The 115,343-nt window shown below is 71.9% G+C and carries 96 protein-coding genes, 5 tRNA genes, 1 pseudogene and 1 riboswitch; of the genes and pseudogenes, 74 read left to right on the top strand and 28 right to left on the bottom strand.

The window, feature by feature from the left end; genetic code table 11:
• A partial coding sequence (locus AB0K65_RS19880) for a methionine adenosyltransferase domain-containing protein (RefSeq protein ID WP_365718250.1) occupies window positions 1–263 on the top strand: 263 nt, incomplete at its 5' end.
• Between the two features lie 84 nt (window positions 264–347).
• On the opposite strand, the gene AB0K65_RS19885 is transcribed toward AB0K65_RS19880, so the two are convergent.
• Window positions 348–1,361, bottom strand: coding sequence for a LuxR C-terminal-related transcriptional regulator (locus AB0K65_RS19885; RefSeq protein ID WP_365718252.1), 1,014 nt, complete (start codon window positions 1,359–1,361; stop codon window positions 348–350).
• Between the two features lie 180 nt (window positions 1,362–1,541).
• On the opposite strand from AB0K65_RS19885, the gene AB0K65_RS19890 reads away from it, so the two are divergent.
• The 4 genes from AB0K65_RS19890 to AB0K65_RS19905 all read left to right on the top strand — a co-directional run bounded on the left by AB0K65_RS19890 (window position 1,542) and on the right by AB0K65_RS19905 (window position 4,199).
• Complete coding sequence (locus tag AB0K65_RS19890) at window positions 1,542–2,396, top strand: class I SAM-dependent methyltransferase (RefSeq protein ID WP_365718254.1); 855 nt, start codon at window positions 1,542–1,544, stop codon at window positions 2,394–2,396.
• A 24-nt stretch (window positions 2,397–2,420) separates the two neighbouring features.
• Window positions 2,421–2,975 (top strand): NAD(P)H-dependent oxidoreductase, encoded by a 555-nt coding sequence (locus AB0K65_RS19895; RefSeq protein ID WP_365718256.1) that lies wholly within the window; start codon window positions 2,421–2,423, stop codon window positions 2,973–2,975.
• 127 nt (window positions 2,976–3,102) lie between these two features.
• Entirely contained in the window at window positions 3,103–4,017 is a 915-nt protein-coding gene (locus tag AB0K65_RS19900; protein ID WP_365718258.1) for a hyaluronoglucosaminidase, read from the top strand.
• 26 nt (window positions 4,018–4,043) lie between these two features.
• Window positions 4,044–4,199 carry a hypothetical protein gene (locus tag AB0K65_RS19905; RefSeq protein WP_365718261.1) on the top strand — a complete coding sequence of 52 codons (156 nt, stop codon included), beginning with the start codon at window positions 4,044–4,046 and terminating at the stop codon, window positions 4,197–4,199.
• Between the two features lie 76 nt (window positions 4,200–4,275).
• Here AB0K65_RS19905 and AB0K65_RS19910 read toward each other — a convergent pair whose 3' ends face one another.
• The 4 genes from AB0K65_RS19910 to gcvT form a co-directional block, all read right to left on the bottom strand.
• Window positions 4,276–5,646 (bottom strand): L-serine ammonia-lyase, encoded by a 1,371-nt coding sequence (locus tag AB0K65_RS19910; RefSeq protein ID WP_365718263.1) that lies wholly within the window; start codon window positions 5,644–5,646, stop codon window positions 4,276–4,278.
• A gap of 172 nt (window positions 5,647–5,818) precedes the next feature.
• The gene (gene glyA, locus AB0K65_RS19915) at window positions 5,819–7,087 is read right to left on the bottom strand and encodes a serine hydroxymethyltransferase (protein WP_365718266.1); all 1,269 of its coding nucleotides are present in this window, start codon (window positions 7,085–7,087) and stop codon (window positions 5,819–5,821) included.
• 20 nt (window positions 7,088–7,107) lie between these two features.
• The gene (gene gcvH / locus AB0K65_RS19920) at window positions 7,108–7,488 is read right to left on the bottom strand and encodes a glycine cleavage system protein GcvH (protein ID WP_365718268.1); all 381 of its coding nucleotides are present in this window, start codon (window positions 7,486–7,488) and stop codon (window positions 7,108–7,110) included.
• 112 nt (window positions 7,489–7,600) lie between these two features.
• Window positions 7,601–8,722 (bottom strand): glycine cleavage system aminomethyltransferase GcvT, encoded by a 1,122-nt coding sequence (gene gcvT, locus AB0K65_RS19925; RefSeq protein ID WP_365718269.1) that lies wholly within the window; start codon window positions 8,720–8,722, stop codon window positions 7,601–7,603.
• 148 nt (window positions 8,723–8,870) lie between these two features.
• Window positions 8,871–8,982: riboswitch (glycine riboswitch) on the bottom strand.
• A 139-nt stretch (window positions 8,983–9,121) separates the two neighbouring features.
• On the opposite strand from gcvT, the gene AB0K65_RS19930 reads away from it, so the two are divergent.
• From AB0K65_RS19930 to AB0K65_RS19980, 11 genes are all read left to right on the top strand, one after another.
• Window positions 9,122–9,793 (top strand): AAA family ATPase, encoded by a 672-nt coding sequence (locus AB0K65_RS19930; RefSeq protein ID WP_365718271.1) that lies wholly within the window; start codon window positions 9,122–9,124, stop codon window positions 9,791–9,793.
• 144 nt (window positions 9,794–9,937) lie between these two features.
• Window positions 9,938–10,678: an enhanced serine sensitivity protein SseB gene (locus tag AB0K65_RS19935; RefSeq protein WP_365718274.1), complete on the top strand. Its 741-nt coding sequence runs from the start codon at window positions 9,938–9,940 to the stop codon at window positions 10,676–10,678.
• Between the two features lie 65 nt (window positions 10,679–10,743).
• Window positions 10,744–11,520 carry an enhanced serine sensitivity protein SseB C-terminal domain-containing protein gene (locus tag AB0K65_RS19940; RefSeq protein WP_365718276.1) on the top strand — a complete coding sequence of 259 codons (777 nt, stop codon included), beginning with the start codon at window positions 10,744–10,746 and terminating at the stop codon, window positions 11,518–11,520.
• A gap of 188 nt (window positions 11,521–11,708) precedes the next feature.
• Window positions 11,709–13,379, top strand: a complete 1,671-nt coding sequence (locus AB0K65_RS19945) for an ABC transporter substrate-binding protein (protein ID WP_365718278.1) — start codon at window positions 11,709–11,711, stop codon at window positions 13,377–13,379.
• A gap of 85 nt (window positions 13,380–13,464) precedes the next feature.
• A complete protein-coding gene (locus AB0K65_RS19950; protein ID WP_365718280.1) occupies window positions 13,465–14,469 on the top strand; it encodes an ABC transporter permease in 1,005 nt (334 codons plus the stop codon).
• A gap of 1 nt (window position 14,470) precedes the next feature.
• Window positions 14,471–15,433, top strand: coding sequence for an ABC transporter permease (locus AB0K65_RS19955; protein ID WP_365718282.1), 963 nt, complete (start codon window positions 14,471–14,473; stop codon window positions 15,431–15,433).
• Window positions 15,434–15,439: 6 nt separating this feature from the next.
• On the top strand, window positions 15,440–16,441 hold the full coding sequence (locus AB0K65_RS19960) for an ABC transporter ATP-binding protein (protein WP_365718284.1): 1,002 nt from the start codon (window positions 15,440–15,442) through the stop codon (window positions 16,439–16,441).
• A complete protein-coding gene (locus AB0K65_RS19965) occupies window positions 16,438–17,646 on the top strand; it encodes an oligopeptide/dipeptide ABC transporter ATP-binding protein (RefSeq protein ID WP_365718286.1) in 1,209 nt (402 codons plus the stop codon). The genes AB0K65_RS19960 and AB0K65_RS19965 overlap by 4 nt, the downstream gene beginning before the upstream one ends.
• A gap of 80 nt (window positions 17,647–17,726) precedes the next feature.
• Window positions 17,727–18,404, top strand: a complete 678-nt coding sequence (locus AB0K65_RS19970) for a trimeric intracellular cation channel family protein (RefSeq protein WP_365718288.1) — start codon at window positions 17,727–17,729, stop codon at window positions 18,402–18,404.
• Between the two features lie 23 nt (window positions 18,405–18,427).
• Entirely contained in the window at window positions 18,428–19,288 is an 861-nt protein-coding gene (locus AB0K65_RS19975) for a thioesterase family protein (RefSeq protein WP_365718290.1), read from the top strand.
• A 160-nt stretch (window positions 19,289–19,448) separates the two neighbouring features.
• Window positions 19,449–20,612: a cysteine desulfurase family protein gene (locus AB0K65_RS19980; protein ID WP_365718292.1), complete on the top strand. Its 1,164-nt coding sequence runs from the start codon at window positions 19,449–19,451 to the stop codon at window positions 20,610–20,612.
• A gap of 28 nt (window positions 20,613–20,640) precedes the next feature.
• Here the strand turns inward: AB0K65_RS19980 and AB0K65_RS19985 are convergent, their stop codons facing one another.
• Window positions 20,641–21,312: an N-acetylmuramoyl-L-alanine amidase gene (locus tag AB0K65_RS19985; protein WP_365718294.1), complete on the bottom strand. Its 672-nt coding sequence runs from the start codon at window positions 21,310–21,312 to the stop codon at window positions 20,641–20,643.
• Window positions 21,313–21,373: 61 nt separating this feature from the next.
• Between AB0K65_RS19985 and mnmA the strand changes: the two genes are divergently transcribed.
• Complete coding sequence (gene mnmA, locus AB0K65_RS19990) at window positions 21,374–22,498, top strand: tRNA 2-thiouridine(34) synthase MnmA (RefSeq protein WP_365718296.1); 1,125 nt, start codon at window positions 21,374–21,376, stop codon at window positions 22,496–22,498.
• Window positions 22,499–22,618: 120 nt separating this feature from the next.
• On the opposite strand, the gene AB0K65_RS19995 is transcribed toward mnmA, so the two are convergent.
• Window positions 22,619–23,428 carry an alpha/beta fold hydrolase gene (locus AB0K65_RS19995; RefSeq protein WP_365718298.1) on the bottom strand — a complete coding sequence of 270 codons (810 nt, stop codon included), beginning with the start codon at window positions 23,426–23,428 and terminating at the stop codon, window positions 22,619–22,621.
• A gap of 97 nt (window positions 23,429–23,525) precedes the next feature.
• Between AB0K65_RS19995 and AB0K65_RS20000 the strand changes: the two genes are divergently transcribed.
• From AB0K65_RS20000 to AB0K65_RS20070, 15 genes and pseudogenes are all read left to right on the top strand, one after another.
• A complete protein-coding gene (locus AB0K65_RS20000) occupies window positions 23,526–24,065 on the top strand; it encodes a TIGR00730 family Rossman fold protein (RefSeq protein WP_365718300.1) in 540 nt (179 codons plus the stop codon).
• A gap of 10 nt (window positions 24,066–24,075) precedes the next feature.
• Window positions 24,076–24,774 carry an SDR family oxidoreductase gene (locus tag AB0K65_RS20005; protein ID WP_365718302.1) on the top strand — a complete coding sequence of 233 codons (699 nt, stop codon included), beginning with the start codon at window positions 24,076–24,078 and terminating at the stop codon, window positions 24,772–24,774.
• A 464-nt stretch (window positions 24,775–25,238) separates the two neighbouring features.
• On the top strand, window positions 25,239–26,192 hold the full coding sequence (locus AB0K65_RS20010) for a methionine synthase (RefSeq protein WP_365718446.1): 954 nt from the start codon (window positions 25,239–25,241) through the stop codon (window positions 26,190–26,192).
• A 31-nt stretch (window positions 26,193–26,223) separates the two neighbouring features.
• Window positions 26,224–28,404 carry an NAD-dependent DNA ligase LigA gene (gene ligA / locus AB0K65_RS20015; RefSeq protein ID WP_365718304.1) on the top strand — a complete coding sequence of 727 codons (2,181 nt, stop codon included), beginning with the start codon at window positions 26,224–26,226 and terminating at the stop codon, window positions 28,402–28,404.
• 227 nt (window positions 28,405–28,631) lie between these two features.
• Window positions 28,632–30,746, top strand: a complete 2,115-nt coding sequence (locus AB0K65_RS20020) for a bifunctional diguanylate cyclase/phosphodiesterase (RefSeq protein ID WP_365718306.1) — start codon at window positions 28,632–28,634, stop codon at window positions 30,744–30,746.
• 85 nt (window positions 30,747–30,831) lie between these two features.
• Complete coding sequence (gene gatC / locus AB0K65_RS20025; RefSeq protein WP_015036350.1) at window positions 30,832–31,128, top strand: Asp-tRNA(Asn)/Glu-tRNA(Gln) amidotransferase subunit GatC; 297 nt, start codon at window positions 30,832–30,834, stop codon at window positions 31,126–31,128.
• Window positions 31,128–32,633 (top strand): Asp-tRNA(Asn)/Glu-tRNA(Gln) amidotransferase subunit GatA, encoded by a 1,506-nt coding sequence (gene gatA / locus AB0K65_RS20030; RefSeq protein ID WP_365718448.1) that lies wholly within the window; start codon window positions 31,128–31,130, stop codon window positions 32,631–32,633. The genes gatC and gatA overlap by 1 nt, the downstream gene beginning before the upstream one ends.
• Window positions 32,634–32,638: 5 nt before the next feature.
• Window positions 32,639–32,872, top strand: coding sequence for a hypothetical protein (locus tag AB0K65_RS20035; RefSeq protein ID WP_365718450.1), 234 nt, complete (start codon window positions 32,639–32,641; stop codon window positions 32,870–32,872).
• 16 nt (window positions 32,873–32,888) lie between these two features.
• Window positions 32,889–34,400, top strand: a complete 1,512-nt coding sequence (gene gatB, locus AB0K65_RS20040) for an Asp-tRNA(Asn)/Glu-tRNA(Gln) amidotransferase subunit GatB (protein ID WP_365718308.1) — start codon at window positions 32,889–32,891, stop codon at window positions 34,398–34,400.
• Between the two features lie 256 nt (window positions 34,401–34,656).
• On the top strand, window positions 34,657–36,759 hold the full coding sequence (locus tag AB0K65_RS20045; protein ID WP_365718310.1) for a phosphocholine-specific phospholipase C: 2,103 nt from the start codon (window positions 34,657–34,659) through the stop codon (window positions 36,757–36,759).
• 190 nt (window positions 36,760–36,949) lie between these two features.
• The gene (locus tag AB0K65_RS20050) at window positions 36,950–39,205 is read left to right on the top strand and encodes an MMPL family transporter (RefSeq protein WP_365718312.1); all 2,256 of its coding nucleotides are present in this window, start codon (window positions 36,950–36,952) and stop codon (window positions 39,203–39,205) included.
• Window positions 39,183–39,764, top strand: coding sequence for a GNAT family protein (locus AB0K65_RS20055; RefSeq protein ID WP_365718314.1), 582 nt, complete (start codon window positions 39,183–39,185; stop codon window positions 39,762–39,764). Before AB0K65_RS20050 ends, AB0K65_RS20055 begins: the two co-directional genes overlap by 23 nt.
• 47 nt (window positions 39,765–39,811) lie before the next feature.
• Window positions 39,812–40,417 (top strand): hypothetical protein, encoded by a 606-nt coding sequence (locus AB0K65_RS20060; protein ID WP_365718316.1) that lies wholly within the window; start codon window positions 39,812–39,814, stop codon window positions 40,415–40,417.
• A gap of 264 nt (window positions 40,418–40,681) precedes the next feature.
• Window positions 40,682–40,867 carry a hypothetical protein gene (locus tag AB0K65_RS20065; protein WP_365718318.1) on the top strand — a complete coding sequence of 62 codons (186 nt, stop codon included), beginning with the start codon at window positions 40,682–40,684 and terminating at the stop codon, window positions 40,865–40,867.
• Between the two features lie 33 nt (window positions 40,868–40,900).
• Window positions 40,901–43,923, top strand: a pseudogene (locus tag AB0K65_RS20070) (AAA family ATPase).
• A gap of 22 nt (window positions 43,924–43,945) precedes the next feature.
• On the opposite strand, the gene AB0K65_RS20075 reads toward AB0K65_RS20070, so the two are convergent.
• From AB0K65_RS20075 to AB0K65_RS20085, 3 genes are all read right to left on the bottom strand, one after another.
• Window positions 43,946–44,170 (bottom strand): DUF6191 domain-containing protein, encoded by a 225-nt coding sequence (locus tag AB0K65_RS20075; protein WP_365718320.1) that lies wholly within the window; start codon window positions 44,168–44,170, stop codon window positions 43,946–43,948.
• A gap of 7 nt (window positions 44,171–44,177) precedes the next feature.
• Entirely contained in the window at window positions 44,178–45,299 is a 1,122-nt protein-coding gene (locus AB0K65_RS20080; protein WP_365718322.1) for a PQQ-dependent sugar dehydrogenase, read from the bottom strand.
• Between the two features lie 242 nt (window positions 45,300–45,541).
• Window positions 45,542–46,543, bottom strand: a complete 1,002-nt coding sequence (locus AB0K65_RS20085) for an aldo/keto reductase (RefSeq protein WP_365718324.1) — start codon at window positions 46,541–46,543, stop codon at window positions 45,542–45,544.
• A gap of 75 nt (window positions 46,544–46,618) precedes the next feature.
• On the opposite strand from AB0K65_RS20085, the gene AB0K65_RS20090 reads away from it, so the two are divergent.
• The 6 genes from AB0K65_RS20090 to serA all read left to right on the top strand — a co-directional run bounded on the left by AB0K65_RS20090 (window position 46,619) and on the right by serA (window position 56,689).
• Window positions 46,619–47,581, top strand: coding sequence for a 2-hydroxyacid dehydrogenase (locus tag AB0K65_RS20090; RefSeq protein WP_365718326.1), 963 nt, complete (start codon window positions 46,619–46,621; stop codon window positions 47,579–47,581).
• A 215-nt stretch (window positions 47,582–47,796) separates the two neighbouring features.
• Complete coding sequence (locus tag AB0K65_RS20095; protein WP_365718328.1) at window positions 47,797–51,081, top strand: EAL domain-containing protein; 3,285 nt, start codon at window positions 47,797–47,799, stop codon at window positions 51,079–51,081.
• Window positions 51,082–51,293: 212 nt separating this feature from the next.
• Window positions 51,294–53,144: an acetolactate synthase large subunit gene (locus AB0K65_RS20100; RefSeq protein ID WP_365718330.1), complete on the top strand. Its 1,851-nt coding sequence runs from the start codon at window positions 51,294–51,296 to the stop codon at window positions 53,142–53,144.
• 32 nt (window positions 53,145–53,176) lie between these two features.
• Window positions 53,177–53,701: an acetolactate synthase small subunit gene (ilvN, locus tag AB0K65_RS20105; protein WP_158990801.1), complete on the top strand. Its 525-nt coding sequence runs from the start codon at window positions 53,177–53,179 to the stop codon at window positions 53,699–53,701.
• A gap of 128 nt (window positions 53,702–53,829) precedes the next feature.
• Window positions 53,830–54,831 carry a ketol-acid reductoisomerase gene (gene ilvC / locus AB0K65_RS20110; RefSeq protein WP_365718333.1) on the top strand — a complete coding sequence of 334 codons (1,002 nt, stop codon included), beginning with the start codon at window positions 53,830–53,832 and terminating at the stop codon, window positions 54,829–54,831.
• Window positions 54,832–55,099: 268 nt separating this feature from the next.
• Window positions 55,100–56,689, top strand: coding sequence for a phosphoglycerate dehydrogenase (gene serA, locus AB0K65_RS20115; RefSeq protein WP_365718335.1), 1,590 nt, complete (start codon window positions 55,100–55,102; stop codon window positions 56,687–56,689).
• A gap of 101 nt (window positions 56,690–56,790) precedes the next feature.
• On the opposite strand, the gene AB0K65_RS20120 is transcribed toward serA, so the two are convergent.
• On the bottom strand, window positions 56,791–57,903 hold the full coding sequence (locus AB0K65_RS20120) for a helix-turn-helix domain-containing protein (protein ID WP_365718337.1): 1,113 nt from the start codon (window positions 57,901–57,903) through the stop codon (window positions 56,791–56,793).
• 182 nt (window positions 57,904–58,085) lie between these two features.
• Between AB0K65_RS20120 and AB0K65_RS20125 the strand changes: the two genes are divergently transcribed.
• From AB0K65_RS20125 to AB0K65_RS20150, 6 genes are all read left to right on the top strand, one after another.
• Entirely contained in the window at window positions 58,086–59,066 is a 981-nt protein-coding gene (locus AB0K65_RS20125) for a proline dehydrogenase family protein (RefSeq protein WP_365718339.1), read from the top strand.
• A gap of 30 nt (window positions 59,067–59,096) precedes the next feature.
• Window positions 59,097–60,728, top strand: a complete 1,632-nt coding sequence (pruA, locus tag AB0K65_RS20130) for an L-glutamate gamma-semialdehyde dehydrogenase (RefSeq protein ID WP_365718341.1) — start codon at window positions 59,097–59,099, stop codon at window positions 60,726–60,728.
• A 143-nt stretch (window positions 60,729–60,871) separates the two neighbouring features.
• On the top strand, window positions 60,872–61,417 hold the full coding sequence (locus AB0K65_RS20135; RefSeq protein ID WP_365718343.1) for a GNAT family N-acetyltransferase: 546 nt from the start codon (window positions 60,872–60,874) through the stop codon (window positions 61,415–61,417).
• 542 nt (window positions 61,418–61,959) lie between these two features.
• Window positions 61,960–62,091, top strand: a complete 132-nt coding sequence (locus AB0K65_RS20140) for a hypothetical protein (protein ID WP_365718345.1) — start codon at window positions 61,960–61,962, stop codon at window positions 62,089–62,091.
• A 101-nt stretch (window positions 62,092–62,192) separates the two neighbouring features.
• Window positions 62,193–63,233 (top strand): 3-isopropylmalate dehydrogenase, encoded by a 1,041-nt coding sequence (locus AB0K65_RS20145; RefSeq protein ID WP_365718347.1) that lies wholly within the window; start codon window positions 62,193–62,195, stop codon window positions 63,231–63,233.
• Window positions 63,234–63,476: 243 nt separating this feature from the next.
• Window positions 63,477–64,565 (top strand): branched-chain amino acid aminotransferase, encoded by a 1,089-nt coding sequence (locus tag AB0K65_RS20150; protein WP_365718349.1) that lies wholly within the window; start codon window positions 63,477–63,479, stop codon window positions 64,563–64,565.
• 136 nt (window positions 64,566–64,701) lie between these two features.
• On the opposite strand, the gene AB0K65_RS20155 is transcribed toward AB0K65_RS20150, so the two are convergent.
• Window positions 64,702–66,126 carry a cytosine permease gene (locus tag AB0K65_RS20155; RefSeq protein ID WP_365718351.1) on the bottom strand — a complete coding sequence of 475 codons (1,425 nt, stop codon included), beginning with the start codon at window positions 66,124–66,126 and terminating at the stop codon, window positions 64,702–64,704.
• A gap of 139 nt (window positions 66,127–66,265) precedes the next feature.
• On the opposite strand from AB0K65_RS20155, the gene ureA reads away from it, so the two are divergent.
• From ureA to AB0K65_RS20190, 7 genes are all read left to right on the top strand, one after another.
• Window positions 66,266–66,949 (top strand): urease subunit gamma, encoded by a 684-nt coding sequence (gene ureA / locus AB0K65_RS20160; protein WP_365718353.1) that lies wholly within the window; start codon window positions 66,266–66,268, stop codon window positions 66,947–66,949.
• Complete coding sequence (locus tag AB0K65_RS20165) at window positions 66,949–68,631, top strand: urease subunit alpha (RefSeq protein ID WP_365718355.1); 1,683 nt, start codon at window positions 66,949–66,951, stop codon at window positions 68,629–68,631. Before ureA ends, AB0K65_RS20165 begins: the two co-directional genes overlap by 1 nt.
• An 11-nt stretch (window positions 68,632–68,642) precedes the next feature.
• Entirely contained in the window at window positions 68,643–69,659 is a 1,017-nt protein-coding gene (locus AB0K65_RS20170) for an agmatine deiminase family protein (RefSeq protein WP_365718357.1), read from the top strand.
• Between the two features lie 256 nt (window positions 69,660–69,915).
• On the top strand, window positions 69,916–70,539 hold the full coding sequence (locus AB0K65_RS20175; protein ID WP_365718452.1) for a TetR/AcrR family transcriptional regulator: 624 nt from the start codon (window positions 69,916–69,918) through the stop codon (window positions 70,537–70,539).
• Window positions 70,540–70,968: 429 nt separating this feature from the next.
• Window positions 70,969–72,585 carry a citramalate synthase gene (gene cimA, locus AB0K65_RS20180; RefSeq protein WP_365718359.1) on the top strand — a complete coding sequence of 539 codons (1,617 nt, stop codon included), beginning with the start codon at window positions 70,969–70,971 and terminating at the stop codon, window positions 72,583–72,585.
• Window positions 72,586–72,661: 76 nt separating this feature from the next.
• Window positions 72,662–75,181, top strand: a complete 2,520-nt coding sequence (locus tag AB0K65_RS20185; protein WP_365718361.1) for a glycoside hydrolase family 3 N-terminal domain-containing protein — start codon at window positions 72,662–72,664, stop codon at window positions 75,179–75,181.
• 47 nt (window positions 75,182–75,228) lie between these two features.
• A complete protein-coding gene (locus AB0K65_RS20190; RefSeq protein WP_365718363.1) occupies window positions 75,229–76,566 on the top strand; it encodes a hypothetical protein in 1,338 nt (445 codons plus the stop codon).
• Between the two features lie 66 nt (window positions 76,567–76,632).
• On the opposite strand, the gene dnaN is transcribed toward AB0K65_RS20190, so the two are convergent.
• A complete protein-coding gene (gene dnaN / locus AB0K65_RS20195) occupies window positions 76,633–77,739 on the bottom strand; it encodes a DNA polymerase III subunit beta (protein ID WP_365718365.1) in 1,107 nt (368 codons plus the stop codon).
• Between the two features lie 157 nt (window positions 77,740–77,896).
• On the bottom strand, window positions 77,897–78,505 hold the full coding sequence (locus AB0K65_RS20200; RefSeq protein ID WP_365718454.1) for a YceI family protein: 609 nt from the start codon (window positions 78,503–78,505) through the stop codon (window positions 77,897–77,899).
• A gap of 221 nt (window positions 78,506–78,726) precedes the next feature.
• On the opposite strand from AB0K65_RS20200, the gene AB0K65_RS20205 reads away from it, so the two are divergent.
• The 3 genes from AB0K65_RS20205 to AB0K65_RS20215 all read left to right on the top strand — a co-directional run bounded on the left by AB0K65_RS20205 (window position 78,727) and on the right by AB0K65_RS20215 (window position 84,578).
• On the top strand, window positions 78,727–82,641 hold the full coding sequence (locus AB0K65_RS20205) for an endo-alpha-N-acetylgalactosaminidase family protein (RefSeq protein WP_365718367.1): 3,915 nt from the start codon (window positions 78,727–78,729) through the stop codon (window positions 82,639–82,641).
• Between the two features lie 143 nt (window positions 82,642–82,784).
• The gene (locus AB0K65_RS20210) at window positions 82,785–84,368 is read left to right on the top strand and encodes an acyl-CoA carboxylase subunit beta (protein WP_365718369.1); all 1,584 of its coding nucleotides are present in this window, start codon (window positions 82,785–82,787) and stop codon (window positions 84,366–84,368) included.
• Window positions 84,369–84,380: 12 nt separating this feature from the next.
• On the top strand, window positions 84,381–84,578 hold the full coding sequence (locus AB0K65_RS20215) for an acyl-CoA carboxylase subunit epsilon (protein WP_365718371.1): 198 nt from the start codon (window positions 84,381–84,383) through the stop codon (window positions 84,576–84,578).
• 199 nt (window positions 84,579–84,777) lie between these two features.
• Here the strand turns inward: AB0K65_RS20215 and AB0K65_RS20220 are convergent, their stop codons facing one another.
• The 8 genes from AB0K65_RS20220 to AB0K65_RS20255 form a co-directional block, all read right to left on the bottom strand.
• Entirely contained in the window at window positions 84,778–85,359 is a 582-nt protein-coding gene (locus tag AB0K65_RS20220; protein ID WP_050791473.1) for an ATP/GTP-binding protein, read from the bottom strand.
• On the bottom strand, window positions 85,340–85,897 hold the full coding sequence (locus tag AB0K65_RS20225; protein ID WP_365718373.1) for a DUF742 domain-containing protein: 558 nt from the start codon (window positions 85,895–85,897) through the stop codon (window positions 85,340–85,342). Before AB0K65_RS20225 ends, AB0K65_RS20220 begins: the two co-directional genes overlap by 20 nt.
• Window positions 85,898–85,990: 93 nt before the next feature.
• Window positions 85,991–86,404, bottom strand: a complete 414-nt coding sequence (locus tag AB0K65_RS20230) for a roadblock/LC7 domain-containing protein (RefSeq protein WP_147980024.1) — start codon at window positions 86,402–86,404, stop codon at window positions 85,991–85,993.
• Window positions 86,405–86,411: 7 nt separating this feature from the next.
• Window positions 86,412–89,639, bottom strand: a complete 3,228-nt coding sequence (locus AB0K65_RS20235; protein ID WP_365718375.1) for a nitrate- and nitrite sensing domain-containing protein — start codon at window positions 89,637–89,639, stop codon at window positions 86,412–86,414.
• Window positions 89,640–89,978: 339 nt separating this feature from the next.
• Window positions 89,979–90,560 (bottom strand): ATP/GTP-binding protein, encoded by a 582-nt coding sequence (locus AB0K65_RS20240; protein ID WP_158990864.1) that lies wholly within the window; start codon window positions 90,558–90,560, stop codon window positions 89,979–89,981.
• Entirely contained in the window at window positions 90,541–90,948 is a 408-nt protein-coding gene (locus AB0K65_RS20245; protein ID WP_365718378.1) for a DUF742 domain-containing protein, read from the bottom strand. The genes AB0K65_RS20240 and AB0K65_RS20245 overlap by 20 nt, the downstream gene beginning before the upstream one ends.
• A gap of 125 nt (window positions 90,949–91,073) precedes the next feature.
• Window positions 91,074–91,487 (bottom strand): roadblock/LC7 domain-containing protein, encoded by a 414-nt coding sequence (locus AB0K65_RS20250; RefSeq protein WP_315895653.1) that lies wholly within the window; start codon window positions 91,485–91,487, stop codon window positions 91,074–91,076.
• Window positions 91,488–91,496: 9 nt separating this feature from the next.
• The gene (locus AB0K65_RS20255) at window positions 91,497–95,183 is read right to left on the bottom strand and encodes a nitrate- and nitrite sensing domain-containing protein (RefSeq protein WP_365718380.1); all 3,687 of its coding nucleotides are present in this window, start codon (window positions 95,181–95,183) and stop codon (window positions 91,497–91,499) included.
• A 574-nt stretch (window positions 95,184–95,757) separates the two neighbouring features.
• On the opposite strand from AB0K65_RS20255, the gene AB0K65_RS20260 reads away from it, so the two are divergent.
• The 9 genes from AB0K65_RS20260 (at window position 95,758) to AB0K65_RS20300 (ending at window position 99,694) form a co-directional block, all read left to right on the top strand.
• Window positions 95,758–95,946, top strand: coding sequence for a hypothetical protein (locus tag AB0K65_RS20260; RefSeq protein ID WP_365718382.1), 189 nt, complete (start codon window positions 95,758–95,760; stop codon window positions 95,944–95,946).
• 100 nt (window positions 95,947–96,046) lie between these two features.
• Window positions 96,047–96,841: a fumarylacetoacetate hydrolase family protein gene (locus AB0K65_RS20265; protein ID WP_365718384.1), complete on the top strand. Its 795-nt coding sequence runs from the start codon at window positions 96,047–96,049 to the stop codon at window positions 96,839–96,841.
• Complete coding sequence (gene gltX, locus AB0K65_RS20270; protein ID WP_365718386.1) at window positions 96,834–98,312, top strand: glutamate--tRNA ligase; 1,479 nt, start codon at window positions 96,834–96,836, stop codon at window positions 98,310–98,312. The genes AB0K65_RS20265 and gltX overlap by 8 nt, the downstream gene beginning before the upstream one ends.
• Window positions 98,313–98,321: 9 nt before the next feature.
• Window positions 98,322–99,044 carry an HAD family hydrolase gene (locus AB0K65_RS20275; protein ID WP_365718388.1) on the top strand — a complete coding sequence of 241 codons (723 nt, stop codon included), beginning with the start codon at window positions 98,322–98,324 and terminating at the stop codon, window positions 99,042–99,044.
• A 90-nt stretch (window positions 99,045–99,134) separates the two neighbouring features.
• A tRNA-Gln gene (locus AB0K65_RS20280) sits at window positions 99,135–99,206 on the top strand.
• Between the two features lie 41 nt (window positions 99,207–99,247).
• Window positions 99,248–99,320 (top strand) — tRNA-Glu (locus AB0K65_RS20285).
• Window positions 99,321–99,408: 88 nt separating this feature from the next.
• A tRNA-Glu gene (locus AB0K65_RS20290) sits at window positions 99,409–99,481 on the top strand.
• Window positions 99,482–99,508: 27 nt separating this feature from the next.
• A tRNA-Gln gene (locus AB0K65_RS20295) sits at window positions 99,509–99,580 on the top strand.
• Window positions 99,581–99,621: 41 nt separating this feature from the next.
• Window positions 99,622–99,694, top strand: a tRNA-Glu gene (locus tag AB0K65_RS20300).
• Window positions 99,695–99,822: 128 nt separating this feature from the next.
• On the opposite strand, the gene ndgR is transcribed toward AB0K65_RS20300, so the two are convergent.
• Window positions 99,823–100,539, bottom strand: coding sequence for an IclR family transcriptional regulator NdgR (ndgR, locus tag AB0K65_RS20305; protein WP_005311436.1), 717 nt, complete (start codon window positions 100,537–100,539; stop codon window positions 99,823–99,825).
• A 140-nt stretch (window positions 100,540–100,679) separates the two neighbouring features.
• Here ndgR and leuC point away from each other — a divergent pair, with 140 nt between their 5' ends.
• From leuC to AB0K65_RS20325, 4 genes are all read left to right on the top strand, one after another.
• Complete coding sequence (gene leuC, locus AB0K65_RS20310) at window positions 100,680–102,104, top strand: 3-isopropylmalate dehydratase large subunit (RefSeq protein ID WP_365718390.1); 1,425 nt, start codon at window positions 100,680–100,682, stop codon at window positions 102,102–102,104.
• 6 nt (window positions 102,105–102,110) lie between these two features.
• On the top strand, window positions 102,111–102,704 hold the full coding sequence (leuD, locus tag AB0K65_RS20315) for a 3-isopropylmalate dehydratase small subunit (RefSeq protein WP_365718392.1): 594 nt from the start codon (window positions 102,111–102,113) through the stop codon (window positions 102,702–102,704).
• Between the two features lie 104 nt (window positions 102,705–102,808).
• A complete protein-coding gene (locus AB0K65_RS20320) occupies window positions 102,809–103,036 on the top strand; it encodes a hypothetical protein (protein ID WP_365718394.1) in 228 nt (75 codons plus the stop codon).
• A 142-nt stretch (window positions 103,037–103,178) separates the two neighbouring features.
• Window positions 103,179–103,865: an HU family DNA-binding protein gene (locus AB0K65_RS20325; protein WP_365718396.1), complete on the top strand. Its 687-nt coding sequence runs from the start codon at window positions 103,179–103,181 to the stop codon at window positions 103,863–103,865.
• Window positions 103,866–103,945: 80 nt separating this feature from the next.
• On the opposite strand, the gene AB0K65_RS20330 is transcribed toward AB0K65_RS20325, so the two are convergent.
• Together AB0K65_RS20330 and cofC are read right to left on the bottom strand one after the other, a co-directional pair.
• Window positions 103,946–104,149 carry a hypothetical protein gene (locus AB0K65_RS20330; RefSeq protein WP_365718398.1) on the bottom strand — a complete coding sequence of 68 codons (204 nt, stop codon included), beginning with the start codon at window positions 104,147–104,149 and terminating at the stop codon, window positions 103,946–103,948.
• Window positions 104,150–104,158: 9 nt separating this feature from the next.
• Window positions 104,159–104,806 (bottom strand): 2-phospho-L-lactate guanylyltransferase, encoded by a 648-nt coding sequence (cofC, locus tag AB0K65_RS20335; protein ID WP_365718400.1) that lies wholly within the window; start codon window positions 104,804–104,806, stop codon window positions 104,159–104,161.
• A 137-nt stretch (window positions 104,807–104,943) separates the two neighbouring features.
• Between cofC and AB0K65_RS20340 the strand changes: the two genes are divergently transcribed.
• The 3 genes from AB0K65_RS20340 to AB0K65_RS20350 all read left to right on the top strand — a co-directional run bounded on the left by AB0K65_RS20340 (window position 104,944) and on the right by AB0K65_RS20350 (window position 107,923).
• Window positions 104,944–105,696 (top strand): lysophospholipid acyltransferase family protein, encoded by a 753-nt coding sequence (locus AB0K65_RS20340; RefSeq protein ID WP_365718402.1) that lies wholly within the window; start codon window positions 104,944–104,946, stop codon window positions 105,694–105,696.
• Window positions 105,693–106,694 (top strand): NAD(P)H-dependent glycerol-3-phosphate dehydrogenase, encoded by a 1,002-nt coding sequence (locus AB0K65_RS20345; protein ID WP_365718404.1) that lies wholly within the window; start codon window positions 105,693–105,695, stop codon window positions 106,692–106,694. The genes AB0K65_RS20340 and AB0K65_RS20345 overlap by 4 nt, the downstream gene beginning before the upstream one ends.
• Before the next feature lie 89 nt (window positions 106,695–106,783).
• A complete protein-coding gene (locus AB0K65_RS20350) occupies window positions 106,784–107,923 on the top strand; it encodes a D-alanine--D-alanine ligase family protein (RefSeq protein WP_365718406.1) in 1,140 nt (379 codons plus the stop codon).
• Window positions 107,924–108,010: 87 nt separating this feature from the next.
• Here the strand turns inward: AB0K65_RS20350 and AB0K65_RS20355 are convergent, their stop codons facing one another.
• Window positions 108,011–108,490, bottom strand: coding sequence for a DUF3515 domain-containing protein (locus tag AB0K65_RS20355; RefSeq protein ID WP_365718457.1), 480 nt, complete (start codon window positions 108,488–108,490; stop codon window positions 108,011–108,013).
• Window positions 108,491–108,513: 23 nt separating this feature from the next.
• Complete coding sequence (locus AB0K65_RS20360) at window positions 108,514–108,747, bottom strand: Lrp/AsnC ligand binding domain-containing protein (RefSeq protein ID WP_064070330.1); 234 nt, start codon at window positions 108,745–108,747, stop codon at window positions 108,514–108,516.
• A 218-nt stretch (window positions 108,748–108,965) separates the two neighbouring features.
• On the opposite strand from AB0K65_RS20360, the gene AB0K65_RS20365 reads away from it, so the two are divergent.
• Window positions 108,966–109,928, top strand: a complete 963-nt coding sequence (locus tag AB0K65_RS20365) for a thiamine-phosphate kinase (protein WP_365718408.1) — start codon at window positions 108,966–108,968, stop codon at window positions 109,926–109,928.
• Window positions 109,925–110,752, top strand: coding sequence for a bifunctional hydroxymethylpyrimidine kinase/phosphomethylpyrimidine kinase (gene thiD, locus AB0K65_RS20370; RefSeq protein ID WP_365718410.1), 828 nt, complete (start codon window positions 109,925–109,927; stop codon window positions 110,750–110,752). Before AB0K65_RS20365 ends, thiD begins: the two co-directional genes overlap by 4 nt.
• 168 nt (window positions 110,753–110,920) lie before the next feature.
• On the opposite strand, the gene rpmB is transcribed toward thiD, so the two are convergent.
• Window positions 110,921–111,106: a 50S ribosomal protein L28 gene (gene rpmB / locus AB0K65_RS20375; protein ID WP_003957616.1), complete on the bottom strand. Its 186-nt coding sequence runs from the start codon at window positions 111,104–111,106 to the stop codon at window positions 110,921–110,923.
• A 228-nt stretch (window positions 111,107–111,334) separates the two neighbouring features.
• On the opposite strand from rpmB, the gene AB0K65_RS20380 reads away from it, so the two are divergent.
• Together AB0K65_RS20380 and recG are read left to right on the top strand one after the other, a co-directional pair.
• Window positions 111,335–112,939, top strand: a complete 1,605-nt coding sequence (locus AB0K65_RS20380) for a DAK2 domain-containing protein (protein WP_365718412.1) — start codon at window positions 111,335–111,337, stop codon at window positions 112,937–112,939.
• 198 nt (window positions 112,940–113,137) lie between these two features.
• Window positions 113,138–115,288 (top strand): ATP-dependent DNA helicase RecG, encoded by a 2,151-nt coding sequence (recG, locus tag AB0K65_RS20385; RefSeq protein ID WP_365718459.1) that lies wholly within the window; start codon window positions 113,138–113,140, stop codon window positions 115,286–115,288.
• Window positions 115,289–115,343: the final 55 nt, after the last annotated feature.

Consider the following 115,343-nt stretch of genomic DNA (forward strand, 5'->3'; position numbering starts at 1 on the left):
TCGCCTACGCGATCGGCAAGGCGGAGCCCGTCGGTCTCTTCGTCGAGACCTTCGGGACGGAGAAGGCCTCCGTCGCGACGATCGAGAGGGCCGTCGCGGAGGTCTTCGACCTGCGCCCGGCCGCGATCATCCGCGACCTCGACCTGCTCCGCCCGATCTACTCCCAGACGGCGGCGTACGGCCACTTCGGCCGCGAGCTGCCCGACTTCACCTGGGAGCGCACCGACCGCGTGGACGCCCTGCGCGCGGCCGCGGGTCTGTGAGCCGATGTCGGCTCCGCCGTCCGGCCCGGCCGTACCGGGCCCCCGCGCCCGGCCGGCCCGCACCGGGCTCCGCCTGCCGGAGTCTCACCCGTGACCGTCCGGGCCCGGACGGTCGGGGCCGTCGAACTCCCGGTCCTGGAGCAGCCCGTTGGTCGCGATCAGATAGCCGAGCTGCGCCCTGCTGACGCTGCCGAGGCGCCGGGAGATCCGGCTGATGTACTCCGCGACGGTCCGCCGGCTGATGCCGAGCCCCCGGGCGATCTTCTCCTCGGTGTGACCGGCGACCAGGAAGCGCATGATGCTCTGCTCGATCTCGGAGACGACGATCTCGGGCCGCTTGGCGACCGCCGGGTCGACCGGAGTGCCACGCGCCCAGGCGTACTCGAAGACGTTGGCCAGGTACCAGACGATGGAGGGATCCCGGACCTCGAGCGCCTCGTCCGAATAATCGGAACTGGTCGGAATGAAAGCCACCGTACGGTCGCAGATGATGACCCGGTCGAACATCTCGTCAACGGTCCGGATGCTGCCACCGGCTTCCGCGACGGTCCGGATGTATTCGGCCGTGGGCGGATGATTCCATACCGCGTGCTGATAGAGGGTGCGTTGGGCGACTCCCCTTTCGAGGAGCTCCAGATTGCGCCTGACCACCTCTTCCAGGATCTCAGGAGGACGGCGGCCGCCGGGTTGTGCGGTGAGCAGTTCCGACCGGCAGCACGCCACCGCGATGTCGATCGTCTCGGCGATCTGCCGGGCGCCCCGCAGGACGGTCGAGGTCTGCGGGACGTTCTGGCGGGACCCGTTGAAGACGGCCTCCGCCGTCTCGAAGGTCTTGGCGAGGGCGTCGAGCCGGCGCTTTCCCTCGGCGAGCGTCTCCTCGAGCGGAGTCAGGGTCCGACCTGCGGCGATCGTGGGCGGGACGGAAGCCAGAAGGCCCGGTTCCCCCACGACCGGCTCCAGCAGTCCCAGTCTCGTGGCGCAGTGCACCGGCGGGTCCGCCGACACGGTCCCGGAGCAGACGGCGCTCTGGTACCGCCGCAGTCCCGCCTCGCACAGACCCGGTCCACATTGCGTGGAATCACAACCTATCTGCACCATTCGCCCCCCTGCGTGATCATGCGCTGCGCACACATGTTAGGACAGGGCGTTGTTGCCGCAGCGTCCCGCCGGAAACGATGAGGAGACCTCACCGTTTCGGTTTCGGTCCCGCCTGGTGCCGCCGGGTTCTTCGCCTTATGAGCACGCGTCCACACAACACCGCATCGACAAGGGCAGGAAATGACGCAAACGATTCAGAGTGACGAGTTCCGTTCCGCGGTGGCCCGGCTGTCCGTGCCCGGAATGGGCACGGAGGTCGTCGGTCCCCTCCTCGCGAACCTGATCCAACTGCTGCGCCCTCGCCGCGTACTCGAAGTGGGAATGGGGTACACGACCCCCTTCCTCGCCGCCGCGCTCGCCGACGCGGAGAAGACGGTCGCCGCCGAGTCCCTCGCTCTCGCGGCGAAGACCCGCGAACACCTCGCCGCGGGCCGCGCGCTCGACGACGCCTGGCTGCTCGCCGAGCCGCCGCTGGTGACCCCCTCGCTGCACCTGGAGCCGTACCGCCCCCGGTTGGCCGCCGTCGACAACCTCTCCATCGCCGACTCCTCCGCGGGCCGGGTCCGCGAGGTGCTCACCGAGCTGGGCCTCGACGACCGTGTGACCGTCGTCAACGCGGACCTGAAGGACTCGCTCGGCAAACTGCCCGAGGGGTTCGCACCCATCGACTTCGCCTGGGTCGACGCCTGGGAGTGCCTCTGGTTCTTCGACCACTTCTGGGACCTGATCGACCCCGACGGCGGCCTGATCGTCATGCACTACCTGATGACCTACCCCGAGGGCGACGCCGTCCGCCGGTACCTGGAGAAGTTCCAGCAGCGCAACCCCGGCGAGCTCGAGGTCGTCAGCCTGCTCGAGTCCCAGAAGCTGATGCAGAACAGCGTCACCATCCTGCGCCGGACCTCCGGCGCGAAGAAGCGGCGCTACGCCGGCACCGGCGGCCGGATCGACTACTCGCCCCAGCTGCTGAGCGACGCCGAGCGGCACCTGCGCCTCGTCGCCGAAGCCCACGGGTCCCTCGCCGGCCCCGCCTGACCACGACGAGCTGTGAGGACTGCTGTGAGTGCCACGCTCGAGACGGTACGGAGCCGGAGTTTCGCGTTCATCCTCGGCAGCCGGAGCGGAGGGAACACCGAGACCCTGGCCCGGTACGCCGCCGAGGGGCTGCCCCCGGACGTCACCGGCAGCTGGCTGAACCTCGGTGACCTGTCACTTCCCCTCCATCCGGCGGGGCCGGTCCCGTGCGGCACGGAGAAGCTGCTGCTCGACGCGACCCTGGACAGTACCGACATCGTCGTCGCGTCCCCGCTCCACTGGTACAGCGTGTCCGCGTCGACCAAGCTCTACCTCGACTACTGGGCCCGCTGGCTCGGCCTGCCGGACGTCGACTTCCGCGAGCGCATGCGGGGCAAGAGCCTGTGGGCGGTCACGGCGTACGCCCGCGGCGAGGCCGCGGACGCGGAGCCCCTGACGGGCATGCTCCGGCGGACGGCGGACTACCTCGGCATGGAGTGGCGGGGCGCGCTGCTGGCCCGCGCGCACAGGGCCGGGGACATCGAGGCCGATCCGGCGGCGCTCGGCCGCGCGGCCGCCTTCTTCGACCTCCCGCGCTGACGGTCGGGGGCCGGCGGCCGGCGGGCGGCCGGTCCCCGGCCGGTCGCCTCCTGGCGGATCTGGCGCGAGCCGCAGTTCACCACGTAGCGTGCCGTCCTGTCGTATAGGGGTGGGACGAGGAGTCGAAGTGACCAGTACGAGAAGGCTGTTCCTGGGCGCGTTCACGGCGGGGGCCGTGACGGTGGCCGCCGGATCGGGAACCGCGTCGGCGGCGGAGCCGGAGGCAGTCCAGGCGGAGGGGGACGTCGTCTACCCGGGCGAGGTGCGGGCCAGGAACTTCACGACCGACGGCGGCGCCACGTCGTCGTTCCTCGCGGTGTCCACGGCGACCACGTCGAAGCTCCACGCGCTGACCGCCTTCCAGTCCGGCGTGGCCGGCAACGGCGTCGCGCTGAACGTCGTCTCCCACAACCCGGACGACTCGGCGATGTACCTGTCCGGCGCGGAGCGGAAGCACGGCACGCTCAAGATCACCCACCGGGGCCACGTGGACGCCTCGGACGGGGGAGCCGCAGCGGTCTCCGTCTACCTGGAGACGACCGGGGTCGAGGACAAGTCGGGTGGCACCGCCGCCCAGGGCATCTTCGTCACCCACACCACGGGCCCCACCAAGGGCAACCTCATCACGCTGCGGAACAACGGCGTGGACGACTTCGTGGTAAAGGGCTCGGGAGCGGTGGGCATCGGCATCGCGATCGGCGCCACTCCCCGGGGCCGGGTGGAGATCGACCAGCGGACCTCCTCCATCGGGCTGCTCATGCAGGCGAACACGGACTCCGCCAGCCGCCTGGCCGAGTTCCGCGACCGGGCGGGCGTCGCGAAGCTGCGGATCCTCAACAGCGGCGCGCTGGCCGCCCAGAACGCCATGTTCGGAGTGACGAGCGCCGAGTCGTACGGCGGCGGCGACGGCGTGATCGGCATCCGCAACGCCACCACGGTGCCGAGCGAGAACCCGACGAACGGCGGTGTCCTCTTCGCCGAGGGCGGCGCCCTCAAATGGCGCGGCCCTTCCGGCACCGTCACCACCGTCGCGCCGGCCTGACCGCCCGTCCGAGCACCGAGGTCTCCATGGAACTGACCCCCGAACAGCTCGTGTCCGAATTCCAGGACGCCGTCATGGAGCTGTACTTCGCCCGCAAGCGCATCGCGCTCCTCGAGGCCGAGAACGCGGCTCTCCGCGACCGCCTCGCCCTCGCCGACGCGCCTGCCCCCGGCGAGGACTGACCGGGCGCCCACGGCCGCCCCGAGGCAGGGTGCCGGGGCCCGCGCGTCGCGACGCGCGGGCCCCGGGCCTACGTCCTCAGCACTCGATGATGTTCACCGCGAGACCGCCGCGGGCCGTCTCCTTGTACTTGACCGACATGTCCGCGCCGGTCTCCTTCATCGTCTTGATCACCTTGTCCAGGGAGACCAGGTGGCTGCCGTCGCCGCGCATCGACATCTTCGCCGCCGTGACCGCCTTGACCGCCGCCATGCCGTTGCGCTCGATGCACGGGATCTGGACCAGGCCGCCCACCGGGTCGCAGGTCAGGCCGAGGTTGTGCTCCATGCCGATCTCGGCCGCGTTCTCCACCTGCTCCGGAGAGCCGCCCAGGACCTCGGCGAGGGCGCCCGCCGCCATCGAGCATGCCGAGCCGACCTCGCCCTGGCAGCCGACCTCGGCGCCGGAGATCGAGGCGTTCTCCTTGAAGAGCATGCCGATGGCGCCCGCCGCGAGCAGGAAGCGGACCACGCCCTCGTCGTCGGCGCCGGGCACGAAGTTCATGTAGTAGTGCAGGACCGCGGGGATGATGCCGGCCGCGCCGTTCGTCGGGGCGGTGACCACGCGCCCGCCCGCCGCGTTCTCCTCGTTCACGGCCATGGCGTAGAGGGTGATCCACTCCATCGCGAGCGCCGCCGGGTCGCCCTCGGAGCGCAGCTTGCGGGCCGTGTTCGCGGCGCGGCGGCGCACCTTGAGGCCGCCGGGCAGGATGCCCTCGCGGGACATGCCGCGCGCGACGCAGGCCTGCATGACGCGCCAGATCTCCAGGAGGCCCTCGCGGATCTCGTCCTCGGTGCGCCAGGCCTTCTCGTTCTCCAGCATCAGCGCCGAGATCGACAGGCCGGTCTCCTTCGCCAGGCGCAGCAGCTCGTCGCCCGTGCGGAAGGGGTACTTCAGGACCGTGTCGTCCGGGACGATCGGGTTCTCGCCCTGCACGGCGTCCTCGTCCACGACGAAGCCGCCGCCGACCGAGTAGTACGTCTTCTCCAGGACCACGGCGCCCTCGGTGTCGTACGCGAGGATGGTCATGCCGTTGGCGTGGTACGGGAGCGCCTTGCGGCGGTGCAGCACCAGGTCCTCGTCGAAGTCGAAGGGGATCTCGTGCACGCCGAGGAGGCTGATCCGGCCGCTCGACTTGATCCGCTCGACCTGGTCGTCGGCCGTCTCGACGTCGACCGTGCGCGGAGAGTCACCCTCCAGGCCGAGCAGGACGGCCTTCGGCGTGCCGTGACCGTGTCCGGTCGCGCCCAGCGAGCCGTACAGCTCCGCCCGTATCGAGGCCGTGTGGGCCAGCAGGCCCTCGTTCTTCAGCCGGCGGGCGAACATGCGCGCGGCGCGCATCGGACCCACCGTGTGGGAGCTGGACGGGCCGATGCCGATCGAGAACAGGTCGAAGACCGAGATGGCCACGGGGAACTCCTTGTGGGGGTGGTAGACGCCGTTGTCTGCCGGGGTGGAGCAGCAAAGCGCGGAAACAAGCGGTGGAACACGGGCTGGGGCACCGCGCTCACTGTCCAGTGTGCGCGGTGCCCCGGAGCTGTCGTACGAACGAACCTGGAACTAAAGCGTACGACGGAGGAAACTACTTCAGACCGGGGTACAGCGGGTGCTTAGCGGCCAGCGCGGTGACGCGGGCCTTGAGCGCCTGGGCCTTGTCCCCGTCGAAGCCGGGCTTCAGGGTCTCCGCGATGATGTCGGCGACCTCGGTGAAGTCCTCGGTGGCGAATCCGCGGGTCGCGAGCGCCGGCGTACCGATCCGCAGGCCCGAGGTGACCATCGGGGGGCGCGGGTCGTTCGGGATCGCGTTGCGGTTGACCGTGATGCCGACCTCGTGGAGGCGGTCCTCGGCCTGCTGCCCGTCGAGCTCGCTGTCGCGCAGGTCGACCAGGACCAGGTGCACGTCCGTGCCGCCGGACAGGATCGAGACGCCGTGCTCGGTGACGTCGCCCTGGACCAGACGCTCGGCGAGGATGCGGGCGCCCTCCACCGTGCGCTGCTGGCGCTCCTTGAACTCCTCCGAGGCCGCGACCTTGAAGGAGACGGCCTTCGCGGCGATCACGTGCTCCAGCGGGCCGCCCTGGAAGCCGGGGAAGACCGAGGAGTTCAGCTTCTTCGCGAAGTCCTTCTTCGCCAGGATGATGCCGCCGCGCGGCCCGCCCAGCGTCTTGTGCGTGGTGGAGGTCACCACGTCCGCGAACGGCACCGGGTTGGGGTGCAGCCCGGCGGCGACCAGGCCCGCGAAGTGGGCCATGTCGACCCACAGGAAGGCATCGACCTCGTCGGCGATCCGGCGGAACTCCGCGAAGTCCAGCTGGCGCGGGTAGGCGGACCAGCCCGCGATGATCACCTTGGGGCGGTGCTCCTTGGCGAGGCGCTCGACCTCGGCCATGTCGACCAGCCCGGCGGCGTCGACGTGGTAGGCGACCACGTTGAACTGCTTGCCGGAGAAGTTCAGGCGCATGCCGTGGGTGAGGTGGCCGCCGTGCGCCAGGTCCAGACCCAGGATGGTGTCGCCGGGCTGGGCGAGGGCGAAGAGCGCGGCCTGGTTGGCGGAGGCGCCGGAGTGCGGCTGCACGTTGGCGTACTCGGCGCCGAAGAGGTCCTTGACCCGGTCGATGGCGATCTGCTCCGCCACGTCGACGTGCTCGCAGCCGCCGTAGTAGCGGCGGCCCGGGTAGCCCTCGGCGTACTTGTTGGTCAGGACGGAGCCCTGCGCCTCCATGACCGCGACCGGAGCGAAGTTCTCCGAGGCGATCATCTCGAGGGTGGACTGCTGGCGGTGGAGCTCGGCGTCGACGGCGGCGGCGACGTCCGGGTCCAGCTCGTGAAGGGGGGTGTTGAGAAGCGACATGAATCGATCCCTCAGGGGTCTCAGTTCCCGGCGGAGAACGCGGCGTACTCGTCGGCGGAGAGCAGATCGTCCGGCTCGCCCGTGACACGTACCTTGAAGAGCCAGCCACCCTCGAACGGAGCGGTGTTCACCAGGGAGGGGTCGTTCACGACGTCCTCGTTGGCCTCCGTGACCTCACCGGTCACGGGGGAGTACAGGTCGCTGACGGACTTCGTCGACTCCAGCTCGCCGCAGGTCTCGCCCGCGGTGACGGTGTCACCGACCGCGGGGAGCTGGGCGTAGACGACGTCCCCGAGCGCGTTGGCCGCGAACTCGGTGATGCCGACCGTCGCGACGCCGTCCTCGGCGTCCGACAGCCACTCGTGCTCCTTGGTGTAGCGCAGCTGCTGGGGGTTGCTCATGACCTGATTCTCCTGGATCGGGGGAGTGCTGATGAACGTGGGTCTCGCGTGATGAGACGCGACGTGGGACCGAAGGCGGGACGCGCGGCCGGATCGTCCCGGCCGCGAAACGTCACTTCCGGCGCTTGTAGAAGGGCAGCGCCACGACCTCGTACGGCTCGTGGGTGCCGCGGATGTCCACACCTACACCCTGGGTGCCCGGCTCGGCGTGTGCCGCGTCCACGTAGGCCATGGCGATCGGCTTTCCGAGGGTCGGGGAGGGGGCGCCGGAGGTGACCTCGCCGACGACCACGCCGTCCGCGACGACGGCGAAGCCGGCGCGCGGCACCCGGCGGCCCTCGGCGATCAGGCCGACCAGCTTGCGGGGCGGGTTGGCCTCGGCCCGCTCGGCGGCCGCCTCCAGGGCCTTGCGGCCGACGAAGTCGCCGTCGTTGGTCGTCTTCTCGAACTTCACGACCCGGCCGAGACCGGCGTCGAACGGGGTCAGCTCCGTGGTCAGCTCGTGGCCGTAGAGCGGCATGCCCGCCTCCAGGCGGAGCGTGTCACGGCAGGAGAGGCCGCAGGGGATGAGGCCGACCGGGGCGCCCGCCTCGGTCAGGGCCCGCCAGACGCCCTCGGCGTGCTCGGGCTTCAGGAACAGCTCGAAGCCGTCCTCGCCGGTGTAGCCGGTACGGGCGATCAGCGCGGGGACCCCGGCGACCGTGCCGGGCAGACCGGCGTAGTACTTCAGCCCGTCCAGGTCGGCGTCGGTCAGCGACTTCAGGATGCCGGGGGACTCGGGGCCCTGGACGGCGATCAGCGCGTACGCGTCGCGGTCGTCCCGTACCTCGGCGTCGAAGCCCGCCGCACGCTCGGTGAGCGCGTCCAGGACGACCTGCGCGTTCGAGGCGTTGGCGACGACCATGTACGCGGTCTCGCCGAGGCGGTAGACGATCAGGTCGTCGAGGATGCCGCCGTCCTCCCGGCAGATCATCGTGTAGCGCGCCCGGCCCGGGCCCACGGTGGAGATGTTGCCGACCAGGGCGAAGTCGAGCAGCTCGACGGCCTGCGGGCCGGTGACCGTGATCTCGCCCATGTGCGACAGGTCGAAGAGGCCCGCCTTGGTCCGCACGGCGTTGTGCTCGTCACGCTCGCTGCCGTAGCGCAGCGGCATGTCCCAGCCCGCGAAGTCGGTCATGGTCGCGCCCAGGGAGCGATGCAGGGCATCGAGGGCGGTCAGACGGGCAGTGCTCATGGGTGTGGCTCCCGGGTCCCAGGGCGAAAAAGATCATGACGAGAGGACTTTCCTCCCCATCTGTCATGGAACCTGAGAGGTTCACCGAGGGCATCCTCGGCTTGCACCTTGGGTGGGGCGCGACGGCGCGCCCGCTTTTCAGATCTGCCTCATCCGCGCGGTACGGGGCCTGAGAGATTCAAGGGAGGGTCTTGCTCCTTCGGCGCCCGGACCCCCGCAGCGCTGCTGCGGTGTGTCCGGAACTCTCCCGCGCGGATTCGAACGGCCGGTATGTGGTTGTGTGCGCTTGGCGCGCACATCATTGCACGCGGGTCCTGATCGGCAAATCGCTTGTGCCTCATTACCGTCTCTTTACACTTCTTGGGGAAGGGTCTTCGAGACCCGACAGGGGGAGAAGCGATGACGTTCCAACGAACCGGCGCCTACGCGACGAGTACCGGCATACCGGCCCCGCGCGCCCGGGCCAGGACCCGGCGGCACGGCGCGGCCGCGCGCCTGCTGCGCGACCTGCGCGACCGGGACGGGCACGGCCCCCGTGTGCTCGCCTTCGCGGCGGGAGACCTCGTCGTCGTCTCCGGGCTGCCCGGCAGCGGCAAGTCGACCCTCATGCGCCGTGCGGCCGACGGCCGCGGCATCGACTCGCAGGACGCCCGGGAGCGCTGGGAGGCGCGGATGCCCGGCTTCCTGCCGTACGCGGTCTACCGCCCCCTCGTCCGCGTCGCGCACTACGCCGGCCTGCGCCGGGAGCTGCGCGCGGGGCGGAGCGTGATCGTCCACGACTGCGGCACCCAGTCCTGGGTGCGCGACTGGCTCGCCCGCGAGGCCCGCCGCAGAGGCCGCGCCCTGCACCTGGTCCTGCTCGACGTCACCCCGGCCGCCGCCCGCGAGGGCCAGCGCGACCGGGGGCGCGGCGTGTCCGGATACGCCTTCGCCCGGCACCGCCGGGCGGTCGGCCGGCTGCTGCGCTCCGTGGAGGCCGGCCGGCTGCCCCGCGGCTGCGCCTCGGCGACCCTGCTCGACAGGAACGCGGCCGGCGCCCTGCGGAAGATCACCTTCCGGGATGTCGGCTGACGGCGCACCCCCCGGCGGACGGGCCGCGGGCGCCGCCGCGGCCCGGCGCGCTCCGTATGCTTTTGGCCACGGCGGCGCGAGGGCGGCATTAGGGTTCTGCCCCGAGGGCGCGTGACCGGGCGCGTGAGAAGGGGACCGAGGACCGTGGACGTTTCGTGGCCGGGCAATGAGCTCGAAGAGGTGCTGTCCGCCTCGCTCGGCAACCCCGCCGCCGGGGGCCGGCTCGTCGAGGTGCTCGGCCGCAGCCCGGTCTGGGTTCCGCTGCCCAACGGCGGCAGCCCCGAGAGCACCGACCTCGACCTTCCCACGCTGGAGATCGACGGCCTCCCCTATGTCCCCGTCTTCAGCTCCGAGCAGCAGTTCCTGGCCTGCGTCGGCAGCCACATGTCCTTCACGGTCGCACCCGCCCGCGACTTCGCCCGCGGACTGCCCCCGCAGCTCGGCATCGCCGTGAACCCCGGCGGCACCGTCGGCGCCCCGCTGCCGCCCCCCGCCGTCGCCGAGCTGTGCCGGGCCGGCCGCACCCCGCTGGACGGCCCCGCGAGCGGCGGCCGGGTCCGGCTCTTCGAGCCCGACTGGCAGGACGACCCCGTCGACTTCCTCTCCGCCGCGGCCGCCGAGTTCGAGGCCACCGGCGTCGTGGCGAGCGCCCGGCGCGCCCTGGCCAGCGTCGAGGGGACCGAACCGGCCCTCTTCGTCGGCGTCCGGCTCGTCGCCTGGGACGGCGTCGACCGGAACGCGCCGCTGGACGCGCTCGGCCGCGCGCTGGGCCGGGTCGAGACCGCCTGGCCCGTGAATCTCATCCTCCTGGACGTTGCCCAGGACCCCGTGGCCGACTGGATGCTGGAGCGGGTGCGCCCGTTCTACCAGCGCGCCGCCGGCTGAGCGGGGCACCACGGAATGACACGTCAGGAAACAGGACCGATGGACGGACGAGGGGCGGAACACAGGTGAGCGCGTCAGGCACGGCCGCGGCCGGACAGGTCGAGCACATGCTGCGCCAGGTGGCACCCGGACGCTACGACGCGTACGAGCGGCTGCTGCACGCCCTCGCGGACGGCGACGTGTGGATGCTCCTCTGGCACGGCCAGGCCGGATCACCCGACGCGCAGTACGGCAACATGGAGATCGACGGCCTCGGCTACGCCCCCTGTGTCACCTCCGCCCAGGAGCTGGCCGCCTCCGGCTGGAACCGCGCCCACGAGGTGGTCACCGGCCGCGACATCGCCCGGGCCCTCTACCCCGACCACTGGGGCATCTGGCTCAATCCGCACGACTCCGGCGGCGGGGTCGGCATTCCCTGGGCCGATCTGCGCAGGATCGCCACCGGTCTCGACCGGATGCCCGCGGGTCCGCTGCGCCTGAGCGAACCCGCACTCGAGCTGCCCCAGTTCTACGCCCTGCTGACGCAGAACGCGCACCGCACCCCCGCCGTGCGGGCACTGCGCCGCGCCTGGGTGCAGCCCGCGCTCGGCTCCCCGTACCTCGCCATCGGCCTCGACCTCTACGACACCTCCCCGGCCTCCGTCGACGCGGTGCGGGCGATGATGCGGCAGTCGGTCTCCGCCGTCCCCGACGGGCTCCCCGTCTCGACGGTCGCGATGTCGGACGAGTACGACCCGGTGGCGATGTGGCTGCGGGCCAACGCCCGCCCCTTCTACGACCGGGACGCCCACGCCTCCCCCGCTCCGTCCGCTCCCGGCTACGGCTACCCGCCCCGGCCCTGACCGGCGAACTCGTCCATATGACAGGGGCGTTAACCGGGGCAGCGCACTTGTCCCGGATCTGCCCGGTTTGGCAAGTGTCCGGGTCTCGACTAGGTATCACCGCTATCCGGACTGTTCTCCAGCTGGTTCCCCGTCGGTAGTGTTCGGCCGGTCAAGACCTCTCACACGGCGGAACCTGGGGTGGACCCATGCGAATAATCAAGTCCCGTACGGTCCGGGCGATCACGGTGGCGGCAGCCGTCACCCTGATCGCCACGGGGTGCTCCAGTGAGCGCGGCAAGGACGGGGACAAGGCCGGCGCGAAGGACACCTTCGTGTTCGCCGGTGCCGGTGACCCCGGTTCCCTCGACCCCGCCCTCGCCAGCGACGGTGAGACCTTCCGGGTGACCCGGCAGGCCTTCGAGGCGCTGCTGGAGCACGAGTCCGGCGGCAGCAAGCTCGTCGGCGGCCTGGCCGAGACCTGGGAGAGCAACCCCGCCGGCACGGTGTGGACGTTCAACCTCCGCAAGGGCGTGAAGTTCCACGACGGCGAGGCGTTCAACGCCGCCGCCGTCTGCGCGAACTACGACCACTGGTTCAACTGGAAGGGTACGTACCAGTCCAGCGCGGTCTCCTACTACTGGCAGACCATCATGGGCGGCTTCGCCAAGAACGAGGACAAGGAAGCCCCCAAGCCGAACTACAAGTCCTGCACGGCCAAGGACGACAACACCGCCGTCATCGAGGTGAACGAGCCCTCGGCGAACCTGCCCGGCGGCTTCTCCCTCCAGGCCCTCGCGATCCACTCGCCGAAGGCCCTGAAGGAGTACGCGAAGCAGGACGCGACCGCCAAGGGCGACGCGATCACGTACCCCAAGTACAGCCAGGAGGCCGGCACGGTCGCCGGCACCGGCCCGTACAAGATCACGAAGTGGAACAAGGGCAACAAGGAAGTCTCCCTCGAGCGCTTCGACGACTACTGGGGTGAGAAGGCCAAGGTGAAGAACCTGGTCTTCCGCACGATCGACACCGAGGCCGGCCGCCGTCAGGCGCTGCAGGCCGGTGACATCGACGGCTACGACCTGGTCGCGCCGGCCGACGTCAAGACGCTGGAGGGCGAGGGCTACAAGGTCCCGACCCGTGACGTCTTCAACATCTTCTACGTCGGCATGACGCAGTCGAAGAACCCGGCGCTGAAGAAGCCCGAGGTCCGCCAGGCCATCTCGCACGCCATCGACCGGGAGGGCATCGTCAAGACCCAGCTCCCCGAGGGTGGCAAGGCCGCGACCCAGTTCATGCCCGACACGGTCGCCGGCTTCTCGGACAAGGTGAAGACCTACCCGTTCGACACCGCCAAGGCCAAGGAGCTCCTCAAGAAGGCCGGTGAGGAGAAGCTCACGATCGAGTTCTGCTACCCGACCGAGGTCACCCGCCCGTACATGCCGGCCCCGCAGGACATGTTCGAGCGCATGAAGGCCGACCTGGAGAAGGCCGGCATCACGGTCACCCCGAAGGCCATGAAGTGGGCCCCGGACTACCTGGACGCCACCGAGGCGGGCTCCTGCGCCCTGCACATGCTCGGCTGGACCGGTGACTTCAACGACGGCTACAACTTCATCGGCACCTGGTTCGCCGGGCCGGACAAGCAGTGGGGCTTCAACGAGAAGAAGGTCTTCGACGCGGTGAACGCCGCCTCCAAGGTCACCGACCCCGCGGGTCGCGTCGAGGCCTACAAGAAGGCCAACGAGGCGATCATGGAGTACGTCCCGGGCGTTCCGATCTCGGCCTCCCCGCCGGCCATCGCCTTCGCCAAGAACGTCAACCCGCCGAAGGTCTCCCCGCTGACGCAGGAGAACTTCGCCGAGGTCTCCTTCAAGTAATCGCACATCAGCGGGTCCGCCCGGCCACGGAACGTCGGTGGCCGGGCGGACCCGCATCGACGCACGTAAGAAAGGGGCACGCGGGGTGCTGCGACTCGTCGTACGAAGACTGCTACAGCTCATACCCACCCTGCTCGGCCTGTCGGTTCTGCTCTTCCTCTGGCTGAACCGGCTGCCCGGCGGACCCGCCTCAGCGATCCTGGGCGAGCGGGCGACCGAAGCCGAAGTGGCACGCATCAACCGGGCCCTCGGCCTGGACCAGCCCGTCTGGGTGCAGTACGGCCGCTTCCTCAAGCGCATCGTGGAGCTCGACCTGGGCACCTCCACCCAGACCGGTCAGCCGGTCTGGGACGAGTTCGCGACCCGCTTCCCCGCCACGGTGGAACTCAGCATCGTCGCCATCCTCATCGCCGTCGTCGTCGGCATCCCGCTCGGCTACCTGGCGGCCAAGCACCGCGGTGGCTGGCTGGACGTCGCCTCCGTCTCGGGGTCGCTGATCGGCATCTGCATCCCGGTGTTCTTCCTCGCCCTGATCCTCAAGGGCGTCTTCGCCGTGCAGCTGAACTGGTTCCCGAGCTACGGACGGCTCACCACCGGCATCGACGCCACCGACGTCACCGGCTTCGCCGTGCTCGACGGCCTGCTGACCGGCGAGCTGGACGCCAGCTGGGACGCCATCCACCACCTGATCCTGCCCGCCCTCGCGCTCTCGTCCATCCCGCTCGCCGTCATCGTGCGGATGACCCGGGCCAGCGTGCTCGAAGTGCTCGGCGAGGACTACGTCCGTACCGCCGAGTCCAAGGGTCTGGACAAGCGGACGGTGCGCGGCCGTCACGTGCTGCGGAACGCGCTGCTGCCGGTGATCACCGCCGTCGGCCTGCTGACCGGAAGCCTGCTCTCGGGCGCGGTGCTGACCGAGTCGGTCTTCTCCTTCAACGGCATCGGCAACTTCATCCGCACCTCCATCGACGCCCGTGACTACCCGGTGCTCGTCGGGTTCATCCTCTTCATCGCGATGGTGTACGTCCTCATCAACCTGCTGGTCGACCTCGCGTACAGCATCATCGACCCGAGAGTGCGGGTGCACTGACGTGACGACCTTGACGAAGAAGGCCGACAAGATCGATCGGCTCGCCGAGCTGATGCAGACGTCCGAGACCACCAGCGGCGCCAGCCTGTGGCGCGAGGCCATGCGCCGGCTCCGTGCCAGCAAGATGGCGATCATCGGCGCGGTGATCATCGGTCTGTTCGTGATCCTCGCGATCGTCGGACCGTGGATCGCGCCGTTCAGCCCGTCCGCCCAGACCTGGCGCGGCGAGGTCTTCGCCAACCGGGGCGAGTTCGTCGGCGCGCGCGACGGAAACTGGTTCGGGCTCGACCACCTCGGCCGGGACATGTTCTCCCGCATCCTGGTCGGCGCCCGGCAGACGCTGATGGTCGGCGTGGTGTCGATGCTCATCGGCCTGCTCGTCGGCGCGCTCGTCGGCGTGCTCTCCGGCGCGGCCGCGACCCTCGGCGGCAAGGCCGGGCAGCGCGTCGACACGGTGGTCATGCGCTTCACCGACATCATGCTGTCGCTGCCGTCGCTGCTGCTCGCCGTCTCCATCGCGGCGGTCATGGGCCAGTCCCTCACCACCGTGATGATCGCCGTGGGTGTCGTGCAGATCCCGATCTTCGCGCGGCTGCTGCGCGGCTCGATGCTGGTCCAGGGCGGCTCCGACTACGTCCTCGCGGCCAAGGCGCTCGGCATCCGCAAGAAGAGGATCGTCCTCACCCAGATCCTGCCGAACTCGCTGAGCCCCGTGATCGTCCAGGCGACGCTCAGCCTCGCCACCGCGATCATCGAGGCCGCCGCCCTGTCCTACCTGGGCCTCGGCAACCCGGACCCGGCGATCCCGGAGTGGGGCGTCATGCTCGCCCAGGCCGAGCGGTTCTTCGACAACGAGCCCATGATGGCGGCCTACCCCGCCGTCGGGATCATCATCACCGCCCTTGGCTTCACCCTGCTCGGCGAGGCCATGCGCGAAGCCCTCGACCCGAAGCTGCGAGGCTGAAGTCCCATGGCACTACTCACTGTTGACGAACTCAGCGTCACGTTCACCGCCAAGGGCCGCAAGGACTCGACGGCCGTCGACGGCGTCTCCTTCTCCGTCGACCAGGGCCAGGTCGTCGGACTCGTGGGCGAGTCGGGCTGCGGCAAGTCCGTGACCTCGCTCGCCCTCATGGGCCTGCTCCCGGGCAAGGGCGTGAAGGTCGGCGGCCGCGCGGAATTCGACGGCCAGGACCTGCTCACCATGTCCCCGCGCAAGCTCCGGGACATGCGCGGCAGCAAGCTCGCGATGATCTTCCAGGACCCGCTGTCCTCCCTGAACCCGGTCGTGCCGATCGGCATCCAGGTCACCGAGATCCTCCAGCGCCACCGCGGCCTCAAGGGCGAGGCCGCCCGCAAGGAGGCCGCCCACCTGCTGGACCGGGTCGGCATTCCGGACCCGCACCGGCGGCTCAAGGAGTATCCGCACCAGCTCTCCGGCGGTATGCGGCAGCGGGCGCTCATCGCCATGGCCGTGGCCTGCGCCCCGCGTCTGCTCATCGCCGACGAGCCGACCACCGCGCTCGACGTGACCATCCAGGCGCAGATCCTCGAACTCCTCAAGGAGCTCGTGGACCAGGAGGGCACCGCCCTGCTGATGATCACCCACGACCTGGGTGTCGTCGCCGGCCTCTGCGACGAGGTCAACGTCCTGTACGCCGGCCGGGCGGTGGAGTCGGCGGGCCGCCGCGAGCTGTTCGCGCACCCCACCCACCCGTACGCCCACGGTCTGCTCGGCTCCATCCCGCGTCTGGACGCCCCGCGCGGCGAGCCGCTCAACCCGATCCGGGGATCCATCAACGACAAGCTCGCCTGGGCGGACGGCTGTGCCTTCGCGCCCCGCTGCGACCACTACACGATGGAGTGCCTGACCGGCACCCCCGAACTGACCGAGCCGCGCACCGAGGGTCACCTGGTGCGCTGCGTCAACCCGGTCCTCCCCACGTCGGACAAGTCGGAGGTCCCGGCATGAGCCTGCTCGAACTCGAGGGAGTGAAGGTCCACTTCCCGGTCAAGAAGGGCGTGGTCTTCAACCGTACGGTCGGCCACGTGTACGCCGTCGACGGCATCTCGCTGCGCGTGGAGGCCGGTCAGACCTACGGCCTGGTGGGCGAGTCGGGCTGCGGCAAGACGACCCTCGGCCGGGCCGTGCTCCGCCTGGTCGACATCACCGACGGCGAGGTCGTCTTCGACGGTACGGACCTGGCCAAGCTGCCGGACGAGGAGATGCGCCGGTTCCGGCGACGGCTCCAGATGGTGTTCCAGGACCCGCTGGGCAGCCTCAACCCCCGCCAGAACATCGAGTCGATCCTCAGCGAGGGCATGGCCGCGCACGGGATCGGCGCGAACCAGGAGGAGCGCCGGGAGAAGATCAAGGCGATCCTCGCCAGGGTCGGTCTCCCGACGAACGCCCTGTCGCGCTACCCGCACGAGTTCTCCGGCGGCCAGCGCCAGCGCATCGGCATCGCGCGCGCCCTCGTCCTCGAACCGGACGTGATCATCTGCGACGAGCCGGTCTCGGCGCTGGACGTCTCGATCCAGGCACAGGTGATCAACCTCCTGGAGGAGCTCCAGGAGCAGCTGGGACTGACGTACCTCGTCATCGCGCACGACCTCGCCGTCGTCCGTCACATCTCGGACGTCATCGGGGTCATGTACCTCGGCTCGCTGGTCGAGGAGGCGCCGAGCGACGCGCTGTACGAGGGTCCCAAGCACCCGTACACCAAGGCGCTGATGTCGGCGGTGCCGGTGCCGGACCCGGAGGTCGAGGACCGGCGCGAGCGCATCCTCCTCCACGGCGACCTCCCCTCGCCGGCCAACCCGCCGACGGGGTGCCGCTTCCACACGCGCTGCCCGTGGAAGCAGGAGACCCTGTGCGCCACGGACCGGCCGGTGCTGACGGACCTGGGTGACGGGCACAAGGTGGCCTGCCACTACGCCGCCGAGATCGCGGCCGGCACGGTGGAGCGGACCCGGGCGACGGGCATCGAGGCGGTGACGGCCGCGCTGGCCGAGTCGGCTGAGCCGGAGGCGTCCGCCCAGGACGTCCCGGCCGACGCGGAGAAGGCCGTTCCGAGGCAGAAGTCACCCGAGAAGTCGCCCGAGTCGCCCGGGGTGTCCGAGTCGCCCGCGAAGGAGACTGCGGCCGCGAAGGAGACCGCGGCCGAAGGGGCCTGAGCGGCGTCGCGCGTCCGGCTCACCGCCGGTGCCCCCGGGCGGGGCACGGGGCGGTGGGCCGGACGGGGTAGAACTGTCCGGTGCTCCACGAACTGTTCACCCCCTCCGTCCAACACGCGCTCGACCTCGTCGGCATCTTCGTCTTCGCCATCTCCGGCGCCCTGCTCGCCGTCCGGAAGAACTTCGACGTCTTTGGCATGGCCGTGCTCGCCGAGGTCACGGCGCTCGGCGGCGGCCTGCTGCGCGACCTGATCATCGGAGCCGTGCCGCCGGCCGCCTTCGCCGACCTCGGCTATTTCCTGATGCCGCTGGTCGCCACCGGGCTGGTCTTCTTCCTCCATCCGCAGGTCGAGCGGACCCAGACCGCCGTGAACGTCTTCGACGCAGCGGGGCTCGGGCTCTTCTGCGTCACCGGCACCACCAAGGCGTACGAGTACGGCCTCGGGCTCACCTCCTCCGCCGCCCTCGGGCTCGCCACCGCCGTCGGGGGCGGCGTCCTGCGCGACGTCCTCGCCAACGAGGTGCCGTCCCTGCTCCGCTGGGACCGTGACCTCTACGCCGTGCCCGCCATGGTCGGCGCCACGATGGTCGTCCTGTGCATCCGCTTCGACGCCCTCAACGCCTTCACCAGCGGAGCCGCCGTCATCACGGCCTTCGTGCTGCGCCTGCTCGCCATGCGCTTCCACTGGCGTGCCCCCCGTGCCTGGAACCGCCGCTCGTCCACCCGCGAGGACCCCGAAAAAGCTACCGCTCAGTAGTTTCCTGCGGTACCGTCGGAGCCATGAGCACGAGCATCGAGACGGCCGCGGCGACGAGCGCGGCGACGAGCGAGTTCGACCGCGACACCGCCGTCACCCTCCGCTCCCCGGGGATCTACGACGCCGACCTCTCGGCGGGCTGGACGATCATCCACGCCGTGAACGGCGGCTACCTCCTCGCCCTGCTCGGCCGCGCCCTCGGCGACCACCTGCCCCACCCGGACCCGTTCACGATCTCGGCCCACTACCTCACCCCGTCCGTGCCCGGTCCCGCGGTGATCCGCACGGAGACCGTCCGCACCGGCCGCACCCTCTCCACCGGCCAGGCGTCCCTCTTCCAGTACGCCGAGGACGGCACCGAGGTCGAGCGCATCCGTGTCCTCGCCTCGTACGGAGACCTCGACGCGCTCCCCGACGACGTGCGCACCACCGCGCTGCCGCCGGCCATCGCCCCCCTCGAGAACTGCTTCGGCCCCTCCGACGGACCGGCGCCCCAGATCCCCGGCTCGTCCGCCATCACCGAGCGGCTCGCCATCAAGCTCGACCCGGCCACGGTCGGCTGGGCCGTCGGAGCGCCCTCGGGCAAGGGCGAGATGCGCGGCTGGTTCGGTCTCGCCGACGGCCGCGAGCCCGACGCGCTCTCCCTGCTCCTCACCGTCGACGCGCTGCCGCCGACCTCCTTCGAGCTCGGCCTCAAGGGTTGGACCCCGACCGTCGAACTCACCACGCACATCCGCTGCCGCCCGGCCCCCGGCCCGCTGCGGGTCGCCATCACCACCCGTAACCTCGCGGGCGGCTTCCTGGAGGAGGACGCCGAGGTCTGGGACAGCGCGGACCGGCTCGTCGCCCAGTCCCGCCAACTGGCCCGCGCCCCGCGCGGCTGACCGTCCCGCCCCGGCGGCGATCCCGCCCGGATCCGGCCCGCCGCCCCGGGATCCGGTGCGGCGGGCGGAGCGGCCGGACCGGCACCCGCACCGAGGGCCGCCGCCGGGCGAAGGGGCGTGATCCGGCCACGCCCCCGCGCCCTCGTAGAATCAATGCACCATGGCATACCTCGACCACGCGGCGACCACGCCCATGCTCCCCGAGGCGATCGAGGCGATGACCGCCGAGCTCGCCGTCACGGGCAACGCCTCCTCCCTGCACGCCGCCGGGCGACGCGCCCGGCGGACCGTCGAGGAGGGGCGCGAGGCCCTCGCCGCCGCCCTGGGCGCCCGGCCCAGCGAGGTGGTGTTCACCTCCGGCGGCACCGAGGCCGACAACCTCGCCGTCAAGGGCCTGTACTGGGCCCGCCGTGACGCGGACCCCCGGCGCACCCGCGTCCTGGCCAGCCCCGTCGAGCACCACGCCGTGCTCGACGCCGTCGACTGGCTCGCCACGCACGAGGGCGCCACCGTCGAGTACCTGCCCGTGGACCGGTACGGCCGCGTCGCCCCCGAGGCCCTGCGCCAGGCGATCGCCCGCGACCCCGGAAGCGTGGCCCTGGCCACCGTCATGTGGGCGAACAACGAGATCGGCACGGTCCTGCCCGTCCGTGAACTCGCCGAGGAGGCCCGCGCGTTCGACGTCCCGCTGCACGCGGACGCCGTCCAGGCGTTCGGCCAGGTCCCGGTCGACTTCGCCGCCTCCGGCCTCGCCGCCATGACCGTCTCCGGCCACAAGATCGGCGGCCCCTACGGCATCGGGGCGCTCCTTCTGGGCCGCGAGTACAGCCCCGTACCCGTCCTGCACGGCGGCGGCCAGGAGCGGCACGTCCGCTCCGGCACCCTGGACGTGCCGGCCGTCGCCGCCTTCGCCGTGGCCGGCCGGCTCGCCGCCGAGCGCCGCGAGGAGTTCGCCCGCGAGATCGGGGCCCTGCGCGACGAACTGATCGCCGCCGTCCTCGCCGTCGTCCCCGACGCCCTCCTCGGCGGGGACCCGGTCGACCGGCTCCCCGCCAACGCCCACTTCACCTTCCCCGGCTGCGAGGGCGACTCCCTGCTGCTGCTCCTGGACGCCCAGGGCATCGAGTGCTCCACCGGCTCCGCCTGCACGGCCGGCGTCGCCCAGCCCAGCCACGTCCTGCTCGCCACCGGCACCGACCCGGACCTGGCCCGGGGCACCCTGCGCTTCTCCCTCGGCCACACCTCCACGCGGGAGGACGTGGCCGCCGTCGCCGCGGCGATCGGCCCCGCCGTGGACCGCGCGCGCACGGCCGGCCTCACCTGACGGGCCGCCGTCACGGCGCCACGGGCGATCAGGCCCGGGGCGCTCCGCCCTTCGCGGTCCGGGCCGACGCCTCCCGTACCAGCCTCATGTAGCGCGGCCAGTCCCAGTGCGGCCCGGGATCGGTGTGGTCGGTGCCCTCGACCTCCACGTGCCCGATGATGTGCTGCCGGTCCACCGGAATGCCGTACCGGGCGCATATCCCGGCGGTCAGGCGCGCCGAACCCTCGTACATCGCCGCCGTGAAGTCCTGCGGCCGGTCGACGAAGCCCTCGTGCTCGATGCCGATGCTCCGCTCGTTCATGTCCCGGTTCCCGGCGTGGAAGGCCACGTCGAGTTCGCGGATCATCTGCGCCACATGGCCGTCCTTGCGGACGACGTAGTGCGTGGCGGCCCCGTGCCCCGGGTTCTTGAAGACCTTCAGCGCCGTGGCGTAGCTGCCCTGGACGACATGGATCACCACACGGTCGATGGTGTAGTCCTCGGGCCGGTCCGCCCGGCGCCAGTTCGCCCGGGCCGCGGCGGACCAGTCGGCGCCCCTGTGGTCGAGCTCACCCTCGATCCGCTTCCGCTGGGTGCCCGGCAGCCGCCACCAGGCGCGTCTCAGCTCGTCCTGGGCCAGCACCGCCGTGCCCAGGACCGCCGCGCCGCCGCCGAGCAGCACGGCCCGCCGGCTCGCCCCCCGCTTCTTCCCACTCCCCATGTGGGTGTGAACGCCTACTCACGTGCCCATGGTTCCCGCGGACCCGTACCCTGAGAGGGCTATGACTCAGACTTCCCAGCGCCCCCTCCGCGTCCTCGCCGCCATGTCCGGCGGTGTGGACTCCGCCGTCGCCGCCGCACGCGCCGCCGAAGCCGGGCACGACGTGACCGGGGTGCACCTCGCACTGTCCGCGAACCCTCAGTCCTTCCGCACCGGCGCCCGCGGCTGTTGCACCATCGAGGACTCGCGCGACGCGCGCCGGGCGGCCGACGTCATCGGCATCCCCTTCTACGTCTGGGACCTCGCCGAGCGCTTCCGCGAGGACGTCGTCGACGACTTCGTCGCGGAGTACGAAGCGGGCCGCACCCCCAACCCCTGCCTGCGCTGCAACGAGAAGATCAAGTTCGCCGCGCTGCTCGACAAGGCCCTGGCGCTCGGCTTCGACGCGGTCTGCACCGGGCACTACGCCACGGTCGTCCTCCACGAGGACGGATCGCGCGAGCTGCACCGCGCCTCCGACATGGCCAAGGACCAGTCGTACGTCCTCGGGGTGCTCGACGAGAAGCAGCTCGCCCACGCGATGTTCCCCCTCGGTGACACCCTCACCACCAAGGACGAGATCCGCGCGGAGGCGGAGCGGCGCGGGCTCGCGGTGGCGAAGAAGCCCGACAGCCACGACATCTGCTTCATCGCCGACGGCGACACCCAGGGCTTCCTGGCCTCCCGGCTCGGCACGGCCGAGGGCGACATCGTCGACGAGACGGGCCGGAAGCTCGGCACCCACGAGGGCGCGTACGGCTTCACCATCGGCCAGCGCAAGGGGCTGCGGATCGGGCACCCGGCTCCCGACGGCAAGCCGCGCTACGTCCTCGACATCTCGCCCGTGAACAACACGGTCACGGTCGGACCGGTCGAGGCGCTCGACGTGACCGCCCTGACGGCGATCAAGCCCCGCTGGTGCGGCACCGCCCCCGAAGGCACCGGCCGCTACACCGCCCAGCTCCGGGCCCACGGCGGCGAGACCGCGGTGACGGCCGGCACGGTCGACGGCGAACTGCGGGTGGAGTTCGACGAGCCGGTCCGGGGCGTGGCCCCGGGGCAGGCGATCGTGCTGTACGACGGCACGCGTGTGGTCGGGTCGGCGACGATCGCGACGACCGTACGGCGCCCGGCCGCCACGGTCTGAGCCGCCGTCCGCGGCCCTTCACGCCGCTCGCGGGCGGGCGAAGGACCGGCGCCGGGCGGCCCCCGGAGCCGGCCTCCTTCGCCGGGTCGCGGGGCCGGTCCGCGCCGGGTCGTGGGGCCCTCACTCCTCCGTGAAGAAGTCCTCCAGGACCGGCGCGAGGACGTGGGGTGCCACCGTGGGGGTCTGCCCGGTCAGCGTGCGGTGGCGGCCGCGCGGCAGCGCCGCCGAGACCAGCCGGGCCGCGCGCCGTGTCACGGCGGGGCTCGAACCGCCGTCGACCACCAGCACGCGCGCGTGCACCTCCGCGAGGCGCGCGTGCGGGACCTGGCCGTCGCCCAGGACCGCCTGGTCGTACGCGAGGGTGTGCGCCACGGCCTCCAGCTCCGGCCACCGCTCCGACCCGCGCATCGCCGCCAGCGCCCCCGGCGCCATCGCGTCGGCGAGGAACAGTTCGAGCGCCGCCCCCCGGCGCCCGAGGCCGAGCAGGCCGGCCAGCCGCCGCCGGTGGACGGCGTGCGTCTCCCGTGCCTCCGCGTCGGGCGCGTACGGCGGCTCGTACACGGACAGCCGTTCGATCGGCAGGCCGGCGGCCGCCGCGGCCAGCGCCAGCGCGCCGCCCGACGCCGTCCCGTGCACGCACACGCCGTCGCCCGCCTGCTCCACGAGCGCCGCCAGGTCGTCGATCTCCCGCTCCACGGCGTACGGGCCGGTGTCTCCGCTCCCGCCGCGGCCCCGCCGGTCGTACGTCACCACCGAGAAGCGCGGCGCGAGGAGCCGCGCCAGCGGCCGCTCCGACACGGCGGTGCCCAGGGCGCCGCTCACCACGATCACCGGCGGCCCCTCGCCGTGCCGCTCGTACGCGATCCGCGTCCCGTCACCCGACCCGACCCGCCCCCGGGTCCTGCTCAGCGTGCTGCTCGCCTCGTCCATGCCGGTTAGGACCGAGGCCGTCCCCGGAACTCATCGGTGCCAAAGGCGAATTCCCGCGAAATCCCCGATCCGGGGGGCACGCCCTACGGTGGAGGCCATGAACATCTGCGTCTTCCTCTCCGCCGCCGACCTCGACGAGCGCTACACCGCCCCCGCCCGCGAGTTCGCCACCCTGCTCGGCAAGGCCGGACACACCCTCGTCTGGGGCGGCTCCGACACCGGCCTGATGAAGGTCGTCGCCGACGGGGTGCAGGAGGCGGGCGGCCGGATCGTCGGCGTCTCCGTCGACTTCCTCGCCGCCAAGGCCCGCCCGGACGCGGACGAGATGGTCTTCGCCAAGGACCTCGCCGAGCGCAAGGCGCTGCTGCTCACCCGCTCCGACGCGATCGTGGTCATGGTGGGCGGCACGGGCACCCTCGACGAGGCCACCGAGATCCTGGAGCTGAAGAAGCACGCCCTGCACTCCAAGCCGGTCGTCCTGCTCAACACGGCCGGTTTCTACGACGGTCTGAAGACCCAGTTCCGGCGCATGGAGGAGGAGGGCTTCCTGCCCCTGCCCCTCACCGACCTGGTCTTCTTCGCCGAGGACGGCGTCGAGGCCCTCGCCTACCTGGAGGAGTCCCTCGGCGCCCGGTGAGGGTGGGAGCATGACTCCCATGGCTACTCATGTGATCACCGGAGCGGGCTCCGGCATCGGCGCGGCCGTCGCGCGCCGGCTCCACGCGCGCGGGGACGAACTCGTGCTCCACGCGCGCGACGCGGGCCGGGCCAGGGAACTGGCGGCGGCGTTCCCCGGTTCCCGCACGCTCGTCGGGGACCTCGCCGATCCGGACCGGCTCTCCTGGGCGTTCTCCCACCAGAGCCTCCCCGACCGGGTGGACAGCCTGCTGCACATCGCCGGCGTCGTCGACCTCGGCCCGATCGGCGAGCTGACCCCCAAGACCTGGCACCAGCAGCTGAACGTCAACCTGGTCGCCCCCGCGGAGCTGACCCGGCACTTCCTGCCCCAGCTGAGGGTGTGCAAGGGGCACGTGGTGTTCGTCAACTCCGGCGCCGGGCTCAACGCCCACGCCGAGTGGGGCGCCTACGCCGCCTCCAAGCACGGCCTGAAGGCTCTCGCGGACTCGCTGCGCCAGGAGGAGCACGCGAACGGCGTCCGGGTCACCTCGGTCTACCCGGGGCGGACGGCGAGCCCGATGCAGGCGAAGGTGCACGCCCAGGAGGGCAAGGAGTACGACGCGTCGCGGTGGATCGACCCCGAGTCCGTCGCGACGGCGATCCTGACGGCGATCGACCTCCCGCGCGACGCGGAGATCAACGACCTGACGGTCCGCCCCGGCCGCTAGGGCGCGTGGCGAAGGTCCCGCCCGCCCCGCGCGGCCTGCGCGCGCCCGCTCGCCGCGTGGTCGGGACCGTCCGATGACGCCCCGGACGAGGGTGATCCTCCGCCTTGCGAGCGCGCGCACGAGCCGCCGCCGGGCGGACGGCGGCGCTTCCGCAACACGCTTCAGGCCGTGCCGGTCGCATTCCCCCCGGCTCCGGTGCGGCCCCGCACCGCCGCCGGGCGGGGCCTCGGCCTGCCCGGCGGCGGGCGGGCGACGGTGCCTTACCCGCGCCGTGCGTCCTGCGCGGGCCGCGGGCCGACGACGTACCTCCGCGGACACATCGGGGGCCCGTGCCGGTCGCGTCCCGGCCGGCGGTCGGCTCCGTCGCGTCCGGCCCGGGCGGCCGCTCCGCGTACGCTTCCCGGGTGAGCGAGAACACCGAGAAGACGCCCTTCACCTGGGGGCCCGCGACCGCTGTCGGCTCCATGCCCGGCGGCGACGCGCGGGAGGCCGCCAAAACCGTCGCCGGGTCCTTCGAGGACTTCCCCTTCCTCGCGGAGCTGCCGGCCCGCGGGCCCGGCGCCGACATGATCGGCCGCACCATCGGCCTGCTCGTCGAGATGTACGCCCATGTGGAACCCAGCGGGTGGCGCGTCAGCGACCGGCCCGGCCGCGACACCCGCCGCGCACGGTCCTGGCTCGGCGAGGACCTCGACGCCCTGGAGGAGTTCACCCAGGGGTACGAGGGGCCGCTCAAGGTCCAGGCCGTGGGGCCGTGGACCCTCGGCGCCGCCCTGGAACTGCGGGGCGGCGAGGCGGTCCTGGGCGACCCCGGAGCCTGCCGCGACCTGACCGGCTCCCTCGCCGAAGGGCTCCGCGACCACCTCGCCGAGCTGCGCAGGCGGGTGCCCGGCGCCCGGCTCGTCCTCCAGCTCGACGAGCCGTCCCTCACGGCCGTCCTGCGCGGACACGTCCGTACCGCCAGCGGCTACCGCACCTACCGGGCCGTCGACCGGCAGGTCGTCGAGAGCGCCCTGCGCGAGGTGATCGCCGTCCACGACGGGCCGGTGGTCGTCCACTCCTGCGCCCCCGACGTGCCGTTCGCGCTGCTGCGCCGGGCCGGGGCCGCCGGGGTCTCGTTCGACTTCGGGCTGCTCACCGAACGTGACGACGACGCGATCGGAGAGGCCGTGGAGTCCGGGACCCGGCTCTTCACGGGCGTGGTGCCCTCCACCGACACGGCATTGTCCGACCCTGGGGGTAGCGTCATGGGTGTCAGGACGCTGTGGCGCAGGCTGGGGCTGAATCCGGGGACTCTCGCCGAGTCCGTGGTCGTCACCCCGACGTGCGGGCTCGCGGGCGCTTCGCCCGCCTATGCCCGGGCCGCGCTCGCCCACTGCGCCCGGGCGGCGAGATCGCTCGCGGACAACCCTGAGTAAGGGTTTCGAGGCAACGGGAGGACGAGTAACGGTGGCAGTCGAACAGGGGGCCCTGCCCGCCGAGGCACGGGAGAAGCACGCCGACCTGGCCGAGCGGATCGAAGAGCACCGCTTCCGGTACTACGTGAAGGACCAGCCGGTCATCAGCGACGGCGAGTTCGACAAGCTCCTGCGTGCCCTGGAGGCGCTGGAGGAGGAGTATCCGGAGCTGCGCACGCCCGACTCGCCGACCCAGAAGGTCGCCGGGGCGTACGAGACCGAGTTCACGGCCGTCGAGCACCGCGAGCGCATGCTCTCGCTCGACAACGCCTTCGACGACCTCGAACTGGCCGCGTGGGCCGAGCGGATCGCCCGGGACGTGGGCACCCCCGACCACCACTTCCTCTGCGAACTCAAGGTCGACGGCCTCGCCGTGAACCTGACGTACGAACACGGCAGGCTCACCCGGGCCGCCACCCGCGGCGACGGCCGCACCGGCGAGGACATCACCCCCAACGTCCGCACGATCGCGGACATCCCCGACCGGCTTCGCGGCGAGCGCGTCCCGGACCTCGTCGAGATCCGCGGCGAGGTCTACTTCCCGATGGAGGCCTTCGAGGGGCTCAACGCCCGCCTGGTCGAGGCGGGGGACAAGCCCTTCGCCAACCCGCGCAACGCCGCGGCCGGTTCGCTGCGCCAGAAGGACCCCAAGGTCACCGCCACCCGCCCGCTGCACATGGTGGTCCACGGCATCGGCGCCCGCCAGGGCCTCGACATCTCCCGGCTCTCGGAGGCCTACGACCTGCTCCGGGCGTGGGGCCTGCCGACCGCCCGGCACAACAAGGTCGTCGGTTCGCTCGACGAGGTGCGGGAGTTCATCGCGTACTTCGGCGAGCACCGGCACTCCGTGGAGCACGAGATCGACGGCGTCGTCGTCAAGCTCGACGAGATCCCGCTCCAGGGCCGGCTCGGCTCCACCGCGCGCGCCCCCCGCTGGGCGATCGCCTGGAAGTACGCCCCGGAGGAGGTCAACACCAAGCTCCTCGACATCAAGGTCGGCGTCGGCCGCACCGGCCGGGTCACGCCCTTCGCCCAGGTGGAGCCGGTCACGGTCGCCGGATCCGAGGTCGAGTTCGCCACCCTCCACAACCAGGAGGTGGTGAAGGCCAAGGGCGTGCTGATCGGCGACACGGTCGTGCTGCGCAAGGCCGGTGACGTCATCCCGGAGATCCTCGGCCCGGTCGCCGACCTGCGGGACGGCACGGAGCGGGAGTTCGTGATGCCCGCCGAGTGCCCCGAATGCGGGACGCCGCTGCGGGCCATGAAGGAGGGCGACATCGATCTGCGCTGCCCCAACGCGCGGACGTGCCCCGCACAGCTGCGCGAGCGCCTCTTCTACCTCGCCGGCCGTGAGTGCCTGGACATCGAGAACTTCGGCGCGGTCGCCGCGGCGGCCCTGACCCGGCCGCTGGAGCCCGCCGAGCCGCCGCTGGCCGACGAGGGAGACCTGTTCGACCTCACCATCGAGCGGCTGCTGCCCATCAAGGCGTACGTCCTCGACCCGGACAGCGGGCTCCCCAAGCGGGACCCGAAGACGGGGGAGGAGAAGGTCGTCACGGTCTTCGCCAACCAGAAGGGCGAGCCGAAGAAGAACGCCCTGGCGATGCTGGCGAACATCGAGGCGGCCAAGACCCGGCCGCTGGCCCGTTTCATCAACGGGCTGTCGATCCGTCACGTGGGGCCGGTCGCCGCGCAGGCCCTGGCGCGCGAGTTCCGCTCCCTGGACCGGATCGAGCAGGCCACCGAGGCGGAGCTGGCGGCCGTCGACGGGGTCGGCGGGATCATCGCGACCGCCGTGAAGCAGTGGTTCGCCGAGGAGTGGCATCGCGAGATCGTGCGCAAGTGGCGCGAGGCAGGGGTCCGGCTGGAGGAGGAGGGCGCCGGGGAGGACCAGGGGCCGCGTCCGCTGGAAGGGCTCACGGTCGTCGTCACCGGCACGCTGGAGAAGTTCACCAGGGATGGCGCAAAAGAGTCGCTCCAGAGCCTCGGAGCCAAGGTGACCGGTTCCGTTTCGAAGAAGACGGACTTCGTGGTCGTCGGTGACAACCCTGGATCCAAGTACGACAAGGCGATGCAGCTGAAGGTTCCGGTTCTGGACGAGGACGGCTTCACCGTCCTGCTGGAGCAGGGTCCCGAGGCCGCCCGCGAGGCAGCGGTTCCGGTCACCGGATAGGCGTTTCCCGGCCCTTGAAGGTCACCCGTTCGGCGCATACCAGATCGTTACGGGTGGCCGGGTCGCATTCGGGCAAGACATGGAGAGCGCTGCCCGTCGGAGCCTTCCGCGGCCTACTGTTGTGACGTGCGTCTGTCACCCCGCGACCGCGCAGGGCTCCGCCGGTCGTGGTGGCATGACAACGGCCCATCGCGTTGCGACGGCACCGCCGGCTGTGAGAGGGACGAATGAAACCGACCGAGAGTGCCGCCCGGGTCTCACGGCCACTCGGCCGCGCGACCTTCGTGGGCATCACCTCCGGGCTGCCCGGAGCCATCGTGGGCATCGCCGGGCTGGTGCTCGCCACCGGCCTCTACCGCGCCCTGAGCACGGGCCACGGCCTCTTCCCCGGCGACGCCGCCGGCTGGGCCCTCGCCGTCCTCACCGGACTCATCGTCGCCCACCTCGTCGCGCTCGGCCGTGACCGCTGGTGGGGCGGCACCGGCTCCGGCGCCGCCCTCACCCTCGCCGTCCTGCTCCTCTTCGGCTGGGTGCCCGCAGGGCTCGTCTCCATGGCCGTCGTCGTCCTCGTCGGCGCGGCCCGCCGCCACCGCTGGCGCCAGGGCCTGCTGCACGGCGCGGCGGACGTCCTCGGCATCGGCGCGGCCGCCCTGGTCCTCGCCGCCTTCGGGGACGTCCCCACCGTCGAGCGGCCCTGGCAGCCACTCGACTGGGGGATCGCCGACGTGCCGGAGGTGGCCCTCGCCGCCGCCGCCTATCTCGCGGTGACCCGGCTCCTGCTGTGGTACGCCCTCGCGCCCCAGGGCGGCGGCCTGCCCACCGTCGCCCGCACCGCCCTGCTCCGGCAGGGCCTCGTCGCGGTCGCCCTCCTCGGCATCGCGCCCCTGATCTGCGTCGTCGCCGTCTCCCGACCCGTGCTGCTCCCCCTCTTCGCCGTCCCCCTCATCGCCCTCGACTCCACCCTCTGGATCGCCCGGGCGCGCGCCGAGGAGCAGCTCAAGGACCCGCTCACCGGCCTGCCGAACCGGCAGTGGCTCCTGGAGCGGGCCTGGACGGCCCTGGAGGAGGCCGAGGGGGAGGGGGCCCGCTCCGCGCTCGTCCTGATCGACCTCGACCGTTTCCGTTCGGTCAACGACACCCTGGGCCACCTCGCCGGAGACAGGCTGCTGCTCCAGATCGCCGAACGGCTCAAGCTCGCCCTGCCCCGCGGCGCGGAGGCGGCCCGGCTCGGCGGCGACGAGTTCGCCGTGCTGCTGCCCATCGCCGACTCCACGACCAGTGCCCAGCGGGTCGCCCGCCACCTCGTCGCCGAACTCTCCTCGCCGCTCGACCTCGACGGACTCACCCTGGTCCTGGAGGCCAGCGCGGGCGTCGCGGTCTTCCCCGACCACGCGCTCGACGCCGAGGGGCTGCTGCGCCGCGCCGACGTGGCGATGTACCAGGCGAAGCGGGACCGCACGGGCGTGGAGGTGTACGAGTCCAAGCGGGACTCCAACACCCCCGACCGCCTCGGTCTCCTCGGCGACCTGCGCCGGGCCCTGGACGCCGGCGAGGTCGAGCTGCACTACCAGCCGAAGGTCCGTTTCGACGGGCAGGTCGCCGGTCTGGAGGCCCTGGTGCGCTGGGTGCACCCGGAGCGCGGCCGGGTCCCCCCGGACGAGTTCATCGCCATCGCCGAGTCCTCCGGCCTCATGCCGCACCTCACCGAGTACGTCCTGGAGACCGCGCTCGCGCAGGTCGCCCGGTGGCGGGCGCAGGGGCTGAACGTTCCTGTCGCCGTCAACGTCTCCCCGCGCGACGTCCACACCCCGGGCTTCGCGGGCGCCGTCGCGGCCCGCCTCGCCCGGCACGGCGTCCCGGCCGGAGCGCTCCAGCTGGAGATAACGGAGCACGTCCTCCTGGAGGACCCGCAGCGGGCGGCCGACACCATGGCCGGCCTGACGGGCCACGGCGTGAAGATGTCCCTCGACGACTTCGGCACCGGCTACTCCTCCCTGGTGCACCTGCGGCGCCTCCCGGTGAGCGAGCTGAAGATCGACCGCTCCTTCGTCGCCCGGCTCGCCGTCGACGCCGAGGACGCCGAGATCGTCCGCTGCACGCTCGACCTGGCCCACTCGCTGGGCCTGCTCGTCGTCGCCGAGGGCGTCGAGGACGACGAGACCTGGGAGCGGCTGCGGGACCTGGGCTGCGACGCGGTCCAGGGGTGGCTGGTGGCCGCCGCCATGCCTCCGGCCGAGGCCACGGCCTGGCTCCTCGCACGCGGCGAACGCGGCTGGCGCCGCCCTTCGGAGGAGGCGGCGCTGCGGGCGGTGGACCAGCCCTCGGGCCAGGTGGTGCAGTAGCCCCCGGGCAAACCGTTTCACGGGTATCGGCGCGGGCCCCATAGGATTGGGCCCGACACCATCAAACGCACCCCGTGAGGATCGCATGCCTGGCATCACGCGCGAGGAGGTCGCCCACCTCGCACGGCTGGCGCGTCTGGAGCTGAAGGGCGAAGAGCTCGATCACTTCGCCGGTCAGCTCGACGACATCATCGGCGCGGTCGCCCGCGTCTCCGAGGTCGCCGACCAAGACGTACCGCCGACCTCCCACCCGCTGCCGCTGACGAACGTCATGCGCGCGGACGAGGTCCGTCCGTCGCTCACCCCCGAGCAGGCGCTCTCCGGCGCCCCGGCCCAGGAGCAGCAGCGTTTCAAGGTGCCGCAGATCCTGGGGGAGGACTAATCACCATGACGGACAGCACCATCATCAAGCTCACGGCCGCCGAGATCGCGGGGAAGATCGCCTCCGGCGAGCTGACCGCCGTCGAGGTGACCGAGGCCCACCTCGCGCGCATCGAGGCCGTCGACGAGAAGGTCCACGCCTTCCTGCACGTCGACCGTGAGGGCGCGCTCGCGCAGGCCCGCGCCGTGGACGAGAAGCGCGCCAAGGGCGAGAAGCTCGGCCCGCTGGCCGGTGTCCCCCTCGCGCTGAAGGACATCTTCACCACGGTCGGCATTCCCACCACCGTCGGCTCGAAGATCCTCGAAGGCTGGATCCCGCCGTACGACGCGACGCTGGTCAAGAACCTCAAGGCCGCCGACGTCGTCATCCTCGGCAAGACCAACATGGACGAGTTCGCCATGGGGTCCTCCACCGAGAACAGCGCCTACGGCCCCACGGGCAACCCCTGGGACCTGACCCGTATCCCCGGCGGTTCCGGCGGCGGCTCCTCCGCCGCCCTCGCCTCCTACGAGGCCCCGCTCGCCATCGGCACGGACACCGGCGGCTCGATCCGCCAGCCCGCAGCCGTCACGGGCACGGTCGGCGTCAAGCCGACGTACGGCGGTGTCTCCCGCTACGGCATGGTCGCCTTCTCCTCCTCCCTCGACCAGGGCGGGCCCTGCGCCCGTACGGTCCTGGACGCGGCGCTCCTGCACGAGGCCATCGCCGGGCACGACCCGCTCGACTCGACCTCCATCGACGCCCCGGTCCCGCCGGTCGTCGAGGCCGCCCGCAACGGCTCCGTCGCCGGCATGCGCGTCGGTGTCGTCAAGCAGTTCCGCGGCGAGGGCTACCAGGCCGGCGTCGTGCAGCGCTTCGACGAGTCCGTCGAGCTGCTGACGTCGCTGGGTGCCGAGATCGTCGAGCTGGACTGCCCGACCTTCGACCTCGCCCTTTCGGCGTACTACCTCATCGCGCCGTCGGAGTGCTCCTCCAACCTGGCGCGCTTCGACGCGATGCGCTATGGCCTGCGGGTCGGCGACGACGGCACGAGGTCCGCCGAGGACGTCACCGCCCTCACCCGTGAGGCCGGCTTCGGCGACGAGGTCAAGCGCCGCATCATCCTGGGTACGTACGCGCTGAGCTCCGGCTACTACGACGCGTACTACGGCTCGGCCCAGAAGGTCCGTACCCTCATCACCCGCGAGTTCGAGAAGGCCTTCGAGCAGGTCGACGTGATCGTCTCCCCGACGACCCCCACCACCGCCTTCCCGATCGGCGAGCGTGCCGACGACCCGATGGCGATGTACCTCGCGGACCTGTGCACCATCCCGACCAACCTGGCGGGCAACGCCGCCATGTCGCTGCCCTGCGGCCTCGCGCCGGAGGACGGGCTGCCGGTCGGACTGCAGATCATCGCCCCCGCCATGAAGGACGACCGGCTGTACAAGGTCGGCGCCGCCGTCGAGGCCGCCTTCGTGGAAAAGTGGGGACACCCGCTGCTCGAGGAGGCTCCGTCGCTGTGAGTGCCATGGCAAAGAAGGCCAAGAACTTCAAGAAGTCGAAGACCGGCGTCTACGTCTCGCTGGCCAGCACCGCGTTCGGCGCGGTCAGTGTCGCCAAGCAGGCGAAGCTGGCCCGCAGCGACGGCGACACCCTGCGGCTGATCGACGCCGCCGTGTCCGCCGCCGCCATCGTTACCGGCCTGGCGATCCTCTACCGGGAGCTGAAGCGCCTGGGCGACGACGACGTCCTGCTGGGCTGAGAGGGAAAGTCTCACTGTGACCGTCACCGAACTGCTGTCGTACGACGCGGCCCTCGCGGCGTACGACCCCGTCATGGGCCTGGAAGTCCATGTCGAGCTGGGCACGAAGACGAAGATGTTCTGCGGCTGCTCGACCGAGCTGGGCGCGGAAGCAAACTCGCAGACCTGCCCCACCTGTCTCGGCCTGCCCGGCTCGCTCCCGGTCGTCAACGCGATCGGCGTCGAGTCGGCCGTCAAGATCGGTCTCGCGCTGAACTGCGAGATCGCCGAGTGGTGCCGTTTCGCCCGGAAGAACTACTTCTATCCGGACATGCCGAAGAACTTCCAGACCTCGCAGTACGACGAGCCGATCGCCTTCAACGGCTATCTGGACGTCCAGCTGGAGGACGGCGAGATCTTCCGTGTGGAGATCGAGCGCGCCCACATGGAGGAGGACACCGGCAAGTCGACGCACATCGGCGGTGCGACGGGCCGTATCCACGGCGCCTCGCACTCGCTGCTCGACTACAACCGCGCCGGCATCCCGCTCATCGAGATCGTCACCAAGCCGATCGAGGGAGCGGGCGAGCGCGCCCCCGAGGTCGCCAAGGCGTACGTCGCGGAGCTGCGCGAGCTGATCCGCGCGCTCGGCGTCTCCGACGCGCGGATGGACAAGGGCCAGATGCGCTGCGACGTGAACCTGTCGCTGCGTCCCCACGGCACCACGACCTTCGGCACCCGCTCGGAGACGAAGAACGTCAACTCGCTCCGTTCCGTGGAGCGGGCGGCGCGCTTCGAGATCCAGCGCCACGCGGCCGTCCTCCAGTCGGGCGGCACGATCGTGCAGGAGACCCGCCACTTCCACGAGGACGACGGCTCCACCACCGCCGGGCGCATCAAGGACAACGCCGAGGACTACCGGTACTTCCCGGAGCCCGACCTCGTCCCCGTGGCCCCTGCCCGTGAGTGGGTCGAGGAGCTGCGCGCCGGGCTGCCCGAGCTGCCGCGGGTGCGCCGCAACCGGCTCCGTGAGGAGTGGGGCGTCTCCGAGCACGACATGCAGTCGATCCTCAACGCGGGCGCGGTCGAGCCGATCGTCGCCACGATCGAGGCCGGTGCGGACGCGGCCTCGGCCCGCAAGTGGTGGATGGGCGAGCTGGCCCGTTCCGCCAACGAGTCGGGCGTCGCCCTGGACGAGCTGGCGATCACCCCGGCCCAGGTGGCCCGGGTCGCGGCACTCGTCACCTCCGGCGACCTGAACGACAAGCTGGCCCGCCAGGTCATCGAGGGCGTCCTCGCCGGCGAGGGCGACCCTGACGAGGTCGTGGAGAAGCGCGGCCTGAAGGTCGTCTCCGACGAGGGCGCGCTGGGCACGGCGGTCGACGAGGCCATCGCGTCCAACGCGGGCATCGCCGACAAGATCCGCGGCGGCAAGGTCGCGGCGGTCGGCGCCCTGGTCGGCGCGGTCATGAAGGCCACCCGCGGCCAGGCGGACGCGGCCCGCGTGAAGGAGCTCATCCTGGAGAGGCTGGGCGTCAGCGAGGGCTGATCCTTCCTCCCGTACGCAACGAGGGCGGTCCGCACCGGAATTCCGGTGCGGACCGCCCTCGCGTCCGTGACGCACCCGGCCCCGTCGTCCGTGTGCCGGGCGGCCGAAAAGGGCTTGGACGGACGGCGCGTCCTCTTGGACGTTCACTCCCGGGACGGCGCCGGGACTTCTCTCGGTCATCCGCCCTCACTACCGTCCCCGGCGTAGCACCCAATGGCTCGAAGGCGAACCATTGGCCGTCGACTGGAGGCCGGTCTTGTCACCCGAGATATCCCGCAGAAGGCTCCTCGCGCTGGGCGGAGGCGCCGTCGGCGTCGCCGCGGCCGGTTCGCTGCTCCCGCCGTCGCTGCAGGCCGCGATGGCCGCGGGGCCCCCTGCCGGGGGTATGTCGGCCGTCAGGCACGTGGTGATCCTGATGCAGGAGAACCGCTCCTTCGACCACTACTTCGGCACCCTGCGCGGCGTCCGCGGCTTCGGCGACCGCAACGCCGTCGAACTGCCCTCCGGCGCGTCCGTCTTCGAGCAGCCGGCCGGTGCGGGCCGGACCGTCCTGCCGTTCCCGATCCGGGACGCCGCGGAGGCGCAGAAGAAGGACCTCCAGTACATCGGCGACCTCGACCACTCCTGGAGCGGCGGCGCCAAGGCCTGGCGCGACGGCTGGATGGACGGCTGGGTCTCGGCCAAGACCGCCGCGACGATGGCGTACTACGACCGGCGTGACCTCCCCCTCCACTACGAACTCGCCGACACGTTCACCATCTGCGACGCCTACCACTCCTCGATCCACACCTCCACCAGCCCCAACCGCAACCACCTGTGGTCCGGCTGGACCGGCTTCGAGGCCGACGGCAGCCGGGCCGTCACCAACGCCGCGTACGCCGAGGGCACCCACCCCGGCTACGGCTGGCCGACCTACGCCGAGCGGCTGGAAGCGGCCGGGCGGACCTGGAAGACGTACACGGAGTGGGAGAACTTCACCGACAACAACATCGAGTTCTTCACCTCCTTCAAGAAGATCGCCCGCAAGGCGCTGGCCCCCACCGGCGGCCACACCTTCATGGAGTCCTTCTACGCCGCCGTCCGCGACACGGACGACGCCGCCGAGCGGGCCAGGCTGCTCGCCGCGCTGGAGGACGGGGTGGCCACCCTCACCACCGCCGAGCGCTCCCTCTTCGAGCGCGGACTGCGCCGCGTCGAGAGCGGGACGCTCGCCGACGCCTTCCGCGCGGACGTGGCCGCCGGGACGCTGCCGGAGGTCTCCTACCTGGTGCCGTCCGCGATCGACTCCGAGCACCCAGGCTCCTCCTCGCCGATCGCCTCCGCCACCCTCGTCTACAAGGTGCTCGACGCCCTCGGCGCGCACCCCGACGTCTGGCGCCACACCGTCGTCCTCGTCAACTACGACGAGAACGACGGATTCTTCGACCACGTGCCGCCGCCCGTCCCGCCCGCCGACGACACGGACGAGCGCTGGAACGGCCGGCCCACCGGCCTCGGCATCCGCGTCCCGCTGCTCGTCGTCTCGCCCTGGTCCGTCGGCGGATACGTCTGCTCGGAGACCTTCGACCACACCTCGGTGATCCGCTTCCTGGAGAAGCTCACCGGCATCCGGGAGCCCAACATCACCCCGTGGCGGCGGGCCGTCACCGGCGACCTCACCTCCGCCTTCGACTTCCGGCGCGCCCACCGGCAGCCCGACGTCGAGCAGCCCGGCCCCATCCCGCCCTTCAGCGGCCGCTGGCGCCCCCAGCCCCCGCCGGTGCAGCGGATGCCGGTCCAGGAGCCGGGCAGCCGCCCCGCCCGCCCCCTGCCCTACCAGCCGGACGCCTCCGCGAAGATCACCGAAGGGGAGGCCGGCCGCGCGGTCGCCGTGACGCTCGGCAACACGGGCAAGGCGAGCGCGCACTTCGCCCTCTACCCGTACGCGGGTGAGTTCGCCGTCCCCCAGCACCGGGACGTCAGGGGCGCGGCGCAGTGGACCGTCCCCGTCCCGGGCGATCACTACCGCTTCACGATCACCGGTCCGAACGGCTTCCGCCGCGAGTTCGAGGGCCCCGCCGCCGGGGGCGCCGAACTGACCTCGCGCCTCGACCATCACGACCGCGACCTGCACCTCACCCTCCGCAACAACGGCACCGCGCCGGTCGCCTTCACCGTCCGGCCGCTCGGCTACGTCCACGAGGACGACCTCGCCGACTGGACGCGCACCGTCACCGTCAAGCCCGGCCGGAGCCGTACCGTCGTCCACTCGGCCTCCGACGCGCACGGCTGGTACGACGTCGAGGTGACGGCCCCGGACGGCTTCCGCAGGCGGCTCATGGGCCACATCGAGAACGGCCGCGCGAGCGTCTCGGGATAGCCGGGCAGCGGGGCTCTCATCCGCGCGGGAGGCGGGGCCCTCGTTCCCGGCCTTCCGCGCACCGCTGTGAGTAACGACACGAAAGGGGCAAAGGATCTTTTAATGCTGCAACAGTGGCCCCTATAAAGGTCATGCGTTCTTTGCGGGCTGTTCCCGGTAAAGATCCACGAGCCACCAGGGAGCACGTCCGTTGGCCGTCATCGCACGGTGGTGCGTCACGCACCGCCTGGTCGCCCTCGTTCTCTGGCTCGTCGCCCTCGGCGGCGCCGTCGCCGGTGCCTCGTTCGCCGGCAGTGCCTACTCCAACGACTACGAGGTCCCCGGCACCGAGTCCGGCCGTGCGACGGCCCTGCTCCAGCGCGGCTTCTCCGGCGCGGGCGGCGACAGCGACACCATCGTCTGGCACACCGAACGGGGCAGCGTCCGCGCCACCGCCGTCGAAGAGCGTGTGACCGACATGCTCGACGAGGTCGCGGAGCTGCCCGGCATCGCCGTCGTGACCTCCCCCTACGACCGGCCTCCCGGCGCCTCCGCGGGCGTCAGCGAGGACGGGCACACCGCCTACGCCACCGTCACCTTCCGCGAGCAGGCCGACGACATCCCGGAGGCGCAGGCGCGGGCCCTCGTCGACACCGCCCGATCGGCCGCGGGCGACGGACTCCAGGTCGAACTCGGCGGCAGCGCCGTAGCGCTCACCGAAGCCTCCGGCGGCCACCTCGCGGAAGCGGTGGGCGTCGTCGTCGCGGCCCTCGTCCTCTTCCTCGCCTTCGGCTCGCTCGCCGCCTCCGCGCTCCCGATCGCCACCGCGCTCGTCAGCGTCGGCATCGCCTACTCCGGGATCGTGCTCCTCGGCCACGTGATGACCGTCGCCGACTTCGCCCCCATGCTCGGCCTGCTCATCGGCCTCGGCGTCGGCATCGACTACGCGCTGTTCATCGTCACCCGCCACCGCAAGGGCCTCAAACAGGGACTGCCCGTCCCCGAGGCCGCCCGGATCGCCGTCGCCACCACCGGCCGCGCCGTCGTCTTCGCCGGCGCCACCGTCTGCATCGCCCTGCTCGGCATGCTGATCCTGCGGCTGAGCTTCCTCAACGGCGTCGCGATCGCCGCCTCCCTCACCGTCGTCCTCACGGTCGCCGCCTCCGTCACCCTGCTGCCCGCGCTCCTCTCCTTCATCGGGATGAGGGCGCTCAGCCGGCGCGAACGGGCGCGGCTCGCCGAGCACGGGCCGCAGCCCGAGCTGCCCACCGGCTTCGCCGCCCGCTGGTCCGCCTTCGTGGAGCGGCACCCCAAGCTGCTGGGCGCGGTCGCCGCCGTCGTCATGCTGGTGCTCGCGCTGCCGACGTTCTCGCTCCACCTGGGCACCTCCGACCAGGGGAACAATCCGGCCACCTCGACGACACGGCAGGCGTACGACCTGCTGGCCGAGGGCTTCGGACCCGGCGTCAACGGGCCCCTGACCCTCGTCGCCCGCGTCGACGGGGCCGACGACCGGGTCGCGTTCGGCGAGCTGCCGGCCGTCCTGGAGAACACCCGGGGGGTCGCGTCCGTCTCCCCGGTCGTCCACAACGGCGCCGGTGACACGGCCGTCCTGACCGTCGTGCCGGAGACCTCGCCGCAGTCCCAGTCGACCAGCGACCTCGTCGACCGGCTGCGCGGCGAGGTCCTGCCGAGGGCGGAGGCCGGGACCTCCCTCGACGTCCACGTGGGCGGTGTGACCGCCTCGTACGACGACTTCGCCGAGATCATCGTCGGCAAGCTGCCGCTCTTCGTGGGCGTCGTCATCGCGCTCGGCTGCCTGCTGCTCCTCCTCGCGTTCCGCTCGATCGGCGTCCCGCTCAAGGCGGCCGTGATGAACGTGGCCGCCGTCGCCTCCTCGTTCGGGATCGTCGTCGCGGTCTTCCAGTGGGGATGGGGGAGCGAGCCCCTGGGGCTCGGCAGCGCGGGGCCCATCGAACCCTTCCTGCCGGTCATCATGGTGTCCGTCCTCTTCGGGCTCTCCATGGACTACCAGGTCTTCCTGGTCAGCCGGATGTACGAGGAGTGGCTGGAGACCGGCGACAACCGCCGCGCCGTCCGCGTGGGCCTCGCCGAGACGAGCCGCGTGATCAACTCCGCCGCGGTCATCATGATCTCCGTCTTCCTCGCGTTCGTGCTCTCCGGCGACCGGGTCATCGCGATGTTCGGCATCGCGCTCGCCGCTGCCGTCGCCCTGGACGCCTTCGTCCTGCGCACGCTCCTGGTCCCCGCCCTGATGCACCTGCTCGGCGGCGCGAACTGGTGGCTGCCCCGGTGGCTGGACCGCCGGCTGCCGAAGATCAGCATCGAACCCTCCGAGAGCCGGGCCGCCGCGGACGCGCGGGCCGCCGACCGTGCGACGATTCCCGCACCACGTGTGGTCCCGGAGTTCGAGGAGAACGAGGATGTTCGCGATACCGCTGGGTGACGACGGAGCCGAGCTGCGGCCGCTGGAACCGTGGCAGGCCGAGGAGTTCCTCGCCCACATCGACCGCGGACGCTCCTTCATCGGCCGGTACAACGGGCTGCCCGACATCGTCACGGACCTGGAGTCGAGCCGGGCGTTCCTCCAGGCGTACGCGGAGAAGACGGCGGCCGACACGGGCCGGATCCACGGCATCCACGAGAACGGCCGGCTGGTCGGAGCGGTCGTCTTCCGGACCCTGGACACCGCCCAGGGTGTCGCCGAGGCCGGTTGCTGGCTGGAGCCGGCGGCGGTGGGCAGGGGGCTGGTGACCCGGGCCGTCCGCGTGATCGTCGACTGGGCCGTGGAAGAGCGGGGCATCCACCGCGTGGAGTGGGTGGTGTCCTCCGGGAACGAGCCCAGCATCGCCGTGGCGCGGCGCCTCGGCATGACGAGGGAGGCCGTACTGCGGGAGAGCCACCTCTACCGCGGGCAGCGTCACGACGAGGAGGTCTGGGCGGTCCTCGCGCCGGAGTGGCGCGCGGCGGGGAAGAGGGCGGCCGGGGCGTCGTCCGGTTCGTGAGACGGCCGTTAAGACGGCTCTCATCGGGGCCGCCTAGCGTGCCGTCCATGAATGCCAGGATCGAGAAGACCGCAGCGCCCGCAGGCTCCGACGCGGCCGCGGCCGCCCCCGACGCGACGCCCGGCGCGCCGGCCGAGGACGCCCGGACGGACGTCCAGGCCCACGACGACGTGACCGACGACGTGACCGACGAGGCAGCCGACGAGCTGACCGACGAGGAGATCGCCGCCGTACTCGACGCCGCCGAGCGCGAGGAGGCGTCACGGGCTGCCTCCGGCATCGGGGCGGGCGCCGCCGCCGTCGTCTCGGCGGCGCTCGGGTTCGCGGCGCTGACCGGCACCTGGACCGGAAAGGTCGCCGCCGAGCGCGAGGCCCTCATCGGCCAGATCAAGACGTCCCAGGGCGGCAGTGCCGCCCAGCAGATCTCCGAGATCTACGGCGACGCCTGGCACGCCACCGCACTCGTCAACGGCGTCTTCGCCTTCCTCGCCGTGCTCACGGCGGTCCTCGTCCTGGCCCTCGCCCACCCCGGCCGCCCGGTGTGGATCCGCGCGGTCGCCACCGCCGGAGCCGTCCTCGGCGGCATCGGGCTGCTGCTCTCCGGCGCCATGTACTTCGACCTCCTGATGGGGTTGCCGACCACCGGGTCCTAGGGCATGTTTCGAAAGGAGCGCCGTCCGCCCGAAGGGCGGGGCAGGCGGGACTTTCGAAACACGCCCTAGGTGTCCTGACCCGCGGTGCCCGCAAGAGAGTCCCGCACCCCCCTGGAACCCGGACACGTCCTAAGGCCCCCCGGGACCCCCCTAAGGCCCCCCGGGACCCCGAAGATGCGGCACTCTCCCGATGTGGCCGCACCCCCTGGGCGACGACAGTGGAGGCATCGCAAGGAGCGATACCGAAGCCCAGGGGAGAACGAGATGTTCCCGTACGAACTGCACCGCATGCACCACTCCGAGCTGCTCCGTGAGGCGGCCGACCAGCGGCCGGCCCGCCAGGCCGCCCGGGCGCGGCGGGCCGCGAAGGCCGCCGCCCGCCGGTCCGGTCATCACGACGGCGAAGGGCGGGCGGGAGCCGAGCGGAGCCGCTTCGCCCGGGCCGCGTGACCCCGTATGGGGGCGACGGCGGACGCCTGTGCGATGCTCGGCGCCGTGGAGACCAGGTCAGTCAGCCCCGTGTTCGTCGGCCGGGCCGGTGAGTTCACCGCCCTCACCGACGCTCTCGCCCGCGCCCACGCAGACGGCGAGCCGCAGGCGCTGCTCCTCGGCGGCGAGGCCGGTGTCGGCAAGACGCGGCTCATCGAGGAGTTCGTCGCCGCCGCCTGCGGCCGGGGCGCCGTCGTCGCCGTGGGCGGCTGCGTCGAAGTCGGCGCGGACGGACTGCCGTTCGCGCCCTTCTCCACCGCGCTGCGCTCGCTCGGCCGCCGGCTCCCCGACGAGCTGGCCGCCGCCGCCGCGGGGCAGGAGGGCGAACTCGCCCGGCTGCTCCCCGAACTCGGCGAGGTCGGCAGCCACGAGCCCAACGAGGACTCCACCGCCCGCCTCTTCGAACTCACCGTACGGCTCCTGGAGCGGCTCGCCGCCGACCGGACGATCGTCCTCGTCCTGGAGGACCTGCACTGGGCCGACGCGTCCACCCGGCACCTGCTCGCGTACCTCTTCCGTACCCTGCGCCGCGGCCGGATCGTGGTCGTCGCCAGCTACCGCGCCGACGACATCCACCGCCGCCACCCGCTGCGCCCCCTCCTCGCCGAGCTGGACCGGCTGCGCACCATCCGGCGCATCGAGCTCTCCCGGTTCACCCGCACCGAGGTGCGCCGTCAGCTCACCGGCATCCTCGCCGCCGAGCCCGCCCCCGCCCTCGTCGACGAGATCTTCGACCGCTCCGACGGCAACGCCTTCTTCGTCGAGGAACTCGTCGTCTCGCACGCGACCGGCTGCGCCCCCGGCTCCCTCACCGACTCCCTGCGCGATCTGCTGCTCGTCCGGGTCGAGGCCCTCCCCGACGACGCCCAGCGGGTGGCCCGGATCGTCGCCGAGGGCGGATCCACCGTCGAGTACGCGCTCCTCGCCGCCGTCGCCCGGCTCCCCGAGGACGACCTCATCGAGGCGCTGAGGGCCGCCGTCGGCGCCAACATCCTGCTCGCCGTCCCGGACGGCGACGGCTACCGCTTCCGCCACTCCCTGGTCCGCGAGGCCGTCAGCGACGACCTGCTGCCCGGCGAGCGCTCGCGCCTCAACCGGCGCTACGCCGAGGCCCTGGAAGCCGACCCCACGCTGGTCCGGGCCGACGAACGGGCCACCCGGCTCGCCACCTACTGGTACCGCGCGCACGACCCCGCCAGGGCGCTCCCGGCCGTGCTCCGGGCCTCCGTCGAGACCCGCAAGCGCTCCGCGTACGCCGAGCAACTGCGTCTCCTCGAAAGGGCCCTGGAGCTCTGGGACGAGGTCCCCGCCGAGGTGCGCGGCTCCCTGCGGCCCATGGACTACGCCGAGGCCTATCCTCCGTGCGGCTGCGACCCGCAGACCACACCGCTGCGCTACCTCGATCTGCTCGCCGAGTCCGCCTACGCCGCCCGGCTGTGCGGCGAACGCGAACGTGCCCTGAAGATAGGCAAGATGGCGCTGCGGCTCCTGGACGGCGAGGACGGCGAGGAGCGCGACCCGCTGCGGGCCGCCTGGTTCTGGACCGAGCGCTCCCGCATCGTGTCGGGCCTCGGGCGGTCCGACGGCTGGGCCGAGATCGCCACCGCCCAGGAACTCGTCAAGGGCCTGCCCCCGTCCGGCGTGCACTCGCCGTGGCCGCCGGCTGGGGCATGCTCCACGAGCCGGGACCGGAAAGCCTCGCGTCCGCCGAGCGGGCCGTCGAGTACGCCCGCCTCGTCGAGGACGAGTTCATCGAGCTCGGAGCCCGCCTGACCCTCGGCACTCTCCAGGTCAACGCCGGCGACCGGGAGACCGGGCTCACCACCATGTTCGAGGTGCGCGACCGCACCCGCGCGCTCGGCCTCCACCGCGAGTCCGCCCGCGCCCACATCAACCTCTCCCACGTCCTGGAGAACCTCGGCCGCTCCCGGGAGGCCGTCGAGGTGGCGGAGGAGGGCATCCTGCTCACCCGTGACCACGGACTCCTCGACAGCCAGGGCTGGATCCGCGCCAACCAGGCGGAGTCGCAGCTCTCCCTCGGACTCTGGGACGAGGCCCAGCGCAACTGCGAGTGGCTGGAGCGGGCCGGGACCCGCTCCAAGCCGCGCGGCTCCGCGGCGCTGCGCCTCGGCCAACTCGCCCTGTACCGCGGCGAGCCGGACGCGGCCGTCGCGCAGCTGGCCGTGGCGCGCGAGCACTTCGGCGAGGCCGACCCGATGCCGCAGTACACCGTCCCCACGCGTCAGGTCGAGCTGGGCATCGCCGCCGCGGCCGGCCGGATCCACGAGGTACGGACCGTGCTGACCGCGGCGGCGGAGACCGGCTTCCCGCCCGGCACGCACCGCGAGGGCTGGCCGCTGCTCCTCGCCGCCGCCACCGCCGAGGCCGACGCGCTCGGCCTGCCGGCCGCCGAGGAGGGCCGCCCGGAGGCGATCGCCCTGATCCGGCGGTGCGTACGGGGGATGGCGGCACCGACGCTCGTCTGGGAGGCGTACTCCCTGCACACCTCGGCGGAGCTGGACCGTGCCGAGGGCCGCGGTTCCGCCGAACGCTGGGCCGAGGTCGTCAGCGCCTACCAGCGGGCGGAGCGCCCCTTCCAGCTCGCCCGCTCCCGGCACCGCCTGGCCGACGCGCTCCTGGCGGAGGGCGGCCGTCGTGAGGAGGCCGCGGTCCTCCTGCGCGAGGCCCACGCCACCGCCGTCCGCCTGGGGGCCCACCCGCTCCGGGAGGACGTCGACCTCCTCGCCGCCCGCGCCCGCCTGCCGCTGACCGCTCCGGACAGCGGCCCGGAGCCGGACCACGGCGACGACGCGTTCGGCCTGACCCCTCGGGAGCGGGACGTGCTGCGACTGGTCGCCGAGGGCCACACCAACCGCCGGATCGCCGAGGAACTCTTCATCTCCCCGAAGACCGCGAGCGTCCACGTCTCCAACATCCTCGCCAAGCTGGGCGTCTCCGGCCGCGGCGAGGCTGCCGCCCTGGCCCATCGCCTCCGCCTCTTGGAGCCGACCCCCTAACAGGCCCCTGAGCCCTCCGAGGTCAGGGCCCCTCGTCCCCGTCGTCGCCTCCGTCCCCGGCGCCTTCCTCGTCGTTGCGGGTCACCAGGCCCGGCACCCGTATCGTCACCGCGCCCGAGGCGAGATCGATCGGACCGCGGCCGGGGTCGGCGTCGCCCAGGTCCTCCCGGGTGAGCTCGAGGCGCTGCCGCTCGTCGTCGGTGTGCTTCTGGCTCGGCGCGAACACTTCTTCCATCAGGTTGAACATCGGGCCCCTATCCGACCTCCAGGCGGAGGATCTTGTCGTCGCCGGGCTCGGGCGTGCCCCGGGTGTCGGTCTCACTCGTCGTCAGCCAGAGCCTGCCGTCACCCGCCGCAAGGACCGTGCGCAGCCGGCCGTACTCCTCCACGAGGAACGCCTCGGGATCCCCGGAGCGTTCCGCTCCGGACAGCGGGATCCGCCACAGGCGCTCGCCTCTCAGGCCCGCCATCCAGATCGCGCCCCCCGCGTAGGCGATCCCGCTGGGGGAGGCCTCGGAGGTCCGCCACTGCGCCACCGGGTCCACGAAGTCGGGATCGTCCCCGCGGCCCTCGACCTCCGGCCAGCCGTAGTTCCCGCCCGGCCGGACGAGGTTCAGCTCGTCCCAGGTCGTCTGGCCGAACTCGGCCGCCCACAGCCGTCGGTCCGCGTCCCAGGCCAGGCCCTGCACATTGCGGTGCCCGTACGAGTAGACCACCGAGCCGGGGAAGGGGTTGCCGGGCGCGGGGTCGCCCTCGGGCGTCATCCGCAGGATCTTGCCGCCCAGCGACTCCCGGTCCTGTGCCAGGCCGGTCTCGCCGCGCTCGCCCGTGCCGGCGTACAGCATCCCGTCGGGGCCGAAGGCGATCCGCCCGCCGTTGTGCACGTCGCCCTTCGGGATGCCGGTGAGGACCTCCTCGGGCGGCCCGAGCCGGTCCCCGGCCCCGCCGCCGTACCGCATCCGGACGATGCGGTTGTCGGACTCGGCGGTGAGGTAGGCGTACACGAACCCGTCCCGCACGGCCAGGCCGAGCAGCCCGCCCTCACCACCGGGGACCACGCCCGGCACCTCACCGAGCGGTGTCTTGGCACCGGACCGGCCGTCGACGCGGGTGACCGTCCGCTCGTCGCGGGAGGCCACCAGCAGATCGCCGTCCGGCAGGACGGCCACGCCCCAGGGCGACTCCAGTCCCTCGGTCAGCGTGCCGACGACCGTCACGCCCGCCGGCGGAGGCGACGAGGCGGAGGGCGGCGAGGCGGAGGGCGGCGAGGACGGCGCCTGCCGTCCGCCGGGCGCGTCCCCGCCCGAGGAGCATCCCGCCCCCGCCACCAGGGCGAGCGCGGCGGCGGCCCACAGGCTCTTCACGGTTCGGCTCATGGTCCGGCTCACGGCTCGGTCCCCTCTCGGAGCGGCATCCCCTCCACCCTTGATACACCGCCCGGCCCTCACGCGTGCGCGATCGCACCTCCCGCCCCGGTGGCCCGCCCCGTGACGGGAGCCGGCCGCCCCGCGCCCCGCTCCGCGACGGGGAGCGCGCCGGCCCCGCTCCCACGGCCCCGGCCCGGTCCTCGGCCTCCGCCCCGCTCCCGCGGCCCCCGGCCCGGTCCTCGACCTCCGGCTCAGTCCCACGACCCCCGTGGCGGCGGCAGTAGCGCGATCTCCGCCAGGTCCGCCGGCGTCAGGACCAGGTCGGCCGCCCCCGCGTTCTCCACCGCCCAGCGCTCCCTCTTCGCCCCCGGGATCGGGACCACGTGCGGCCCCCGGCCCAGCGCCCACGCCAGCGCCACCTGCGCCGGCGTCACCTGCGCGCCGTGCCGCGCCGCCACCCGCCGCAGACCGGCCACCAAAGGCTGGTTGGCGGCCATCATCTCGGCCGTGAAGCGGGGGTGCCGGGCGCGCGGGTCGTCCGGCTCGAAGCCGCCGCCGGGCGTCAGCGTCCCGGTGAGGAAGCCGTTGCCCAGCGGCATCGCGGCGAGGAAGCCCACGCCCCGCGCCTCGCACCACGGCAGCAGCCGCTCCAGCGCCTCCGGCGACCACACCGACAGCTCGGCCTCCACCGCGCTCACCGGGAACACCTGCTGGACCCGCTCCAGTTGCCGAATCGTTCCCTCGTACAGATCCGCGCCCGCGCCCCGCCGCGGTGCCCGCGGGCCCACCGCGCACAGGCCGAGCGCCCGCACCTTGCCCGCCGACACCAGCTCGGCCATGGCCCCCCAGGTCTCCTCGACCGGCACCTCCGGATCCGCACGGTGCAGCTGGTAGAGGTCGATCACATCCGTCTGCAGCCGCCGCAGCGACGCGTCGCAGGCCCGCCGTACGTACCCGGGCCGGCCGTTGGCCACCACGTGCTGGTCGCCGACGAGCAGACCGCACTTCGTCGAGACGAACGCTTCGGCCCGGCGCTCCTTCAACACCCGCCCCAGCAGAAGCTCGTTGGTGAACGGCCCGTACATGTCGGCGGTGTCGAGCAGGCTCACCCCGGCGTCCAGCGCCGCGTGCACCGTCCGCAGCGAGCGGTCACCCCGCTGCTGCGAGGCGCTGTAGGCCCAGTTCATCGGCATACAGCCCAGGCCCACCGCGCCCACGTCGAGCGCCGCCGCCCCGATAGTCCTGCGCTCCACCTGCCGGTACCCCTCCCTGTGCCGTCCCCCAAACTAACCAATGGGGCGGCCGGTTCTTCGCATAGCCTCCCGGTCATGACCTTCGACAAGACGACCCCTGACGTGTGGCTTCCCCTACCGGCGGAGGAGATCGACGGACTTCCCGTACCGGGCGCGTCCGGGCCGAACTACCGCTTCTGGGACGGCGGACCCGACTTCCCCGCCGACCCGGCGCACTGCGCCTTCTACGTGGTGCCGTACATGAAGGGCTCCGAGATCGCCGTCCGGCCCCTCGCCGGGATGACCTCCCTGCGGGCCGTCCAGACGCTCTCCGCCGGTATCGACCACGTGACCCCCGGCCTCGCCTCGCTGGGTCCCGGCGTCGAGCTGTGCAACGCCAAGGGCGTCCACGAGGCGAGCACGGCCGAGCTGACGCTCGCCCTGATCCTCGCCTCGCTGCGCGGCATCCCCGGCTTCGTCCGCGGCCAGGACGCCGAGGAGTGGCGCTCGGGCTTCTATCCGGCGCTGGCGGACAAGACCGTCCTGATCGTGGGGTACGGGTCGATCGGCGCCGCCATCGAGGACCGGCTCGTGCCGTTCGAGTGCGCGCGGGTCGTGCGCGTCGCGCGCTCCGCACGTGCCACGGAGCGCGGGCCGGTGCACCCGCTCTCCGAGCTGTCCGCCCTGCTGCCGCAGGCGGACGTGGTGGTCCTCTCCACTCCGCTCACGCCCGACACCCGGCACCTCGCCGACGCGGGCTTTCTCGGGCGGATGAAGGACGGCGCCCTGCTGGTGAACGTGGCCCGGGGGCCGGTCGTGGACACGGCCGCGCTGCTGAAGGAGGTCGAGAGCGGCCGGATCACCGCGGCGCTCGACGTCACCGATCCCGAACCGCTGCCGGCCGGACACCCTCTGTGGCACGCTCCCGGTGTCCTCGTCAGCCCTCATGTCGGGGGCTCCACCTCGGCGTTCATGCCGCGCGCCAAGCGGCTGATCGCGGCCCAGCTGACCCGGTTCGCGGCGGGGGATCCCCTGGCGAACGTGGTCCTGACGACCTGACTCCCGCGCGCCCGCGAGTGCCCCGGGGCGCGCCGTTCCGTCGCGCGCCCCGGCCGAGCGCCGCACAGTCACGGAGAGTACTGCGACCCTGTCCCTGAGTGACCATCCTGGTGTATCGTCCCGATGTGGGGGACTGCGTCGAGTACGGGCTGACGCTGGGGAGCGACGTGACGGGACATGAGATTCCGAGGGGGGCGACGGGTGACGTACGGCCGATGGACCGACGATCCGACGCGGCGGGACCGCCGTCGACGACCCTCGCGCGCGACGCGGGACGACCACCCGCGGCGGCGGGCGGTCCGCACCGAGCGCGGGACACCGCCCCGGGTGAGGCGGGACGACCACCCGCCCCGGACGGCGGTCCGCACCGAGCGCGGGACACCGCCCCGGACGACCCGGGACCGCTTCCCGCTCCGCGCGGACGTCCGCGCGGAGCGCGGGACACCGCCGCCCTGCCGGCCCAGGCCGACCGGCGCACCGCCGAGGCGGGCCGCGGCCGCGGCGTTCTCCCGCCGACGACCGGCGGCACCCCCGCCGCCGTGGACCCCGCCGCGCGAGAGCACGTCCGCGCCGACGAGGCGCCGGGAGCACCGATGACCACCCCCGGCGCCCTCATCGACCGCGACCACTCCCGGGGGGCGGACCACGCCCCCGCCTCCGGCTCCGCGCCCCCGGGAGCGGGCGCCCGTCCCGGGGGGCGCCGCCCCGCCCCGCCCCGGCCCGGCGCCGGCGGACTCCTCCCGCAGATCGTCCTCGGGCTGGTCTGCGCGGGATACGCCACCGGCGCGGCCCTCGGCTGGGGGTCGGAGCGGCTGGCCCTCGTCATGGGGGACTTCGGACTCAGCGCCGCGGCCCTCGCCGCCGGCGTCTCCTGCTTCCTTTACGGCCGGGTCCGCGAGAGCCGCTTCCGCCCGGCCTGGCTGCTCTTCGCCTTCTCCTCCGTCATGGCCGCCGCCGGGAACGCCGTCTGGGGGTGGTACGAGGTCGTGCTCGACCGGGAGGTGCCCAGCCCCTCCGTCGCCGACCTCTTCTTCCTGCTCTTCGCCCCGCCCGCCATCGTCGGCCTGCTCGTGCTCGCCAAGAAGCCCGTCACCCGGGCCGGCTGGGTCTGCCTCGCGCTCGACGCCTGGCTCATCGGGGGCTCCCTGCTGACCCTCTCGTGGAGCCTCGCCCTCGCCCACACCGCGCACTTCGAGGGCGAGAGCGTCGCCCGGGCCGCGCTGTCCCTGGCCTACCCCCTGCTCGACATCGTCCTCGTCAGCATGGTCCTGGTCCTCCACTTCCGGCGGGCCCACGTGAACCGCTCGGCGACCAACACCGCCATCGCGGCCCTCGCCCTCACCGTCCTGTGCGACGCCCTGTTCACCTCCCCGCTGCTGCGCGAGAACTACGCCTCCGGCCAGCTCCTCGACGCCGGCTGGTTCGCCGGTTCGCTGCTCCTCGCGTACGCCCCCTGGGGGGTGCGGCGGCCGCCCGACCCGGTGCCCCCTCCCCCCGCCGCGCGCGGCCAGCGCCCGCACAGCCGCCCGGTGGCCGGCTCGCTCGCCGCTCTGACGCCCTACCTCGCCGCGGCCGTCTGCACGCTCGGCATCCTGTACACCGTCGTCGAGGGACGCAGAGTGGACCGCGTGGTCGTCTTCACCGGCTGCACGGTCGTGCTCGCCCTCGTGGTGCGCCAGGGCATCATGCTGCTCGACAACATCACCCTCACCCACGAGCTGGCCCAGAAGGAGAACCACTTCCGGTCCCTGGTCCAGGGCTCCAGCGACGTCATCATGATCGCCGCGCCCAACGGCATACTCCGCTATGTGAGCCCCGCCGCCTCGGGGGTCTACGGCCGGGAGGCCGAGGAGCTGATCGGCTCCGAGCTGGCCTCCCTCATCCACCCCGACGATCTCGGCGGCGTCGTCCACGAAGTGCGCCGGTTCCTGGCCGCGTCGCCGGCCCAGGAGCCCACGACCCGTATCGAATGCCGCTTCCGCTCCGGCCGGGGCGACTGGCTCAACGTCGAGTCCACCGTCAACCGCCACCAGGGCGGCCTGATCTTCAACAGCCGGGACGTGACCGAACGGGTCCGTCTCCAGGCCCAGCTCCAGCACAACGCCGAACACGACCCGCTCACCGACCTGCCCAACCGCGCCCTCTTCACGAAACGGGTCAAGGGCGCCCTCAGCGGCCGGCGCTCCTCCGATCCCGGCACCGCCGTGCTCTTCATCGACCTCGACGGCTTCAAGGGCGTCAACGACCGGCTGGGCCACCAGGCCGGCGACGAGCTGCTCGTCCAGGCCGCCCGGCGCCTCCAGGACTCCGTACGGGCCGGGGACACCGCCGCGCGCCTCGGGGGCGACGAGTTCGCCGCCCTGATCCTCGGCGACGGAGGGCGGGACCGGGCGGCCCGCGAGTGCCAGGTCACCGAGATCGCCGACCGGCTGCGCCTCACGCTCTCCCAGCCGTACCGCCTGGAGGGAGGCGACGACGTGCGGGTCGCCGCCTCCATCGGCGTCGCCTTCGCCGAGCCCGGCATCGGCGCCGGGGACCTGCTGCGCAACGCCGACCTCGCCATGTACCGGGCCAAGGCCGGCGGCAAGGACCGCGTGGAGCTCTACGCCCCGCAGATGCAGGCCGAGGTCGTCCGCCGGACGGAGCTGGCCACCCGGCTGCGCACCGCGCTGCACGACGGGGAGTTCGCACTGCTCCATCAGCCGGTCGTCGACCTCGCCACCGGCCGGATCGCGGCCGTCGCCGCCCAGGCCCGCTGGCGTTCCGCACAGGGGATCCTCTTCACCCCCGCCGAGTTCCTGCGGGTCGCCGACGACGACGAGCGCACCGCCGCACTGGGCCGCTGGCTCCTTGAGGAGGCCGTCGAGCAGGCCGCCGAACGGGCCGGACTCGGCCACCGCACGCCGGTCTCCATCCGGCTCTCCGCCCGCGGGCTGCTCGACCGCTCCCTGCCGCTCGGCTCCGTCGAGGCCCTGCTGACCCGCCACGGGCTGCCGTCCGGCTCCCTGATGATCGAGCTGGCCGACAGTGACCCGCGCGTCTCCTTCGACGACCTCGAACAGCGCCTCGTCGCCCTGCGCCGGCTCGGCGTACGGATCGCCCTGGACGGCTTCGGCAGCGGGTACGGGGCCATCACCGCCCTGCGCCGGCTCCCGGTCGACGTCCTGAAGCTGGACAGGAGCCTGGTGGAAGGGGTGGTCGAGTCCGCCCGGCTCCGCAAGATCACCAGCGGGCTGCTCCGGATCGCCGGCGACCTCGGCCTCCAGTCCGTCGCCGACGGCGTGGACGTACCCGAGCAGGTGCTCGCCCTGCGCGGGATGGGCTGCACACACGGCCAGGGCATGGCCTTCTCCGGCCCGCTCGACGAATACCGGCTGCGCCGGGCGCTGGTGCGGGACGGCTATCCGCTCCCCGGCCGCAGCGTCGAGGCGGTCCCGGTCCCCGCCGGAAATCATCCCCCGATCCGCTCAAATAATGAGACGCCTGTCCCACCCACTTGACACTGACAGTGCGTCGGGGGGAGGGTCAGTGCCATGCGCACCCGAATTCTCGTACTTGGAAAGCGCGTCGGCTGAAGCAGGGCCCGTACACGGCCCGGCTTGAACGCTACCGACGCGCTCCCCTCGCTTGCCTCCCGGCACGAGGGGTTTTTTGTTGCACCGGCTCCCCCCAAACCCTCGCAAAAACCCTCTGCTTCGAGAAGAGAATGCTGATGACCGAGCAGGCCACCGGGCACCATCCGCAGCCGCGGGCCCGTAACGGCGGACAGACCGCCACCACCGTCGAGCACGTCACGGGTGCGCAGTCCCTCATCCGTTCTCTCGAGGAAGTGGGGGCCGACACCGTCTTCGGTATTCCGGGCGGCGCCATCCTCCCCGCCTACGACCCGATGATGGACTCCAAGCGGGTCCGCCACATCCTGGTCCGCCACGAGCAGGGCGCGGGCCACGCCGCGACCGGCTACGCCCAGGCCACCGGCAAGGTCGGTGTCTGCATGGCGACCTCGGGGCCCGGCGCCACCAACCTGGTCACCCCGATCGCCGACGCCCACATGGACTCCGTCCCGCTGGTCGCGATCACGGGCCAGGTCGCCTCCAAGGCCATCGGCACGGACGCCTTCCAGGAGGCGGACATCTGCGGCATCACGATGCCGATCACCAAGCACAACTTCCTGGTCACCAAGGCCGAGGACATCCCGAGGACGATCGCCGAGGCGTTCCACATCGCCTCGACCGGCCGTCCGGGCCCGGTCCTGGTCGACATCGCCAAGGACGCCCTCCAGGCGAAGACAGTCTTCAGCTGGCCGCCGCAGACCGACCTGCCGGGTTACCGCCCGGTGACCAAGCCGCACGCCAAGCAGATCCGCGAGGCCGCCAAGCTGATCACCGGCGCCAAGCGCCCGGTGCTGTACGTCGGCGGCGGCGTCCTGAAGGCCGGCGCCACCGCCGAGCTGAAGGTCCTCGCCGAGCTCACCGGCGCCCCCGTCACCACCACCCTGATGGCGCTGGGCGCGTTCCCCGACAGCCACCCGCTGCACGTGGGAATGCCGGGCATGCACGGTGCGGTCACCGCCGTCACCGCGCTGCAGAAGGCCGACCTGATCGTCGCCCTCGGAGCCCGCTTCGACGACCGTGTCACCGGCAAGCTGGACAGCTTCGCCCCCTTCGCCAAGATCGTCCACGCCGACATCGACCCGGCCGAGATCGGCAAGAACCGCACCGCCGACGTCCCGATCGTCGGTGACGCCCGCGAGGTCATCGCCGACCTGGTCCAGGCCGTCCAGGCCGAGCACAGCGAGGGCAACACGGGCGACTACACCGCCTGGTGGAGCGACCTCAACCGCTGGCGCGAGACCTACCCGCTCGGCTACGACCTGCCCGAGGACGGCAGCCTGTCGCCGCAGCAGGTCATCCAGCGGATCGGCCAGCTCGCCCCCGCCGACACCATCTACGCCGCGGGCGTCGGCCAGCACCAGATGTGGGCCGCCCACTTCATCGACTACGAGAAGCCGGCCACCTGGCTGAACTCCGGCGGCGCCGGAACGATGGGGTACGCGGTCCCGGCCGCGATGGGCGCCAAGGCCGGCATGCCGGACCGCCCGGTCTGGGCGATCGACGGTGACGGCTGCTTCCAGATGACGAACCAGGAGCTCGTCACCTGCGCGCTCAACAACATCCCGATCAAGGTCGCCATCATCAACAACGGCGCCCTCGGAATGGTCCGCCAGTGGCAGACCCTCTTCTACAACCAGCGCTACTCCAACACGGTGCTGCACTCCGGCCCGGACGCCACCGGCCTGGAGCCCTCCAAGGGCACCCGCATCCCGGACTTCGTCAAACTGTCCGAGGCCATGGGCTGCGTCGCGCTGCGCTGCGAGGACCCGGCCGACCTGGACAAGGTCATCGCCGAGGCCAACGCGATCAACGACCGCCCCGTCGTGGTCGACTTCATCGTCCACGAGGACGCCCAGGTGTGGCCGATGGTCGCCGCCGGCACCTCCAACGACGAGGTCATGGCCGCCCGGGGCGTCCGCCCCGACTTCGGCGACAACGAAGACGACTGAGACAGAGAGCCGTAGGAAGAGGAACGACGCACATGACTAGGCACACGCTCTCCGTCCTGGTGGAGAACACCCCCGGCATCCTCGCGCGGATCGCCGCCCTGTTCTCCCGCCGCGGCTTCAACATCGACTCGCTCGCCGTCGGTGTCACCGAACACCCCGACATCTCCCGCATCACCATCGTGGTCAATGTCGAGGACCTGCCCCTGGAGCAGGTGACCAAGCAGCTCAACAAGCTGGTCAACGTCCTGAAGATCGTCGAACTCGAGCCCAGCGCCGCGATCCAGCGCGAGCTCGTCCTGGTGAAGGTCCGCGCCGACAACGAGACCCGCTCCCAGATCGTCGAGATCGTCCAGCTGTTCCGCGCCAAGACCGTGGACGTCTCGCCCGAGGCCGTCACGATCGAGGCCACCGGTTCGAGTGACAAGCTCGACGCGATGCTCAAGATGCTGGAGCAGTTCGGCATCAAGGAACTCGTGCAGTCCGGCACGATCGCCATAGGACGTGGTGCCCGGTCCATCACGGACCGCTCCCTGCGCTCCCTCGACCGCAGCGCCTGACCCCGCACGCACCGCCGGGCGGTCGACCACCGGTCCGTCCGGCGGTCCGCCTGGCGAGACCCGACAACCTTCCTTCCGCCGACCGCCGTACGGTGGGAAGCAACACCAGCACTTCAAGGAGATTCCCAGTGGCCGAGCTGTTCTACGACGACGACGCCGACCTGTCCATCATCCAGGGCCGCAAGGTCGCGGTGATCGGATACGGCAGCCAGGGCCACGCCCACGCGCTGTCGCTCCGTGACTCGGGTGTCGACGTCCGCGTCGGTCTGCACGAGGGCTCCAAGTCCAAGGCGAAGGCCGAGGAGCAGGGCCTGCGCGTGGTCACGCCCGCCGAGGCGGCCGCCGAGGCCTCCGTCATCATGATCCTGATCCCGGACCCGATCCAGGCCCAGGTCTACGAGGAGTCCATCAAGGGCAACCTGCAGGACGGCGACGCCCTGTTCTTCGCCCACGGCTTCAACGTCCGCTTCGGCTTCATCAAGCCCCCGGCCAACGTGGACGTCGCCCTGGTCGCCCCCAAGGGCCCGGGCCACCTGGTCCGTCGCCAGTACGAGGAGGGCCGCGGCGTCCCCGCGATCGCCGCCGTCGAGCAGGACTCCACGGGCAACGCCTTCGCCCTGGCGCTCTCCTACGCCAAGGCCATCGGCGGCACCCGCGCCGGCGTCATCAAGACGACCTTCACCGAGGAGACCGAGACCGACCTCTTCGGCGAGCAGGCCGTCCTCTGCGGCGGTGCCTCCGCGCTGGTGAAGGCGGGCTTCGAGACCCTGGTCGAGGCCGGCTACCAGCCGGAGATCGCCTACTTCGAGTGCCTCCACGAGCTGAAGCTCATCGTCGACCTCATGTACGAGGGCGGCCTGGAGAAGATGCGCTGGTCGGTCTCCGAGACCGCCGAGTGGGGCGACTACGTCACCGGCCCCCGCATCATCACCGACGCCACCAAGGCCGAGATGAAGAAGGTCCTCACCGAGATCCAGGACGGCACGTTCGCCAAGAACTGGATGGACGAGTACCACGGCGGCCTGAAGAAGTACGACGAGTACAAGACCCAGGACGAGAAGCACCTCCTGGAGACCACCGGCAAGGAGCTGCGCAAGCTCATGAGCTGGGTGAACGACGAGGAGGCGTAAGCCTTCGGCGAGGGTCCCCCCCACGCCCCCGGGCGTAGGGGGAGGGGCCGGACACACCGTCCGGCCCCTTCCCGCATCGTTGGACAGCCCGTCCAACCACGGACGGGTGATCCTTCCAACGAGGCGCATGATGCGCACCTGCGCACCACTACACTCTCAACAACATTCGCGTTCAGGCCCACAGCGTCGTGCGCTTTCACGCGGCAAGCCCCCTCCACCGCCTGCGGCCGTCGGGACGGCCGTCCGCACTGGATCTGTGAGGACTCACGTGAGCTCGAAACCTGTCGTACTCATCGCTGAAGAGCTGTCGCCCGCCACCGTGGACGCGCTGGGACCGGACTTCGAGATCCGGCACTGCAACGGCGCCGACCGCGACGAGCTGATTCCCGCCATCGCCGACGTGGACGCGATCCTGGTCCGCTCCGCGACCAAGGTCGACGCGGAGGCCATCGCCGCCGCGAACAAGCTCCGCGTCGTCGCCCGTGCCGGCGTCGGCCTGGACAACGTGGACGTCTCCGCCGCCACCAAGGCCGGCGTGATGGTCGTCAACGCCCCGACGTCCAACATCGTCACCGCCGCCGAGCTCGCCTGCGGTCTGCTCGTCGCCACCGCGCGTAACATCCCGCAGGCCAACACCGCCCTGAAGAACGGCGAGTGGAAGCGGTCGAAGTACACGGGTGTCGAGCTGAGCGAGAAGACCCTCGGCGTCGTCGGCCTCGGCCGCATCGGTGTCCTGGTCGCCCAGCGCATGTCCGCGTTCGGCATGAAGATCGTCGCCTACGACCCCTACGTGCAGCCGGCCCGCGCCGCCCAGATGGGGGTGAAGCTGCTGGCCCTGGACGAGCTCCTGGAGGTCGCCGACTTCATCACCGTCCACCTGCCGAAGACCCCCGAGACCCTCGGTCTCATCGGCGACGAGGCGCTGCACAAGGTCAAGCCCACCGTCCGGATCGTCAACGCCGCGCGCGGCGGGATCGTCGACGAGGCCGCGCTGTTCTCCGCCCTCAAGGAGGGCCGGGTCGCCGGCGCGGGTCTCGACGTGTACGCCAAGGAGCCCTGCACGGACTCCCCGCTCTTCGAGCTCGACCAGGTCGTCTGCACCCCGCACCTCGGGGCGTCCACGGACGAGGCCCAGGAGAAGGCCGGTATCGCGGTCGCCCGTTCGGTGCGCCTCGCGCTCGCCGGCGAGCTGGTGCCGGACGCGGTCAACGTCCAGGGCGGTGTCATCGCCGAGGACGTCAAGCCGGGTCTGCCGCTCGCCGAGAAGCTCGGCCGCATCTTCACCGCCCTCGCGGGCGAGGTCGCGGCGCGGCTCGACGTCGAGGTGTACGGCGAGATCACCCAGCACGACGTGAAGGTGCTCGAACTCTCCGCGCTCAAGGGTGTGTTCGAGGACGTGGTCGACGAGACCGTGTCGTACGTCAACGCCCCGCTGTTCGCGCAGGAGCGCGGTGTCGAGGTCCGGCTGACGACCTCCAGCGAGTCCCCGGACCACCGCAACGTGGTCACCGTGCGCGGCACGCTCGCGAGCGGCGAGGAGGTCTCGGTCTCCGGCACCCTGGCCGGCCCCAAGCACCTCCAGAAGATCGTCGCCGTCGGCGAGTACGACGTGGATCTGGCGCTCGCCGACCACATGGTCGTGCTGCGCTACGAGGACCGTCCGGGCGTCGTCGGCACCGTCGGCCGGATTCTCGGCGAGGCCGGTCTGAACATCGCGGGCATGCAGGTCTCCCGCACGGAGGAGGGTGGCGAGGCGCTCGTCGTGCTCACCGTGGACGACACGGTTCCGGCGAACGTCATCGCGGAGATCTCCGAGGAGATCGGCGCGAACTCGGCCCGTTCGGTCAACCTGGTCTGACCGACCGCACACAGTCCCGCCCGCACCCGGCGTCTGGACCGTCGTCTCGGTCCGGACGCCGGGTGCGGGCGTTCGTGCGGGGCTCGTCCGGGCGGGACTCTCTAGAGGCGGGCCGACTTCAGGGACATGTGGAGCAGGAGGCGGTCCTCGCCGTCGGCCAGGTCCAGGCCCGTGAGCTGCTCGACCCTGGACAGCCGGTAGTAGAGGGTCTGACGGTGGATGCCGAGGGCGGCCGCCGTACGGCCCGCCTGGCCGGCGTTGTCCAGGAAGACCTCCGCCGTGCGGGCCAGCTCGGCGTGCGCGGGGGCGAGCAGCGGCGCGACGACGGGGTCGATCTCGGGGTGGTACAGCGCCGCGAGAAGGCGGTAGGGCCCGATCCCGGCCCAGTCGGCGACCGGCCCCAGCTTCGGCTGGGCCGCCGCGGCGCGGGCCGCCGTGCCGGCCTCCCGCCAGGCCGCCGGGAGGTCCGCGAGACCGCGCCGGGGGGTGGCGATACCGGCCGGGGCGTTCGCGCGCAGGCGTTCCGCGGCCGAGCGGGCGGGGGAGAGATCCTCGGGCGTGCGCAGCCGCACGAGAGCCGCGAGGGACCCGCTGTCCGGGAGCGTCGTGATCGCCGCCGCGCCGGGGACCGCCCGGATCGAGGGGGCCTCGCCCTGCCAGGGGGTCACGCAGACCACGGTGTGCAGACCGTCCGCGCCGGGACCCAGCGCCGCCCGCAGCGCCGCCAGGGCCATGTCGCCCTGCCAGCCCCGCCCGGCGGTCAGGACCGCGGCGAACTCGCGTGAGAGGTCGGAGCCCGCGCGCTCCTCGTCGGCGAGGAGGCCGCCGATCCGGGTGGCGACCTCCATGGCCGCCGCGAGCTGGGCGGGTGTGGGATGCGGCTCGGCGTCGAGCAGCCAGACGTACCCGAGGACGACCCCCCGGTGCCGTACGGGAAGGCAGATGCGGTCCCGGAAGACCCCGGCGTCCGGGGCGGCGGGGATGCGGACCGGGCCCGTCGCCCGGGTGATGCCGAAGCCCTCGAACCAGGCGCGGACGGCCGGGGTCGACTTCCGCGTCAGGATCGACCGCGTCCGGACGGGGTCCATCGCGCTGTCGTCGTCGCTGTCGTGGGCGCCGAAGGCGATCAGCCCGAAGTCACGGTTCTCCAGCGTCGCCGGGGCTCCGAGCAACGCCGAGATCTCGTCCACCAGCTCCTGGTAATCGCCCTTCACAGCGCCATTCTCGCACCCTTCAGACATATGTATGAGCTGCCGCGCACGGATGCGTGACAGCTGTCGATGGCAGAGGATCGGAGCGATCCTTAGGTTTCACGGTGGTTCTCCGTGCTGTTTCCGGTTCCTTGCGAAAGACCGGGTACGGCACGCTTCGTCACCCTGCCCTTCTGGAGGTCCCCGTGCTGGGTCCCGTGATCCTCGCCGCGTCCCGCAGCGACAAGATGCGCCGTTTCGTGTCGGCCGCCCCGGGGACCAAGCAGGTCGTCGACCGGTTCATCGCCGGCGAGACCGTCGACCACGTGATCCCGATCGTGCGGGACATCACCGGCCGCGGCCTGGAGGTCACCCTCGACGTCGTCGGCGAGGACATCACCACCGTCGAGCAGTCCCATGCAGCCCGCGACGCCTACCTGGAGCTGATCGGCCGCCTCGAGGAGCTGGGCCTGGGCGCCCGCGCCGAGATGTCCGTCAAGCTGTCGATGTTCGGACAAGCGCTGGAGATCGAGGGGGGCGAGCCCGCAGAGCCCTCGGCTGAGGGTGCCGGGCGCCGGGCGGGCGGCCACGAGCTGGCCCTCGCCAACGTCCGCCCCGTCGTCGAGGCCGCCGCCAGGATCGGCACCACGGTCACGCTGGACGCCGAGGACCACACCACCCTCGACTCGATGTTCGCCATCCACCAGGAGCTGCGGAAGGACTTCCCGCAGACCGGCTGCGTCATCCAGGCGTACCTCTTCCGCACCGAGGAGGACGCCCGCCGCCTCGCGGCCGACGGCTCCCGCGTCCGGATCGTGAAGGGCGCCTACAAGGAGCCCGCGTCCGTCGCCCTCCAGGACAAGGCCGAGATCGACAAGGCCTACGTCCGGATCATGAAGATCCTCATGGAGGGCGACGGCTACCCGATGATCGGCTCGCACGATCCGCGGCTGATCTCCATCGGCCAGGAGCTCGCCCGCCGCGCCGGGCGCAAACTGGACGAGTACGAGTTCCAGATGCTGTACGGCATTCGTGGCGAGGAGCAGAACCGTCTCGCCGCCGAAGGCCACCGCATGCGCGTCTACACCGCCTACGGCACCGACTGGTACGGCTACTTCATGCGCCGCCTCGCGGAGAAGCCGGCCAACCTCCTCTTCTTCGCCCGCTCCATCCTCACCAAGGGCTGAGCCCACCTCTCACAAGGAGTATCGAGACTCATGGACGCTGTCACCCAGGTCCCCACTCCGGTCAACGAGCCGGTGCACAGCTACGCCCCCGGTTCCGCCGAGCGCGGCCGCCTCGAGGCCAAGCTCAAGGAGCTCGCCGAGAACCCGCGCGAGCTGCCGATGACCATCGGCGGCGTCAAGCGCATGGGCGGCGGTGAGCGCTTCGACGTCGTCCAGCCGCACAACCACAAGGCCGTCCTCGGCACCTTCGCCGCGGCCACCCGGCAGGACGCCCAGGACGCCATCGACGCCGCCCTGGCCGCCGCCCCGGCCTGGCGCGCGATGTCCTTCGACGACCGCGCCGCGATCATCCTGCGCGCGGCGGAGCTGCTGGCCGGCCCGTGGCGCGAGACGCTGGCCGCCTCCACCATGCTCGGCCAGTCCAAGACGGCCCAGCAGGCGGAGATCGACACCCCCTGTGAGCTGGTCGACTTCTGGCGCTTCAACGTGGCCTACGCCCGCCAGATCCTCGCCGAGCAGCCGCCGGCGAACTCCCCGGGTGTGTGGAACCGCCTCGACCACCGCCCGCTGGAGGGCTTCGTCTACGCGATCACGCCGTTCAACTTCACGGCCATCGCCGGCAACCTGCCGACCGCCCCGGCCCTCATGGGCAACGTGGTGGTCTGGAAGCCGTCCCCGACGCAGACCCACTCCGCCGTGCTCCTCATGGAGCTCCTGGAGGAGGCCGGCCTGCCCAAGGGCGTCATCAACCTGGTGACGGGCGACGGCATCGCCGTCTCCGAGGTGGCCCTGAACCACCGCGACCTGGCCGGCATCCACTTCACCGGCTCGACCCGGACCTTCCAGCACCTGTGGAAGACGGTCGGCAACAACATCGAGAAGTACCGCTCCTACCCGCGGATCGTCGGCGAGACCGGCGGCAAGGACTTCGTCGTCGCCCACCCGAGCGCCGACCGTGCCGTCCTGAAGACCGCGCTGACCCGCGGCTCCTTCGAGTTCCAGGGCCAGAAGTGCTCCGCGTCCTCGCGTGCCTACGTCCCGGCCTCGATCTGGAACGACGGCTTCAAGGAGGAGTTCGCGGCCGAGGTCGACGGCATCCGGATGGGTGACGTCACCGATCTGACCAACTTCATCGGCGCCGTGATCGACGAGCGCTCCTTCGCCAAGAACAAGGCCGCGATCGACCGCGCGAAGGCCGACCCGACCTGCACCGTCATCGCCGGCGGCACCTACGACGACTCCGAGGGCTACTTCGTCCGCCCGACCGTCATCGAGTGCTCCGACCCGGCGAACGAGGTCTTCACGACCGAGTACTTCGGCCCGATCCTCGCGATCCACGTGTACGAGGACGAGAAGTACGACGAGATGCTGACCCAGATGGAGTCGGTCTCGGACTACGCCCTGACCGGCTCGGTCATCTCGGGCGACCGCGCCGCCGCCGCGTACACGATGGACAAGCTCCGCTTCGCCGCGGGCAACTTCTACATCAACGACAAGTCGACCGGCGCCGTCGTCGGCCAGCAGCCCTTCGGCGGCGGCCGCGCCTCCGGCACGAACGACAAGGCGGGCGCGCCGCAGAACCTGATGCGCTGGACGCTGACCCGCGCGATCAAGGAGACCCTGGTCCCGCCGACCGAGTACGGCTACCCCCACATGGGCTGACGCCCCTCACGGGCCCGACGGCCCGTCCCCGACACCGCCCCCTTCCTTGGTCCCCCAACCGAGGACGGGGGCGGTTCCCATGAGGGGCCCTGCCCGTCACGGTCCCCCCCGCGCCCGCCGCCGCGGCGCGGCACACTGGGGGCGTGACCAACTCCGTGCACCTCGCCCCGACCCACGAACTGGGCCCCGAACGGGCGCGCGCCGTACGGGAGATGATCGTCGCCGCGTTCGACGGGGACTTCTCCGACGAGGACTGGGACCACACCCTGGGAGGTCTCCACGCCTGGGTGGAGGACGACCGGGGTCTCGCCGCGCACGGCAGCGTCGTGATGCGCCGTGCGCTGCACGGCGGCCGCTCGTTCCGGGTGGGGTACGTCGAGGGCGTCGCCGTGCGCGGTGACAGGCGGCGCCAGGGTCTCGGCGGGATGGTGATGGCCGAGCTGGAGCGGGTCATCGACGGCGCGTACGCCTTCGGGGCACTCTCCGCCTCCGAGGAGGGGGTCGGGTTCTACCGGGCCCGCGGCTGGCAGCCGTGGCGGGGCCGGATCGAGGCGGCGGGCCCTGGGGGGATCGTCCCGCTGCCCGGCGAGGAGGACGCCCTCCATCTGCGGGCCGCAAGGGGCCGGGCGCTGCCGGCACCGGACGCCGCCGCGCTCGTCTTCGACTGGCGCGACGGTGACGTGATGTGACCTGAACCGGCGGTCGGGCATGAGAGGACCGGCTCAGCGGCCGCGGGCGGGGAGCCCCCGCTCCGTCTCCCGCCGCCGTGTACGTGGTGGCGGCCGCCGAGCCCTGGCCGCCGTGGACCGCGAGCATCCGCCGGTCGTGGAAGAGGTCCGCGGTCCAGGTCCAGGTCTCGGCCGCCTCGTCCGGCTCGCCGGGCAGTGGTAACAGAGCGCCGACCGCGAAGGCGGGGGCCGCGCTCGGCGGCCCGGAATGCGGTGTCCAGCCCGCTTCCTCCGGCCGGTCGAGCACCGGATAGAGCGTTCTGGCCAGGAACACCGCAATCGGAGGCCGTCTCAGATAGTAGGAAGTCCGAGTAGTTGTGGAGACAAGTGCGCCGCCCTGCCCTAGCTTTGTAGGAGCCGAACGCCTCGCTTCATCAGCGAATGGCGGACGTGAGCGCGACGCCCTGTGCAGGCAACCCCTGCGGCGGCGCTCCCCGCCCCCTCCGGCGCCTTCGATCACCACTGATCTCGGATCATCACTGATCTCAAGGAGTCGATCCCTCATGGCCACTCAGACCGCCCGTCGCGTCCGTCACTCCGCCTCCCGTCCGAGCGACGACGCCCGCAAGAACGCCGCCGCGGCCCTCCAGCGGGCCCTCGACCGCCGTGACAACGGCGGCGAGTCCGGCCACTGACCCCTTCGGCTCCGAGGCGCCCGTCCGGGCGCCGGACCCCCCGTACGTCCGTATGGTGGACAACGCGTGTCAGCCGCTGGGACGAGGAGTAGGGTGCCGACATGTCTCACAGCATCAATCTCGCAGTCATTCCCGGCGACGGCATCGGCCAGGAGGTCGTGGCCGAAGGCCTCAAGGTCCTCGCCGCCGCGCTCCCGCAGGATGTGAAGCTGGAGACGAAGGAGTACGACTTCGGCGCCAAGCGCTACCACGCGACCGGTGAGACCCTCACCGACGCGGACGCCGAGGCCCTGAAGCAGCACGACGCCATCCTCCTCGGCGCGATCGGAGACCCGTCGGTCCCGTCCGGCGTCCTGGAGCGCGGCTTCCTGCTCAAGCTCCGCTTCCTCTTCGACCACCACGTGAACCTGCGTCCCTCGAAGCTGCTCCCCGGCGTGTCGACCCCGCTCAAGGGTCAGCCGGAGATCGACTTCGTCGTGGTCCGCGAGGGCACCGAGGGCCCGTACACCGGCAACGGCGGCTCCATCCGGACCGGTACGCCGCACGAGGTCGCCACCGAGGTCTCCGTGAACACGGCCTTCGGTGTCGAGCGCGTGGTCCGCGACGCCTTCGCCCGCGCCCAGGCCCGCCCGCGCAAGAAGCTGACGCTGGTCCACAAGAACAACGTCCTGGCGTACGCCGGTCACCTCTGGACCAACATCTTCGAGAAGGTGGCCGAGGAGTTCCCCGAGGTCACCACGGACTACCTGCACGTGGACGCGGCGACGATCTTCCTGGTCACGCAGCCCGAGCGGTTCGACGTGATCGTCACCGACAACCTCTTCGGCGACATCATCACCGACCTCGCCGCGGCCGTCTCCGGCGGCATCGGCGTCGCCGCCTCCGGCAACATCAACCCGAGCGGCGAGTTCCCCTCCATGTTCGAGCCCGTCCACGGCTCCGCGCCGGACATCGCGGGCCAGGGCAAGGCGGACCCGACGGCCACCGTCCTCTCCGTCGCGCTGCTCCTGCGCCACCTCGGCCACGAGACCGAGGCCGGCCGCATCGAGGCCGCCGTCGCGGCCGATCTGACCGAGCGCGGAGACTCCGTCCGCACGACGGCCGAGATCGGCGACGCGCTCGCGGTACGCGTAGCGAGCTGACCCGCCGACTGATCACTCACACAGCCGCCGGGTCGCCCTCAGCGCCCGGCGGCTGTCCCCTTTAGCGGTCGCCGGGTGCCCCTCTCACTCCGGACCGCGCGTACACCGTTTCCCGCACCGCTTCCCACGGGCGATAATCGAACGTGGGGCCGCGGCATGCGGGCAAGCTCGGACGTCCTAGCAGAGCACTGGTAGCGGCGTCGGCGCGGTCCGTCACACACAACCGGTGAAGGACACGCACTGATGACGACGCCCACGATCGAGCTCAAGCCCTCCTCCAGCCCGCTGTCCGAAGCGGAGCGGGAGGCGATCCTGGCCAACCCCGGGTTCGGCCGCCACTTCACCGACCACATGGTGACGATCCGCTGGACCGAGGGCCGCGGCTGGCACGACGGCCAGCTCGTGCCGTACGGTCCGCTCTCCCTCGACCCGGCCACCAACGTCCTGCACTACGCGCAGGAGATCTTCGAAGGCCTGAAGGCGTACCGCAGGCCCGACGGCTCCGTCGCCAGCTTCCGCCCCGACGCCAACGCCCGGCGGTTCCAGGCCTCCGCGCGCCGTCTGGCGATGCCGGAGCTGCCCGTCGAGACCTTCATCGAGGCATGCGACCTGCTCGTCCAGCAGGACAAGGCATGGGTCCCGCCGCACGGCGGTGAGGAGTCCCTCTACCTGCGCCCCTTCATGATCGCGACCGAGGTCGGACTCGGTGTGCGGCCGGCCAACGAGTACCTCTTCGTCGTCATCGCCTCGCCCGCCGGACCGTACTTCCCCGGGGGTGTGAAGCCGGTCTCCATCTGGCTCTCCGAGGACCGTGTCCGCGCCGTCCCCGGTGGCGTCGGCGACGCCAAGACCGGCGGCAACTACGCGGCCTCCCTGCTGGCGCAGGCCGAGGCGGCGCAGAAGGGCTGCGACCAGGTCGCCTACCTCGACGCGGTGGAGCACAAGTGGGTCGAGGAGCTCGGCGGCATGAACCTGTACTTCGTGTACGGGAACAGGATCGTCACGCCCACCCTCACCGGCTCCCTGCTCGCCGGCATCACCCGTGACTCCCTCCTCCAGCTCGCGAAGGACCTGGGGTACGAGGCGGAGGAGGGCCGGGTCTCGATCGACCAGTGGCACGCCGACTCCGAGAACGGCAGCCTCACCGAGGTCTTCGCCTGTGGCACGGCCGCGGTGATCACCCCGGTCGGCACGGTGAAGGCGGCCCGGGGCGAGTGGCGGCAGTCGGGCGGACAGCCCGGCGAGGTCACCATGCGCCTGCGCGACGCGCTGCTCGCCATCCAGACCGGCAAGTCCGAGGACGTCCACGGCTGGACGCACCAGCTGGGCTGAGCCGCCGGAACGTGAACGACGGGGGCGCCCCTCGGGGCGCCCCCGTCGTCATGCCCGGACCCGCCGCCGTCCGAAGTGCCGTGTCCGAAGAGCCGGTCGCCAGGGGCACGTCGGAAGGACTGGTCCGGACGACCGGTCAGGAGACGGCGACCGCCTCCGCCTCCGCGTCCGCCCTCGCCTCGGCGTCCGTCCCCGGCGTGAGCACCGCGTAGAGCAGGCCGCCCACCACTCCCGACAGCACGAAGCTGCAGTCGACCCCGCCGGTCAGGGCCAGCAGCGGTCCCTCGTAGAGCGGCGTGGACACCGACGCGAGTCCCACCGCGGCGCCCAGCGCCCAGGAGGCGACGGCCCGCACGTGCCAGCCCGCGGCGAACCAGTACACCCCGCCGCGCGCCCGCCGGTTGTAGACCTGGAGCGCCTCCGGGTCGTACGCCCCGCCGCAGCGCCGGTGCCCGATCAGGGTGATCACGGCCCACGGCGTGCCGACCGCGGTGAGCAGCAGCACGAACGAGGTCATCGCCGTCTGCGCGTCCGAGGCGAAGTGGCCGAGGAAGACGAAGGCCGTCGCCACCGCCGCGACGACCAGCGTCGCCCGCGCCCGGGTCGCGCGCGGAAGGATCGCGTCCAGGTCGAGGCCCATCGAGTACAGCATGAGGCCGGCGTTGCCGACCGAGCCCGCCGTCGCCGCGAGCAGCAGCGGAACCAGGTACCAGACGGGGGAGGCGTCGACGAGCGGTCCCGCGTAGTCCAGGCTCCCGCGCGCCGCCAGGGCCGTGTACGTACCGAAGAGCTGAGGGATCAGCAGGCCGGCGAGGAGGCCGAGACAGGTGGTGCGCCAGACGGTCTTCGAGCTGTACCGGGCGGGGGAGACGTAGCGCGTGTAGTCGCCGAGGAGCGTGATGAACGCGACGGGCCCGCTGAGCCCCGCGGCGACCGCGGACAGGGCCCACGTCGGCCAGAACGAGCCCAGGAGGTACGGCGTGTCCGGCACCGGGGCCGCGGTGAAGTCGCCCGCGTAGGCCACCAGGCCGGCCGCGAGGAGCACGACCATGCCGATCGCGAGCGCCTTGCTGAGCTGGAGCAGCAGCCGGTAGCCGTACACGGCGGCGACGACCGTACAGGCGGCGAGCAGGGCGTAGACGGCGGCGTGGGTGGCGTCGCCGGTCGGCAGGCCGGTCAGGCGGGCGAGCGTACCGACCATCACGTCCCCGCCGATCCACAGCGTCAGGGCCGTGTAGCCGAGCGAGAGCAGCAGCCCCACGACCGAGCCGACCAGCCGTCCGCGTACGCCGAAGAAGGCGCCGCTGGAGGTGGAGAGGTTGGTCGCGGTGCGCAGGGAGACGAGCGCGAGCGGGGCCGTGAAGGCGACTCCGACGAGGGTGCCGGCGACCACGGAGGTCACCGACGCCCACAGGCCGAGGCCGAAGGAGACCGGCAGCCAGCCGAAGACGATGACGCCGAGGCAGAGGTTCGAGCCGAGCAGGATCGACAAGAGGTCGCGGGGGCCGCTGGTGCGTTCCGCTTCGGGGATGGTGTCGACTCCGCGCTGTTCTATCGGCATGGGGGCTCCCTGCGGGGCTAGCGTCCGGACGAGGTTTTAGAGCGACGCTCAATGTGACCCATGCTCGCCGGGTCAGTCAATGCTTGGAAGCAGCGGATTCTCCGTTTAGAGTGTCACTCAAACAGGAGGTGTTTCTGACGTGCGACTGACCCCCACGGAACGCGACCGGCTGCTGCTCTTCGGTGCCGCCGAGCTCGCCCGGGCCCGCCGGGCGCGGGGCCTGCGGCTCAACGTGCCGGAGGCGACCGCCCTCATCGCGGACACCGTCTGCGAGGCCGCTCGCGACGGAAGGCGACTCGCCGAGGCGATCGCGGCCGCCCGGTCCGTCCTCGGCCCGGACGACGTGCTGCCGGGCGTGGCCGATGTCGTCACCGAAGTGCATGTCGAGGCCGTTTTCGACGACGGCTCGCGGCTCGCCGTCGTCTCCGACCCGATCGGCGGCGGCGCGCTCGGCGACGGGGCGCCCGGTGCCCTGCTGCCGGGCCCGAGCCAGGAGCCGGAGCCGCCCGCCCTCACCCTGACCGTCCGCAACACCGCGGCCGTCCCCGTCAGCGTCACCTCGCACTTCCACTTCTTCGAGGCCAACCCGCGGCTCGCCTTCGACCGCGCGGCGGCCTACGGCATGCGGCTCGCGGTCCCCGCCGGATCCTCGTTCCGCTTCGACCCGGGCGGCGAGGCCGAGGTGGGGCTGGTCCCCATCGGCGGCGCCCGCGTGGCCATCGGGTTCGCGGGCCTGGTCGACGGCCCACTGGACGGACCGGGCGCGAAGGAAGAGGCCCTGCGGCGCGCGGCGGCCTGTGGCTACCTGGGAGCGGAGGCGTGATGGATCCCTACGAGTACGCGTCGGTGCACGGCCCCCGTGCGGGCGACCGGGTCGTCCTCGGCGACTCCGGTCTCGTCGTCCGGGTCGAGTCGGACTCCCAGAAGCCCGGTGACGAGTTCCTCGCCGGATTCGGCAAGACCGCCCGCGACGGGCTGCACCTCAAGGCCGCGGCCGTCCGCGAGACCTGCGACGTCGTGGTGAGCAACGTCCTCGTGATCGACGCCGTCCAGGGCATCCGCAAGGTGTCCATCGGCATCCGCGAGGGCCGCATCCACGCCATCGGGCGGGCCGGCAACCCGGACACCCTCGACGGCGTCGACGTGGTCGTCGGCACCGGCACCTCCATCGTCTCCGGCGAGGGGCTCATCGCCACCGCCGGAGCCGTCGACACGCACGTCCACCTCCTGTCGCCGCGGATCATGGAGGCCTCGCTCGCCTCCGGTGTCACCACCGTCATCGGCCAGGAGTTCGGCCCGGTCTGGGGGGTGGGCGTCAATTCGCCGTGGGCCCTCCGGCACGCCTTCGGCGCCTTCGACGCCTGGCCCGTCAACATCGGCTTCCTCGCCCGCGGCTCGTCCTCCGACGCGGCCCCGCTGGTCGAGGCGCTCGCCGAGGGCGGCGCGTCCGGGTTCAAGGTCCACGAGGACATGGGCGCCCACACCCGCGCCCTGGACACCGCCCTGCGCGTCGCCGAGGAGCACGACGTCCAGGTCGCCCTGCACAGCGACGGCCTCAACGAATGCCTCTCGGTCGAGGACACGCTGCGGGTCCTGGACGGCCGCACGATCCACGCCTTCCACATCGAGGGCTGCGGCGGCGGCCACGTGCCGAACGTGCTCAAGATGGCGGGAGTGCCGAACGTCATCGGCTCCTCCACCAATCCCACCCTGCCGTTCGGCCGCGACGCGGTCGCCGAGCACTACGGGATGATCGTCTCCGTCCACGACCTGAAGACCGACCTGCCGGGCGACGCCGCCATGGCGCGCGACCGCATCCGGGCCGGGACGATGGGGGCGGAGGACGTCCTGCACGACCTCGGCGCGATCGGTATCACCTCCTCCGACGCGCAGGGGATGGGAAGGGCCGGCGAGACCGTACGCCGGACCTTCGCCATGGCCGGCAAGATGAAGGCCGAGCTGGGCCCGCTGGCGGGCGACGGCGCGCACGACGACAACGCGCGCGTGCTGCGCTACATGGCCAAGCTGACCATCAACCCGGCGATCGCCCACGGCCTCGCGCACGAGATCGGCTCCCTCGAGGTCGGCAAGATGGCCGACATCGTGCTGTGGCGGCCGGAGTACTTCGGTGCCAAGCCCCAGATGGTGCTGAAGTCCGGCTTCCCCGCCTGGGGGGTCGTGGGCGACCCGAACGCCGCCACGGACACGTGCGAACCGCTCGTCCTCGGACCGCTGTTCGGGGCCCATGGAGCGGCCCCCGCGGACATCTCGGTCGCCTTCGTCGCCCAGGCGGCCGTCGACCTCGGCACCGACCGGATGCCGACCCGGCGCAGGCGCGTGGCGGTCCGCGGTACGCGCGGCATCGGGCCGGGCGACCTGCTCCTCAACTCCCGGATCGGAGACGTCGCGGTCGACGGCCGGACGGGTCTGGTGTCGCTGGACGGCGACCCGATCCGCTCCGAACCGGCCGAGTCCATCTCCCTCAACCGTCTCTACTTCCTCTGAGGACTTCTCTCATGACCTTCCGTATGCCGCCCGAGTGGGCCCCGCACGAGCGCACGTGGATGGCCTGGCCCGGCCCCAACCCCACCTTCACCGACGAGGAGGAGCTGGCGGAGGCGCGCGCGGCCTGGGCCTCGGTGGCCCGTGCCGTACGCCGCTTCGAACCGGTGACGATGGTGGTCGGCCACGGCCAGCTCGACTCCGCGCGGGCCCTGCTCGGCGACGCGGTGGAGCTGGTCGAGCGGGATCTCGACGACGCCTGGATGCGGGACATCGGTCCCACCTTCGTCACGGACGGCTCCGCGCTCGCGGCCGTGGACTGGGTCTTCAACGGCTGGGGCGGCCAGGACTGGGCCCGCTGGGAGCACGATTCCAAGATCGCCCGCCATGTCGCCGATCTGGCAGCCGTCCCGGTGCTGTCGTCCCCGCTGGTGAACGAGGGAGGCGCGATCCATGTCGACGGCGAGGGAACGGTCCTGCTGACCGACACCGTGCAGCTCGGCGCGGGCCGCAACCCCGGTTGGACCCGCGAGCAGGTCGAGGCCGAGATCCACGCCAGGCTCGGCACGACCAAGGCGATCTGGCTCCCGCACGGCCTGACCGGCGACTACGGTCTCTACGGCACCCAGGGCCACGTCGACATCGTCGCCGCCTTCGCGAAGCCGGGCGTCGTGGTCGTCCACAGCCAGCAGGACCCGGCCCACCCCGACCACGAGCGCTCCCGGATGTACGTCGACCTCCTCAGCCGCCAGACGGACGCGAAGGGCCGACGGCTGGAGGTCGTGGAGATCCCCGCCCCGACCGTCCTGAAGGACGAGGAAGGCGACTGGGTCGACTACTCGTACATCAACCACTACCTGTGCAACGGCGGCGTGGTGCTGTGCGGCTTCGACGACCCGAACGACGAGATCGCGGCGGGCATCTTCCGCCGGCTCTTCCCCGAGCGGATCGTGACGCTGGTCGACGCGCGCGCGATCTTCGCGGGCGGGGGCGGCATTCACTGCATCACGCAGCAGCAGCCGAAGGTCTGAGAGGGCGTGGTACGGGCCGCGGGCAGGCTGACGGCCCGCGGCCGGGGCGCGATCGACACGAAGGCCGATCGGGGCACGCGGGCGCCGACCGTGACCGTCGGCCGCCGCCCCGGGTGCCGGGACGCCCGCATTCCGTGACCTCCGGTGCCGGGGCGCCCGGTTTCCGTGACCTCCGGTGCCGGGGCGCCCGGTGCCGGGACCCCGGGGCCGGGACACCGATGCCGAGCCGATCGGGTAGAACGTACGAGTGAGCAGCATCAGCCCGAAACCCCCCGCCTCCCCCCGCCGCCGCAACCAGGCGGCCCCGCCCCGCGAGCAACTCCTCGCCGCCGCCATGGACACCATCGCGGAGCGCGGGCTCGACGGGCTCACCATGGCCGGGCTCGGGCGCGAGGTCGGGATGAGCAGCGGGCACCTGCTGTACTACTTCCGCACCAAGGACGAACTGCTCCTGCAGACCCTGGAGTGGAGCGAGGGGCGGCTCGGCGCCGAGCGCAGCGCCCTGCTCTCGCGGCCCGGCACCGCACGCGAGCGGCTCGACGGGTACATCGACGTGTACGTCCCCGACGGCCCGCGCGATCCGCACTGGACCCTCTGGCTGGAGGTCTGGAACCGGTCCCAGAACGCCGACGAGGACGCCCGCGCCCGGCAGGCGGCCATCGAGGGCGCCTGGCACCGGGACCTGGTCGCGCTGCTCGCCGAGGGGATCTCGCGGGGGGAGTTCCAGGCGGTGGACCCCGACCGGTTCGCGGCCCGCATGCGGGCGCTGCTCGACGGCTTCAGCGTTCACGTCGCCGTCGGGATCCCCGGCACGGGGCGCCGGCAGGTCCTCGCCCACGTGCGGGAGTTCGTCGAGGAGACCTTGCTCGCGCGCCCGTGAGGAGCCACCCGCGCCACGCCTGACGCCCGGCCGCTGTTCGCGCGCCCGTGACGAGGGACCCGCCCGCCCGCTCCCCGCCCGCCGCGCGACGAGCGGACCGCTCGCCGCCCGTGACGCGCCGCGTGCTCGGCTCGTTCCGTATCGTGAGATCCCTGTCCCGCGTGCGGTGTGCCTGTGGCAGACTGCGAGCGTGCCTGCTACCACCCTGATTATCGGCAGCAGCGCGCCGGTCCGCAGTGACCGCTGAACCGTGGCTCGAATCCCGCGGCAGTGGACACCGTGCCCCAGACCCGCGCGCAGACCTCTCGCACCCGCGAGGGGTTTTTTCGTTTTCCGGCCCCACCACCGCCGGACAGCGACAGCGCGCGAAAATGGGGGCAAGTGGATCCAGACCTTCCGGAGCCACATCCGACAGGAGCCATCACAGTCATGACCACGGAGACCGACGCGAGCCCGCGTCCCGACGACAGCTTCCACGTCTTCGACACGACGCTGCGCGACGGGGCGCAGCGCGAGGGCATCAACCTCACCGTCGCGGACAAGCTGACCATCGCGCGGCACCTCGACGAGTTCGGCGTGGGCTTCATCGAGGGCGGCTGGCCGGGTGCCAACCCGCGGGACACCGAGTTCTTCGCCCGCGCCCAGCAGGAGATCGAGTTCCGGAACGCTCAGCTCGTCGCCTTCGGCGCGACCCGCAGGGCGGGCGGCAGGGCCGCCGAGGACCCCCAGGTCAAGGCGCTCCTCGACTCCGGCGCTCCGGTGATCACGCTGGTCGCCAAGTCGCACGACCGGCACGTCGAACTCGCCCTGCGCACCACCCTGGACGAGAACCTGGAGATGGTCCGCGACACCGTCGCCCACCTCGTCTCCCAGGGCCGCCGCGTCTTCGTCGACTGCGAGCACTTCTTCGACGGCTACAAGGCCAACCCGGCCTACGCCAAGGCCGTCGTCCGCACCGCCTCCGAGGCCGGCGCCGACGTCGTGATCCTCTGCGACACCAACGGCGGCATGCTCCCCGCCCAGGTCCAGGCCGTCGTCGCCACCGTGATCGCCGACACCGGCGCCCGTCTCGGCATCCACGCCCAGGACGACACCGGCTGCGCCGTCGCCAACACCCTCGCCGCCGTGGACGCGGGCGCCACGCACGTCCAGTGCACCGCCAACGGCTACGGCGAGCGGGTCGGCAACGCCAACCTCTTCCCGGTCGTCGCCGCGCTGGAGCTGAAGTACGACAAGCGGGTGCTGCCCGAGGGCGCGCTGGCCGAGATGACCCGCATCTCGCACGCCATCGCCGAGGTCGTCAACCTCACCCCCTCCACCCACCAGCCGTACGTGGGCGTGTCCGCCTTCGCGCACAAGGCCGGCCTGCACGCCTCCGCCATCAAGGTGGACCCCGACCTCTACCAGCACATCGACCCCGAGCTGGTCGGCAACACCATGCGGATGCTCGTCTCCGACATGGCCGGCCGCGCCTCCATCGAGCTCAAGGGCAAGGAGCTGGGCGTCGACCTCGGCGGAGACCGCGAGCTGGTGGGCCGGGTGGTCGAGCGGGTCAAGGAGCGCGAACTCAAGGGCTACACCTACGAAGCCGCCGACGCCTCCTTCGAACTGCTGCTCCGCGAGGAGGCGGAGGGCCGCCAGCGGCGCTACTTCCGTACCGAGTCCTGGCGCGCGATCGTCGAGGACCGGCCCGACGGCATCCACGCCAACGAGGCGACCGTGAAGCTGTGGGCCAAGGGCGAGCGGATCGTCGCCACCGCGGAGGGCAACGGACCCGTCAACGCCCTGGACCGGGCGATGCGGGTGGGTCTGGAGCGCATCTATCCCCAGCTGGCCAAGTTCGAGCTGGTCGACTACAAGGTCCGCATCCTGGAAGGCCGCCACGGCACGGAGTCCACGACCCGCGTCCTGGTCACCACGAGCGACGGCAACGGCGAGTGGTCGACGGTGGGCGTCGGCGAGAACGTCATCGCCGCCTCCTGGCAGGCACTGGAGGACGCGTTCACCTACGGGCTGCTGCGACTGGGCATCGACCCCGCCGAGTAGCGGCCGCGGAGGAGCGGCGACGGCCCGAGCGCGTCGTAACGCCTGATATGTCCCGCTACGCCCCAGCATGGGCGGCATGGGTAGGACGTACATCAGCACGTGCACGAGGAGGGCGGGGGCCGCGGCGGCCGCCGCCCTCCTGACCGGCAGCCTCACGGCAGCCGCGGCCCCCGCCGCCACCGCCACCGTCCCCGTCCGTGCGGCCCCGGCCGCCGAGGACGCGCCCCGGATCACCGTCGCCCCGGTCACCACCGTGACCGAGGGCGCCACGGCCCAGGTGCGCCTCACCCTCGAAGCGGCCCGCGCCCTCGCCGAGCCCGTCTCGGTCACCTACGTGACCGGAAGCGGAACCGCCCGGCCGGGGAGCGACTACCCGGCCGCCGGCGGCCGCGTCAGCTTCCCGGCGGGCGCAGCCCCCGGCCTCACCCGCACCGTCCGCATCCCCACCCACGGCGACAGCGAGGCCGAGACGGCCGAGACCATCCCGGTGCGGCTCACCGTCGAGGGCGCCGGGGGCCCGGCCACGACCCCCCTGGTGGTCGTCGACGCCCACGGTCTGGGCTACCTCGACACGACCCGGTCCGTCCGCGAACGCGCCGCCGACCTCCTCGGGCGGATGACGCTCACGGAGAAGGCCGGCCAGATGACCCAGGCCGGCTACAACACCCTCGGCGCCGCCGAGGACATCACCACGTACGGGCTCGGCTCGGTCACCTACGAGGGCGAGGAGAACCCGACGCCCCGCACCCCCGCGGAGTGGCGGCGCACGACCGACGCGCACCAGGCCCGTGCCCGCGCCACCCGGCTCCAGATCCCGCTGCTGCTGGCCTCCGACGCCGTGCACGGCCACGCCTTCGCCAAGGGCACGACCGTCTTCCCGCACAACATCGGCCTCGGCGCCGGCCGCGATCCCGGCCTCGCCGAACGCGTCGCCGCCCTCACCGCCCGCGAGACCCGCGCCACCGGCGTCTCGTGGAGCTTCGCGCCCTGTGTCTGCGTCGCCCGCGACGAGCGCTGGGGACGCACCTACGAGTCGTTCGGCGAGGACCCCGAACTGGTCGGCTCCATGGCCGTCGTCGTCCGCGGCCTCCAGGGCGCCGCCGACGGCTCGGACCTCGACCGCAACGACCGGGTGCTGGCCACCGCCAAGCACTTCATCGGCGACGGCGGCACGGTCTACGGCACCGCCGCGCCCCCCTACGTGATCGACCAGGGGATCACCAGGATCGGCCGTGCGGAGCTGGACGACATCCACCTCCGCCCGTTCCGGAAGGCGCTCGGGCACGGCGCCGGCGCGGTCATGCCCTCGTTCTCCTCCCTCGAACTCGACGGGGACGGCGACGGCGCCGTCAAGATGCACGCCCATCCCGAGATGCTGGGCGGCGTGCTCAAGGGCGACCTCGGCTTCCGCGGAATCGTCGTCAGCGACTGGGAGGCCGTGGACCAGATGCCCGGGGACGCGGTCACCAACGTGCGGGACGCCGTCAACGCCGGCATCGACATGAGCATGGCCCCCCTCACGTACAAGGAGACCGCCCGGATCATCGCCGAGGAGGCGGCCGCCGGCCGGATCGCCGGCGCGCGGATCGACGACGCGGTCCGCCGCATCCTGGAGCAGAAGTTCCGCCTCGGACTCTTCGAGCGCCCGTACGCCGATCCCGAGCACGTCGCCGGCATCGGCTCCGCCGCCCACCGCGCCGTCGCCCGCGAGGCCGTCGCCAAGTCCCAGGTGCTGCTGAAGAACACACCGGGGGTGCTGCCGCTGGATCCCCGCCGGCGCGTGTACGTCGCCGGCTCCAACGCCCACGACCTCGGCAACCAGGCCGGCGGCTGGACGGTGACCTGGCAGGGCTCCTCGGGCAGGCTCGTCCCCGGCACCACGATCCTGGAGGGCATCCGGGCCGCCGCCCCCGGCGCCCGCGTCACCCACTCGCCGGACGCCTCCGCCCCCCTCGACGGACACGACGTGGGCGTGGTCGTCGTCGGCGAGACGCCGTACGCCGAGGGGCTCGGCGACGTCGGCGTGGACGGTCACGACCTGGAGCTGTCGCAGGCCGACGGCAAGGCCGTGGACACCGTCTGCTCGGCGATGACCTGTGTGGTCCTGATCGTCTCCGGGCGCCCGCAGCTGGTGGGCGACCGGCTCGCGGAGATGGACGCGCTGGTGGCCTCCTGGCTGCCCGGCACCGAGGGCGCCGGAGTCGCCGACGTGCTCTACGGCAAGCGGCCCTTCACCGGCCGGCTCCCGCTGAGCTGGCCGCGGAGCCTCGCTCAGGTGCCGATCAACGTCGGCGACGCGGTCTACGATCCGCAGTTCCCGTACGGCTGGGGCCTGACCACCGGGGGCGGGGCGCAGGGCGCGGCAGGGACGCCGACGGACGGCACCCCGCGGCAGGCCGGTGGCGTGGCGGGGTCCGAGGACGAACTGTCCCTGCTCCGGAGGTCCGTCCAGGACGCGGTTCCGGCCGGCCGGACGGGCGGGATGACCCCCGCCGTGGCGAAGCCGTTCGCCGAGGCCGAGCAGCGGCTCGCCGGGGGCGACCGGGCGGGCGCCCTCCGGCTCCTGCGGGCAGCGCGGAAGGCCGCGGACAGATAGTTCGTCCTCTATGGCCTGGTATTCATACTTTCGGGTAGTTTCAAAGCATGAGGACTCGGCCGCTCCACCTCCTGTCGGCCCTCGCGGGGCTGGCACTCCTGCTGCTCCTCGCCCTGGCCCCGTCCGCGGGTGCCAGGGCGACGGGGATTCCCGACGCGGCCGCGGCCCTGAAGCAGGGCCCGGTCTACGTCGACCCGGGCGCCGCCGCCCAGCTCTCGAAGGCCGACGCGGCGGCCCTCGCCCAGAAGATCGAGGACGCGGACAAGCCGCTCTTCGTGGCCGTACTGCCGGCGAACGCCCAGTTCCCGCCGGACGACCTGCTGCGCAACCTGCGGACCGAGACCGGCGTGACCGGGCTCTACGCCGTCCGTCTCGGGGACGGCTTCGACGCCGGCGCCGATGCCTCCGTGATGTCCCGCAACGCCGTGGACAACCTCGTGACGGCCGTTCGCCAGCCTGGCGTCGACGCGGCCACGGAGCTGAACAACTTCGTCGACCAGGCACTGCCGACCATGCGCGGCTCCGCCCCGTCCTCCTGGGGTTCGGTGGGCACGGGCGACGCCGGTGTCCCCGTCGGGGGCCTGATCACCCTCGGCGCTGTCGCCGTGGCCGGAGGCGCCGGCGCGTACGCGGTCGTCCGCCGCAACCGCCTCCGCAAGGAGGCCGCCGAGCGGGAGGCCCTCGAACGGCTCCGGGTCGTCGTCGACGAGGACATCACCGCCTTCGGCGAGGAGCTCGAACGCCTCGACTTCCATCCGGCCGAGCCGGGCTCCGACGACGCCAAGCGCGGCGACTACGAACGCGCCCTCGACTCCTACGACCAGGCCAAGTCCCTGATGGGCTCCGCGACGCACCCGCACGACGTCCGGGCGGTGACCCGGGCCCTGGAGGACGGCCGCTTCTCGCTCGCCGTCCTGGCCGCCCGCAGGGAGTCCCGGCCGCTGCCGGAGCGCCGGCCGCCCTGCTTCTTCGACCCCCGCCACGGCCCGTCCACCACGGACCGGAGCTGGGTCCCGGCCGGGGGCGCGGTGCGCCAGGTCCCGGTCTGCGCGGCCGACGCCGCCCGCCTCGACGACGGACGGGACCCCGAGGCCCGTACGGTCGAGACCGACGGCGGCCGCCGACCGTACTGGGAGGCGGGGCCGGCCTACGGCCCCTGGGCGGGCGGCTATTTCGGCGGCGGCATGCTCCCCGGCCTTCTGATGGGCACCATGCTCGGGTCGATGCTCGCCACCCCCGCCTACGCGGGCGAGTACGGCGGCTCCGAGTTCGAGGGCGGCGACTTCTCCGGCGCGGACTTCGGCTCCGGGGACTTCGGCGGCAGCGGATTCGGTGGCGGCGACTTCGGCGGCGGCGGTGGGTTCGACGGCGGAGGCGGCTTCTAGGGCGTGCTTAGCCTGGGCGAGTCCGGCGGGCGCGCCGGAGCCCCGCCCGGAAGCCCGCGCGGGTGCTTACACGAGCGGCTTCACCGACATCAGCAGATGGCGGTGCGTGTCTTCCTCACCGTCGGTCATCAGGGCGCGCTGACCCGGGCCGAGCAGATGGAACCGCACGGAATCGACCGTGAAGGAGCCGAGCGCGTCCAGGAGGTACCCCGGGTTGAAGGCGACCGTCAGGGACCGCTCCCCGTCCAGGACCGCCGGAAGCCGCTGGGAGGCGGTGTCGTCCTCGTACCCGGCCTGGAGGTGGACGGCGTCGCCGGTGAAGGACAGCTGGACCGGGCTGTCGCCCTCCGCGACCACCGCGACCCGCTTCACGGCCTCCACCAGGGGAGCCCGGCCGGTCACGGCGACGGCGTGCTCGCCCAGGGAGAACAGCTTGTCGTGACGGGGAAGCCGGCCGTCGAGCAGACGGGTCGTGGTGCGGACGCCGTCGCTCTCGAAGCCGATCGAGCCGCCGTCCAGCGCCAGCCGGACCGGGCCGGCGCCGGAGAGGGCGCGGGCGATCTCCGTCAGCCGTCGCGCGGGCACCACGACGTCGGTGTCCCCGGCCGCGTCGGCGGCGTCCACGGGCTTCCACTCCAGCGTGCGGACGGCGTAGCGGTACCGGTCGGTCGCGGCCAGCGTCATCTCCGTACCGTTCAGGGCGAGGCGTATCCCCGTCAGGACGGGCAGCGAGTCGTCCCGGCCCGCGGCCACCGCCACCTGGCCGACCGCCGCCGCGAAGGCGTCGGCGTCCACCATGCCCCGGAACGGAGGAAGCTCCGGCTGCGCCGGATAGTCCTCCAGGGGCAGCAGGGACAGCCCGAACCGGACGCCCCCGCCGGACACCGCGAGCCGGGCCCCCTCGCTCGCGCAGTCCACCGGCCCCGGGGGCAGTACCTTGCAGATGTCCAGCAGGCGCCGCCCGAGGACCAGCGCCCGGCCCTCGGCGGTCGTGTCCGCCTCCACCTCGATCCGTGCCGACGCCTCGTGGTCGAGGCCGCGGACGCGCAGCCGCCCCTCGCGCGCCTCCAGGAGGAGGCCGCCGAGGACGGGCACGGGGGAGCGGGCGGGCAGGACCCGCGCGGCCCAGGCCACGGCGTCGGTCAACTCACCACTGTCGATACGGAATTCCATACGGGCGACGCTAGCGGCCGCCACTGACAACGGGCCCGGGCCGCGCTCCCGCCGAGGGCCGCGCGAGGTCGGGAAACGCCGAGCGCCCGCCCTCCGCGGTCGCGGAGAGGCGGGCGCGCTCGTGTCGCCGGGTGTGCCGGAGGGGCCGGCCGAGGGGTCAGGCGGCGTTCTTGATCGCGGAGATGTCGAAGGTCAGCTTCACCTTGTCGCTGACCATGACGCCACCGGTCTCCAGGGCCGCGTTCCAGGTCAGGCCCCACTCGGAGCGGAGGATCTCGGCCGAGCCCTCGAAGCCGACGCGCTCGTTGCCGTAGACGTCGGTGGCCGCGCCGTTGAACTCCAGGTCGATGGAGAGCGGGCGGGTGACGTCCTTGATCGTGAGGTCGCCGGTGATCCGGTACAGGTCGCCGCCCAGCTGCTCGGCCTCGCTGGAGCGGAAGGTCATCAGCGGGAAGGTCTCGGCGTCGAAGAAGTCGCCGCTGCGCAGGTGGCCGTCGCGGTCGGCGATGCCGGTGTCGATGGAGGCGATCGTGACGTCGATGGAGGCGGAAGAGGCGGCCGGGTCGGAGCCGTCCAGCCGCAGCGCGCCCTCGTAGGCGGCGAACGAGCCGCGGACGTTGGTGACCATGGCGTGCCGGACCGTGAACCCGATGCTGCTGTGGGCCGGGTCGATGGTGTAGTCGCCGGTCAGCGCGGCCAGGGCCGGGTCGACGGGGAGGGTGGCGACGGCGGTGGCGGTGTCGTTCTTGCGGCCGAAGATGCCCATGACGTGCTCCTTGGGGACGGTGCGCGGGGTGGCGCGGAGGGGGTGACGCATTTCGTTGAACCTTCAACGAGAACGACCGTACCCCGATTCGGTTCAATATTCAACATCCTGGTCGGATGTTCGCCCCGCTTGGACTCACCGCGGGGTGTTCTTGGACTGGCGGAGGCGCCGGACCGCGATCTCGTTGACGCCGCCCCGGGCGCCGGGGACAACTGGTGCGCATGTCCCTCCCCACGTCGCGAAGAATCCGTGCGGCCTGCGCGCTCGCCGCCGCCTCGTCCGCCGTGTTCGCCCTCTCCGGCCCCGCGCTCGCCCGGGGCCCGCAGGCACAGGACGACACCCCCGGCGCCCTCATCGGCTCCGACCGGCTCACCGTCGCCGTCGCCGAGGACTTCCCCCGCGTCCTCTCGTACACCGACCGCGCGACCGGGGCCCGCCTGCTCGGCAGCACGGCCCCGGTGACCCAGGTCGTCCTCAACGGCACCGCGCACGCGGTGCGGGCCGCGGGCGCCCCCGTCCTGACCCCGTCCACCGCCGCGTACACCCTGGCCTTCCCCGCCCTGCCCGGCGTCGAGATCGACGCGGCCCTGGACGTCAGCGGCCGGTCCACGACCTTCCGGGTCACCGCGGTCCGCGACACCGAGGCGTTCCGGGTCGGCACCCTCGACATACCCGGCCACGACCTCGTCTCCGTCGGCTCGGGCGACGGCGGCGCCGCGACCGCCTTCACCCGCCTCGACCCCGACTCCACCCGTACCGCCGACGTCTTCGCCGACGTCACCGGCGCGACCCCGGCCGAGACGGCCGCCACGGGGGCGAGCTACGCACTCGTCAGCACCGCCTCCCTGGCCGCCGCCGTGGAGTCGAACTCCAGCTACGACCGACCCTCCGGCCCCAGCGCCCGCGACGGCGCCCGCTTCTGGCACCAGGCGCGGAAGAACGGCGCCGAGACCCGCGTCGGCGTCTGGTCGGGGCAGTGGACCTACCGCGGCGCCGGGGCCCCCGCCCCCGAGAGCGGCTCCGGCCTCCCCTGGGCCAAGGTCGTCGTCACACCCGACGCCAACGCCGACGGACGGACCGACTGGCAGGACGCCGCCCTCGCCTTCCGGACGATCGGCATCACGGCGCCCGGCAGCGCACGGACACCCGGCCGGGTCGTCGCCCACATCCCGTTCAACTTCGCCTCCCAGGCCACCCACCCCTTCCTGCGCACCCTCGACGACGTCAAACGCATCTCCCTCGCCACCGACGGACTGGGCCAGTTCGCCCTGCTCAAGGGGTACGGCTCCGAGGGCCACGACTCCGCCCACCCCGACTACGGCGGCAACCACAACAAGCGCGCCGGCGGCCTCCAGGACCTCAACACGCTGCTGAGGGAGGGGAAGAAGTGGGGCGCCGGCTTCGGCGTCCACGTCAACGCCACCGAGTCGTACCCCGAGGCGAGGAACTTCAGCGAGACCCTCGTCGACAAGACGAAGCCCGGATGGGACTGGCTGAACCAGAGTTACATCATCGACCAGCGCCGCGACCTCAACAGCGGAGACCTCGCCCGCCGCTTCCGGCAGCTGCGCGACGAGACCGACCCGAACCTCTCCACGCTGTACGTCGACGTCTACTCCACGCACGGCTGGATCGCCGACAAGACCGTCCAGGTCCTTCAGGCGCAGGGCTGGAATCTCGCCACCGAATGGTCCGAGAAGTTCGAACGGGCCTCGCTCTGGTCCCACTGGGCCAACGACCTGGACTACGGCGGCGCCACCCACAAGGGCCTCAACTCGCAGATCGTCCGCTTCATCCGCAACGGCGAGAAGGACGTCTGGAACGACCACCCCGTGCTCGGCCGGACCGCCCTGGAGGAATTCGAGGGCTGGACCGGCGAGATCGACTGGAACCGCTTCTACGCCAACATCTGGCAGAAGAACCTCCCCGCCAAGTACCTCCAGCAGCAGCGGATCACCCGCTGGAACGGCAACGACCTCACCTTCACCGGCGGTGTCCGGGGGACCATGGAGAACGGCCGCCGCACGTTCTACGAGAACGGCCGCAAGGTCCTCGACGGCGACGGCTACCTCCTGCCCTGGGACGGCGGAAGGAAGCTCTACCACTACGACGGGAGCGGCGGGCGCTCGACTTGGGCCGTGCCCGGAAACCGGCCGTACAGCGTCTACGCCCTCACCGACAACGGCCGCGTCAAGACCGGGACCGTGCGGCCCGTCGGCGGCACGATCACCCTCGACGCCGTGGCCGGACAGCCCTATGTCCTCCATCCCGACCGGGCCCCCGAGCCGCGTGACCCGCGCTGGGGCGAGGGCACGCCCGTGAAGGACCCCGGCTTCAACGACCGCCGGCTGACCGGCTGGTCCACGGCCGGCACGGTCGCCCGGAACACGGACGCCCAAGGACGCAACAGCGCCGAACTCACCGGCCCGGCCACGGCCTCCGTGAGCCAGCGGCTCACGGGACTGACGCCCGGCAAGCGGTACACGGCCTCCGCGCTCATCGAGGTCGAGCCCGGCAGGACCCGCCCCACCACGCTCCTCGTCGCGGACCGCTCCGTCACCGTCGAGCGCTCGCCGCTCGTGGACCGGGTCGCCGCCTCCGACTGGAACGGCACCCGGTTCCAGCGCGCCAAGGCCACCTTCACCGCACCCGCCGGCGGCGCCACCGTCCTGCGGATCCAGGCGGCGCCGGGCAGCACCGCCACCGTCCGGATCGACGACGTGCGCGTCGTCGCCAACGACCCCGCGACCAGGCCCGGGACGACGGTGTACGAGGACTTCGAGGCCGTCGACCAGGGGTGGGGGCCCTTCCTCAAGGGCGACTCCGGCGGCACGACCGACCCGCGCACCCACATCGCCCAGCTGCACGCCCCGTACACCCAGTCCGGCTGGAACGGAAAGCTCGTCGACGACGTCCTGGCCGGCGCCGAGTCGCTCAAGTCGCACGACGAGAACAGCGGCCTGGTCTACCGGACCGCGCCCTGGACCGTCCCGATGCGGGACGGGCACGCCTACCGCGTGGAGTACGCCTACCAGTCCAGCCACGCCGGCGCCTACGAGTGGGTCACCGGCTACGACCGTCCCGACGGGACCTCCGCCGAGACCCGCCGGACGCCCCTCGGGCAGCGGCGGACCACCGGGCACTTCACCGAGACCGTCACCGCCGGCTGCGGCGACACCTGGAACGGGCTGCGCAAACGCGGCGACGCCCCGGACGGCGCCGACTTCGTGCTCGACGCCTTCACCGTGACCGACCTCGGCCCGGCCGCCGAGCCCGCCGCCTGCGGCACCCTCGCCCTCACCACCCCGGAGACGCTGGAACCCGGCCGCCCGAACGACGTCACGGCCACCTTCGGCAACGACGAGGCCGCCGACGTCTCCGGCGCCCGGGCCGTGCTCACCCTCCCGCGGGGCTGGACCGCCGAACCGGCCGGGCCCGTCGAGCTCGGCACGGTCCTTGCGGGAGGGCGGACCACCGCCACCTGGCGGGTGACACCCCCGGGTGACGCGGCCCCCCTGCCGTACACCCTCGCAGCCTCCCTGACGTACGCGATCGGGGGAGAGGAGCGCAGGCTCACCGCCTCCACCACCGTCCGCACCCCGCCCCCGCCGCCCACCGCCGACAGCTGGGCGAGCGACCTCGACTGGACGTCGGCCACCAACGGCTGGGGGCCGGTCGAGCGCGACCTCTCCAACGGCGGGACCGGCGCCGGTGACGGCTCCCCGCTGCGGATCGGGGGAGTGACCTACGCCAAGGGCCTGGGCAGCCACGCGCCCGCCAGGATCCGCTTCTACCTGGGCGGCCGGTGCACCGCCCTCACCGCCGAGGTGGGGGTGGACGACGCGCAGACCAGCCGGGGCAGCGTCCGCTTCGGCGTCCTCGCCGACGGCGTGGAGAAGGCGACCTCCCCGGTCCTCCAGGCGACGGACCCGGCCTGGACGCTGACCGCCGACCTCGCCGGCGCCTCCTACGCCGAGCTGGTCGTCGAGGACGGCGGCGACGGCAACGGCAACGATCACGCGGACTGGGGCAACGCCAGGTTCTCCTGCGCACCCGGCTCGAAGGGCGTCGCCGGCTCCCTCTCCGCCGAGCCGCACGCGCCCGCCGCGCTCATCGACCGCAGCGGGCTCATGTAAGGATCCTACAAACGAAAGGGGTCATCGGCTGTCGACTCGGGCCCATGGGGGCATGGTTCTGTCCAGCCCCACCAGGAATCGACACGGGAGACTGTACGGAGTCGACGGCGGGTTTTGCTTGGTCGACTTCGTAGGGTCGGTACATGACCGTTGTGGACCAGATCCCGAGCGAGCCGACTGACGCCCGTGGCCGTGTGGCCGAGCTGCACGCCCTGCGCGAGGAGGCCCGGCGCGGCCCGAGCGACCGGGCGACCGAAGCCCAGCACGCCAAGGGCAAGCTGACCGCTCGCGAGCGCATCGAGCTGCTGCTCGACCCTGGCTCCTTCAGCGAGGTCGAGCAGCTGCGCCGCCACCGGGCCAGCGGCTTCGGGCTGGAGGCCAGGAAGCCCTACACCGACGGTGTCATCACCGGCTGGGGCACGGTCGAGGGCCGCACGGTCTTCGTCTACGCGCACGACTTCCGCATCTTCGGCGGCGCCCTGGGCGAGGCCCACGCCACCAAGATCCACAAGATCATGGACATGGCCATCGCGGCCGGTGCCCCGCTGGTCTCGCTGAACGACGGCGCCGGCGCCCGGATCCAGGAGGGCGTCTCCGCCCTCGCCGGGTACGGCGGCATCTTCCAGCGCAACACCCGCGCCTCCGGTGTCATCCCGCAGATCAGCGTGATGCTCGGCCCCTGCGCGGGCGGCGCGGCCTACAGCCCGGCGCTCACCGACTTCGTCTTCATGGTCCGCGAGACCTCGCAGATGTTCATCACGGGCCCGGACGTCGTCAAGGCGGTCACCGGCGAGGAGATCACCCAGAACGGCCTCGGTGGCGCGGACGTGCACGCCGAGACCAGCGGCGTCGCGCACTTCGCGTACGACGACGAGGAGACCTGCATCGCCGAGGTGCGCTACCTCCTGTCGATGCTCCCGCAGAACAACCGCGAGAACCCGCCGACCGTGGCCTCCGAGGACCCGGCCGACCGGCGCTCGGACGTCCTGCTCGACCTGGTGCCGGCCGACGGCAACCGTCCGTACGACATGCACAAGGTCATCGAGGAGCTCGTCGACGACGGCGACTACCTGGAGATCCACGAGCGCTGGGCCCGCAACATCATCTGCGCGCTGGCCCGGCTCGACGGCCAGGTCGTGGGCATCGTCGCCAACCAGCCGCAGTCGCTGGCCGGTGTCCTGGACATCGAGGCGTCCGAGAAGGCCGCACGATTCGTCCAGATGTGCGACGCTTTCAACATCCCCATCATCACCCTTCTGGACGTACCCGGCTTCCTGCCCGGCGTCGATCAGGAGCACGGTGGAATCATCCGTCACGGCGCGAAGCTCCTGTACGCCTACTGCAACGCGACCGTGCCCCGGATCTCGCTGATCCTGCGCAAGGCGTACGGCGGGGCCTACATCGTCATGGACTCCCAGTCCATCGGTGCCGACCTGACGTACGCATGGCCCACCAACGAAATCGCGGTGATGGGCGCCGAAGGTGCCGCCAACGTCATCTTCCGCAAGCAGATCGCCGAGGCCGAGGACTCCGAGGCCATGCGGGCCCGCATGGTCAAGGAGTACAAGGCGGAGCTGATGCATCCCTACTACGCGGCGGAGCGCGGCCTGGTCGACGACGTGATCGACCCCGCCGAGACGCGCGAGGTCCTCATCCGGTCCCTCGCCATGCTCCGCACCAAGCACGCCGACCTGCCGTCCCGCAAGCACGGCAACCCGCCTCAGTAAGAGGAGTCCTCCGTGACCACGCCCGCCAACCTTCTCCGTGTCGAGAAGGGCCACGCCGACCCCGAGGAGCTGGCCGCCATCACCGCGGTCCTGCTCGCCCGCGCGGCCGCCCAGCCCGCCGAGGCGTCCCACGACGGCCGTTCCACGGCCGGCTGGCGCCGCCTGGAGCGCCAGTCGGGCTTCCGCCCCTCCCACTCCTGGCAGGGCTGAGCCCGTCGGCTCGTGCCCACCGGCATCGAAGGCCCCCCGCTCCACCCGGAGCGGGGGGCCTTCGCCGTGGGATCCGCCAGGACCGGCCCACCGGCGCCCGCGCCCCGGGGGGAGTCCCTGCCGCCCCCGCCGTCGGGTACGGAGAAGCCCCGCCCACCGGTCCGGTGTGCGGGGCTTCTCCGTGCCGTGTCCGGTGGGACTACCGGAGGCGGGCCATCAGAGCGTGCTCCACGAGCGTGATCAGCGCGCTCTTGGCGTCCGCGCGGTGGCGGGCGTCGGTGGTGATGATCGGCGTGTCCGGGCCGATCTGGAGGGCCTCGCGGACCTCCTCCGGGTTGTACGGCTGGTGGCCGTCGAAGCCGTTCAGGGCGATGACGAAGGGGAGGCCGCTGTTCTCGAAGTAGTCGACCGCGGGGAAGCAGTCGGCGAGACGGCGGGTGTCCACGAGCACGACGGCGCCGATGGCGCCGCGGACCAGGTCGTCCCACATGAACCAGAAGCGGTCCTGGCCCGGCGTACCGAAGAGGTACAGGATCAGGTCCTGGTCCAGGGTGATGCGGCCGAAGTCCATCGCGACAGTCGTCGTCGTCTTGTCGCCGGTGTGCGTGAGGTCGTCGATGCCCGCGGACGCAGACGTCATCACGGCCTCGGTACGCAGCGGGTTGATCTCCGAGACGGCGCCGACGAACGTGGTCTTGCCCACGCCGAAGCCACCCGCCACCACGATCTTCGCGCTGGTGGTTGAACGGGCCGCGCCGCCGCTAGAGCTTGCGAAGTCCACTGAGCACCCTTTCGAGCAGTGTCACGTCTGGCTGACCGCCGGCGGCCTCGTCGCCGCCGGGCTGGTGGATGGCGACAAGTCCGGCCTCGGCCAGGTCGGCGACGAGAATCCGGGCAACGCCGAGGGGGATCGAGAGAAGCGCCGAGATCTCGGCGACCGACTTGATCTCGAAGCAGAGCCGGCAGATCCGCTGGTGCTCGGGCAACTGCCCCTGCAGCCGGGACGGATCGGCCGTCGTACTGACCAGCGCCTCGATGGCGAGCTGGTAACGCGGCCGGGTCCGGCCGCCGGTCATCGCGTACGGACGCACCAGCGGGTTGTGACCGCCCGAAGCACCCGAACCGCCCGCGTTGCGCTGGGCACGCGGCGCGCTCGGCGCACTCACGGGCGACGGCTGGGCCTGAGGCTGCTGATAGGGCTGCTGTACGCCCTGTCTGCTCGGTGTGGAGGGAAAGTTGAACCGGTTCTGCGCGGTGTCACCGTGCGGCTGCTGCGCGTCAAAACCGTTGTAAGGGCGTCCGCCCGGGGGTGTTCCCACGTCTCCTCCTCCGACTGCCTCGCGGTCCATGTCCCTGTGGAGCCGCGCCACCGCACCTTACGGTGCGGTGGCGAGATACGCACTGTCTGTCTATTAGTTGAGCAGACTTCCCTGGAGCTCCGCCCGCAGGTCGGGCGTCAGGACGCTGCCCGCACGGTCGACGAGCAGCGCCATCTCGTAGCCCACGAGGCCGATGTCGGCCTCCGGGTGCGACAGCACGGCCAGCGAGGAACCGTCCGAGATCGACATGATGAAGAGGAAGCCGCGCTCCATCTCCACGACGGTCTGGTTGACCGCACCGCCCTCGAAGATCCGGGACGCGCCCGCGGTCAGCGAGGTCAGTCCGGAGGCGACGGCCGCAAGCTGGTCGGCTCGGTCCCGGGGGAAACCCTCGGACATCGCCAGCAGGAGTCCGTCGGCGGAGACCACCACCGTGTGGGACACCCCGGGGGTGTTGTCCACGAAGTTGGTGATCAACCAGTTCAGATTCTGCGCCGCCTGGCTCATGCTCACACTAACGCTCCTGGTTGTAGGTACTGCCCGGGCCGAGGCCCGATCCGTTCGTGTCCGTTCCCGCGCTGCGTCCCTGCTGGACACCGCGGCGCAGGTTGCTCAACCTGCCCCGGACGTCCTCAGGGGCGCGGGAGACCTGTGGGCCGCCCTGCGGGGTCTGCTCCGCCGTCCCCTCGACCAGGTTGGCCTTCGGGACCCGCCGCGGAAGTCCGGAGGAGGTGACCCCGCCCGCCTTCGGCTCGCGGAGCTTCTCGGCCCGCATCCAGCGCTCGTCGTTGGTGGAGCGCCAGTCGTCGGTGCCGTCGGCTTCGTTCTGCTGCGCCGGCTGCTGCTGCTGCGCGGGCTGCTGAACCGTCCGCGTGGGCAGCGGCTGCTGCGCGGGCTGGGGAGCCTGCGCGGCGGCGCCGCCCCGGCGCGGCAGACCGGCGTCGGTCAGCGCGTGGCCGGCGTCCGGGGCGGGAGTCGCCGTGGGGCCCGGACGGTCGAAGCCTACGCGCTCGGAGGCCTGCGCGGGGGCGCTGGGGGCAGATTCCGCTTCCGACCGGTACTGCTGGTCGTAGCCACCCTGGTATCCGCCCTGAGAGGCCCAGTCGCCCTGCTGAGGCTGGGCGTCGTAGGAGCTGTCGTACTGCGCCTGACCGTTGCCCCGATCCTGATAGGGGGCTTCCGCATAGCCGCTCTCGGCGGACTGGCCGTAGCCGTCCGCAGGGCGGCCGTACTCGTCGTAGGACTGCTGCGGGTAGTCGTACCCGGCGTGCTGATGAGTCTGCTGACCGAAGTCGGAGGCGTACTCCTGCCCGTACTCCTGCTCCGGTGCGTACTCCTGCTCCTGCTCCTGCTGTACGTAGCCCTGCTGCGGGGAGTCGAGCTCGTCACGGTACAGCGGGCGTTCGCCGCCCTGCGCCGACTGCGCCTCGAGCGCCGCCCGGCGCTCCTCGCGCTGGAGCGAACGGTTCACCGGGTCGAGCTGGCGCTCCTCCCCGGGCTCGTCGTAGCGGGAGTCGTCGAAGCCGAGCTCCGCCGCGGTCCGCATCGGCTGCTGCACGGGCTCGAAGGCGTGCGACTGCTGCTGCGGGATGATCTGCGAGACGGTGAAGTCGTCCTGCGGCAGCGCCTCGCCGCCACCACCGTGGGTGATCGCGTCCGGCAGCATGACCAGCGAGGTCGTGCCCGCCTGCTCGCCCGAGGGGCGCAGCTGGACGCGGATGCCGTGCCGGTCGGCCAGCCGGCCGACCACGAACAGGCCCATGCGCTGCGAGACGGCGGCGTCGACGGTGGGCGGGTTCGCCAGCTTGTGGTTGATGTCCGCGAAGTCCTCGGCGGTGAGGCCGATGCCCTTGTCGTGGATCTCGACCATGACCCGGCCGTCGGGCAGACGGGTCGCGGTGACGCGGACCTTGGTCTGCGGCGAGGAGAACGTGGTGGCGTTCTCCAGCAGCTCGGCGAGCAGGTGGACGAGGTCCGTCACGGCCTGGCCGTGGATCTCGGCCTCCGGGACGCCGGCGAGCTCGATGCGCTCGTACTGCTCCACCTCGGAGGAGGCGGCGCGCATCACGTCGACCAGCGGGACCGGCTGGTCCCAGCGGCGGCCCGGCTCCTCGCCGGCGAGGACGAGGAGGTTCTCGCCGTTGCGGCGCATACGGGTGGCCAGGTGGTCCAGCTTGAAGAGGTTCTCCAGCTGGTCCGGGTCGGCCTCGTTGTTCTCCAGGTCGGTGATGAGGGTCAGCTGGCCCTCGATCAGCGACTGGTTGCGGCGCGAGAGGTTGGTGAAGATCGCGTTGACGTTGCCCCGGAGCATGGCCTGCTCGGCGGCGAGCCGGACGGCCTCGCGGTGGACCTGGTCGAAGGCCCGGGCGACCTCGCCGATCTCGTCCTGGGAGTCGATCGGGATGGGCTGCACCCGGGTGTCGACGCGGCCCGGCTCGGTGCGGGAGAGCTGGTCGACCAGCATCGGCAGGCGCTGCTCGGCGATCGCGAAGGCGGCGGTGCGCAGCTCACGCATCGAGCGGCTCATCTGGCGGGCCATCATCCCGGCCAGGATGAAGGCGGCGAGCAGCGCGATGACGACGATGCCGCCGTTGATGAACGCGTCCGTCTTGGCGTCGTCGGAGATCGCGGCGGCCTCGGTCACGGCCTTGTCGACGAGCTCCCGCTCGACCTCGGTGTAGCCGTCGAACTTGGCGGTGGCCGCACCCATCCAGGTCTCGGGGGTGACGGCCTTCTTGCGGAGGTCCGCGATGCCGTCGGCGTCCTTGGCCGAGCCGATGGCCTCCGCCATGCCGGTGTAGACCGAGCCGTCCTGCCTGCCCTTGGGCGGGTTCAGGCCGGCCGCCTCGAGCTTCCGGGCGCCCTCGGTCGCCTTCTCCTTCATGACCTGCTTCAGACGGTCCACGTCCGCCTGGGTGCCACCGGACTGGTACTCGCCGAGGGCGATCTGCTCCAGGTAGTTGTACGAGTTGAACGCCACCGACTGCTGGGCGAAGACCTCGTCCTTCTGGCTGGGGCGCACCAGGAGCTGCGTGCCGATCGAGCGCTGGAGCGACTCGGCGGCCTGCGCGAGCTGGATGGCGTAGACGGTGCGGCCGTAGCTGGTGATGTTGCCGGTACCGAGCCCGAGCTCGTTGGAGAACTCCATCAGGTAGTGCTGGACGGCGACGTACCCGAGCTGGGTCTGCACCGGGTCCATGGCCTTGGTGTACGCGACCTCGCGCAGCTTCTTGAGGTCGGGCTCCTTGTCCTTGAACAGCTTCAGGCGGCGCTCGAGGCCCTCGCCCTCCGGCATGTTCCCGGTGGCCTGCTGGAACTTCACGGCGGCCGCGTCGGTGGCGGCGTAGGCCTGCGTGACCTCTTCGCTCTCGCGGTCCTTCGCGGAGGTGGCCTTCAGGAGAGGGGCCGCGGTGAGGTCGCGCTCGTTGAGCAGGGCCTGGCTGTACTCCGAGGCGGCGCGGATGATCAGCGCCGTCTTCTCGGCGTTCTGCGCCTCCTGCCAGGTGTCGATCGACCCCTTCACCTGGAAGCCGCCCATGACGAGGCCGACCAGCACGGGTATCAGGAGAATGGCGTTCAGCCTGGTGGGCACGCGCCAGTTACGGGGGGACAGCTTGCTGGAGCTGCCCTGGGCGGCCGGGGGCGGGACAGGCACCTCCGCGGGCGGTGCCACCGCACGCGTCGGCGGCGTGAAGTTGCCTCGCGCATGCTGCTCCGCGGAGCTTTCCTTGCTTCGCCTCACTCGACCAACAACCTCTCGGCGTCGGCACCTACGTTGTGCCGGTGTTTCGTTCAGGGCCGTACTACTCGGGAGTTCATGAATTGCAGCACGTGAAGGGGGTCCCATCCAAACAGCTCTGAGCGGGCGCTTTCACCTGTTCAGGCCGAAGATAAAACGGGCATAAGCAGCGAGCCCCGGCAATTTGCGGGGCTCATGTGAGCGCAAAGGCACCGAACGGATGCGTCGGGTGTCCGCCGCGCACCAATTCTCTGTCGAAACGTTATGAACGCGGGGGCGGACCGTGTCAAACGACACAGACCGCCCCCAGAGCGGCATACGACAACTGCCGTAGGCGAACGACTACTTGAGTCGTGCCATCAGCGCATGCTCCACGAGCGTGATCAACGCGCTCTTGGCGTCCGCGCGGTGGCGGGCGTCCGTGGTGATGATCGGCGTGCCCGGACCGATCTGCAGGGCCTCGCGGACCTCGTCCGGAGTGTAGGGCTGATGGCCCTCGAAGCCGTTCAGGGCGATGACGAAGGGGAGGCCGCTGTTCTCGAAGTAGTCGACCGCGGGGAAGCAGTCGGCGAGACGGCGGGTGTCGACCAGCACGACGGCGCCGATGGCGCCGCGGACCAGGTCGTCCCACATGAACCAGAAGCGGTCCTGGCCCGGCGTACCGAAGAGGTACAGGATCAGGTCCTGGTCGAGGGTGATGCGGCCGAAGTCCATGGCCACCGTCGTGGTGGTCTTGTCCCCGGTGTGGGTCAGGTCGTCGATACCGGCCGAGGCCGAGGTCATCACGGCCTCGGTGCGCAGCGGGTCGATCTCCGAGACGGCGCCGACGAACGTGGTCTTGCCCACGCCGAAGCCACCCGCCACCACGATCTTCGCGCTGGTGGTCGACCGGGCCGCACCGCCGCTAGAGCTTGCGAAGTCCACTGAGCACCCTTTCGAGCAGTGTCACGTCCGGCGTGCCGCCGGCCTCTCCGTTGCCCGGCTGGTGGATCGCCACCATGCCCGCCTCCGCCAGGTCGGCGACCAGGATCCGGGCCACACCGAGCGGCATGGACAGCAGGGCCGAGACCTCGGCCACCGACTTGACCTCACGGCACAGGTGGCAGATCCGCTGGTGCTCGGGGAGCAGGCTGGACAGGTGCGCCGGGTCGGCCGTGGTGCTGACCAGCGCCTCGATGGCGAGCTGGTAGCGCGGCCGGGTCCGGCCGCCGGTCATCGCGTACGGACGCACCAGCGGCTGGTCGCCTTCATATCCGTACGACTCATCGAGTGAGGAGCCGTACGGATCGTGAGAGGCGGGGGGCGGGGTCATGAATCCTCCGGGCGTGACAGCAAGAACTCTGCCGTCTGATGGGGCCGGTGGGGGGCCGAATGGGGCGGCCGGACGGGGTGTGTGCCCAGTGCGGTACGGAGGGGCGTACCGCACTGTCGGTCAGGCTAGTGGAGCAGACTGCCCTGGAGCTCCGCACGGAGATCCGGGGTGAGAACGCTGCCGGCCCGGTCGACCAGCAGGGTCATCTCGTAGCCCACGAGGCCGATGTCGCACTCCGGGTGCGCGAGCACGGCCAGCGAGGAGCCGTCGGACACGGACATCAGGAAGAGGAAGCCGCGCTCCATCTCCACGACGGTCTGCGCGACGGCACCCCCCTCGAAGATCCGGGACGCACCCGCGGTCAGCGAGGTCAGTCCGGACGCGACCGCCGCCAGCTGGTCGGCGCGGTCGCGGGGGAACCCTTCCGACATGGCCAGCAGCAGGCCGTCGGCGGAGACCACCACCGTGTGGGACACCCCGGGGGTGTTGTCCACGAAGTTGGTGATCAACCAGTTCAGATTCTGCGCGGCCTGGCTCATCGCACTCAACTAACGCTCCTGCTGGTGGGTGGGGCCTACGTGGAAGGAGCCGGTGGTCGAGTTGCCCGCCTGGCGGCCCTGCTGGATGCCACGGCGCAGGTTGGTGAGCCGGCCGCGGACGTCGTCGGGTGCACGCGAGACCTGAGGGCCGGCCGTGTGGGCCTGCTCCTGGGCGGTCCCGGGCACGAGGTTGGCGCGCGGCACCCGCCGCGGCAGCCCCGAGGTGGTGACACCGCCGGCCGCGGGCTTGCGGACCCGCTCGGCCTGGCGCACCAGCTCGTCATTGGGGGAGGTCCGCCAGGAGGCGGGCCCGGCGGCCTGCTGACCGCCGTCGCCGCCACCCTGCGGGGCGGCGGGGCGCCGCTGAGCCGGGGGAGCGGACTGCTGCGGTACGACCGGAGTCTGCATGGTCTGCTCGGCGTCCGGGATCCGGCCGCCGTCCTGCCGGCCCTGGGCCTGACCCTGCTGAGGGTCCTGGCCCTGGGACTGACCGTGGAACCAGTTGGTCTCCAGCGTGTCGTACAGCGGGGTACGGCCGTCACCCGCACCGCTCGCCGGAGGCAGCGCCTCGGGCTGGCGGGGCTGCGGCGGCCGCTGCTGAGCCTGCTGGGGCTGCTGGGGCAGGTTTCCGGCCGGGCGCGGGGCGCCGTAGCCGGAACCGCCGTGCTGGCCGGGGGCCGGCGCCTGCGGCTGGTAGCCCTGGGGCGCCTGCTGTCCGCCGAAGTCGGGACGCGGGAACTGGGCGGTGGACGCGGGGTCCTGCGCCGCGGGCTGGTAGCCCTGGGGCGCCTGCTGTCCGCCGAGGTCCGGTCGCGGGAACTGGCCGGTGCCGCCGGGGCCCTGAGGCGCCTGCGGACGCGCGTACTGGCCCGTGGTGTCCGGTTCCTCGTGGCCGCGCGGGGCGTCCAGCGGGGACATCTCCTGCTGCGGGCGCCTGACCGGCTGGGCCGGGTCGTTGCCCCAGCTCGCGGCCTGCGGCCGCTGCTGCTGGGGGCCGCCGGGAAGCTCGGCGCGGGCGAAGCCGTTCTGGCCCGCGCCGTTGCCGTCCTGCGGGGCCTGGCCCTGCTGGGGCTGCTGCGGCCGGCCCTGCTGCGACGGGCCGCCCTGGCCGGGCTGGTTGCCCTGGCCGCCCCAGACGTCCGTACGGGACGGGATGGCGCGCTGGGCACCGCCGCCGAACCCGCCGGCGACGGGCCCCGGACGCTGCGGCTCCGGAGAGACCTGCGGCATCTGGGAGGTCTGCGCCGACTGAGGGGCGGGAGCGGGGCGCTGGCCCTGCTGGGGACCCTGACCCGGGCCCTGCGGGCCGCCGTCACGGCCGGGCAGCGCGGCCCGCGGACCGCCGGCACCGACCTGGCCACGCGGGGACGGGGGACCGGCGAGACCCGGACGGCCGCCGCCACCGGCGTTGCCGGGGGCACCCGGACCGCCGGGCAGCCGGCCGCCGGGAGCGCCGGCGCCCTGCGGCATCGCACCCTGACCACCGGCGCCGGGCTTGGGCGCGGGCTTCTTGCCGCCCTGGGCGACGTCGACGGGCAGCATGACGAGCGCGGTGGTGCCGCCGGAGTCCGACGGGCGCAGCTGGATGCGGATGCCGTGTCGCAGGGACAGACGGCCGACCACGAACAGACCCATGCGGCGGGAGACGGAGACGTCCACGGTGGGCGGCGAGGCGAGCCGCTCGTTGATCGCGGCGAGGTCCTCGGGGGAGAGGCCGATGCCGGTGTCGTGGATCTCGACGAGCACGCGGCCGTCGGGCAGCGCGTGACCGGTGACCCGGACCTTCGTCTGCGGCGAGGAGAACGACGTGGCGTTCTCCAGCAGCTCGGCCAGGAGGTGCACGAGGTCGTTGACGACCCGGCCGGCGACCTCGGTCGCCGGGACGGCGGCCAGTTCGATGCGCTCGTACTGCTCCACCTCGGAGGCGGCGGCACGGAGCACGTCGACCAGCGGGACCGGGCGGGTCCAGCGGCGGCCGGGCTCCTCGCCCGCGAGGACGAGGAGGTTCTCGCCGTTACGGCGCATGCGGGTGGCGAGGTGGTCGAGCTTGAAGAGCGAGGAGAGCTGGTCCGGGTCGGCCTCGCGGGACTCCAGCTCGGAGATGAGCGAGAGCTGGCGCTGGATCAGACCCTGGGAGCGGCGCGAGAGGTTGGTGAACATCGCGTTGACGTTGCCCCGCAGCAGGGCCTGCTCGGCGGCGAGGCGGACCGCCTCGCGGTGCACGTCGTCGAAGGCCGCGGCCACCTGGCCGATCTCGTCCCGGGAGTGCACACCGACGGACTCGACGGAGGTGTCGACGTCCTGCGGGTCGGCCTCGGAGAGCTGCTTGACCAGCTCGGGCAGGCGGTCCTGGGCGACCTTGGTCGCGGTGTCCTGGAGCCGGCGCAGCGAGCGGATCATGGACCGGGCCACGACGAACGCGCCGATGAGGGAGACGCCGAGGACGAGGAGGATCAGCGCGCCGTTGATGATCGCGTCGCGCTGCGACTCCGCGCGCAGCTCACGGGCCTTGGTGTCCATCTGTCCGAGGAGGGTCTCCTCGATGACGTTCATGGCCGTGATCTTCGTGGCGTACTCGTCCGTGAAGTTCAGGTGGCCGCGGGGCGCGCGGCCGTCCATGCCGGTGGTGTTGCTGAGCACGCGGTCGGCGTACTTGCTGGCGGCGTCGATGGACGGGTTGCCGGTGGTCAGCGGGGCGGTCAGGTCATCGGCGTCGCCGCCGGCCGACTCGTAGATGGAGGCGAAGGACTTGAGCTCGACCTTCTCGCCACGCTGCGCGGCGTAGCCGTACAGGCGGTCGCCCTGCTCCAGCTTTCCGGGCCGGCTGTCGCTGGCGGGAAGCGCGGAGGCGATGATCGCCTGCTGGATGGAGGCGTACTCCTTGGCGGAGGAGAACGCGGCCAGCGCCCGGGTCCGCTTGATCATCTCCGGGTTGCTGGTCGCCTGGGCCATGTCCTGGGAGAGGCTCAGCAGCGAACGGATCAGACGGCTGTACGCCTCGACCGTCACCGAGTGGGCGACGCCGGGCTTGTAGGCGTCCTGCCGGATGCCGCCGATCTCGACGACCTGCGACGCGATCTGGCTGATGTTCTGGCGGATGCTCTGCAGCGACTCGTCGCCCTCGGTCGCCGGCAGCTCGTTGGTGGCGTCCATGAACGCCTTCTGCTCACGGTCCGTGTTCGCGCGCGGCTGGGCGACCTGGTAGTCGTTGGCCGACTTGCCGTTGGCCAGGGGACCGGCGGACAGGTCGCGCTCGGTCTGGAGGGCCTGGGCGAGGTCCGTGGCCTCCTTGGTCAGCTCGGTGAGCAGCTGCATGTGCTCGAGCTGCTCCATGTCCTGGAGCGACTCGCTGATGCGGATGCCGCCGAGGCTGGTGGCGGCGACGACGGGCAGGGTCAGCAGAGCGACCAGACGCGTCGAGATGCGCCAGTTACGCAGGGCTATTCGCGGCCCGGCGTCGATCTCGGCCTTGAGCGGGGGTACGACCCCGGGCTCGGCAGTGCCCTTGGCCTTGCCCTTCGCGGAGCCCTTCGGCTTCACGGCGTCCTTGCGCGCGGTCCCGTCGCCACCGTCGCCGGCCGGGCCCTGCGCCTGGTTCTGGGCGTGCTGGGCCGAGGAACCGCGGTCGGTCCCGGCAGCGCGCTCCTGCTCCGCCGCAGCTTCCCCTCGGCCCTGACGGGCCTGGGGAGACCCCATGCCATCCCTCTTGAAACGTCCCTGCACTAGCGTCGCAACCTCTGGACCAGGCGTCTTCCCGCGTGAACGGAGCAGACGGTGTCGGCGTCGTGGGACGCGAATGCGTCCCATGGTGGTCGTTGTGACCGGCGCAGATCCCCCTTCCCCACCGCTCATCCGGCGCTGCGTTGCGCCCCCTGCGCGCCGGCTTGAAACCCGCGGCGGTGCGTGGAATTCCAGCACAGTGCAGGATCTCCAACAAGAGCCGTGCCGAGGGCCACGGGGGGGATGACAACCCGTGAACATCAGGTCACCCGATGTAGAACATGATCACGGAAGAATCGGACTTATTACCCCCAAAGGCTTACGCGGGCCGAGTGTCCCAGTCGCGATGATCAGGAGCGGAATGCAGCATTCAGTGGTGCAATGTCCGTTTCCGTGACCCCTGGGAGCGGTCCGTAATGCCGGGTTTATCCGCGCTTTGGTGAGCAAACTCACACCCGAGCGGTTGTCTGAGCCATGCATTCGAAGGGAAGAGGGCGTCTAGCCTGACGCTTTACACCCACCCGCACTCTGTAGAGGTCTGACACTCGCGATGAAGACGACGATGCTGCTCCGCTCCACGGCCAACCCCCGCCGCACCACGCTCGCGCACCTCGAGGACGCCGAGCGCCTCGGTCGCGGCGCGCAGCCGGAGCACGCGGTCGACCTCCCCAACCAGACGGCCAACCCCCGCCGCACCATCCTCATGACCGCTCCGCAGGCCCTCCAGCCCGCAGAGTAATACCCCGGGACGGCCTCCCGCCCCGGCTCGCGCCGCCCCTCACCGCGCTAGCCTGGAGCGTCAGACTCCAGCCAGTAGCAAGTGAGGGGCGACAGCACTCGTGCGCATCGCCAGATTCTCCATCGACGGCAATGTCGCCTTCGGCGCCGTCGAGGGCGAGGGAACCGTCGAGTCGGGCGGCCTGGTCCTCGACATCATCAGGGGCATCCCGTACACCGACTTCGAACTCAGCGGCACCAAGGTCCCGCTGAGCAAGGTACGGCTCCTGCCGCCCGTGCTGCCGAACAAGGTCGTGGCCATCGGGCGCAACTACGCCGAGCACGCCGCCGAGCTGGGCAACGAGGTACCCGACGTGCCCATCACCTTCTTCAAGCCCACCACCTCGGTGATCGGCCCCGGCGACGCCATCGAGTACCCCTCCTTCTCCAGCGAGCTGCACCACGAGGCCGAACTGGCCGTGGTCATCGGCCGCATGTGCCGCGAGGTCCCGCGCGAGCGCGTCAAGGACGTCGTCTTCGGCTTCACCTGCGCCAACGACGTGACCGCCCGCGACGTCCAGCGGCGTGAGAAGCAGTGGGCCCGCGCCAAGGGCTTCGACACCAGCTGCCCGCTCGGCCCCTGGGTGGAGACGGGCCTCGACCCGGCCGCGGCCGGCGACCTCACCATCCAGGCCACCGTCAACGGCGAGCAGCGCCAGCTCGGTCGTACGAGCGACATGATCCGCTCCGTCGAGGACCTCGTCGTCCACATCACCGAGGCCATGACGCTGCTCCCCGGCGACGTCATCCTCACCGGCACACCCGCGGGGGTCGGCCCCCTGAACGTCGGCGACGAGGTCGCCGTCACCATCGAAGGCATCGGCACTCTCACCAACAAGGTGATCAAGCGTGGCTAACGCGAACGTCCGCGTACGTTTCTGTCCCTCCCCGACCGGCAACCCCCACGTGGGCCTGGTCCGCACCGCCCTCTTCAACTGGGCCTTCGCCCGCCATCACGGCGGCACCTTCGTCTTCCGCATCGAGGACACCGACGCCGCGCGCGACTCCGAGGAGTCGTACCAGCAGCTGCTCGACTCGCTGCGCTGGCTCGGCTTCACCTGGGACGAGGGTCCTGACGAGGTCGGCGGCCCGCACGCCCCGTACCGCCAGTCCCAGCGGATGGACATCTACCGTGACGTCGCCGAGAAGCTGCTGGCCGGCGGGTACGCCTACCACTGCTTCTGCACCGCCGTGGAGCTGGAGGCCCGTCGCGACGCCGCCCGCCTGGCCGGCAAGCCCTCCGGTTACGACGGCACCTGCCGCAACCTGAGCGCCGACCGCATCGAGCGCTACCGCGCCGAGGGCCGTGAGTCGATCGTCCGCTTCCGGATGCCCGACGAGCCGATCACCTTCACCGACCTGGTCCGCGGGGAGCTCACCTTCACCCCGGACAACGTCCCGGACTACGGCATCGTCCGCGCCAACGGCGCACCGCTGTACACCCTGGTCAACCCGGTCGACGACGCGCTGATGGAGATCACCCACGTGCTGCGCGGCGAGGACCTGCTGTCCTCCACCCCGCGGCAGATCGCGCTCTACAAGGCGCTGATCGAGCTGGGCGTCGCCAAGGAGATCCCCGCCTTCGGCCACCTGCCGTACGTCATGGGCGAGGGCAACAAGAAGCTCTCCAAGCGGGACCCGCAGGCCTCCCTCAACCTCTACCGGGAGCGCGGCTTCCTCCCCGAGGGCCTGCTGAACTACCTCTCCCTCCTCGGCTGGTCGTTCTCGTCGGACCAGGACATCTTCACCATCGAGCAGATGGTCGAGAAGTTCGACATCGCCGACGTCAACGCCAACCCGGCGCGCTTCGACCTCAAGAAGGCCGAGTCGATCAACGCCGACCACATCCGCATGCTGGACGTGAAGGCGTTCGCCGCCGCCTGCGAGCCCTGGCTCCAGGCCCCGCACGCCGCCTGGGCGCCCGAGGCCTTCGACCGCGCGGCGTGGGAGGCCATCGCCCCCCACGCCCAGACTCGCCTGACCGTCCTCTCGGACATCACGGCCAACGTCGACTTCCTCTTCCTGGACGAGCCGGTCTTCGACCAGCCCTCCTGGGACAAGGCCATGAAGGGGGAGCCGGCCGCGCTGCTCACCACCGCGCGCGAGAAGCTCCAGGGCGCCGACTGGAACGACCCCGAGTCGCTCAAGAACGCCGTCCTGGCCGCAGGCGAGGCCCACGGCCTCAAGCTCGGCAAGGCGCAGGCGCCGGTCCGCGTCGCCGTCACCGGCCGCACGGTGGGCCTGCCGCTCTTCGAGTCCCTGGAGATCCTCGGCCGGGAGAAGACCCTGGCCCGAATCGACGCGGCGCTGGCGAAGCTGGCGGCGTAGTCTCGGCCCATGCCGATCCGCGCGGTCCTGTGGGACATCGACGACACGATCTTCGACTACGCCCGCGCCGACCTGACCGGCATGCGCGACCACCTCACGGCCGAGGGCCTGGTGGACGGATTCGCCTCCGTCGACCAGGCCCTTCGCCGTTGGCAGGAGCTGACCGTCGTCCACTGGCGGCGCTTCGAGGCGGGCGGGGTGGACTTCCAGGAGCAGCGCCGCGAGCGCGTCCGGGACTTCCTCGGCGCGCCCGCCCTGACCGCCGCCGAGGCCGACGGCTGGTTCGGGCGGTACGTGACGCACTACGAGTCCGCCTGGGAGCTGTTCCCCGACACCGTGCCCGTCCTGGACGTGCTGGCGCGTGACTACCGTCACGCCGTCCTGTCGAACTCGAGCATCCACAACCAGGACCGCAAGCTGCGGGTGCTCGGCGTGCGGGACCGCTTCGAGGCCGTCGTCTGCGCCGCCGAACTCGGCTTCGCCAAGCCCGCCGCCGAGGCCTTCCACGCGGCCTGCGAGGCCATCGGGCTCGCCCCGCACGAGGTGGCGTACGTCGGCGACCAGCCGGACATCGACGCCCGCGGGGCGGTCGAGGCGGGCCTCACGGGCATCTGGCTGGACCGCGCGGGCACCGGCGGCAGGCCCGAGCTGACCCGCATCACCGACCTCCACCAGCTCCCCGCGCTGCTGCGGCGGGATACCCGTTTTGGAGCGTCGGACACCTTCGGGTAATGTTCTTCCTGCGCCGAGGGGAGCAAGCCGAAAGGCCGAGACCCCCGGAGCACAACCCGAACAAGATCCCCGCAAGGGATTGTGTTTTGGTGGCCTATGGTGTAATTGGCAGCACGACTGATTCTGGTTCAGTTAGTCTAGGTTCGAGTCCTGGTAGGCCAGCTCGCAGAGCTCATCTGCATCCGCGGATCATGATCCGCAAAGCCCCCGTTGTGTAGCGGCCTAGCACGCTGCCCTCTCAAGGCAGTAGCGCCGGTTCGAATCCGGTCGGGGGTACAGATCCATCCTGCGCATCACCAGGGTCGCTCCCGGTGAACACGTGGTGACATCGCTCGGCGCTCCGGTGCCGGGCGGGATCGCTAGGGCCCCCGTTGTGTAGCGGCCTAGCACGCCGCCCTCTCAAGGCGGTAGCGCCGGTTCGAATCCGGTCGGGGGTACTGGTTTAAACCAGGTTTAAACCACCATGGCCTATGGTGTAATTGGCAACACTACGGTTTCTGGTACCGTCATTCTAGGTTCGAGTCCTGGTAGGCCAGCTCGCAGAGCTCATCTGCACCCGCGGATCACGATCCGCAAGGCCCCCGTTGTGTAGCGGCCTAGCACGCCGCCCTCTCAAGGCGGTAGCGCCGGTTCGAATCCGGTCGGGGGTACGCATCGAGGAAGCCCTTCCCTTCGGGGGAGGGCTTCTTCGCGTCCGGCACCGACGGACACAAGTCCGGCCCACCGCTGCGGCGTTGAAGCGGTGGGCCGGGAGGTACGGGAAGGAAGGCGGAGCCGGTCAGCCGTTGCGGCGCAGCGCCTCGGAGAGGCGGGCGGCCGCGTCGATGACCGCCTGGGCGTGCATGCGGCCCGGGTGCCGGGTCAGGCGCTCGATCGGCCCGGAGACCGACACGGCGGCCACCACGCGGTTCGACGGGCCGCGGACGGGCGCGGAGACGGACGCCACACCCGGCTCCCGCTCGCCGATCGACTGGGCCCAGCCGCGGCGCCGTACGCCCGACAGGGCGGTCGCGGTGAAGCGGGCGCCCTGAAGACCGCGGTGGAGGCGCTCCGGCTCCTCCCAGGCCATCAGGATCTGCGCGGAGGAGCCGGCCTTCATCGTCAGCGTCGAGCCGACCGGGACGGTGTCCCGCAGGCCGGACAGCCGCTCGGCCGCCGCCACGCAGATGCGCATGTCTCCCTGCCGGCGGTAGAGCTGGGCGCTCTCCCCGGTGACATCGCGCAGATGCGTCAGTACGGGGCCCGCGGTGGCGAGCAGGCGGTCCTCGCCGGCCGCGGCGGCGAGCTCCGCCAGGCGCGGTCCGAGGATGAACCGGCCCTGCATGTCGCGGGCCACCATCCGGTGGTGTTCCAGTGCCACGGCGAGACGATGTGCCGTGGGTCGTGCGAGTCCCGTCGCCGCGACCAGACCTGCGAGGGTGGCCGGACCGGACTCCAGGGCGCTCAGGACAAGGGCTGCCTTGTCGAGAACGCCCACGCCGCTAGAGTTGTCCATGCAACGATACTCACGTCTCACTCTGTGAAACGCAAGTTCAATTTCTCCCCGAACCTGTGACCCTGGTGAGGCGGCCGCACAACGGCCCGCGACACGGGTCTCTAGTTGTGCCGGCGTAGACGTCGGCCGGAGGGAAAGCGATGGGTAGGACACTCGCGGAGAAGGTCTGGGACGACCACGTCGTCCGGCGCGCCGAGGGCGAGCCCGACCTCCTCTTCATCGATCTGCACCTGCTGCACGAGGTGACCAGCCCCCAGGCGTTCGACGGTCTGCGTCAGAACGGCCGCCCGGTGCGCCGCCTCGACCTCACCATCGCCACCGAGGACCACAACACCCCGACCCTCGACATCGACAAGCCGATCGCCGACCCGGTCTCCCGCGCGCAGCTGGAGACCCTGCGCAAGAACTGTGCCGAGTTCGGCGTGCGGCTGCACCCGCTGGGCGACGTCGAGCAGGGCGTCGTCCACGTCGTGGGACCCCAGCTGGGCCTGACCCAGCCCGGCACCACCGTGGTCTGCGGCGACTCGCACACCTCCACGCACGGCGCCTTCGGCGCGCTGGCGTTCGGCATCGGCACCAGCCAGGTCGAGCACGTGCTGGCCACCCAGACGCTGCCGCTGGCCCGCCCCAAGACCATGGCGATCACGGTCGACGGCGAGCTGCCCGACGACGTCACGGCCAAGGACCTGATCCTGGCGATCATCGCCAAGATCGGCACGGGCGGCGGCCAGGGCTACATCCTGGAGTACCGCGGCTCCGCCATCGAGAAGCTGTCGATGGAAGCCCGGATGACCATCTGCAACATGTCGATCGAGGCCGGCGCCCGCGCGGGCATGATCGCCCCCGACGAGACCACCTTCGCGTACCTGAAGGGCCGCGCCCACGCCCCCGAGGGCGAGGAGTGGGACGCCGCCGTCGCGTACTGGAAGACCCTGAAGAGCGACGAGGACGCCGTCTTCGACGCCGAGGTCGTCATCGACGCCGCCTCGCTGGCGCCGTTCGTCACCTGGGGCACCAACCCGGGCCAGGGAGCGCCGCTTTCGGCGAACGTCCCCGACCCGGCTTCGTACGAAGACGCTTCGGAGCGCCTGGCCGCCGAGAAGGCCCTGGAGTACATGGGGTTGAGCGCCGGACAGCCGCTGCGCGACATCAAGGTCGACACCGTCTTCGTAGGGTCCTGCACCAACGGCCGCATCGAGGACCTGCGCAACGCCGCCGGTCTGCTGCGCGGCCGCAAGGTCGCCGACGGCGTCCGGATGCTGGTCGTCCCCGGCTCGGTCCGGGTCGCCCTGCAGGCCGTCGAGGAGGGCCTGGACAAGGTCTTCAAGGAGTCCGGGGCCGAATGGCGGCACGCGGGCTGCTCGATGTGCCTGGGCATGAACCCGGACCAACTGGCTCCCGGCGAGCGCTCCGCGTCCACCTCCAACCGCAACTTCGAGGGCCGGCAGGGCAAGGGCGGCCGGACCCACCTGGTCTCGCCCCAGGTCGCCGCCGCCACCGCCGTACTGGGCCATCTGGCCTCCCCGGCCGATCTGTCCGACGTCGCTACGCCCGCGGGGGTCTGAGGAACCATGGAAGCTTTCACCACGCACACCGGCCGGGCCGTCCCGCTGCGCCGCAGCAACGTCGACACCGACCAGATCATCCCCGCGCACTGGCTGAAGAAGGTCACCCGCGACGGCTTCGAGGACGGGCTCTTCGAGGCCTGGCGCAAGGACAGTGCCTTCGTGCTCAACCGCCCCGAGCGGCAGGGAGCCTCGGTCCTGGTCGCCGGCCCCGACTTCGGCACCGGCTCCTCCCGCGAGCACGCCGTCTGGGCGCTGCAGAACTACGGCTTCAAGACCGTGATCTCCTCCCGGTTCGCCGACATCTTCCGCGGCAACTCCCTGAAGAACGGTCTGCTGACCGTGGTCCTGGACCAGCAGGTCGTGGACCGGCTCTGGGAGCTGACCGAGGCCGACCCGACAGCCGAAATCACCGTTGACTTGGAGCAGCGGAAGGTGCTCGCGGACGGGATCGACGCCGACTTCGAGCTCGACGAGAACGCTCGCTGGCGCCTGCTGAACGGCCTGGACGACATCAGCCTCACCCTTCAGAACGAAGCCGACATCGCGGCTTACGAGGCGGCGCGGCCGGCCCACAAGCCCCGTACAATTACCGTCTGAGCAGCGCTTTTCCACGACTGCGCCCCCCACCTTCCGGTGGGGGGCGCAGTCGCTTGTTGAGACCCCGTCGGGCGACAACTCGCCCTAGATGGCACAATCTGTGCATGGAACGCGACAGCCAACTCGAGCTCTACGAGGCAGTCGCCGCCCGATTGAAGGAAGCGCACAGAAGGGTGCGCGAACTGCAAGTCCCGGAGGGCGTAAGGATGGCGCTGTCCCGGAAGCTGCTGGTCGTCACGGCCGCGGCGAAGCACGATCTCGCGGACGCGGCAACGCGTCTGGACCGGTTGATGAAGGACCTCGACGAGGGCCGATTCCCTGAAGACGACTGACGCCAGAACTCCGCAACGGAACTACCACGTTGCGGCACTAGGGTGATTAGCCCGTTTCGTGTTTGATTTGCGGTATATACATGCCTAACGTGCGAAAAAGCTTGAACACTTTCGTTCTGGCAATGTCTCCGAAGGGGAAGACGTGAACAAGGCGCAGCTCGTAGAAGCGATTGCCGACAAGCTCGGCGGCCGTCAGCAGGCCGCGGACGCTGTCGACGCGGTGCTGGACGCGATCGTGCGTGCCGTGGTCGGCGGGGACCGGGTTTCGGTCACCGGCTTCGGTTCGTTCGAGAAGGTCGACCGTCCGGCCCGGTACGCGCGTAACCCGCAGACGGGTGAGCGTGTGCGGGTCAAGAAGACCTCGGTTCCGCGTTTCCGTGCGGGCCAGGGCTTCAAGGACCTGGTCAGCGGCTCGAAGAAGCTCCCCAAGGGAGGCGAGGTCTCCGTCAAGAAGGCGCCCAAGGGCAGCCTTTCCGGCCCCTCGGCCACCATCTCCAAGACCGCCGGCAAGAAGGCCGCCGCCAAGAAGACCTCCGCCGCCGCGGCGAAGAAGGCGGCCGCGGCCAAGAAGACCACCCCGGCGAAGAAGACCACCGCCACCGCGGCGAAGAAGACCACCGCCACCAAGACCGCGAGCGCCGCCAAGAAGACGGCCACCGCGAAGAAGGCGACGCCGGCGAAGACCACCACCACCGCCGCCGCGAAGAAGACCACCGCGAAGAAGACCGCCCCGGCGAAGAAGGCCACGGCGAAGAAGGCGCCGGCGAAGAAGACCACCGCGCGCAAGACCACTCCCGCCAAGAAGACCACCACCGCCCGCAAGAAGTAAGCGGCGCAGGGTCATAGGGCCACTCACACGCCGGGCCGGGCTCCCCCTGGGGAGCCCGGCCCGCGGCGTTGAGCCGGTCGTCAGAAGGTCTGCAGCGTCACCAGCGTGATCCGCGGCCCGCCGGACCCGGTCTCCGTCTCGATCCGTACCCGCTGCCCCGGACGCAGCAGCCGCAGCCCGCCCGCGTCGAAGGCGTCCGCCCCGAACTCCAGCGGGGTGCCGTCGTCGAGCAGCACACTTCCGCTGCGGGTCTCGGGGTCGTAGGTGTACGCGGTCGCCTGCATGGCCGCAGCCTATCCGGCCGCGTGATCCCAGTGGGCCGCCGTCCGCGGACCGACCCCCAGCGCGAGCGCGGCCGCCAGATCCTCGCCGGTGTCCACGTCCCGGCGCACCGAATCCACCCCCGCCAGCCGTATTTCCACCGCCCCCGACGACAAATGCCGCCGCCGTGAGGCTCCGCCGAAAGCGGGGGACAATTCCACGCCCGGCCCCGCCGAGAGGAATGTCGTACCGATTTCCGCGGCGTCCGCCAGAAATGTACGCGGGAATTTACCGGCCTCCTGGAGCACCCGGGCCAGCTCCGCCGGACGCAACGCGGGAAGGTCCGCGTTCAGGGCCGCCACCCGGGCCCGCGCCCGCTCCTCGCGCAGGGTGCGAGCCCCGTGGGCGAGGGCCGCGTTGAGACCGGCGGCGGGCGAGTCCGGCACGATCCGCGCGCCCAGCGCCGCGAGCACCGCCGCCGCCTCCTGATCGTCCGTGACGACCGCCACATCCCGCACCCGCGGACATTCCAGCGCCGCGGCCACCGTGTCCTGCGCGAACGCCAGCGCGAGCCGCGGCCGCAGCCGCGCACCCGCCGCCGCGGCGAGCCGGCTCTTCGCCCGCGCGAGGGGCTTCAGGGGAACGACCAGCGACCAGCCGCCATCCGGATCGGTGTTCATCGGGGCCATTGTGACCCCGCTCGTGGTCAGGCTGTCCGGCGGGAGCCGCGGCCCGGGGCGTACGGTGTTCTCGACAGACCAGGAGCACGGGGCGACACTTGGCCCCCTGCAACCCAGTCCCAGAGGAAGGTGTCCGAGTGTCCCGCCGCAGAATCGGCTTCTGGTACCGCCTGGCGGCGGTCATCGCTAAACCGCCACTGGTGGTTCTGTTCAAACGGGACTGGCGCGGCACGGAACACATTCCCGACGACGGCGGATTCCTCACCGTCGTCAACCACAACTCTTATCTGGACCCTCTGTCCTACGCGCACTACCAGTACAACACCGGCCGCGTTCCGCGTTTTCTCGCCAAGGCCGGCCTCTTCAAGGGATCGTTCGTCGGCATGATGCTGCGCGGCACCGGACAGATCCCCGTCTACCGCGAGACCACCGACGCGCTGAACGCCTTCCGCGCCGCCGTCGAGGCCATCGAGCGCGGCGAGTGCGTCGCCTTCTACCCCGAGGGAACCCTCACCCGCGACCCCGACATGTGGCCGATGGCCGGCAAGACCGGCGCCGCCCGCGTCGCCCTGCTCACCAAGGCCCCGGTCATCCCGGTCGCCCAGTGGGGCGCGAACCTCGCGATGCCCCCGTACGCCAAGGAGAACAAGCTCAACCTGTTCCCGCGCAAGACGCTGATCGTCCAGGCCGGCCCGCCCGTCGACCTCTCCCGGTTCCACGACAAGGAGCCGACGCCCGAGGTGCTGCGCGAGGCGACCGAGGTCATCATGGCCGCGATCACCGCACTCCTGGAGGACGTACGCGGGGAGAAGGCCCCCGCCGAACCGTACGACCACCGCAAGGCACGGCTGGAACAGCGGCGCAAGGCCGCCGGAGAGGGCATGAAGTGACCAAGGCAGCCGTCTTCGGTACGGGCTCGTGGGGCACCGCCTTCGGCATGGTGCTCGCCGACGCGGGCTGCGAGGTGACCCTCTGGGGCCGCCGCGCCGAACTCGCCGACGCGATCAACACCACCCGCACCAACCCCGACTACCTCCCGGGCGTCGAACTCCCGGTGGGCGTCCGGGCCACCACCGACCCCGCGGAGGCCGCCCACGGCGCCGACTTCACCGTCCTCGTCGTGCCCTCGCAGACGCTCCGCGCCAACCTCGCCGAGTGGGCTCCCGAGCTGGCGCCCGACACCGTCCTCGTCTCCCTCATGAAGGGCGTCGAACTCGGCACCGCCAAGCGCATGAGCGAGGTCATCACCGAGGTCGCCGACGTCCCCGTGGAGCGCGTCGCCGTCCTCACCGGCCCCAACCTGGCCAAGGAGATCGCCGCCCGGCAGCCCGCCGCCGCCGTCGTCGCCTGCGCCGACGAATCCGTCGCCCAGCGGCTCCAGACCGCCTGCATGACCCCCTACTTCCGCCCGTACACCAACACCGACGTCGTCGGCTGCGAACTCGGCGGCGCGGTCAAGAACGTCATCGGCCTCGCCGTCGGCATCGCCGACGGCATGGGCCTCGGCGACAACTCCAAGGCCACCCTCATCACCCGCGGCCTCGCCGAGACCACCCGCCTCGGCCTCGCCATGGGCGCCGACCCGCTCACCTTCTCCGGCCTCGCGGGACTGGGCGACCTGGTCGCCACCTGCTCCTCCCCGCTCTCCAGGAACCACACCTTCGGTACCAACCTCGGCCGCGGCATGACCCTCCAGGAGACCATCGCCGCGACCAAGCAGACCGCCGAGGGCGTCAAGTCCTGCGAGTCGGTCCTCGACCTGGGCCGCCGCCACGGCGTCGACATGCCGATCACCGAGACCGTCGTGTCGATCGTCCACGAGGGCAAGCCGCCGATCGTCGCCCTGAAGGAACTGATGTCCCGCAGCGCCAAGTCCGAGCGCCGCTGAGCCCGTCGCGGGAGCCCCGTTGGGCCGGACGCGCGGGCCGCACCGGGGCTCTCCAGCACGTCGGAGACGCAAGGTACGCTCAACGCGATATGAGCGAGAACACCCAGAGCCCCCGCAAGCCGCGCGTGGCCGTCGTCTTCGGCGGACGCAGCTCGGAGCACGCCATCTCCGTGGTCACCGCCGGTGCCGTCCTGCGCGCCATCGACCGGGACAAGTACGACGTGCTGCCCATCGGCATCACCACCGACGGGCGCTGGGCGCTGACCGCCGACGCCCCCGAGCGGATGGCCATCGCCGAGCGCTCCCTGCCGAACGTCTCCGACCTGGCCGAGTCGGAGCACGGCGGTGTCGTCCTCTCCGTCGACCCCGCCAACCGCGAGGTCGTGTACACCGAGCCCGGCGCGGTGCCGCGGGCCCTCGGCGAGGTCGACGTCGTCTTCCCCATGCTCCACGGCCCGTACGGCGAGGACGGCACGCTCCAGGGTCTCCTGGAACTCTCCGGAGTCCCCTACGTCGGCGCGGGCGTCCTCGCCTCCGCCGTCGGCCAGGACAAGGAGTACATGAAGCGGGTGTTCACCTCCTTCGGGCTGCCCGTCGGCCCGTACGAGGTCATCCGGCCCCGCGAGTGGGAGCAGAACCCGGCCGCCGCCCGCAAGAAGATCGTCGAGTTCGCCGCCGAGCACGGCTGGCCCCTCTTCGTGAAGCCCGCCCGTGGCGGCTCCTCCATGGGGATCACCAAGGTCGACGACCTCTCCGGCCTGGACGAGGCCATCGAGGAGGCCCGCCGCCACGACCCCAAGATCCTCGTCGAGTCGCTGCTGCGCGGCCGCGAGATCGAATGCGGCGTCCTGGAGTTCGAGGACGGCCCCCGCGCCAGCGTGCCCGCCGAGATCCCGCCCGTCACCGACCACGACTTCTACGACTTCGAGGCGAAGTACATCGACTCGGCGTCCGGGATCGTGCCCGCGCCGATCGGCGACGAGGCCACGGCGGAGGTGCAGCGTCTCGCCGTCGCCGCCTACGAGGCCGTCTCCTGCGAGGGCCTGGTCCGCGCCGACTTCTTCCTCACCGAGGACGGCGACTTCGTCATCAACGAGATCAACACCATGCCCGGCTTCACGCCGATCTCCATGTACCCGCGGATGTGGCAGGAGAGCGGCGTGGAGTACCCCGAGCTGGTCGACCGGCTGATCCAGGCCGCGCTGACCCGCTCCACGGGCCTGCGCTGACGCGCGCGCTCCGCGGCCGGCCGGCCGGCCGGCCGCGGAGCGGCACGATGCGGGCGGCCGGCCCGGGCCCGCCCGCACGGACACGGCTCAGAGGCTGTCCGGGACCGTCTTCTCGACCGGCGCGGCGAGATCCGTGAGCGGACCGACGTCGTGCGCGTACCGCTCGTCCAGGGACACCTCGACGTACGCCTTCCGGTACGTCGTGGTGAAGCGGGGGCCGTCGCCCTCCCGGCGCTCGTACAGCCAGTTCACGCCGTCGGCCTCGATCCCCTGAGCCTGTGGATCGTTCATCTTCTCGGGCCGGGGGACGCCGCAGCGCAGTACGATCGCCGCGTCCCCCCATCCGGCGGTGAGCTCGGACTCCGGCTCCGGATCGTTCCGTTCCAGGCCCGCCACGGTGTCGGGGAGCTCCTTCGCCAGAGCCTGGCAGAAGGCGGCCTCCTCGACCGGAGGGCTGGGAACCGGGGCCGACGCCTTCGCGTCCGTGGAGGAGCAGCCGGCGGCGCACAGCAGCAGCACGGCTGCCGCCGCGGCGGCGGGCAGGCCGAAGGGCCGGTGGGAAGACATCACCGGCCAAGGGTAGACGGGGGCTACAGATGCACGACCGGGCAGGTGAGGGTGCGCGTGATGCCGTCCACTTGCTGGACCTTGGCGACCACCATGCGGCCGAGTTCGTCGACCGTGTCGGCCTGGGCGCGGACGATCACGTCGTACGGGCCCGTCACGTCCTCCGCCTGGATCACCCCCGGGATCTTGGCGATGGTCTCGGCGACGGTCGACGCCTTGCCCACCTCGGTCTGAATAAGGATGTACGCCTGTACCACGGAACCTCCAGGGCGGCCACGAGGATCTTGTGGGAGAAAGGGACGCCACGGTACCGCGTCGCCGAGGGCCGCGGGGAGACCTGCGCGTCCCGAGGCGCCCACAGTGTGGCGTACGCACGACAGAAGTTGACGGTCTACTTGACGGTATCTGGCGCAGTGACGGCTCGCGACCCGCGGTCGGCGCGCACGGCCGGCACGACAACACGAGGTGAGACGCGGTGAAGGGCACAGTCGGCGAGTTGGGCGAGTTCGGGCTCATCAGGGAGCTCACGTCCCGGCTCACCTCCACCCCGGCGGTACGGATCGGGCCGGGCGACGACGCCGCGGTCGTCTCCGCGCCCGACCGGCGCGTGGTGGCCAGCACGGACATCCTCCTCGAAGGGCGTCACTTCCGCCGCGACTGGTCGACGGCGTACGACGTCGGCCGGAAGGCGGCCGCGCAGAACCTGGCCGACATCGCAGCGATGGGCGCCGTTCCCACCGCCCTCCTGCTGGGGCTCGTCGTCCCCGCCGAACTTCCCGTCACCTGGCCCGTCGAACTCATGGACGGCCTGCGCGACGAGTGCCAGGTCGCGGGCGCGGCCGTGGTCGGCGGCGACGTCGTCCGCGGTGACACGATCACGGTCGCCATCACCGCCCTCGGCGACCTGCGCAACCACGACCCGGTCACCCGGGGCGGCGCGCAGCCCGGTGACGTCGTGGCCTACACCGGCTGGCTCGGCTGGTCCGCGGCCGGCTACGCGGTCCTCTCCCGGGGCTTCCGCTCGCCCCGCGCCTTCGTCGAGGCCCACCGCAGGCCGGAGCCGCCCTACCACGCCGGCCCCGCCGCCGCCGGGCTCGGCGCCACCGCCATGTGCGACGTCAGCGACGGGCTCATCGCCGACCTCGGCCACATCGCCGAGGCCAGCAAGGTCCGCATCGACCTGCGCTCCGGCCTCATCGACATCCCGACCCAGATGAACGACATCGGCCAGGCCGTCGGCGTGGACCCGCTCCAGTGGGTGCTCACCGGTGGCGAGGACCACGCCATCGTCGCCACCTTCCCGCCGGACGTGAAGCTGCCGGCCCGCTGGAAGGTCATCGGCGAGGTCCTCAACCCCTCGGCGCTGCCCCAGGTGACCGTGGACGGGGCGCCCTGGCACAGCACGGGCGGCTGGGACCACTTCGGGGAGACCGAGTGACCAGGGCGAGCGGACCGGGCGGAGCGGCCGGGACACGGCCGCCACTGGTCCTCACCGTCGCCGGATCGGACTCCGGAGGCGGCGCGGGCGTCCAGGCCGACCTGAAGGCCATGCTCGCCCTCGGCGTCCACGGCATGAGCGTGATCACCGCCGTCACCGCCCAGAACTCCCGGGGCGTCCACGGAGCCTGGGAGCTGCCCGAGGAGGCCGTACGCGCCCAGTACCGCGCCGTCGTCGACGACATCGGCGTCCAGGCGGTGAAGACCGGCATGCTGGCCTCCGCGACGCTGGTGGAGACCGTCGCGGAGCTGCTCGCGGGGACGGACGCGCCGGTGGTCGTCGACCCCGTGGGCGTCTCCAAGCACGGGGACGCACTGCTCGCGGTCTCCGCGCTCGAATCCGTACGCAAGCGGCTGCTGCCGGTCGCGACCGTCGCCACGCCCAATCTGGACGAGGTGGCGCAGCTCACAGGCGTGCGCGTGGTCCAGGAGGCCGACATGCGCGTCGCGGCCGAGGCGATCCTGGCCCACGGCCCGCGCTGGGCGCTGATCAAGGGCGGGCACCTGCCCACCGGCGAGGGCGCCGTCGACCTGCTCACGGACGGCGCCGAGGAGCACTGGCTGCGGGCGCCGCGGCACGACAACCGGCACACGCACGGCACGGGCTGCACCCTCGCCTCCGCGGTCGCCTCGGGGCTCGCGAAGGGACTGCCGGTGCCGGAGGCGGTGCGGCAGGCGAAGGAGTACGTGACCGGGGCCATCGCGGCGGGCTTCGCCCTGGGCGCCGGCATCGGCCCGGTCGACCACGGCTGGCGCTTCCGCTAGAACCGGGAGCGGCCGCCGGTCGGGCCCGCTCCCGCGGGCCCGACCCCGGGCACACCGGCGCGTCCCGGCACACCGGCCTGCCTCAGGGCATGGCAAAAGGCCGGTTCACCAAGGTGAACCGGCCTTTCAAGGCAACCGCAGGGGCTGCGCTACGACGAAACGTCGGCGTTAGCGCGAGACCTTGCCGGCCTTGATGCACGAGGTGCAGACGTTGAGCCGCTTCGGCGTCCGACCGACCACTGCACGCACGCGCTGGATGTTCGGGTTCCAGCGACGGGACGTACGGCGGTGCGAGTGCGAAATGTTGTTGCCGAAGCCCGGCCCCTTGCCGCAGACGTCGCAGTTGGCAGCCACGGGTCACTCCAAAGACTTCAGATTTACAGTGAAATCCGGCGCACCGGAATCAGAGTTCTGAAGTGGCTTGCCGGGGGAATGGCCCGACTCTCGCCGGGCAACCGAAGCAGCATACAACGGCTGCTCCCGTGGAACGAAACTACCACGATCGCCCCGGCCCCCGCCCCGGCCCCCGGCCCCGAGCGGTCTACCCTGCGAGGCAGCCAGCCGCTCAAGGAGGACCACCAGGTGCCGCAGACCGCGCAGACCCTCGACGCCGCAGCGGTCCGATCCTGGTGCGTACGGGCACTCGAGGCGCTCGGCCGGGAGCGCGAGGAGATCGACGCGATCAACGTCTATCCGGTCGCCGACGGGGACACCGGCACCAACCTCTACCTGACCGTGGAATCCGCCGCCCAGGCCGTCGAGGCGGTCTTCGCGGCCGGCGCCGGAGGGGATCCGGACGGCTCCGTCGACCCCGCGGCCGCCATACGCGCCATGGCGCACGGCGCCCTCATCGGCGCCCGCGGCAACTCCGGGACGATCCTCTCCCAGCTGCTGCGGGGCATGGCCTCCGTCCTCGCGGACGGCCGTGACGGGGATCACCTGGCCCGGTCGCTCACGGCCGCGGCCATCGCCGCGCGCCAGGCGGTCGCCCACCCCGTCGAAGGCACCATCCTGAGCGTGGCCCACGCGGCGGCCGAGTCCTGTGCCGCCGGAGGAAGCCTCGTGACGGTGGCCAGAGGGGCGTACGAGGGGGCCAGGACGGCCCTGGAGGCGACCCCCGGGCAACTCGCCGTGCTCGAACGCGCCGGGGTCGTGGACGCCGGCGGGCGGGGTCTCGTCGCCGTCCTCGGCGCGCTGGTGGAGGCGGTGTCCGGCGAGGCGCAGCGGCGCCCCGGGCGCCCGAGCCGCCCCCTCGTGGCCGAGGAGTGCGCGGCGGAGGACGACCGCCCGGGGCCCGCCTTCGAGGTGATCTACCTCCTGGAGGCCTCCGACGAGGCGGTGGAACGGCTGCGCACCCGGCTCGACGGGCTGGGGGACTCGCTCGTCGTCGTGGGCGGCGACGGGCTGTGGAACGTCCACGTCCACGTCGACGACGCGGGCGCGGCGGTCGAGGCGGGCGTGGAGGCGGGCCGCCCGTACCGCATCCGGATCACCCACTTCGCGGGCGCGGCCCCGCGCGAGCAGGCACAGCGCGCCGTGGTCGCCGTGGTCCCGGGCGACGGCATCGCGGGCCTGTGCGAGGAGGCCGGCGCCACCACCGTGCTCGCCCGCCCCGGCCACCCGCCGGCCAGCGGCGACCTGGTGGACGCCATCCGGCGTGCGCACGCCCGCGAGGTCGTCCTCCTGCCGAACGACACCGACCTGCGCCACACGGCGGGCGCCGCGGCCGAACAGGTCCGCGCCGAGGGCATCCGGGTCGCCCTGATCCCCACCCGCGCCGCCGTCCAGGGCATCGCGGCCCTCGCCGTCCACGAACCGGAGCGCCGCTTCGACGAGGACGTGGTGGCGATGACCGCGGCCGCCGGCGCGACCCGCTACGCCGAACTGGCCGTCGCCGAACGCCAGTCGTTCACCTCGGCGGGCGTGTGCCAGGCCGGCGACGTCCTCGGCCTCATCGAGGGGGACGTGGCCGTCATCGGCCAGGACCTGACCACGACGGCACGGACGGTCCTGGACCGCATGCTGTCGGCGGGCGGCGAACTGGTCACCCTGATCGTCGCGAACGACACCCCGGACTCCCTGGCGGCCGCCCTCGAACACCACGTCCGCGACACCTACTTGGCGGTCGACACCACGGTCTACCACGCGGGCCCCGGCGCGCCCGCGCTCCTCATCGGAGTGGAGTAGACCCGGCCTCCGAACGCACCCCGCCACGCCGACCCGCCCCCGCTCGTCCACAGCCTGCGGGACGGTTGTCGGTCCCGTGGTGTGCAATGGATCGCGTGCCCGCGCTCGACGAACCACTGACCACACTGCCCGAGGGGAGCCGCCGTGCTGCTCGGTGACCCGCTCAAGAACGTCCTCGGAGCCGCCACCGCCAAGGTGATGGCCGACCATCTCGACCTGCACACGGTCGGCGACCTGCTCCACCACTACCCCCGGCGCTACGCCGAACGCGGCGAGCTGACCGCCCTCGCCGACCTGCCCCTGGACGAGCACGTCACGGTCGTGGCGCAGGTCGCCGACGCCCGGGTGCTGACCTTCAACAAGGGAGGGCGGGGCAAGGGCCAGCGCCTCGAGGTCACGATCACCGACGGCAGCGGCCGGATGCAGCTGGTCTTCTTCGGCCGGGCGGTCTTCTTCCACCAGAAGGAGCTGCTGCCCGGCAGGCGCGGGATGTTCGCGGGCAAGGTGGGGCTCTTCAACCGCAAGCTCCAGCTCTCCCACCCCGAGTACAAACTCCTCGACGCCGACACCGGCGACGAGCAGGTCAAGGCCTTCGCGAGCGAGCTGCTGCCGCTCTACCCCGCCTGCAAGCAGCTGGAGTCCTGGACCATCGAGCAGTCTGTTTCGATCGTCCTCGACTCTCTGGCCGCCACCGGCTGGGCCGGGCTCGCCGACCCGCTGCCGCCCGCCCTCCGCGAGGGCCGCGGCCTCGCGGACCTGCCCGAGGCGCTGCGGAAGGTCCACCGCCCCCGCACCAAGGCCGACATCGAGGACGCCCGGCAGCGGCTGAAGTGGGACGAGGCGTTCGTCCTCCAGGTCGCGCTCGCCCGCCGCCGTTTCGCGGACACCCAGCTGCCCGCCGTCGCCCGCCGCCCCGCCTCCGACGGCCTCCTCGACGCCTTCGACGCCAAGCTCCCCTTCACCCTCACCGACGGACAGAAGAAGGTCTCCACGGAGATCTTCGACGACCTCGCCACCGAACACCCGATGCACCGCCTCCTCCAGGGCGAGGTCGGGTCGGGCAAGACCATGGTGGCCCTGCGGGCCATGCTCGCCGTCGTCGACGCGGGCGGCCAGGCCGCCATGCTCGCCCCCACCGAGGTCCTCGCCCAGCAGCACCACCGCTCGATCACCGAGATGATGGGCGAGCTGGCCGAGGGAGGGACACTCGGCGGCGCCGAGCACGCCACCAAGGTCGTGCTCCTCACCGGCTCCATGGGCGCGGCCGCCCGGCGCCACGCCCTGCTCGACCTCGTCACCGGCGAGGCCGGCATCGTCATCGGCACCCACGCCCTGATCGAGGACAAGGTGAAGTTCCACGACCTCGGCCTGGTCGTCGTCGACGAGCAGCACCGCTTCGGCGTGGAACAGCGCGACGCCCTGCGCGGCAAGGGAAAGCAGCCTCCGCACCTGCTGGTCATGACCGCCACGCCCATCCCGCGCACGGTCGCCATGACCGTCTTCGGCGACCTGGAGACCTCCGTCCTGGACCAGCTGCCCGCCGGGCGCTCCCCGATCGCCAGCCACGTCGTCCCCGCCGCCGACAAACCGCACTTCCTCACCCGCGCCTGGGACCGCGTCCGCGAGGAGGTGGAGAAGGGCCACCAGGCGTACGTCGTCTGCCCGCGCATCGGCGACGGCGAGGACGACCCCAAGGCGAAGAAGAAGCCCTCCGCCGAGGACGAGGCCGAGAAGCGCCCGCCGCTCGCCGTCCTCGAGGTCGCCGAGAAGCTCGCGGCCGGACCGCTCGCCGGACTGCGCGTCGAGGTCCTGCACGGCCGGATGCACCCCGACGACAAGGACGGTGTCATGCGCCGCTTCGCCGCCGGCGAGGCCGACGTACTCGTCGCGACCACCGTCATCGAGGTCGGCGTCAACGTCCCCAACGCCACCGCCATGGTGATCATGGACGCGGACCGCTTCGGCGTCTCCCAGCTCCACCAGCTGCGCGGCCGCGTCGGCCGCGGCTCCGCCCCGGGCCTCTGCCTCCTGGTCACCGAGATGCCCGAGGCGAGCCCCGCCCGGCAGCGCCTGGGCGCCGTCGCCTCCACCCTCGACGGCTTCGAGCTCTCCCGCATCGACCTCGAGCAGCGCCGTGAGGGCGACGTCCTCGGCCAGGCCCAGTCCGGCGTCCGCTCCTCGCTCCGGATGCTCACCGTCATCGACGACGAGGACGTCATCACCGCCGCCCGCGAGGAGGCCACCGCGATCGTCCTCGCCGACCCGGAGCTGACCGCCCACCCCGAGCTGCGCACCGCCCTGGACGCCCTCCTGGACAAGGAGCGGGAGGAGTTCCTGGAGAAGGGGTGACCGCACACCCCGTCCACCGGCCATATCGTGGATGCACAGACCCCGAGTCCCGAGA

Source organism: Streptomyces sp. NPDC053755 (assembly GCF_040677675.1).
Lineage (GTDB): Bacteria > Actinomycetota > Actinomycetes > Streptomycetales > Streptomycetaceae > Streptomyces.

Bases quoted from the DNA above. Each gene is read 5' to 3' on its own strand.
- AB0K65_RS19885 (WP_365718252.1), bottom strand. From the start codon at position 1,361: ATGGTGCAGATAGGTTGTGATTCCACGCAATGTGGACCGGGTCTGTGC.
- AB0K65_RS19890 (WP_365718254.1), top strand. From the start codon at position 1,542: ATGACGCAAACGATTCAGAGTGACGAGTTCCGTTCCGCGGTGGCCCGG.
- AB0K65_RS19905 (WP_365718261.1), top strand. From the start codon at position 4,044: ATGGAACTGACCCCCGAACAGCTCGTGTCCGAATTCCAGGACGCCGTC.
- glyA (WP_365718266.1), bottom strand. From the start codon at position 7,087: ATGTCGCTTCTCAACACCCCCCTTCACGAGCTGGACCCGGACGTCGCC.
- gcvH (WP_365718268.1), bottom strand. From the start codon at position 7,488: ATGAGCAACCCCCAGCAGCTGCGCTACACCAAGGAGCACGAGTGGCTG.
- gcvT (WP_365718269.1), bottom strand. From the start codon at position 8,722: ATGAGCACTGCCCGTCTGACCGCCCTCGATGCCCTGCATCGCTCCCTG.
- AB0K65_RS19930 (WP_365718271.1), top strand. From the start codon at position 9,122: ATGACGTTCCAACGAACCGGCGCCTACGCGACGAGTACCGGCATACCG.
- AB0K65_RS19945 (WP_365718278.1), top strand. From the start codon at position 11,709: ATGCGAATAATCAAGTCCCGTACGGTCCGGGCGATCACGGTGGCGGCA.
- AB0K65_RS19960 (WP_365718284.1), top strand. From the start codon at position 15,440: ATGGCACTACTCACTGTTGACGAACTCAGCGTCACGTTCACCGCCAAG.
- AB0K65_RS19965 (WP_365718286.1), top strand. From the start codon at position 16,438: ATGAGCCTGCTCGAACTCGAGGGAGTGAAGGTCCACTTCCCGGTCAAG.
- AB0K65_RS19975 (WP_365718290.1), top strand. From the start codon at position 18,428: ATGAGCACGAGCATCGAGACGGCCGCGGCGACGAGCGCGGCGACGAGC.
- AB0K65_RS19980 (WP_365718292.1), top strand. From the start codon at position 19,449: ATGGCATACCTCGACCACGCGGCGACCACGCCCATGCTCCCCGAGGCG.
- AB0K65_RS19985 (WP_365718294.1), bottom strand. From the start codon at position 21,312: ATGGGGAGTGGGAAGAAGCGGGGGGCGAGCCGGCGGGCCGTGCTGCTC.
- mnmA (WP_365718296.1), top strand. From the start codon at position 21,374: ATGACTCAGACTTCCCAGCGCCCCCTCCGCGTCCTCGCCGCCATGTCC.
- AB0K65_RS19995 (WP_365718298.1), bottom strand. From the start codon at position 23,428: ATGGACGAGGCGAGCAGCACGCTGAGCAGGACCCGGGGGCGGGTCGGG.
- AB0K65_RS20000 (WP_365718300.1), top strand. From the start codon at position 23,526: ATGAACATCTGCGTCTTCCTCTCCGCCGCCGACCTCGACGAGCGCTAC.
- AB0K65_RS20005 (WP_365718302.1), top strand. From the start codon at position 24,076: ATGACTCCCATGGCTACTCATGTGATCACCGGAGCGGGCTCCGGCATC.
- AB0K65_RS20010 (WP_365718446.1), top strand. From the start codon at position 25,239: ATGCCCGGCGGCGACGCGCGGGAGGCCGCCAAAACCGTCGCCGGGTCC.
- AB0K65_RS20020 (WP_365718306.1), top strand. From the start codon at position 28,632: ATGAAACCGACCGAGAGTGCCGCCCGGGTCTCACGGCCACTCGGCCGC.
- gatC (WP_015036350.1), top strand. From the start codon at position 30,832: ATGCCTGGCATCACGCGCGAGGAGGTCGCCCACCTCGCACGGCTGGCG.
- AB0K65_RS20035 (WP_365718450.1), top strand. From the start codon at position 32,639: ATGGCAAAGAAGGCCAAGAACTTCAAGAAGTCGAAGACCGGCGTCTAC.
- AB0K65_RS20055 (WP_365718314.1), top strand. From the start codon at position 39,183: ATGTTCGCGATACCGCTGGGTGACGACGGAGCCGAGCTGCGGCCGCTG.
- AB0K65_RS20060 (WP_365718316.1), top strand. From the start codon at position 39,812: ATGAATGCCAGGATCGAGAAGACCGCAGCGCCCGCAGGCTCCGACGCG.
- AB0K65_RS20065 (WP_365718318.1), top strand. From the start codon at position 40,682: ATGTTCCCGTACGAACTGCACCGCATGCACCACTCCGAGCTGCTCCGT.
- AB0K65_RS20075 (WP_365718320.1), bottom strand. From the start codon at position 44,170: ATGTTCAACCTGATGGAAGAAGTGTTCGCGCCGAGCCAGAAGCACACC.
- AB0K65_RS20080 (WP_365718322.1), bottom strand. From the start codon at position 45,299: ATGAGCCGAACCGTGAAGAGCCTGTGGGCCGCCGCCGCGCTCGCCCTG.
- AB0K65_RS20090 (WP_365718326.1), top strand. From the start codon at position 46,619: ATGACCTTCGACAAGACGACCCCTGACGTGTGGCTTCCCCTACCGGCG.
- AB0K65_RS20095 (WP_365718328.1), top strand. From the start codon at position 47,797: ATGGACCGACGATCCGACGCGGCGGGACCGCCGTCGACGACCCTCGCG.
- AB0K65_RS20100 (WP_365718330.1), top strand. From the start codon at position 51,294: ATGACCGAGCAGGCCACCGGGCACCATCCGCAGCCGCGGGCCCGTAAC.
- ilvN (WP_158990801.1), top strand. From the start codon at position 53,177: ATGACTAGGCACACGCTCTCCGTCCTGGTGGAGAACACCCCCGGCATC.
- pruA (WP_365718341.1), top strand. From the start codon at position 59,097: ATGGACGCTGTCACCCAGGTCCCCACTCCGGTCAACGAGCCGGTGCAC.
- AB0K65_RS20140 (WP_365718345.1), top strand. From the start codon at position 61,960: ATGGCCACTCAGACCGCCCGTCGCGTCCGTCACTCCGCCTCCCGTCCG.
- AB0K65_RS20145 (WP_365718347.1), top strand. From the start codon at position 62,193: ATGTCTCACAGCATCAATCTCGCAGTCATTCCCGGCGACGGCATCGGC.
- AB0K65_RS20150 (WP_365718349.1), top strand. From the start codon at position 63,477: ATGACGACGCCCACGATCGAGCTCAAGCCCTCCTCCAGCCCGCTGTCC.
- AB0K65_RS20155 (WP_365718351.1), bottom strand. From the start codon at position 66,126: ATGCCGATAGAACAGCGCGGAGTCGACACCATCCCCGAAGCGGAACGC.
- AB0K65_RS20165 (WP_365718355.1), top strand. From the start codon at position 66,949: ATGGATCCCTACGAGTACGCGTCGGTGCACGGCCCCCGTGCGGGCGAC.
- AB0K65_RS20170 (WP_365718357.1), top strand. From the start codon at position 68,643: ATGACCTTCCGTATGCCGCCCGAGTGGGCCCCGCACGAGCGCACGTGG.
- cimA (WP_365718359.1), top strand. From the start codon at position 70,969: ATGACCACGGAGACCGACGCGAGCCCGCGTCCCGACGACAGCTTCCAC.
- AB0K65_RS20185 (WP_365718361.1), top strand. From the start codon at position 72,662: ATGGGTAGGACGTACATCAGCACGTGCACGAGGAGGGCGGGGGCCGCG.
- AB0K65_RS20190 (WP_365718363.1), top strand. From the start codon at position 75,229: ATGAGGACTCGGCCGCTCCACCTCCTGTCGGCCCTCGCGGGGCTGGCA.
- dnaN (WP_365718365.1), bottom strand. From the start codon at position 77,739: ATGGAATTCCGTATCGACAGTGGTGAGTTGACCGACGCCGTGGCCTGG.
- AB0K65_RS20200 (WP_365718454.1), bottom strand. From the start codon at position 78,505: ATGGGCATCTTCGGCCGCAAGAACGACACCGCCACCGCCGTCGCCACC.
- AB0K65_RS20205 (WP_365718367.1), top strand. From the start codon at position 78,727: ATGTCCCTCCCCACGTCGCGAAGAATCCGTGCGGCCTGCGCGCTCGCC.
- AB0K65_RS20210 (WP_365718369.1), top strand. From the start codon at position 82,785: ATGACCGTTGTGGACCAGATCCCGAGCGAGCCGACTGACGCCCGTGGC.
- AB0K65_RS20230 (WP_147980024.1), bottom strand. From the start codon at position 86,404: ATGAGCCAGGCGGCGCAGAATCTGAACTGGTTGATCACCAACTTCGTG.
- AB0K65_RS20245 (WP_365718378.1), bottom strand. From the start codon at position 90,948: ATGACCCCGCCCCCCGCCTCTCACGATCCGTACGGCTCCTCACTCGAT.
- AB0K65_RS20250 (WP_315895653.1), bottom strand. From the start codon at position 91,487: ATGAGCCAGGCCGCGCAGAATCTGAACTGGTTGATCACCAACTTCGTG.
- AB0K65_RS20255 (WP_365718380.1), bottom strand. From the start codon at position 95,183: ATGGGGTCTCCCCAGGCCCGTCAGGGCCGAGGGGAAGCTGCGGCGGAG.
- AB0K65_RS20260 (WP_365718382.1), top strand. From the start codon at position 95,758: ATGAAGACGACGATGCTGCTCCGCTCCACGGCCAACCCCCGCCGCACC.
- AB0K65_RS20275 (WP_365718388.1), top strand. From the start codon at position 98,322: ATGCCGATCCGCGCGGTCCTGTGGGACATCGACGACACGATCTTCGAC.
- ndgR (WP_005311436.1), bottom strand. From the start codon at position 100,539: ATGGACAACTCTAGCGGCGTGGGCGTTCTCGACAAGGCAGCCCTTGTC.
- leuC (WP_365718390.1), top strand. From the start codon at position 100,680: ATGGGTAGGACACTCGCGGAGAAGGTCTGGGACGACCACGTCGTCCGG.
- leuD (WP_365718392.1), top strand. From the start codon at position 102,111: ATGGAAGCTTTCACCACGCACACCGGCCGGGCCGTCCCGCTGCGCCGC.
- AB0K65_RS20320 (WP_365718394.1), top strand. From the start codon at position 102,809: ATGGAACGCGACAGCCAACTCGAGCTCTACGAGGCAGTCGCCGCCCGA.
- AB0K65_RS20330 (WP_365718398.1), bottom strand. From the start codon at position 104,149: ATGCAGGCGACCGCGTACACCTACGACCCCGAGACCCGCAGCGGAAGT.
- cofC (WP_365718400.1), bottom strand. From the start codon at position 104,806: ATGAACACCGATCCGGATGGCGGCTGGTCGCTGGTCGTTCCCCTGAAG.
- AB0K65_RS20350 (WP_365718406.1), top strand. From the start codon at position 106,784: ATGAGCGAGAACACCCAGAGCCCCCGCAAGCCGCGCGTGGCCGTCGTC.
- AB0K65_RS20355 (WP_365718457.1), bottom strand. From the start codon at position 108,490: ATGTCTTCCCACCGGCCCTTCGGCCTGCCCGCCGCCGCGGCGGCAGCC.
- recG (WP_365718459.1), top strand. From the start codon at position 113,138: ATGGCCGACCATCTCGACCTGCACACGGTCGGCGACCTGCTCCACCAC.